The sequence below is a fragment of the Agromyces ramosus genome, from assembly GCF_004216665.1.
GTDB classification, from domain to species: Bacteria; Actinomycetota; Actinomycetes; order Actinomycetales; family Microbacteriaceae; genus Agromyces; species Agromyces ramosus.
Window position 1 is genome coordinate 451,455 of record NZ_SGWY01000003.1, and the last position, 114,997, is coordinate 566,451.

Here is a 114,997-nt window from a genome sequence, read left to right on the forward strand (position 1 = left end):
GGGAGCCCGCGGCGCGTCCGGGGAGGGCATGACGATCCTCGGCGACTGGCTCGCGGAGCTGATGCGCCGGAATCCCGACGTGCGGGTCTTCGGACCCGACGAGGTGCTGTCGAACCGCCTCGGGGCGGTGTTCGACGTCACCGATCGCGCATGGGCCGAGGCGCTGCATCCGCTCGACGAGCACCTCGCCCGGTCGGGCCGCGTGATCGAGGCGCTCAGCGAGCACCTCATGCAGGGCATGCTCGAGGGGTACCTGCTCACCGGGCGGCACGGCCTCATCACGAGCTACGAGGCGTTCATCCACATCGTCGACTCGATGTTCAACCAGCACGCGAAGTGGCTCGAGGCGGCGATCCGGGTGCCGTGGCGCGGCGATCTCGCGTCGCTGAACTACCTGCTCTCGTCGCACGTGTGGCGGCAGGACCACAACGGCTTCTCGCATCAGGACCCCGGATTCCTCAACGTCGTGGTCAACAAGCAGGCCGACGTCGTGCGCGTCTACCTGCCGCCCGACGCGAACACGCTGCTCGAGGTCATGCGGCACGTCTTCGACACGCAGAACCGCGTCAACGTGATCGTCGCCGGCAAGCAGCCGCAGCCGCAGTGGCTCACGCCGATGGAGGCCGCGGCCCACGTCGACGCGGGCATCGGCGTCTGGGCGGCCGCGGGCAACGAGCCCGGGTACGACGCGGCCGACCCCGCGGCATCCGTGCCCGACGTGGTCATGGCGTGCGCCGGCGACGTGCCGACGATGGAGACCGTGGCGGCCGCGCAGCTGCTGCGCGAGCGCCTGCCCGACCTTCGCGTGCGTGTCGTGAACGTGGTCGACCTCATGCGCCTGCAGGACCCGTCGCACCACCCCCACGGGCTCAACGACCTGGCCTTCGACGCGATCTTCACGACCGAGGCGCCCGTGATCTTCGCCTTCCACGGGTACCCGTCGCTCATCCACCAGCTGGCCTACCGACGCAGCAGCCACGCGAACCTGCACGTGCGCGGCTTCATCGAGCAGGGCACCACGACTACGCCGTTCGACATGCTGCACCTCAACGACCTCGACCGCTATCGGCTGGCGCTCGACGTGATCCGCCGCGTGCCAGGGCTCGCCGGCCGGACCGGCGTCGCCGAGATCGCCGACGAGTGGCACGCGGCGCGGGCATCGGCCCGGGCGTACGCGTACGAGCACGGGGCAGACCCCGACTGGATCACCGGCTGGGAGTACGAGCCGGGCTGAGGCCCGCTACCAGCGCTCGTGCACCTGCGCGCGGATCTCGCGGTCGTAGAGCTCGCGCACGGCGTCGTCGAATCCGGCGGGCAGCTCGAGCGAGCCCGCACCCGCGTTCGCCCGCGCCTGCTCGGGATTGCGCGCGCCCGGGATGACCGAGCTCACGCCGTCCTGCGCCGCGATCCACGCGAGCGCGACCTGGGCCGGCGTCGCCTGGGGAGCGGCCGCCCGGGCGAGCTCGGTGAACTCCCCCGCTGCCCGCACCCCGGTGGCGTAGTCGACGCCCGAGAAGGTCTCGCCGACGTCGAACGACTCGCCGTGCCGGTTGAAGCTGCGGTGGTCGTTCGCGGCGAACCGCGTGTCGAGCGTGTAGCGCCCCGACAGGAGGCCGCTGGCGAGCGGCACCCGCGCGATGATCCCGACGCCCGCCTCCCGCGCGGCGGGCAGCACCTCGTCGAGCGGCTTCAGCCGGAACGCGTTGAGGATGATCTGCACGGATGCCACGTGCGGGCGTGCGATCGCGGCGAGCGCCTCCTCGACCTTCTCCACGCTCACGCCGTAGCTCGCGATCGCACCCTCAGCCACGAGGGTGTCGAGCGCATCGAACACCCGGTCGTCGGAGTAGACCGACGTGGGCGGGCAGTGCAGCTGCACGAGGTCGAGGGTGTCCACGCCGAGGTTCGCGCGCGAGCGGTCGGTCCAGGCCCGGAAGTGCTCGAGGGAGTAGTTCTCGTGCTCCTGCGGCATCCGCCGGCCCATCTTCGTGGCCACCGTGACGTTCGCCTCGGGGTGGTCCACGAGCCAGCGGCCGATGAACGCCTCGCTGCGGCCGTCGCCGTAGACGTCGGCCGTGTCGAAGAACGTGACCCCCGACGCGAACGCGGCGTCGAGCACGGCGAGCGCGTCGTCCTCGTCGACCTCGCCCCAGTCGGCGCCGAGCTGCCAGGTGCCGAGGCCGATCACCGAGACGGTGCGGCCGGTGCGTCCGAGCGTGCGGGTCTGCATGGGTGTCCTCCGGGGTTCGCGTCGTCGGCGCCGACGGCGACGAGCGGATGTCGCGAGCGCCGCGTTCGAGCCTAGCCGCGCCCTGGGGGGATCGGCACCGCGCGGCCGCTCACGACGATGCCGCCGCGCTCGGGGATGTCGACGGTGAGCTCGCTCGGCCTGCCGACGTGCCGGCCCTGCTCGATGAGCACCCGGGCGGGCGGATGCACCGCGCCGAGCCCGCGGAGGTAGCCGCCGACCGCCGCGGCCCCCGATCCCGTCGCGGGGTCCTCGGTGATGCGTCCCACGGGGAACAGGTTGCGGGCCTCGAACCGCAGGCCGCCGTCGGCGGCGTCCGCGGTGCGGTGCAGCACGGTGATCGTCGTGGGCCAGCCCTGCGCGTCGATGAACGCGCGCACGGCGCCCGGATCGAAGGCGAACCCGTCGAAGACGGCGGCATCCGTGATCACGATCACCGGATGCCAGTTGCCCGCGAACGCGAGCCGCGGCGGGTAGCGCTCGTCGAGCTGCGTGCGGTCGAGGTCGAGCAGCTCGAGCAGCGCGTCGAGCACGAACTCGGGGAAGTGCGCGAGGTCGGTGTCGACGCTCGTGAAGGCGCCGTGGAGGCCGTCGCCGTCGTCGGTCGTCTCGATGACGATCTCGCCGACGGGCGTGGCGAACCGCACCGTTCCGGGCCCCTCGCGCTCGGCGATGGCGATCGCCGCGGCCACCGTCGCGTGGCCGCAGAACGGCACCTCGGCGATCGGCGAGAAGTAGCGCACGGCGCGCACCCCGTCGGCCTCCCCGGTGACGAACGCGGTCTCGGCGTAGTCGACCTCTGCGGCGATGCGCTGCATCTCGGCGTCGTCGAGGGATGCGGCGTCGAGCACCACGCCCGCCGGGTTGCCGCCGTCGGGATCGTCCGTGAACGCCGTGTAGCGCAGGATCTCGGGTCGACCGCTCATGGCGCCTTCGCCGGCGTGTACCGCGTCGCCGACCACGCGTCGCCCACCGCACTCACCTTCGTGTCGCACCAACCGGCCGACCGCATGACCGTGCGCACCGCGTTGTCGCCGGGCGCGGTGCTCTCACGGCCCTTGCCGTGCACGACCCAGACGTGCGAGCCGATGCCGCACTCGCGGAACCACACCGGCAGCGACTCGAGCTCGCCGTCGCTGCGCACCACGACGACGACCACCTCCGCCTCCCACGGCGGCACGCGCGCGGCATCCGACAGCGCCTCGTGCAGCTCGGGCAGCGGCAGGTCGCCGCGCACCGCCACGGTCGACCCGTGCGAGACCCCGAGCTTCTCGGCGAGCGAGGGCGGCTGGGTCGTCAGCGCGGTCGCCCACGCCGGCGCCGCCGCGCCGAGCTCGAACCGGTACGTGCGCCCGTCGGCCTCGAACGACACCACGCCGTCGGCGGCCTCGACGTGCGTCCACGCCGACCTCGGCACCCGTGCCCGCCGCTCGCCGGAGATCTGCAACCCCGCCGCCTCCAGGTGGAGCGTGACCGCCGCGGCACCCCCGTGCTCGCCGATCCAGGTCGCCTTCGACTGCCTCCCCATGCCATGAACCCCCCGGATCATGATCCACGCCCATCGGGTTCGATGCAATGCCCCCCGCACTGATGTCGCGCGACGTCGTCACGCTCGCCACCGATCACGGCGAGCCGAGACGCCGACGAGCGGATGCCGCGTGCCGCACCCCGTGGCGGGGAGGGCTCGCGGCATCCGCTCGGTGCCGTCGTCGTGGCGTCGCCGGCTCAGGACTCCTGCTCGGCGCCGAACCGCTGACGCGCCTCGACGGGGATGAGCGGGTGCACCGCGCGGGCCTTGATCTGCTGCACGGCCCACGTGTTGCCGTCGGGGTCGGCGAACCCGAAGAAGGTGCCGCCGTCGCGTTCGTCGAACACGGTGATCTCGCCGCACTCGACGCCGCGCGAGACGAGCTCCTCGCGGGCGGCCGCCGCGTCGGCGACGACGAGCTGGAGCCCGCGCATCGACCCCGGCGCCATCTCGGTCTGCGCCGGCAGGTCGCCGATGACGATCGAGCAGCCCGAGCCGGCGGGCGTGAGCTGCACCACGTGCATGTGCTCGTTGCGGGTGTCGTGGTCGAGCGCGAAGCCGACCTGGTCGCGGTAGAACGCGACGGCGCGGTCGATGTCGCTGACGGGCAGGAGGACGACCTCGAGCGTCCAGTCCATGATGTGCTCCGTTCGGTGTGTCGGTGGTTCGATGTTCGGGGAGCCGGGCGCGGGCGGGTCACCGCACGCGGGGATGCCGCGGCATCCGTCGGTCAGGCGGAGAGGATGGCGTCGAGGCGCTCGTAGCCCTCACGGAGCCCGCCCTCCATGCCGGAGGCGACCATGCCGTCGCGGGCCTCGACGCTCGGGTAGGTCGACCAGCCGCGGAGCCGGGTGCGGCCGTCGCCGAGGTCCTCGAACGTGATGGTCTCGATCGCCACCACGTCGGGGACGCCCTCGAACTCGAAGGTCTGCACGGCGAACTCGTTGTCGCGCACGGTGTGGAAGGTGCCGTTGAACGCGTACTCCTCGCCCTCGGGGTTGCGGTGCACGTAGCGGTACCCGCCCTGGGTGGTGAAGTCCCAGCGCTCAATGTCCATCTCGTACCCGCGCGGACCGAGCCACTGCGTGACGAGCTCGGGATCGCGGTGGGCGCGGAAGACGGCCTCGACGGGCGCGTCGAACTCGCGGATGATCTCGATGAAGGGGAGCCCCTCGGGGGCGTTGACGGTGACGGGGTTGGTGGTGGTGGTCATGATTCCGTTGCTTCCTGTGCGGTGCCGGCCTCGGGGTCGGCGTCGGAGGTCGCGGCTTCGGCGCCGCGGGTGGTGGCGAGCAGCGCGTCCAGGTTGCGGAACTGCTGCTCGTGGATCAGTCGGTAGCGATCGATCCATGCGGTGAGGGCTTCGAGTTGGGCGGCATCCAGGTGCACGGGGCGGCGTTGCGCATCGCGCGAGCGCGTGACGAGCCCGGCCTGCTCGAGCACCTGGATGTGCTTGGAGACCGCCTGCAGGGTGATCTGGAACGGCTCGGCCAGTTCGTTGACCGTGGCCGGGCCGCGGCTGAGGCGGGCGATGATGCGCCGCCGCACCGGGTCGGCCAGCGCCATGAAGGCACGGTCGAGGCGGTCGTCTGCGCTCGGATCCACGATCATCATCCACCTCCTTATTCAACTCAATGCTTGATCAACCGTTTGATTGATTAAACGATACGACGAGCGCATGCCCCTGTCAACACCCAGAATCGAGGCATGGCTGCTCACGATCGACCCGACCGACCCGACGCGCTGAGGTTCCGCCCCGCTGGCGAGCACGACCATGCCGGCGTCGTCGCCGTGATCCCCGACTGGTGGGGCCTGCCGGGCACCGAGTCGCTGTGGCGGCTGCTCCCCCGGCTCTTCCTCCAGCACTTCGCCGACACGTCGACGATCGTCGAGGACGACGACGGCGCCCTCGCGGGCTTCCTCATCGGCTTCCACTCGCAATCGGCGCCCGAGGTCGCGTACATCCACTTCGTGGGCGTGCGCCCCGACCTGCGTCGCTCGGGCCTCGCCCGCACGCTGTACGAGCGCTTCTTCGAGCAGGCGCGGGCGAACGGATGCCGCCGCGTCGACGCGATCACCGGCCCCGGCAACCGGCGATCGCAGGCGTTCCACACTGCGATGGGGTTCGCGGCATCCGGCGACACCGAGATCGACGGCGTGCGCGCCTGGCGCGACTACGACGGGCCCGGCGAGCATCGAGTCGTGTTCTCCCGCCCGCTCTGATCCGTTCACCGGCAACCTCTCGCATCGACCCGCGGAACGGTGCAGAATCGGGCGGAGGAACGACGACGATCTGGAGGCCACGATGCCCGTCACGCTCAACCCCTACCTCAACTTCAAGGACAGCGCGCGCGAGGCGCTGGAGTTCTACCACTCGGTCTTCGGCGGCGAGCTCACCGTGAGCACGTTCGCCGACTTCCAGTCGGCGCAGGACCCGTCGGAGAACGACCTCGTCATGCACGGGCAGCTCGACGGCGCCGCCGGACTGACCATCATGGCCGCCGACACGCCGAAGCACATGGAGTACCGCGAGCCCGCCGGGTTCTCGGTCTCGCTCTCGGGCGACGACGACGCGACGTTGCGCGGCTACTGGGACAAGCTCGCCGACGGCGGCACGATCGTGCAGCCGCTCGAGGTCGCACCCTGGGGCGATGCATTCGGCATGCTCACCGACCGGTACGGCATCACCTGGCTGGTGAACATCTCGGGCGCCGCCGCCTAGGCCGGCGCCGCGGGGCATCCGGTCGGCGGATGCCCCGACCCGCCGCCGCTCAGCCCGCCGCGACCGGCAGGGCGACGCCGTGCAGCGCCTCGACGACGGGCGCGAGCTCGGGCTGCTGCTCCGCTTCGGCGAGCACGCGCTCGAGCGTCTCGTCGTGGATCGGGCGGGCGCGCTCGTAGAGGGCGCGCCCGGCAGTCGTGAGCTCGGTGTAGATGCCCCGACGGTCGTCGGCGCAGAGGATGCGGGTGAGCAGCGCCCGATCCTCGAGGCGGTTGACGAGCCGCGTCGTCGCGCTCGGACTCAGGGCAGCGGCGCGCGCGAGCTGCTGCATGCGCATGTGCCAGCCGTCCTGGCGGCTGAGCGCGTCGAGCACCGTGTACTCGACGACCGAGAGGTCGGCGGATGCCGCGAGCGCGCGCTCGAGCTCGGCCTCGATCATTCCGTGCAGTGCCGCGAGCGTGCGCCAGCCCTGCGCGCGCACCTCGACCGCGTCGTCGGCGATGCCCATGTCGACCCTCCTCGTGCGTCGTGCGGATCCCGGCGGGACGATGCCGCCTGCGCCGGCCCGCACTCCTCCGCCGTTTAGTTGCTTGCGCTTTGTATTTGCGTGTGCAAGCATTATGCCTGCGTTCGCAATAGAGCGCGTCTGCAACTACTTCCCCAGTGTACAGGAGTTCCGGCATGCCACTCGGCCTTCTCGCGCTCGCCATCGCAGGGTTCGGCATCGGCCTCACGGAGTTCGTCATCATGGGGCTCCTGCCCGAGGTGGCCGCCGACTTCGGCGTCACCGAGGCGACGGCGGGCTGGCTCATCTCGGGCTACGCCCTCGCCGTCGTCGTCGGCGCAGTCGGTCTCACGGCCGCCGCCACGCGACTCCCACGCAAACCCGTGCTGATGAGCCTGCTCGTGCTGTTCATCGCGGGCAACGCCATCTCGGCCATCGCCCCGACCTACGAGCTCTTGATGGCCGGCCGGGTCGTCGCCGCGCTCTGCCACGGCGCGTTCTTCGGGATCGGCTCGGTCGTCGCGGCGGCGCTCGTCGCACCCGACAGGGCCGCCGGCGCGATCGCGATCATGTTCACCGGCCTCACCGCGGCGAACGTGCTCGGCGTGCCGTTCGGCACGTTCCTCGGCCAGGAGTTCGGCTGGCGCGCCACGTTCTGGGTCATCTCCGCGATCGGCGTCGTCGCACTCGTCGGCATCGCGACGCTCGTGCCGAGCCTTCGCAGCGACGACCCGGCACCGAGCGTGCGTCGTGAGCTCGCGGCCTTCCGCTCGGGCCAGGTGTGGCTCTCGCTCCTGGTCACCGTGCTGGGCTTCGGCGGCATGTTCGGCGCGTTCACGTACATCGCCTACACGCTCACCGAAGTGAGCGGCTTCGAGCCGGGCGCCGTACCGTGGCTCCTCGTGCTCTTCGGAGCCGGCCTCGTGCTCGGCAACTGGATCGGGGGACGGCTCGCCGACCGCTCGATCGACGGCACGCTTCTCGGCTTCATCGCGGCGCTCGCCGTGGTGCTCTCACTGTTCGCCTGGCTCGCCGGGAGCCCGGTCGCCACCGTCGTGCTGCTCGTCGCGATGGGCGGCTTCGGATTCGGCACCGTGCCGGGCCTGCAGAGCCGCGTGATGCGCTACGCCGCGCAGGCGCCGACGCTCGCCTCGGGCGCCAACATCGCCGCGTTCAACCTCGGCAACGCGCTCGGCGCATTCGCCGGCGGCCTCGCCATCACGGCTGGCCTCGGATACGCCTCGCCCATCGGGGTGGGCGCCCTCATCACGCTCGCGGCGCTCGTCGTCATGGTCGTCGCGGCCGCGACCGCGCGGTCCGCACGCGGACGGCGACCGGGCGAGACCTCGGATGCCGCGGGCCGAGCGTCGACCGAGAAGCGCCCGGTCGCGGCATCCGTCGCCTGAACACCACGACCCGACCCACCCGAACACCACCGAAAGGCAGCACCACGATGAGCGACATCCTGATGATCGTCACGGGAGCCGACTCCCTCACCATGAAGGACGGCTCGAAGCATCCGACCGGCTTCTGGGCCGAGGAGCTCGTGACCGCGCACCGCGACCTCGTCGCCGCCGGGCACGCGATCACCATCGCCACGCCCGGCGGAGTGATCCCCACCGTCGACCGGGGCAGCCTCGATCCAGCGGTCGTCGGCAGCAGGGAGACCGTCGACGAACTCCACGCCTACCTGGCGTCGATCGCCGAAGAGCTCGCCTCGACCGTGCCGATCGCCGACGTCGACCCGTCCGAGTACGCCGCCATCGTGCTGCCCGGCGGTCACGGGCCGATGGCCGACCTCGCCTCCGACACCGCGACCGGTCGCGTGCTCGTGGCGGCGAACGACGCCGGCACGATCATCGCCCCGTTCTGCCACGGACCGGCCGCGCTGCTGGCCGCGTCACTCGACGACGGCTCCTTCGCCTTCGCCGGCCGCCGCCTCACGGTCTTCACCGACGAGGAGGAACGCACCGGCGGCACGGGCGAGAACACGCCCTGGTGGGTGGAGTCGACCCTCCGCGAGCGCGGTGCAGTCATCGACTCGGCCGGCCCGTGGAGCGACCACGTCGTCGTCGACGGCAACCTCATCACCGGCCAGAATCCGCAGTCGAGCGCGTCGGTCGCGCGTCGGGTGATCGAGGCCCTCGCGGCCTGAACGACCGCCACGCTCGACGGATGCCGGCGCGAGGCGGCCGGCGGGCCCCCAGGATCGCGGACGGGATCGTGTCAATCCCCTCGCACCACGAGGCGGGCGTACCTACCGTGGACAGAGTCGGGCCTGACTCCCTGAGCGTCAGGGAGGCGCGTGCGCCCGACGCGGAGGTCTACGGCCAATGCCCGGATGGAACACGGACACGCTCGCGAACACCGCAGGAGCCGGGGCGATCACGATCGTCGAGGGCTCGTCGTTCTGCGTCTCGGGTGCGAACGGCGACATCGCGCCGGAGCTGCCGCACGGGGTGTTCTTCCACGACACGCGCCTCGTCTCGCGGTGGATGCTGCTGGTCGACGGGAACCCCGTCGAACCCCTCTCGTCATCGACGCCGCGACCCTATCGCTCCGTCACGGTGGGACGAGCCGGCCACATCCCCGGCCGCGCCGACACGCCCCTCATCGTGGAGCGCGATCGCAAGGTCAACGGCGGCCTCCGCGAGGAGATCACGCTGCGCAGCTACTCGCGAGAGCCGATGGCGCTGCGGGTGGAGCTCGTCCTGGAGTCCGACTTCGCGGACATCTTCGAGGTGAAGGAGGGGCGCGCCGCCGGGCACCCGCAGCGCGCCCGGCAGGAATCCCGCGGGATGATCCGAGTCGATTCGCCGCGTGACGAGCACCTCGGACTCGTGGTCACGGCGCCCGGCGCCGCCTTCGGGGGCGACCGCCTGGAGTTCGACGTGATCCTCGAGCCGCGCGGCTCGTGGTCGCGCACCATCCGACTGGCGCCGACCACGCACCAGGACGAGTTCTCGATCGGAGGCGACTCCGACGCCTCGGCGCCCTCGGCCCCCGCACGCCGCTTCCTCGCCTGGCAGTCCCGCATCCCCGTGCCCTCGCTCGAGGACGATGCGATCGAACGCGTCATCCTGCAGAGCCAGCTCGACCTCGGCTCCCTGCGCATCTTCGACCCATCGCACCCCGACCGCGCCGTCGTCGCGGCGGGCGTGCCGTGGTTCATGGCCCTGTTCGGCCGCGACTCGCTGCTCACCGCGTTGATGTCGCTGCCGGTCGACCCCACGCTCGCCCTCGGCACGCTGCAGACGCTGGCCGACCTTCAGGGAACCCGGGTGGATGCGGCATCCGAGGAGCAGCCCGGCCGCATCCTCCACGAGGTGCGGCTCGGCGCCACCACCAACCTCGCGCTCGGCGGCGGCTCGGTCTACTACGGCACGGCGGATGCCACGCCGCTCTTCGTCGTCGTCCTCGGCGAGCTCGCGCGCTGGGGCGGCCTCCCGGACGATGCCGACGACCTCATCGCGGCGGCCGATCGCGCGCTCGAGTGGATCCTCCGCTACGGCGACCGCGACGGCGACGGATTCGTGGAGTACGAGCGACTCAACGAGCACGGGCTGGTCAACCAGGGCTGGAAGGACTCGTGGGACGGCATCACGTTCGCCGACGGGTCCCTCGCTCGCGCTCCGATCGCGCTCTGCGAGGTGCAGGGCTACGTCTACGCCGCCTTCCTCGCGCGCGCGGCGATCGCGTCCTTCCGCGGCGACGAGGAACTGGCAGCCGAGTGGGACGAGCGGGCGGTGAACCTGAAGCGCGAGTTCAACGAGCGGTTCTGGCTCCCCGACCGCGGCTACTTCGCGCTCGCCCTCGACGCCGACAAGCGACCCGTCGACTCGTGCGCCTCCAACATGGGCCACTGCCTGTGGACGGGGATCGTCGACGACGACAAGGCGGGGCCGGTCGCCGAGCGCCTGCTCTCCGACGAGCTCTTCACCGGCTGGGGCGTGCGCACGCTCGCCTCCGACATGGGCGCCTACAACCCCGCCAGCTACCACAACGGATCGGTGTGGCCCCACGACAACGCGATCGTGGCCGCCGGCCTGATGCGGTACGGATTCGTCGAGGAGGCGAACCGGATCGTCTTCGGAATGTTCGAGGCGGCGACCCGGTTCGACGGCCGGCTCCCCGAGCTGTTCTGCGGGTTCGCGCGCGACCGGTATCCCGAGCCGGTCTCGTATCCGGCGTCGTGCTCGCCGCAGGCCTGGGCCGCCGCGACCCCGTTCTCCCTGCTCCGCACCACCCTCCGGTTCGAGCCGTCGGTCCCGACCGGCGACGTGTGGCTCGCGCCCACGTCGTCGGAGAACTTCGGTGACATCCACCTGCGCAACGTGCCGTTCGCCGGCACTCGGATCTCCGTGGACGCCGCACGCCAGGGCGCCTCGGTCGCCGGCCTCCCGGCCGGCCTCATCCTGCACCCGACGCCACGCCCTGTCCCGGCTGAGGTGCCCGTTCGAAGGGACCCGACATGAGAATCGGCATCATCGCCCCGCCATGGATCCCCATCCCGCCGACGGCGTACGGCGGCATCGAGTCGTTCATCGACACGCTGGCCTGCGCGCTCGACGCGGCGGGCCACGACGTGCTGCTCGCGGCATCCGGGGACAGCACCTGCCCGGTGCCCCGGCTGCCCGGCTTCGAGCCGTCCGACCCGGGGATGATGGGCGTCACGGCCCACGAGCTGCGGCACCTGCTGCGGGCCTTCGACGGGCTCCGCGACGTCGACGTCATCGTGGACAACACCCTCGCGGGCCCGGTGCTCGCTCCAGCCGCCACCGACGTGCCGGTCGTGACGGTCGCGCACGGCCCGCTCATCCCGCTCGAACAGGAGCTCTACCTCGCCGGGCTGCCGGACGTGGCATTCGTGGCGATCTCGCGCAACCAGGCCTCGCACGCCGATCCGGTGCCGATCACCCGGGTCATCCACCACGGCATCCGGGTCGAGGACGTGCCGGTCGGCCCCGGCGGCGAGGCCGCCTGCTTCCTCGGCCGGATGCATCCGTCGAAGGGCGTGCCCGAGGCGATCGAGGCGGCGGCCATCGCGGGGGTCCCGCTCCGCATCGCCGCGAAGATGCAGGAGCCGGCTGAGGAGGAGTACTTCGACGAGGTCGTGCGCCCGCTGCTCGGCACGAACGCCGAGTACATCGGCGAGCTCGACACCGACGAGAAGTACGAGCTGATGGGGAACTCGCGCGTGCTGCTCAACCCGATCCAGTGGGACGAGCCGTTCGGCCTCGTGATGATCGAGGCGATGGCCACCGGCACACCGGTCGTGGCGACGCCGCGTGGCTCGGTCGGCGAGATCGTCGAGGAAGGCCGCACCGGGTTCATCCGGTCGTCGGCGGAGGACCTCGCCGAGGCCGTCCTGCGCTCCTCGGAGCTCGACCGTGCCGTGTGCCGCGAGGCGGCGGAGACGCGCTTCAGCTCGCGGAGGATGGCGGACGACTACGTCGCGCTGTTCGAGGACCTGCTGCGTGCGGGCGTGAGGCCGAGGCCCGCTCGGGCCGGCGCAGCCAGGTCGGCGGCGATCAGCGACTGACCGGGCCCGCCGTGAGCGCCGCGCGAACGGCGGATGCCGCGGCGCGACGCCCCTGAGGGCCCGCGCCGCGGCATCCGTCGCAGCGAGGGTGCGGCTCAGTCGAAGAGCTCGGAGAGCCAGCTCTCCTTCTTCTTCTTGCGGTACTGGCCCTGGTCGCCGTACCCGCGGTCGTAGCGGTTGTCGGAATACTGCTGGCCGTAGCCGGGCTGCTGGCCGTAGGCGGCCGGGGCCTGCGGGGGCGCCGGTGCGGCTGGGGCCGCATTCGCGGTCGGCGCGGCCTGCTGGGCACCGCCGAACTCGCGCGCTCCGCGCTCGATGATCTTGTCGAGCTCACCCCGGTCCAGCCACACCCCGCGACACGTGGGGCAGTAGTCGATCTCGATGCCGCTGCGCTCGCTCATCACGAGCAAGGTTCCGTCACTGGGGCACTGCATGGGGCTCCTCCTTCGGGGCGCCGACAGGGTCGATCGGCGGTGTGCGTCGAGCCTATGGAGCGAAGCTCGGAAGATGCTCCGTGCGGCGACGCCGCCACGCCGGAGATGCGACGAGCGGATGCCGCGCTGCGCACTCCCGAAGGAGGCGCCGCGTGCGGCATCCGCTCGTCGACCGGCGGCAGGGCCGCCGATCAGTGTTGCGAGAACTTAGGAGATGACCGTGATGTTCTCGGCCTGCAGGCCCTTGGGGCCGCGGGCGGTCTCGAATTCGACCTTCTGGTTCTCCTCGAGCGAGCGGTATCCGCCCGACGCGATCGCGCTGAAGTGCGCGAAGACGTCGGCCGAGCCGTCATCCGGGGCGATGAAGCCGAAGCCCTTGTCGGCGTTGAACCACTTGACGGTTCCGGTAGCCATAATCTTTTCCTTCTGTAAAGCCGAGCCGCACCGCGGCTGCGACGTGCACGACCTCAGGTCGTGCGGGGTTCCGCCGGCGACGTCCGCCGACGGAAGCATGTGGGGCGCGTGATGCGCAGGGTGGTGTTCGACATCGTGATCAGACCCGGCGGAACTGGTTCACCATCGGGCAGTCGAACGGGTCGCGGGCCGAGAGGCCGACGCGATTGAGGTACTGGATGACGATGCCGTACGACTGCATGAGCGTCGTCTCGGTGTAGGGGACGTCGACGGTGCGCGCGTGCTCGCGCACGATCTCGCGCGCCTTCGCGAGGTGCGGGCGGGGCATGTTCGGGAAGAGGTGGTGCTCGACCTGGTAGTTGAGGCCACCGAGGAGGGCGCTGGCCCACATGCCGCCCGAGACGTTGCGCGAGGTGAGCACCTGCTTCGAGAAGAAGTCGAGCTTCACGTCGGCGGGGATGATCGGCATGCCCTTGTGGTTCGGAGCGAACGAGGCGCCCATGTACACGCCGAACACGGCCAGCTGCACGCCAATGAAGGCGAACGCCATGCCGAGCGGGAGCATCCAGAAGATCGCGCCGAAGTAGACCGCGAATCGCACGGCGATGAGGCTGAGCTCGAGCGCACGACCCTTCACGGGGCCGCGGTCGAAGAGCGTGCGGATCGACGTGAAGTGCAGGTTCACGCCCTCGAGCGTGAGCAGCGGGAAGAACAGGTAGCCCTGCTTGCGCGTGATGAGCGCCATCAGGCCGCGCTGCTTCGCGGCATCCGCCTCGACGAACGAGATCGTGTCGAAGTCGATGTCGGGATCCTTGCCCACCTTGTTCGGGTTGGCGTGATGGCGCGTGTGCTTCGTCATCCACCACGCGTAGCTGATGCCGACGACGCCGGCGGCGATGGCCCGGCCGACCCGGTCGTTGGCGGGTCCGGACTCCAGCACCTGGCGGTGGGACGCCTCGTGTGCGAGGAACGCGAACTGCGTGAAGATGAGGCCGAGCGCGCCCGCGATGAGGAGCTGGAACCAGGAGTCGCCGAGCAGGACGAAGCCGGCGATGGCTCCACCGAGTGCGACGAGCAGGATGCCCATGACCATGAGGTAGAACCAGCGCGTGCGGTTCAGGAGGCCCGATTCGCGCACCACTCGTGAGAGGGCGGTGTAACTCCGCGTGACGTCAGCGGAACCAGTGCGGGGCTTCGTAGCCCGAATCGCACCGAGGGATTCGGTGTGAGAGATGTGTGTTCGTCCCAGCTGGTCGTCGACTTCCCAGCCGGGGATCGCGGGTAGAACACCCGCTGTAGATGCTCCGACTCTACCCGCTTCGCATGGGAATGGTCTGTGAGGCTCGAGGAATCCGTTCGCGTGGCGCTCGAGATCGGCGTACCTCACCCGGCGGCGTCCGCCGCCGTGCGCAGGTCGTCCACGAGCGCCTCGAACGCCGCGGCTCGCTCGGCCGCGTCCTCGATGCGCAGCAGCGCCGACGGATGCGTCGTCACCACCACGGGCGCCGGCAGCGTGGAAGGCCGGTCTGCGGTATCCGGCGGCAGCACCCTGCCGCGCACCTCGCCGATGCGCACGGTGCGCCCGAGCACCGATCGTGCGGCCGTGGCGCCGAGCGCGACGATCACCGCCGGCCCCACCGCGTCGAACTCGGCCTCGAGCCACGGCCGGCACGCGACGATGTGCGCGACGGCCGGCTTCTCGTGGATCCGCCGCTTGCCGCGCATCCGGAATCGGAAGTGCTTCACCGCGTTCGTGAGGTAGACGCGGTCGCGGCCGATGCCGGCCGCATCGACGGCACCGGCGAGGAGCCGCCCGGCGGGACCCACGAAGGGCTCGCCCGCCAGGTCCTCCCGGTCGCCGGGCTGCTCGCCGACGAGCATGAGCGGGGCTCCCTGCCGGCCCGTGGAGAACACCTCCTGCGTCGCGTCACGCCAGAGCTCGCAGCCTCGGCAGTCGTGCGCGGCCACGCGGAGCTCATCCACGGGCGCACCCTCGGGCACCCACTCCGCTGCTCCCGGACGCTCCACCTCATCGCCCATGCGCTGAGCGTAGGCCCGCGATCGAGGCCGCGTCAGGGGCTTGCCTGCGGTGCCACACTTGACCCATGCGCATCATCGTGACCGGATCATCGGGCAAGCTCGGGCGCACCGTCGTCCGCGAACTGCGTGCGAACGGGCATGAGGTCGTCGCCGTCGATCGGTTCGGCGAACGCCGCCCCGACTTCGTCCACGTCGACCTCACCGACTACGGCGACGTCATCGACGCCTTCGACGGCGTCGGTGACGGGGGCGCCGTCGACGGCCTCGTGCACCTCGGCGCCATCCCGGCACCCGGTCTCGCGAGCGAGGTGGCCACGTTCCACAACAACATGCTCGCGACGTTCAACGTGTTCCAGGCGGCGCGTCGCCTGGGCATCATGAACATCGTGTACGCGTCGAGCGAGACCGTGCTCGGGCTGCCGTTCGACGTGCCGCCGCCGTACATCCCGGTCGACGAGGAGTCGGACGCCCGACCCGAGAGCATGTACTCCCTCGTGAAGCACCTCGAGGAGCAGATGGCCATCGAGCTCGTCCGGTGGCACCCGGGCATGTCGATCACCGCCCTGCGCTTCTCGAACGTCATGGATCCCGTCGACTACGAGGCGTTCCCCTCGTTCGACGCCGATGCCACGCTGCGCAAGTGGAACCTGTGGGCCTACATCGACGGTCGCGACGGCGCCCAGGCGGTGGAGCTCGCCCTCACGCACCCGCCCTCGGGATTCGAGCGCTTCATCATCGCGGCGGCCGACACCGTGATGTCGCGCCCGAACGCGGAACTCGTCGCCGAGGTCTTCCCCGGAGTCGAGGTGCGCGGCGACCTGGGCGAGCACGACACGATGCTCTCGATCGACAAGGCCCGCCGCCTGCTCGGCTACGAGCCGCGCCACTCATGGCGCGACGAGGTCACGGATGCCGCGGCATCCGTTCGCCCGAGCTGACGCACGGACGGCAGGCGCCCCCGGCAGCCGAAGCCGACGGGGGCGCCTGGAGAGCCGTGACCTAGAGGCCGCGGATGTTCTCAGCCTGCAGGCCCTTCGGGCCCTGCGCGACCTCGAACTCGACCTTCTGGCCCTCTTCGAGCGAACGGTAGCCGTTGCCCGAGATGGCGCTGAAGTGTGCGAAGACGTCGGCGCTGCCGTCGTCGGGAGCGATGAAGCCGAAGCCCTTTTCGGCGTTGAACCACTTGACGGTTCCGGTTGCCATACTGCTGTCCTTCTGTCCTATGGGCCGCTGAGTGCGAGCCCGATGCGATCGGCGGTCGATCGCGACCCCGACGACACGGTGTCGTCGAAGCGGGGGGCGAGTGGCGGGTGTGCGCTCAGGCATCCGCCATCTCGTATCGGGTCATGCCACGCGGATCGGTCCGCCTCCGGGCAATCAGGTGGAGGCGCGGGCGTCTGCCCGCTTGATGGAGGAATCGTTGATGTTACCCTAGCCGGTCGCGGGCGGCAGCACACCAGTCGCGATCGGATCGTGACATGGGATGTCACGGATCCGGGCGGCATCCGGCGCCCTGATCCGCTCGCGGAGTCCGACGCACGGTCGGTTCCGCCATCGGCGCGATCGGCGGACATGCGGCGAGATGCCAGCGTGCTCATAGGGAGACGGTGGAGAATCGGGGGGTGAACCGCCGCCCCCTGCGATTCGTCGCCCTCGCCTACGCAGCCTTCGTGCTGTGGCTCACCGTGGGCCCCGCGCCGTGGCGCACGAGCGGGAACCAGGTCGAGGGCGGCATCCTGAACCCCGATGCGTGGACGGCTCCGGTCACCTGGACGACCGGGTACCTCTCCGAGATGGCGTTCAACGTCGCGCTGTTCATCCCCGTGGGCGTGCTCGCCGCGCTGCTCATCCCGCGCCGCAAGTGGCCGCTGGCGCTCGCCGCCGGTCTCGCGTTCACCGCCCTCATCGAGCTCGTGCAGGTTCCCGAGCCCGACCGCATCTCCGACCCGCGCGACCTCGTGATGAACACGGGCGGTGCCGTGCTCGGCGTCGTGCTCGTGCTCGCCGCCCGGATGGTGCGGCGTGCGGCGGCGGTCGCCTCCGTGATGCGGGTCGGCGCCCTCGAGGCTGCCGTGACGGATGCCGCGGCCGTGCATCGCGAGCCGCCGCTCGACGAGCTCGACGCACTGGTCGGCGTCGCCCCGTCGGGCTCGGCGTCACCCGCGGACCGCGCCGCCTGACCCGCAGCGCGGCTCGAGCCGCCGGTACAGTGGGCGGGTGACCTCGCCCGCCGTGCCCGACGCTCCGGCGCGCGTGCCGTGGGTCCGGCTGGCGCTCGTCGGCGCCGCCGGCGGCCTGCTGTCGGGCGCGTTCGGGGTCGGCGGCGGCATCCTCATGGTGCCGCTCCTCATCACCTTCGCGGGCATGGACCAGCGCCGCGCGTCGGCGACCTCGCTCGCCGCCATCGTGCCCGCCGCGATCGCGGGGTCGTTGACCTACTTCGCGAACGGCGAGATCGACCTCCTCGCGGCGCTTTTCGTGGCGATCGGCGGCATCGTCGGCTCGTGGATCGGGTCGTGGCTCCTGCGCCGCCTCTCGCTCGGGTGGCTGCGCTGGATGTTCATCGCGCTGCTCATCGCCGTCGCCGTGCGCATGGTGCTCGTCGTACCGGTGCGCGGCGATCGCCTGCTCGAGCTCGACGTGCTGCCGATCCTCGGCATGGTCGCGCTCGGCGTCGTGATCGGCATCGCCTCGGGCCTGTTCGGCATCGGCGGCGGCGTCATCATGGTGCCCGCGTTCATCGCGCTCTTCGGCATGAGCGACCTCGTGGCCAAGGGCACCTCCCTCGCCGTCATGATCCCGACGGCGGTGAGCGGCACCGTGGCGAACACCCGCGCGGGCATCGTCGACCTCACGGTCGCGCTGATCGTGGGGCTCGCCGCCACGCTCGCCTCGTTCGGCGGCGTGGCCATCGCGTTCCTGCTCTCGCCGGAGTGGTCGGCGTGGCTGTTCGCGATCCTGCTGGTCGTCGCAGCGGTGCAGCTCACCGTGCGCGCCATCCGACTCGGGAAGAAGGGAGCGTCGGCGTGACGCGAGGGCGGGCTCGGGTCGCGGGCTGGTACGACCACGAGACGGATGCCGCGCTGCTGCGGTACTGGGACGGCAGGAAGTGGAGCCCCCACACCGCGCCGCGTCCGACCCGTGCGACGGACGTGGCGATCTCTGCGGATTCCTGGGACCTCGCCGCGCGCTTCGCACGGATCGAAGCCACGACCCTGCGGCTTCCCACGCGTTCGGCCGACGAGCACACCACGGTGCCGCTGCCGCCCGAGTCCTGACGCGTGTCGGCGGCGGCCGGTAGCCTCGGGGAATGCGATTCCGCTTCCGCGCGCCGCTCTGGGAATGGAGTGCGCAGGGCGGCTGGTTCTTCGTGACGCTGCCCGACGCGGCATCCGACGACATCCGCGAGGTGCCGCGCATGCCGCGGGGATTCGGCGCGGTGCGCGTGTGGGTCACGGTGGGCGGGTCGACCTGGTCGACGTCGGTGTTCCCCGACTCCAAGCAGGGCAGCTACGTGCTCCCGGTCAAGAAGGCCGTCCGCACGGCCGAGGGCATCGCGGAGGGCGACGACGTCGACGTCGTGCTCGAGGTGCTCGACCTCTGAGGTCCACCCCGTCCGATCAGCCCGCCGAACTCCGCAGGGCCTCCGCCTTCGACGCGAGGTAGCGCTGCTCGGGGCCGTTCAGGGTGCGGCGGGCCGCCTCGGCGAAGGCGAGCGACGCGGCATCCGTCGACCCCGACCGCTCGAGGAGGTGCGCGCGCACCGCCCACGTACGGTGGTGCTCGGCGAGCGTGGGCCCGGCGCCGGAGGCGGCGTCCTCCGCCCGGTCGAGTGCGCCGAGGCCGGCGTCGGGTCCCTCGACCATCGCGAGGGCGACGATGCGCCCGAGGGTCACCATCGGGCCGGGCGCGAGTCGGGCGAGCAGGTCGTAGAGCCCGAGGATCTCGATCCAGTCGGTGGTCTCGGTCGACGCGGCCTCGTCGTGCACGGCGGCGATCGCGGCCTGCAGCTGGTAGGGCCCGATCGGCGCGCGATCGAGCACCTCGGTGACCAGGGCGACGCCCTCGTCGATCATCGCGCGGTCCCAGCGGTCGCGGTCCTGCTCCTCGAGCGGCACGAGGGCGCCCGTTGCATCGGCTCGTGCGGACCGCCGCGCCTCGGTGAGGAGCATGAGCGCGAGCAGCCCGGTCGTCTCGCCCGAGGCATCCGGTGCCGCGTCGTGCAGCTGCCGGGTGAGGCGGATCGCCTCGGCCGAGAGGTCGACGCGGGCGAGCGCCTCCCCCGAGCTGGCCGTGTGACCCTCGGTGAAGATCAGGTAGAGCACGTTGCGGAGTGCGGCGAGGCGGGCGTCGAGCTCGTCGGCCCGCGGCATCCGGAAGCCCTCGCCGCTCGCGCGGATGCGTGCCTTCGCCCGCGAGATGCGCTGCGCGACGGTCGCCTCGGGAACCAGCAGCGCGCGGGCGATCTCGGCGGTCGTGAGTCCGCCGACCGCCCGGAGCGTGAGTGCGACCTGCGCCGGCCGCCCGAGTGCCGGGTGGCAGCAGAGGAGGAACAGCGTGAGGGTGTCGTCGACCGCGGGGATCGGCGTCGGCGTCGGTTCGAGGTCGGCGGCGAGCGCCTCACGACGGCGGCGCGCGACATCCGACCGCACCTGGTCGATGTAGCGTCGCCCGGCGACCTGGACGAGCCACGCCCGCGGGCTGTCGGGCACGCCGTCGCGGGGCCACTGGGCGGATGCCGCGATCAGCGCCTCCTGCATGGCGTCCTCGCACGCCTCGAAGTCGCCGTAGCGCCGCACGAGCACCGCGAGCGCCGACGGTGCGGCGTCTCGCAGTGCCCGGACGGCGTCGCTCATGTCCGGCGGCGGCTCAGACGTCGCCCCGCGCGGCCATGTCGAGCACCGGGCGCACCTCGATGAGGCCGAACTCGGCCTCGGGGAACCGGGCCGCGATCTCGACCGCCCGCGCCTCGTCCTCGACGTCGACGAGGTAGAAGCCGGCCAGCAGTTCCTTCGTCTCGGCGAACGGGCCGTCGCTGGCGACCGTGCCGCCGTCGGTGTGGGTGACGCGCTTGGCCATGGAGATGTCGGCGAGGGCCTCGCTGGCGACGAACTCACCGCTCGAGGCGAGCTCGTCGTTGATGCCCTGGTAGTAGGCGTACCCCTCGGCCTGCTGCTCGGGGCTGAAGCTCTCCCACATCGCCCGCGACTCGGGGTTGCTGTAGATCTGGATGAGGTACTTCATCGGAATCGCTCCTTCGATCGTTCGCTGTCGTCGTTCGTTCGGGAGGCTGGACCGCGCTCCCATCAGTATGTCGAGGCCGCGACGCGATTCTCGACAGTGCTGGGGGAGAGGGTCCCGGCATCGGCCCGCGTAACGCACGGACGTCCACTGCACACGGGCTTGACATGCCGCCGCCGCGTGGCGAGAGTTCGATTGGAGCAAGCGCCTGGGGCGAAGGGGTCGCGCATGAGGACGTTCGGCATCGAAGAGGAGTTCCAGTTCCTGGAGCCCGCCACGATGCACCCCGCAGGGGTGGGCGCCGTCGTCTTCCGGCGGTTGTCGGACGATCCGGCCTGGCACGACGTCACCCATAAGGAGTTCCTCGCATCGCAGGTGGAGCACGCCTCGACGGTGTTCACGAGCTTCGACGAGGCCCGGGTTGCGCTGCTCGAGTTCCGCCGCATGATCGCCGACCTCGCCGACGAGCTGGGCGTGGTGGTCGCGAGCGTCGGCACTCCGCCCGACACGACGCCGTTCCCCACCATCACCGACGTCGCCCGCTACCACCGGGTGGTGCGCGACATGGACGGCCTCATCGCGGACCACCAGCTCAGCGGCCTCCACGTGCACATCGGCGTGCCCGACCGCGAGGGCGGCGTGATCGCCCTCAACGCGGCTCGGCCGTGGATGCCCCTGCTCACGGCGATCTCGGGCAACTCACCGCTGTGGCGCGGGTACGACACCGGGTATGACAGCTGGCGCACCGTGCTGCTGCGACGCTGGACGACCTCGGGCTGCCCGCCGTCGTTCGTGGACGCCGCCGATTACGACCACCGGATCACGCGGCTGCTCGGCATCGGCGGCACCGCCGACCTCGCCCTGATCGCCTGGGACGTGCGGCTCTCGGAGCACCTGCCGACCATCGAGTTCCGCATGGGCGACGCGCAGCTCGACGCCGAGACCACGCTGCTCATCGCGGCCCTGTCGCGGGCACTGGTGACCCACTCGCTCGACGCGCCCAAGGCGACGGATGCCGCCGCCAACGCATCGGCCGACGTTCCGCCCGAACTCCTCTCGGCCGCCCTGCTCCACTCGGCGCACTTCGGCATGCGGGCCAGCGTCTTCGACCCGATCTCGGGAGGGCTGGCTCCCGCGGCCGACGCCCTGAACGGGTTCATCCGACGGCTCGAACGGGAGCTGACGGAGTCGGGGGACCTCGATGCCGTGCAGGAGGCGGCGGCGCGGCTCCTGCGCGACGGCACCGGCGCGGAGCGGCAGCGCGCGGCGTTCGAGCGCGAGGGGATGGCGGGCGTGCGCCGGCTCTTCGATGCGACGATCGTCGCCGATCACGGCCGCAACGGCGAACCCATCACCTCGACCGGGTAGGCGCCGGTCCGGGCACACTCCTCGCGGCCTCGGTCACCGGTGGTGGTCAGCGGAGCTGGTCAGCAGTCGTGGTCAGCGGTGGTGGTCAGCAGCCGGGGCCGGACGGGTTCGCGAGGCAATCGCCCTGCGTGAGCACCGTGTCGAACTCGCCGACGAGCACCCGCTGCGGCGCTCCCGCGAGGCTGAGCGTGCCGGCGATCGATCGCCACGGCGACCCGGCGAATCGGTACTCGGCGCGCACGACCACGGACAGGTCGACCGTGTACTCACCGGCGGATGCGTACACGTGGCTCGTCGCCGTCGGGCTGAACTCGCGCTGTCCGAGCGTCGCCCACGTCGCCCCCGGGCCGACGCTCTCGACGACCCCGCCGTCGCTGTGGGTCCAGCGGAAGCCGACGGGTGTGAATCGCACGTCGGCCGACTGCCCGAGCAGCGTGCCCGACATGACCTGCACGGATGCCCCGGCCACGAAGTTCGCGGGCAATCCCTCGATCGCCCAGCCTCCGGGCTCCATGCCGTTCTCGGGCGCCGACGGACGGAACGACGCGATGTCCCGGAGCGTGACCACGACCGGCGCCACCGGCTCGTCGGCAGGGGCGGTCGGATCGCCGGCGCAGGTGAGAGGGTCCTCCGGGCGGCAGTCGTCCGGCTGCATGCCCAGAACGAGGTCTATGACGCTTACCGGTTCGCCTTCGCCAGGAAAGTCTCCAATCGCTGACGGCGTACGCGCCTGGTTCCCATCACCCCATGCGGATGAGCCCTCAGCAATAAGGTGAGTACCGGACTCACTGTTCTGCCCACTTATCCAGTCGATCTCATTCGCATTCGCCGGAGCAGCAAGAACGATCGAACTCATCGCGATGCCAGCAACGGCGACGCTCAGCAGAAGTCGTCGCCCGGCCATGACTCAGATCCCGATGGCAGTAGTTCCGAAGGATCGTTCGGCGATGACACGAATTGGGCCTGAATGGGCGTCCGCGATCGCCGACCAGGCGGGGTGACATCGACTCCACTCGAGTCCACAACCCTGACGTCACCAACGTCGAGGCACACGTAGGTCGTTACAGCCGCGGATCCACCCGCCTCGCTGCGTTCCCCCAGCACCATGCTGTCGTACGTTGTGTAACCGACCGTGTGATTCCCACTGCTCTTGAACACCGCGAGGGATTCCATCAGCTCCGATGCATAAGCCTCAGAAACTACGCTTTTGACACGCGTCGGATCCTCGCCGCCGTCTTGCGTGAGTTCGTCGACAGCATCCAGATACCGGCTGTACGCCGCCTCCGCCGCCGCCAGCGCCTCCTCGTCCGACGCGAAGATCGGGGCGGCAGACGCCGATGCGGGCGGGCTCGGGGTCGGCGCCGGGGCGCCCGAGCATCCGCTCAGCACCACCGCCAGCACACCGGCCGACCCGAGCAGCGCCGCGACGCGGGGCGTGAGCCGGCGGGGGCGAGCATCGGGCATGGCGACGAGCCTAGGACAGCGGTTCCGGTGCTCGACCCGTTTTCCACAGGCGAGATCCACAGGCGAGATCCACAGTCGAGCCGGAGGCGCGCCCCGGCGCCCGCGCCCGAGTCAGCGCATGAGGTCGCGCACGAGCTCGCCCCACTCGAAACCGCACTCGCGGCAGTCGAAGAGGGGCTCGTCGACGGCAACCGCGCCAGCGGCGGCATCCGCTGTCATGGCATCGTGGTCGAGCTCGACCCAGGCGGTGTAGGTGAGGACGCGAACGGACATCGACTCGCAGCGCGGGCACGGCTCGGAGAGCACGTCGTGCTCGGTCGTGATCTGCACCTGGTTCATCATGGCGCCCACGGTACGCTCGGCAGCCGACATCGCTCGGCGCACACGCGCAGAGACCGCAACCGGAGGACACACGGTACCCCTATGCATCCCCGAACCGCGCGAGTAGCGTCGAGAGTGGAGGCGATGACGTGATGACCAGTGCGTTCGGGGCCGCGTTGGAGGCGCTCGACCGATCGGCGAACTCTCCCAAGGAGTTCTGCCGGCCCTTCGTCGACCTCTTCCCCGTCACCGGCGCGTCGGTGTCCACGATCGGGAGCCTGCTGGGCAGTGAGACCCTCTCGGCCAGCGACGGGGTGGCTGCGCGACTCGACGAGCTGCAGTTCGACCTCGGCGAGGGCCCGTGCTGGGATGCCGTGCGATCCGGCCGCCCGGTGCTCGAGCCCGACTTCACGGCGAGGTCGTCCGCGCGATGGCCGGCATTGTCCGCCGCGATGCGGGACGCGCAACTGCGCTCGATCTTCGCCTTCCCCCTCGCCGTGGGACCCCTGCGCATCGGGGCGGTGGACCTCTACTCGGTCGAGCGGGTCGCCCTCGACCAGGCCCAGGCGAAGCAGGCCGACACCATGGCCGACGTCGTCGGGCGGCACGTGCTCCGCCAGGCGTTGAACGCGGTCGGGCGCGACTACGACTACCGTGGCAACGCGTACTCCCGACGCATCGTGCACCAGGCCACCGGGATGGTGCTGGCGCAACTGGACCTCTCGCCCGACGACGCCCGGCTCGTCATCCAGGGCCACGCGTTCGCCACGTCGCGTTCGATGATGGAGGTCGCGCAGGACATCATCGAGGGCCGACTGAGCTTCTCGAGCGAGGACGACGGAATCGAGGCGTCGGGATGAGCGAGATCATCACGAAAGAGGCTCGACTCCTCCAGACGTTCGCCAGCCTGGCCGACACCCTCGTCGACGGCTACGACGTCGTCGACCTGCTGCAGCTGCTCGTCGACACCTGTCAGGAACTCCTCGACACGACTGCGGCGGCCATCCTGCTCTCCGACGGGAACGGGGAGCTCGACGTCGTGGCCTCGACGAGCGAGGCGAGCCGGCTCGTCGAGCTGATCCAGCTCAGCGCCGAGGCTGGTCCGTGCGTGCAGAGCTACCGGACGGGCGAGGTGGTCTCGGTGCCCGATATCGCGCAGACTCCCGAGGAATGGTCCCGGTTCCGCGAGAGCGCGCTCGAGCTCGGGTTCGCGTCGGTGCACGCCGTTCCGATGCGGCTGCGCGACAACACGATCGGCACGCTCAACCTCCTGCGTGAGCAGCTCGGGGATCTCGACGAGCAGGACCGGATCGCCGCACGCGCCTTCGCGGACGTCGCGACCATCGGCATCCTGCATGAGCGCTCGCTCCGCGAGACCGCGCTGCTCGCCGAGCAACTGCAGGGAGCGCTGACCAGTCGCATCGTCATCGAGCAGGCGAAGGGCGTGGTGGCGTACACGAACGGGGTGACGATCGAGGAGGCCTTCGACCTGATCCGGGGGTACGCCCGGTCGCATCAGCTCGGGATCAGCCAGGTCGCCGCGCGGCTCGTCGACCGGACGCTGCGCTTCGACGGCTGAGCGGCGGCACTGGCGGCGACGGGCGGCTGCACGTCGCTGCACGGAGCTAGCGAACCCGCTCGGCGGCCGGTTCCGGCACCAGGGTCAGGATGCCGGTGGCACCGGCCTCGCCGGCGAGATCCTCGAGCCAGGCGTGGTTGAGCGACGGCCGGCGGTTGCCGCGATAGATGAACTCGATCGCCGAGCGCGGGCTGACCCACGACGTGAGCACATGGTGACCGTCCGGGAGGGTCAGCGCGAAGTGCTCTCCGCGTCGGAGCTTGTCGATGATGACGACCTGGAGATGGGCGAGCGCACGATCGTCGATCTCGATGGGGTCGCCACGGTTGTAGATCAGGACGCCCATGGTCTTCCTCGATGCCCGCGTGGCACTGCGTCGCCGATTTTCGGTGCGTCAAGTCTGCTCCCTCCGGGCGCCTGCGGCGGCGGAGTGGTCCATTCGTCCCGGCGCATGTTCCTCGCCCCCGGTTCCTCCTTATCGGGCCGCCCCCTAGGCTGGCGCCATGGCCGACGACCAACCGTACGAGCCCACCATCCCCGACCTGCGCGATCCGGTGCGCCAGGCGCTTCGCTCCGTGCTCGAGGTCGCACGACCCCACGCCGATGGGGAGCTCGCGTCGTACATCCCCGAGCTCACGCACGCCGACCCCGAGGCGCTCGGCGCCGCGCTCGTCAGCATCCGCGGAACCGTGCACGAGGTGGGCGACAGCGAGTCGACGTTCACGATCCAGTCGGTGTCGAAGCCGTTCGTGTTCGCCCTCGCGCTCGAGCAGTCGGGCCTTACGGAGGTCATCAGGCATGTCGGCGTCGAGCCGAGCGGGGAGCCCTTCAACGCGATCAGCCTCGAAGCGGCATCCGGACGCCCCTTGAACCCGATGATCAACGCGGGCGCGATCGTCATGAGCTCGCTCATCGCCGGCGACACCGCGGAGGAGAAGTTCGCCGAGATCCATGCCGGCCTGAATGCCTTCGCCGCTCGCGAGCTCGACCTCGACGAGTCGGTGTTCGAGTCGGAGCACGCGACCGGCGACCGCAATCGGGCGCTGGCCTATCTCACCCAGGCGGCCGGCACCCTCGGGTCGACCGCCGAGGTCGCGACCGGCGCGTACTTCCGCCAGTGCTCGGTCGCGGTCAACGCCCGCGACCTCGCCATCATGGCGGCGACGCTGGCGAACGGCGGCACCAATCCGGTCAGCGGCGAGCGCGTCATCCGCGAGGACGTCGCTCGATGGACCACCGCGGTCATGACGAGCTGCGGCATGTACGACGCGTCCGGGGACTGGCTCGTGCACGTGGGCCTGCCGGCGAAGAGCGGCGTCGGCGGCGGCATCGTGGCGATCCAGCCCGAGCAGTTCGGCATCGGCACCTTCAGCCCACGCCTCGACGAGCGCGGCAACAGCGTGCGCGGCATCGTCGTGCTGCGCACCCTCTCGGAGCGCTACGGCCTGCACATGCTGCAGCACCGCGGTGCACCGCACTCGCCCATCGCGCAGCTCACCCGAGACGACCGGGTCGACGGCGGCGGCGACACGATCGCGCTGCTCCGCGGTGAGATCTTCTTCGCCGGCGCGGAGGAGGTGCTCACTCGGCTCGCGCCGTTGGTCGGCGACGACGGATGCCTCGTGCTCGACTTCTCCAACGTGACGCGCGTCGGCCCAGCCGCCCGCACGCTGTTCCAGGGGCTGGCGGATGTCGCGGGCCTCGGCCGGGACGGCCGGCCGCGCGTCGCGGTGCGCGACCCCGAGGGCGTGCTCCTCGACGAGGGCTGACGGCGCCCGGAGGTAGCGTTTCCCCATGGCGGAGACCAGCGCGGGCATCCTGCTCTACCGGCGGCGGCCGACGCTCGAGGTGTTCATCGGGCACATGGGCGGACCGTTCTGGCGCGGCAAGGACGCCGCCGCGTGGTCGATCCCGAAGGGGAACTTCACCGACGAGGACCCACTCGCGGCCGCCCTGCGCGAGTTCGCCGAGGAGATCGGCCGCCCCGCGCCCGACGTCGAGTACGTGGAGCTCGGTGCGTTCCGCTACTCGTCGGGCAAGATCGTGACGGTGTTCGCGGGCGAGTCGGACTTCGACCCCGACGAGGTGGCGAGCAATCTCTTCGAGATCGAGTGGCCGCCGAGGTCGGGGCGGCTCCAGTCGTTCCCCGAGCTCGACGCCGCCGGCTGGTTCGCGCCCGACGAGGCCCGCGACCGGCTCGTGAAGGGGCAGCGTCCGGCACTCGACGCGCTGGTGCGGCTGGTCGGCTGAGCGCCTGCTCGGGGGCGGCGCGTCGCCGCCCCCGCCGGCACGCTGGCGACACCGCACCACCGCACCACCGCACCACCGCACCGTACGACCGCGCATCCGCACCCACCGCACAACCGCACCACCGCACAACCGCCAACCGCACAACCGGCACCACCGCACAACCGCACCACCGCACCACCGCACCACCGGCACCACCGCACCACCGCGCATCCGCACGACCGCACAACCGCACAACCGCACAACCGGCACAACCGGCACAACCGCACAACCGCACAACCGCACAACCGCACAACCGGCAGCACCGCACAACCGGCAGCACCGCACAACCGCACAACCGGCAGCACCGCACAACCGGGCATCCGCACAACCGCACAACCGCACAACCGCACAACCGGCAGCACCGCACATCCGGCAGCACCGCACAACCGCACCACCGCACCACCGCACCGAGACCGTCGCACGCACACCTCGCGGATCGCGGCGTATCGGCGGAGGATGGGCGCATGCGCTCCATCACCGTGAACAACAACGTCTCCCTCGACGGCGTCATGCAGGCGCCGATGTCGCCCGACGAGGACACGCGCGGCGGCTTCCCGTACGGCGGGTGGGCGCTCGCCGGCAACGACGAGGCCCTCGCCGCCGAGATGGGCGTCGGCATGGGGTCCGACGGCGCGCTGCTGTTCGGTCACCGCACGTACGACCACATGGCGGCGTACTGGCCGCACCAGACCGACGGCAACCCGTTCACCGCGTACATGAACCGCGTCGAGAAGTTCGTGGCGTCGCGGCATCCGGGCCTCGAGTTCGACTGGCAGGGCACCACGCTGCTCGCGGGCGAGGCCGCCGACACCGTCGCCGCCCTCAAGGAGACCGACGGGCCCGACCTCACCATCCTCGGCAGCGGCGAGCTCGTACGATCGCTCGCAGCGGCGGGTCTCATCGACGAGTACGTGCTCATCGTGCACCCCGTCGTGCTCGGCACCGGCACGCGGATGTTCGGCGACACCCACCAGGAACTCGAGCTCACCCGCAGCATCACCACGCCGAGGGGCGTCACGGTCGCGCACTACCGCCCGGTCTGAGCGGATGCCGCGGCGCGCGATCGCCGTCGGAAGCGATGCGACCGCCGTCGAAAGCGAGCGGATGCCGCGCTACGCCCGGGCGAGGATCGCCGACGTGTCCACGCCCGGCGGCAGCGCACCGTAGAGCAGCCCGCCGTCGCCCTCGATGCGCGTGCGCACGAACGCGTCCGCCACGGACGAGGGCGCGTACTGCACGAGGAGCGACGCCTGCAGCACGAGGGCGAGGCGCTCGGTGAGCTCGCGCGCCCTCGCGGCGGAGCCCGCTGGATCCGCCGACACCTCGAGCACCACGGCCTGTGCCTCCGCGATCTCGAGGTCGAGCGCCGCGTGCTCGCCGCCCGCGTCGGCGACGACGCCGAAGAACGCCTCGAACGCCTCGGGTTCGCGGTGCAGCACGCGGAGCACGTCGAGCGCGATGACGTTGCCCGATCCCTCCCAGATGGCGAGCAGCGGCTGCTCGCGATACCGCCGGGCGAGGGGGAACGCCTCCGTGTACCCGTTGCCGCCCAGGCACTCCAGCGCCTCGTACGCGTGCCCCGGACCCCGCTTGCAGACCCAGTACTTCGACACGGCGGTGGCCAGGCGGCGGAACGCCTGCTCCGAGGCATCCGCATCGTCGTCGTAGGCGCGGGCCAGCCGCATCGCCGTGACCGTCGCGGCCTCGGACTCGACCGCGAGGTCGGCGACGACCGCGGCCATCGCGGGCAGGTCGACCAGCAGCGACCCGAAGGCGCTGCGGTGGCGCACGTGCCACGCGGCCTCGGCGACCGACTGCCGCATGCCCGCGGCCGTACCGATCACGCAGTCGAGCCGGGTGCGCGTGACCATCTGCACGATCGTGGCGACGCCGCGGCCCTCCTCGCCGACGAGCCACGCGTGCGTGCCGGCGAACTCGACCTCGCTCGACGCGTTCGAGCGGTTGCCGAGCTTGTCCTTGAGCCGCTGGATGCGGAAGACGTTGCGCGTGCCGTCGGGCAGCACGCGCGGCACGAGGAAGCAGCTGGGCCCGCCCGGCGCCTGCGCGAGCACGAGGAAGGCGTCGCTCATGGGCGCGCTGCAGAACCACTTGTGCCCGGTGAGGCGGAACTCGCGACCCCAGGCGTCGTCGACGCCCGTGGGCTCGGCGCGTGTCGTGTTCGCCCGCACGTCGGACCCGCCTTGCTTCTCGGTCATCGCCATGCCGACGAGGGCCGAGCGCTTCGGGTCGGTCGCGTGTGAACGACCCGCCGCCGGCCGGCCCACGCGAGCACCGCCGAGGTCGGGGTCGTACTCGCGCGAGAGCAGTCGCGGCATCCATCGGTCTCGAAGGCCGGATGCCGCGAGCTCGAGCGCCGGCACGGCCGCATGCGTCATCGACACCGGGCAGGCGTGGCCCGGCTCGACCTGGGCGAAGAGGAAGAACGCCGCGGCACGATCGACGTTCGCGCCGCCGCCCGGTCGCGCCCACGCCGACGTGTGCGCGCCCGCGCCGATCGCCGCCGCCATGATGCGGTGGTAGGCGTCGTCGTACTCGACCTCGTCGACGCGGTTGCCCCAGTGGTCGTGCACGTGCAGCACCGGTGGGCGGGTGTTCGCCCGCTCGGCGTCGCGCTGGAATGCCGCCGAGCCGACGAGGGCACCGACGTCGTGCAGGCCCGAGGCCGCCGCACCGCCCTCGCTCCCCCATCGCGCGACCGCGTCGACGAGTGGCGCGTTCGCCGCGTACTCGTCGACGCCCGCTCGCGCGGGCACCTGGTTCACGACCTCGTGCGTCTCGATCATCGTCGACCTCCGCGTGCCATTCTCCGCCGTGACGAGCCCCGGCGCGACGGGTCGGAGGGCTCGAGCGAGCGCGCGACCGCGTCGCGCCGCGCCAGGTCAGGGCGCGCATGCGTCCGCCTCGGCGACCGAGCGAGGGTCGTGATTGCGCTCTCAGCGATATCCGCCCAGCGGAGGATGTCGGAGGGTTGGGGTTCGATGCAGACTAGCGGGTGCGACTTCGAGCGGGGGTTCGGAGTCGCGCCCGGCGGGTCCCTCCTCGTCTCCCGCCTTCACCTCGTTCCTCTCGGAGAACCATGCTCGGAAAACTCCTGTTCCGCTATCTGAAGCCCTACCGGTGGCTGTTGCTCGGGGTGCTGGTGTTCCAGTTCGTCTCCGCGCTCGCGAGCCTCTACCTGCCCAGCCTCAACGCCGACATCATCGACGACGGCGTGGCCAAGGGCGACACCGACTACATCTGGTCGACCGGCATGTTCATGCTGGCCATCTCGCTCGGGCAGATCGCTGCGGCCATCGTCGCCACCTACTTCGCGGCGAAGGCCGCCATGAAGCTCGGTCGCGACATCCGCAACGACGTCTTCGACAAGGTGAGCGCGTTCTCCGAGCGCGAGGTCTCGCAGTTCGGCCCCGGGTCGCTGATCACCCGCAACACCAACGACGTGCAGCAGGTGCAGATGCTCGCGATGACGGGCGCCACCATGCTGGTCAGCGCCCCGCTGCTCGCGATCGGCGGCATCGTCATGGCGCTGCGGCAGGACCTGGGCCTGAGCTGGCTCATCTGGGCGTCGGTGCTCGTGATCCTCGTGGTCGCCGGCATCGTGATCGTGCGCATGGTGCCGCTCTTCCGGTCGTACCAGAAGCGCCTCGACGCCGTGAACCGCATCATGCGAGAGCAGCTCACCGGCATCCGCGTGGTGCGTGCGTTCGTGCGCGAGCGCATCGAGGAGCAGCGGTTCCGCGGAGCCAACACCGACATCATGGACGTCGGCCGCCGGGTCGGCACCCTCTTCATCACCCTCTTCCCGCTGTTCATGCTCGTGCTGAACGTCACCGTGATCGGCGTGATCTGGTTCGGCGCGATCGAGGTGAACGAGGGCAACGTCGAGATCGGCACGCTGTTCGCGTTCATGCAGTACGTCGGCATCATCCTCGGCGGCGTGCTCATGGCCGCGTTCACGACCATCATGATCCCGCGCGCCGCCGTCTCGGCCGAGCGCATCAGCGAGGTGCTCGCGAGCGAGTCCACCCTCGCCCGGCCCGAGCGGCCCGTCTCGGAGTTCCCCCAGCTGGGCACCGTCGAGTTCGAGGGCGTCGAGTTCGCCTACCCCGGCGCCGAGCACCCCGTGCTCCACGACATCTCCTTCCGCGCCGAGCGCGGTGAGACCGTCGCCATCGTCGGCTCCACCGGCGCCGGCAAGACGACGCTCGTCTCGCTCATCCCGCGGCTCTTCGACGCCACCGGCGGATCGGTGCGGGTGAACGGCGTCGACGTGCGCGACGCCGACCTCGACCGGCTCTGGACGACGATCGGCCTCGTGCCGCAACGTCCGTTCCTGTTCGCCGGCACCGTGGCCTCCAACCTGCGGTTCGGCCGCGAGGAGGCCACCGACGCCGAGCTCTGGCACGCACTCGAGATCGCCCAGGGCCGCGACTTCGTCGCGGACATGGAGGGCGGCCTCGATGGGCGCATCGCCCAGGGCGGCACGAACGTGTCGGGCGGCCAGCGCCAGCGGCTCGCGATCGCGCGGGCGATCGTGCACCAGCCCGACATCCTCATCTTCGACGACTCGTTCTCGGCGCTCGACCTCACGACCGACGCGAGGCTCAGGCAGGCGTTGTGGCGGGAGTTGCCCGACGTGACGAAGGTCGTCGTCGCCCAGCGCGTGTCGACCATCACCGACGCCGATCGCATCATCGTGCTCGACGACGGCGGCATGGTCGGAATCGGCACGCACGAGGAGCTCCTCGAGACGAGCGAGACCTACCGCCAGATCGTCGAATCGCAGCTCGGAGTGGGGGCCCAGGCATGAGCACCGACACCGGCAAGCGCGGCAACGGCCGCAACCGCACCGCCGAGCCCCAGCAGCTCAGCGACGAGGAACTCCGCGAGCAGGAGCTCGCCGAGCAGGCGCGACTGAACTCGGGCGACTGGGACAGCGTCAAGCCCGGCAAGGCGCAGGACTTCAAGGCCAGCTTCCGGCGCATGCTGGGCCTGCTCGCCCCGTGGAAGTGGACCTTCGCCTTCGTCTCGCTGCTCGGCGCCATCGGCGTCGTGCTCACGGTCATCGCACCGAAGGTGCTCGCCGAGGCCACGAACATCATCTTCGAGGGCTACATCTCGCTGCAGCTGCCCGCGGGCGTGACGCAGGCGCAGGTGGTCGAGGGGCTCCGGGCCTCCGGCCAGCAGGACCTCGCGAACATCGTCGAGGCGGCGACGCTCACGCCGGGCGAGGGCATCGACTTCGTGCGCCTCAGCCAGGTCGTGATCATCGTGCTGATGCTCTACGTCGTGGCATCCGTGCTCTCGTGGATCCAGGGCTACGTGATCAACGTGATCATGGTGCGGGCGATGTGGCGCCTGCGCGAGGACGTCGAGGCGAAGGTGCACCGCCTGCCGCTCAGCTACTTCGACAAGACGCAGCGGGGCGAGCTCATCTCGCGCGTCACGAACGACATCGACAACATCACCCAGACCATGCAGCAGTCGCTGTCGAGCGCCCTCACGAGCGTGCTGACCGTGATCGGCGTGCTCGTCATGATGTTCTCGATCTCATGGCAGCTCTCGCTGGTGGCGCTCGTGGCGCTGCCGCTGATGGGCGTGATCTTCGGCGTCATCGGTCCGAAGTCGCAGGCCGCGTTCGGCATCCAGTGGCGCAAGGTCGGCCGGCTCAACGCGCGCGTCGAGGAGTCCTTCTCCGGCCACGCGCTCGTGAAGGTGTTCGGTCGCGAGCAGGACGCCAGCGAGAAGTTCCGGGCCGAGAACGAGGAGCTGTACGAGGCCTCGTTCAAGGCGCAGTTCCTCTCGGGCATCATCATGCCCGGCATGATGTTCATCGGGAACCTGTCGTACGTGGGCATCGCGGTGCTCGGTGGACTCATGGTCGCGAGCGGCCAGCTGCGACTCGGCGACGTGCAGGCGTTCATCCAGTACTCGCAGCAGTTCACCCAGCCCCTCGCGCAGCTCGGCGGCATGGCCGCGGTCGTGCAGTCGGGCACCGCCTCGGCGGAGCGCGTCTTCGAGCTCCTCGACGCCGACGAGCAGGAGGAGGACGCGACCGACGCGCCCGCCCCGGCCGACGGCGACGGCACGATCGAGTTCCAGAACGTGTCCTTCGCCTACCTCCCCGAGCGGCCGCTCATCCGCGACCTGTCGTTCCGGGTGGAGCCGGGCCAGACCGTCGCGATCGTCGGGCCGACCGGCGCCGGCAAGACCACGCTGGTGAACCTCATCATGCGGTTCTACGAGCTCGACGGCGGCCGCATCCTGCTGAACGGCCAGGACATCGCGGACCTCACGCGCCACGACGTGCGGGCACGCACCGGCATGGTGCTGCAGGACCCGTGGCTGTTCGCGGGCACGATCCGCGAGAACATCCGCTACGGACGGGAGTCGGCAACCGACGAGGAGATCCTCGAGGCCGCGCGGGCGACCTACGTCGACCGCTTCGTGCACTCGCTGCCCGACGGCTACGACACCGTGCTCGACGAGGAGGCGTCCAACGTCTCCGCCGGCGAGAAGCAGCTCATCACGATCGCCCGCGCCTTCGTGGCGCAGCCGTCGGTGCTGATCCTCGACGAGGCGACGTCCTCGGTCGACACCCGCACCGAGCTGCTGCTGCAGCACGCGATGGCGGCGCTCCGCGAGGGCCGCACGTCGTTCGTGATCGCGCACCGCCTCTCGACCATCCGCGACGCCGACCTTATCCTCGTGATGGAGCACGGCGACATCGTCGAGCAGGGCACGCACGAGGAGCTCATCAAGCGGGAGGGCGCGTACTGGCGCCTGTACAACTCCCAGTTCGAGCAGGCGGCGACCGACCTCGACGCGGAGCTCGCGGCCACGCAGGGCGACGTGATCGTCACTCCGAGCGGCGCGGGCCTCGAGGCCGCCCTCGAGGCGAAGGTCGACGCGGAGGCGCGCGCCGCAGAGCTGTAGGCCGGTCGACCGGCACACGACGAGTGAGCGGATGTCCCATGCGGGGCATCCGCTCATTCGCGTCGGAGCGGCGCGTGCGCGGTTAGGCTGGAACGGCGGTGGCGCCCGGATGCCGCCGTCCACCGCTCTCCCGTGAAGGTCCCGTGACGACTGCCCTGCCGCCCGCGCGCCCCTGGCGCATGTGGCTGGTGTGGACCGTCGGCGTCGCCGCCTACGTGCTGTCGGTCACGAACCGCACGTCGCTCTCGTCGGTCGGGGTCGATGCCGCGGTGCGGTTCGACGCGGATGCCTCGGCGCTGTCGATGTTCGCGGTCATCCAGCTGGCCGTGTACGGCGCGATGCAGATCCCGGTGGGCCTGCTGCTCGACCGCTTCGGCGCACGCCCGATCGTGACCGCCGGCATGGTGCTCATGGCGTCGGGCCAGCTCGTCATGGCGTTCGCCTCCGACGTGGGCATCGGCATCCTCGCCCGCGTGCTCATCGGCGCCGGCGACGCCGCCGTGTTCCCGAGCGTGCTGCGCCTCATCGCCGTCTGGTTCCCCGACCGGCAGGCGCCCGTGCTCGTGCAGTTCACGGGCCTCATCGGCCAGCTCGGGCAGATCATCTCGATCCTCCCGCTCGCGGCCCTCCTGCATGCGACGTCGTGGAGCGTGGCGTTCGGCAGCCTCGCCGGGCTCGGGGTGCTCTTCGCGATCCTCACGTTCGCCGTCATCCGGAACCGCCCACCCGATCGCGTCGCCGACGTCTCGGTCGACGACCAGACGGGCGCGATCCGGGTGGTGACGAGCGCCGCCGACCTGCGCGAGGGCTTCCGCGAGTCGTGGGCGCACCCGGCGACCCGACTCGCCTTCTGGTCGCACTTCGCCACGCCGTTCGCCGGCACGGCGTTCGTGATGCTCTGGGGCTTCCCGTTCCTCACCGCCGGCGAGGGACTCTCGCCGGCGACGGCCTCGCTCGTCGTGACGTCGTTCGTGATCTTCGGCATCGTCGTCGGTCCGGTCATCGGCGCCCTCTCGAGCCGGCACCCGATGCGCCGGTCGCGCATGCTCGTACTGCCGACGATCGCAATCCAGGCGGTCACGTGGCTCGTCGTCATCGCGTGGCCGGGCCCCGCACCGCTGTGGCTCCTGTTCGCGCTCGCGTTCGCCCTCGGCACGGGCGGACCCGCGTCGATGATCGCGTTCGACCACGCGCGCACGTTCAATCCGAGCCACCGGCTGAGCACCGCCACCGGGATCGTCAACGGCGGCGGCTTTCTGGCGGGCCTGCTCGCCATCCTCTTCATCGGCATCGCCATGGACGCGCAGGGCGCCGGCACGCCCGACACCTACTCGCTCGAGGCGTTCCGCCTGGCCTTCCTCACCCAGGTGCCGCTCTGGACGCTCGGTGCGGGCATGGTCATCTTGGAGCGCAAGCGCACCCGCGTGCACCTCGGCCTCGACGAGCCGCGGTCCCGTCGACGCGACCGCTGGGCGCGCTAGCGGGGTCTCCCTTTCCAGGCATCCACCGCATTAGTGTGTCCAGTGTCGGCACGACATTGGGGGTTCCGTGACCATCGAAGCTCAGCACACCACGTCGGAGGAACACGGCGTCGAATGGTGGGCCCTCGCCCCCGACGACGTGATCGCCCAGGCGAAGACCGAGGGCTCGCGCGGGCTCGCCCCCGCCGAGGCGGAGAAGCGCCTGGCCGAGGTCGGGCCGAATGCCCTGCAGAGCGCGCCACCACCGAGCGTCTGGCGCATCGCGCTCAGCCAGGTGCTCGAGCTCATGACGCTCATGCTCATCGCGGTCACGATCGTCTCGCTCCTCATCGGACAGGTCACCACGGCGATCATCGTGGCGATCCTGGTGCTGTTCAACGTCATCACGGGCACCCAGCAGGAGGTGAAGGCCCGTCGCAGCGTCGACGCGCTCGCGAAGCTGCAGACGCCGAAGGCACGAGTCGTCCGCGACGGCACGCTGCTCCAGATCGATGCGACGGGGCTCGTGCCCGGGGACATCGTCGAGCTGGAGTCCGGCGACCTCGTTCCCGCCGACGGCCGGATCCTGCGCTCGTCGAACCTCGAGACCCAGGAGTCCTCGCTCACGGGCGAGTCGCTGCCCATCCCGAAGGGCCCGGCCGAGAACACCGCCGACACGGCCCTCGCCGACCGCACGTCGATGGTCTTCCAGAACACGTCGGTCACCCGCGGCACGGCGCGCATCGCCGTGGTCGAGACCGGCATGCGCACGCAGATGGGTCGCATCGCGTCGCTGCTCACGCAGGTCGGCGACAAGAAGTCCCCGCTGCAGCTCGAGCTCGACGGGCTCACGAAGGTGCTCGGCATCATCGCCTGGAGCGCGGTGCTCGTCATCGTCCTCATCGGCTTCGCGCGCGGGCAGAGCCTCGACGAGCTGCTGTTCCTCGCCACCGCCGTCGCGATCTCGGCGATCCCGACCGGCCTGCCGGTGTTCGTGCAGAGCCTCCTCGCGTGGGGCGCGTCGAGGCTCGCGAAGGAGCGCGCGATCGTGACGTCGCTGAACGACGTCGAGACGCTCGGGGCGACGAGCGCGATCTGCTCCGACAAGACGGGCACGCTCACGCTCAACAAGATGACCGTGCGAACGGCCTGGTTCGGCGGCAACACCTATCGGGTCACCGGCGAGGGGTACTCGTTCGAAGGCCAGGTGCTGGGCACGACCGACGAGCCGCTCGACGCACCGACCCTGGGACTCGCGATCAGCCTGCCGAACGACGCCACGGTGTCGGCCGACGGCGAGGTGGTGGGCGACCCGACCGAGGCCGCGCTCGTGGTGCTCGCCGCGAGGCTCGGCATCGACGCCGACGAGGCGCGGAAGGATTACCCGCGCCTCGCCGAGGTGCCCTTCGACTCGGACTACAAGTTCATGGCCACGCTGCAGCGGATCCCGGTGCGCGGCGAGCAGCGGCTCGTGCTCATCGTGAAGGGCGCGCCCGACGTGGTGCTCGGACGCTGCACCACGATGCTCAGCGAGACGCGGGAGATCGTGCCCGTGGCATCCGACTCGGCGACGGCCGAGCTCGAGCGCATGTCCGCCACGGGCCTGCGCACGCTCGCGTTCGCGGCGCGGTTCCTCGACGACGCCGACGAGGGCCGGGTCGCCGCCGACCCGATGTCGTGGGTCGCCGACCTCGTGCTCATCGGCATCGTCGGCATCGTCGACCCACTGCGGCCCGAGGCGAAGGCCGCGGTCGAGGTGGCCCATCGCGCTGGCATCGACGTGCGCATGATCACGGGCGACCACGCCGTGACCGCCGGGGCCATCGGCGCCGAGCTCGGACTCGGCACGGGAGCCGTGAGCGGCGCCGACCTCAAGGAGATGAGCGACGAGGAGCTCTCGCGTCGCCTGCCCGACCTGCACGTGTTCGGACGCGTCACGCCCGACGACAAGCTTCGGCTGGTCGGCCTGCTGCAGGCGAAGGGCGCCATCGTCGCGATGACGGGCGACGCCGTGAACGACGCGGCCGCGATCAAGCAGGCGAACATCGGCGTCGCGATGGGCTCGGGGTCCGAGGTGACGAAGCAGGCCGCGAAGCTGGTGCTCACCGACGACAACTTCGCGACCCTCGTGCACGCGGTCGAGCTCGGCCGCATCGTCTACTCGAAGATCACCGCGTACCTGCGCTTCCAGATGACGCAGCTGCTCAGCCTGATCATGCTGTTCCTCGCCGCGAGCGCGTTCTCGATCGCCGAGGGCGTCGCGCTGTTCCCGGCGCAGGTGCTGTTCATCAACTTCTTCGTCGCCCTGTTCGCGGTGATCGCGATCGCCGCCGACGCGAACCCGCCCGGCATCATGAACCACCCCCCGCGCGACCCGAAGATCGGCGTGGTGAATCCGGTCTCGCTCGTGGAATGGCTCGTCTACGGCGCGGTGATCTTCCTGATCGCGCTCGTCCCCCTGCTGTGGGGACCCGACGAGCCAAGCCCGTCGGAGCCGACGGCGTCGATGACGATGGCCTACGTCGTGCTCGGCCTCGCCACGGTGCTCAGCGCACTGCTCATGCGCCGCACGCCCGAGTCCGGCCTGCTGCCGCCGATCGCGGCGGTCGCGAAGATCCTGGTCTGGCCGGTGGCGCTCATCGTCGCCTCGACCGAGGTGGGCATCCTCCAGCGGATGCTCGGCACCGTCTCGCTCACGGGCTGGCAGTGGCTGGCGTGCATCGGGCTGACGCTGGTCCTGCTGGTGGTCGTCGAGGGCGACAAGTGGTTCCGGCGGCGCCGCGTGGCGAATCGCACGCGCGGTCGGCGGGTCGCCACGGCGCCCGTCACGCGGTGAGCGGGCCGGCCCGGCGAGGCGACCCGGCGCCGGGTACGACCGGCGGCGTCGCGCGCGCGGTCAGTCCTCGAGCAGCGCCCGCAGGTCGTCGGCCGTGAGCGCCTCCGGGGCGCGCGGGCCCGCGGCATCCGCGTCGTCGTCCGCGTCGAGCCCGGCGTCGAGGATCGACGCGACGAGCTCGCCCTTGCGCGCCTTGAGCGCCATGACCTTCTCCTCGATGGTGTCCTGCGCGACGAGCCGGTAGACCATCACCTGCTTCCCCTGGCCGATGCGGTGCGCCCGGTCGACCGCCTGCGCCTCGCTCGCGGGGTTCCACCACGGGTCGAGCAGGAAGACGTAGTCGGCCTCGGTGAGGTTGAGCCCGAAGCCGCCGGCCTTGAGGCTGATCAGGAACACGGATGCCTCGCCCGCACGGAATCGCGCGATCTCCGTGTCACGGCGGCGGGCCGGTGTCGACCCGTCGAGGTAGGCGTAGGACACGCCCGCGGCATCCAGTCGCGCCCTCGCTCGCCCGAGGAACGAGGTGAACTGGCTGAAGACGAGCGCGCGATGACCCTCGGCAAGCACGTCGTCGAGCTGTTCGAACAGCGCGTCGAGCTTGGCCGAGGGGTAGCCGGCGTAGCGTTCGTCGTCGATGAGCGAGGCGTCGAGGGCGAGCATGCGCAGCAGCGTGAGCGACCGGTAGACGATGAACCGCTGCCGGTCGAGGTCGTCGATGAGGCCGAGGAGCTTCTGTCGTTCGCGCTGCAGCACGGTGTCGTAGAGGCGGCGATGCCGCGGCGCCAGCTCGACCGCGAGCACCTGCTCCTGCTTCGGGGGCAGCTCGGGCGTGACGAGCTCCTTCGTGCGACGCAGGATGAGCGGGCGGATGCGCCGCCGCAGGCGCTCGCGCCGCTCGCCGTTGCCGTCCTGCTCGATGGGCCGCCGGTACCGCTCGTCGAACGCGCGCCGCGACGGGAAGAGACCGGGTGCCACGAGCCGCAGGATCGCCCACAGCTCGCCGAGGTCGTTCTCGATGGGCGTGCCGGTGACCGCGAGGCGGAACGGTGCACGGATGCCCCGTGCCGCCTCGTGCACCTTCGTCGCCGCGTTCTTCACGAACTGGGCCTCGTCGAGCACGAGCCCGCCCCACTCGACCGCGGCGAACGCGACGGCCTCGAGGCGGAGCACGGCGTACGTGGTGACGACGACGTCGGCGGACGCCGCGGCATCCGCGATGCGCCCGCGGCGCTTCGCCTCGGTAGCGGTCACGGTGGCGACCACGAGGCCCGGCGTGAACCGGGCGGCCTCGCTCACCCAGTTCGAGGCCACGGAGGTGGGCGCGACCACGAGGAATGGCCGGCGAGCGCCCTCGGTCGACTCCCGCTCGACGGTGTGCGCGATGAGCGCGAGCGTCTGCGCGGTCTTGCCGAGGCCCATGTCGTCGGCGAGCACGCCGCCGAGCCGGTTGGCCCACAGGAACGCCAGCCACCGGAAGCCCGCGAGCTGGTAGGGCCGCAACGGCAGCGCGAGCCCGGCGGGCGGCGGCAGCTCCTCGACGCGCCCGTCCTCGAGGCCGGCCACGATGCGGCGCCACTCCACCGCCGGCTCGGCGACGTCGGCGAGATCCTCGAAGTCGGCCCAGAGGCTCGTCTGCGAGCGGTGGATGCGCAGGCCGGTCTCCCACTCGGCGAGCGTGCCGGCCTCCTCGATGAGCTCGCGCAGCGGCGCGAACACCGGCTGGTCGAGCTTGAGGTACGTCTTGTCGACGAGCAGCAGCCGCTTCTGCCCTTTCGCGAGTGCGCGGAACAGGGGCATGAACGGCACCAGCCTGCCGTCGACCGTGAGCACGACGCCGAGGTCGAACCAGTCGCGTTTGAGGGTCTCCACGGTGGTCACGGTCACCTGCGGCACCGTGGTGGCCTCGCGGTAGTCGGGGCGCTCCCCGGTGACGTCGATGCGCAGGGCGCTGCGCTCGGCGAGGTGCTCGAGCCGCGGCATCCGCTCGACCGTGAACTCGGCGGCATCGGCACCGCGCAGCACGACGGCGTCGAGCGGCACCCAGCCGAGCTCGTCGTCGACGCGCGCGAGCAGGTCGTCGTCGAGCTCGGGGTCGGCGGCGGCAACGGCGACGGATGCCTCGACGGGGGTCGTGCGGCCGTCGGCGTGCTCCCAGCGCCACGCCAGGCGCAGCACGTCGCCCGGCTCGAAGGCCGCGTCGAGCACGAGGACGGCCGGGGGCGCGGGCGGCGGCGTGAAGCTGCCGTCGCGGCTCGTGATCGCGATGGATCGCGCGAGGGCGTGGAAGTGGCCGCGGAGGAACTCGGGCACGTCGGCGGCGGGCACCTGCACGGTTCGCGGCTGCTCGAGCGCGCGCCGCTCGGACGGCGTCAGCGCGGCCGCGAGAGGCACGAGCTCGATCGCGCCCGCGTCGAGGTCGAAGCGATAGAGGCCGTGATCGGCGATGGCTCGCACGTGCTCGACGGGGCGATCGGCGGGATCGCCTCCATGGTCGCGGTCGTCGCCGTCGTGATGGTCGTCGGCGTCGTCGGCGGCGTCCTCGTGGTCGGCGGCGTCGTCGGCGGCGTCGCCGCCGCCGTGCGCGAGCGCCGCGCCGGGCGGAGCGCCGGGGAACACGAGCCGCGGTGCCAGCACGAGGTCGCCGCTCTCGTCGAGCCTCGCGTCGAGCACGACCGAAGCCGGCCCGCGCACGACCACGTCGGGAGTGACGTCCGACCCGGCGAGCGCGATGCCGAGGCGGCCGCCCTCGGCGAGCAGCGCCCACAGCAGCGGGCTCTCGAACTCGTCGAGCGTGATCCACTCCGAACCGTAGGCCTGGTAGACCCCGGGTGAGCTGCCCTTCAGCAGGGCGAACTGCGCGAACCAGCGCGACTGCACCGGGTCGAATCCGCCCGCGCTCGCCTGGTAGGCGATGTTCTGCCAGGTGAGCCCCGCCTTGATCCAGCCGCCACGAGCGCCCGCGGTGACGGGGCGCACCGCGAGGCGGTCGACGGAGTTCGCTCGCCGGGCCGGCTCGTCGCGTGGCCCCTGCCACTCGCCCCTCCGCCGCGGAACGCGCCTTCGCAGCTCGAACTGCAGGGCGAGCGGACGCCGCGCCGCAGCATCCGCCGGCTGCGCCTCGGAAGCGCCCGGCGCGCCGGACGCGTGAACGGGTGCGAACGATGCGAGCTCGCCGCGCCAGTCGCCGGCTCGGCCCGGCGCGCCCGCATGGGAGGACGGGGCGTCGGGCATGCACCCATGCTCGCACGGGCGTGCGACACGCGCGGCAGGTGAACCGCACCCGCCACCGTGGCGCCGCACAACCGCACCAGCGCACCCGCCACCGTGGCGCCGCACAACCGCACGACCGCACAACCGCACCACCGCACCGCGCTGCGCCGCCGCGCCACCGCACGCGCCGCCGCACAACCGCACCACCGCACCACCGCACCCGCCACCGTGCCGCCGCACAACCGCACAACCGCACAACCGCACCGCGCTGCGCTGCCGCACAACCGCATCGTGCCGCACAACCTCGGCAGCGTGCAGCCCCGCGGCGCCGACCGATCCGAGGACCGGGCCGACACCGCGGGGCAGTGGCGTCCAGGACGCGTCGGCTGTGGTGTTCAGGACGCGTCAGGGACCGCCCGTCAGGGGCGACCGCCGTGCACGCCGTGCGGCGCACCCTGCTTCGACGGAGCCGCCTCGAATGCGCGCTCGATCTCCTGGGAGAACGTGTTGCCCGCGGCATCCGTCGCCGTCACCCGCAGGTCGATCCACGCGCCCGCGTCGGGCACCGCGAGCTTCGCCGTGTAGGTCTCGAGGAACGGGCGGCCGACGGGGTAGTTGATCATCGGGCTCGTCGCCTCATCGTCGGCGGCGACACCCGACTCGAGGTCCACGGCCCTCCAGTCGCCGCCGGCGACCCGCATCTCGAGCGCGGCGCCCGTGAGCTCGGCCATGCCGTCGGCGCCCTCGATGTGGCTCAGCTCGAGGCCCAGCTCGACCGGCGCGCCGGCCTTGCGTCCCGAGCCGACCGCGCCCGCGGCATCCGCCTCGACGTCGTAGTACGCCTGCATCATCGGGAGGGTCTGCTCCGTGTCGTCGTCGGCGAAGCCGGTCGACTCGAAGGTCCATTCCGTGACGGTCTTCGTCGAGCTCGGCAGGTACGTCCCGTCGTGCACCGCGGTGTTCAGCACGCGCCACTCGGCGGTGCCGTCGGGAATGTCGAAGACCGACGCCGACTGCCACGGCGAGGACGACATCAGCTCACCGCCGACCCAGACCTCGGTCAGCTGCGACCGGTCGTCCACCGGCTGGAAGACGTCGAACGCGCCCGTGTGATGCGGGCTGCCGCCATCGGCCCACGACGGGACGTTGACCTGCGCGAACGCCCCAGTGCGCTCGGGGGCCCAGTAGCCGGGACCCACGAACGGACGCACGATCGGTCCGTAGAAGGTCGCCTCCGAGACCGAGCCGGGCTCGTAGGCGCGTCGCATGTCGCGCACCTCCCACGTTCCGGCGATGAGCATGGCGCCCTGGTTCCACTCCACCTGGTCGGTGTTGACCCAGTCGGTGCGGGTGATGCCGCGCTCGGTGCGGAGCATCATGCCCAGGGAGTACTGGGTCGCCGGGTCGAAATCCCAGCGGAACTCGCCGACGAGCTCGCCGGTCCGGCCGTGGAACGTCGTGTCGACGCGCGCGAGGTCACGCGGGCGGTAGTCGAGGTCCTCGGGCACCGAGCCGTCGCTGTAGCGGAGGATGTCGTACGCCTCCTCGGGTGCCGGCTCGCTCTCGCCGGAGATCGTGACCTTCTTCGAGGCGATCGACTCGAGGAGGCGGCGGCCCTGGACCCCGCTGACCGACGCGACCGGGAGGTCGACCTCGGAGAAGTAGTCCTCACTGCCGACCCACTCGTTGAACTCGCCGTCGGCGTCGTTCACGACGAGCAGGGCCACCGCGCCCGCGGCGAGCGCGTTCGCCGCCCGAGCCGACGGAGAGACCTCGTTCGAACGTGTGACGACCGCGACCTCGCCGGTCGCCTTCACCGCCGCGAACTCCGCCGCGCTGCCGGTGCCGACGTCCACCGCGCCCGCCTTGAACGTGGCGTCGCGGATCGTGGAGCCCGCCTGCGTGATGAGGTCGAGCTGCTCCTTGTCGGCCGTCAGGCTCAGCATGGGCTGCTGGAGGCGCCACCGGCTGGTGAACGAGAACTCGTCGGCGTTCGGCGCCGTCATCGGCTGGGCATAGAACCCGTCGCTCGTCGCCCGGTCGAGGTAGCTCGAGCTGAAGGCGTCCGCGCGCAGGTCGAGCCGGCTGAACCACGGCTCGACGCCGTCGTCGCCCACGTCGACCGTGACGGGCTTCGCGGCCCGTGCGTCGAACGCGACCTCGGCATCGCCGTCCAGCACGAGGTCGGGGTCGCCGACGAGCACGGTGACCGACTCGTCGGCCGCGTGGTCGACGCTCATGTAGGCGATCACCGCGTACTCGCCGCCGGGCAGTCGCATCGTGGTCTCGCCGCTCACGAGGAACGGCACGTAGAAGTCGGCCGCCACGTCGTAGAGCAGGGCGTAGGTCTCGATGGGCTCGCCGTCGAATCCGGTCGCCGTGACGGTGAGGTCGTAGCGCTCCTGCTCCGCGATGGTGCCGAGCGCGGTGCGCGCGACGGCCGCGCCGTCGACGCTCGCGACGAGCGTGCCCGACAGCTGCGTGCCGGCCTCCACCTTGGCGGGGTCGACGGTCAGCTCGACCGACCGCGACTCCCCGGCCGGGATCGTGAGCTCGTCGACGTCCATGGCGAGCACGCCCTCGGCGGCGCCGTCGAGCGAGGCGGCCAGATCGAGCACGACCTCCGCGGCACCGCGGTTCGCGTACTCGATCGTCCTCACGACCGGCTCGGCCTCCTCGCCCCACGCGAGCATGCCGAAGTCGCCGGAGCCCGACGCGATGAGGCCGGCGTCGACGGCGGAGTCGACGTCGACGACGCCCGACCCGCCCTGGTACGAGGTCAGCCCGACATCCGTCGCCGTGCTGATGAGGGCGGCGCGCAGCTGGTCGGCCGTGTACTCGGGGTGCTGCGACTTCAGGATCGCGGCGGCGCCGGCGACGTGCGGCGTGGCCATCGAGGTTCCGCTCATCCCCACGTAGGCACCCTCGCCGGGGCTGTCGGAGGAGCGGGCGGCAGTGACGTCGCTGCCCGGAGCGACGAGCTCGGGCTTGAGCGCGCCCGAGAAGGCGAGCGGACCCTGGTTGGAGAAGTACGAGAGCGCACCCGTCGGGTCCTCCACGGAGCCGACGGTGAGCGCCTGCGCTGCCGCGCCCGGTGCGCCGATCGCCTCGGGTGCGCCGTTGTTGCCCGCGGCCACCACGAAGAGCGCGCCGGTCTCCTCGGAGATCGCATCGAGCGCCTCCGACATGACGTCGGTGCCGTCCGACGGCTGCGACGAGCCGAGGCTCATCGACACGATGTCGGCCCGTTCGCCGGCCCACTGCATGGCCTCGATGATCCAGGAGTCCTGCCCGGAGCCGTCGGCGCCGAGCACCTTGCCGACGAGCAGGTCGGCGCCGTCGGCGACGCCACGGTGCGTGCCTCCGCTCGCCGCGCCGGAGCCCGCGATCGTCGAGGCGACGTGCGTGCCGTGCCCGTGCAGGTCGGACGCGGGGTCGCTTTCGCTTGGCACGAAGCTCGCCGATTCGGCGGCGAGCACGCGGCCCGCGAGATCGGGGTGGGTGTCGTCGTAGCCGGTGTCGAGCACGGCGACCGTGACACCCGCGCCGGTGTACCCGTCGGCCCACGCCTCGGGCGCGCCGATCCACGGCACGCTCGAGTCGAGCGTGGCCTGCACCTTGCCGTCGAGGTGGATCGCCTCGATGCCGCCGGCGAGCGAGACCTCCGAGCTGAAGGTGCCGACGCCGGATGCCGCGGTGAGCGCACTCCACGTCGATGCGGCGGTGGCGTGGTCGGCGGTCGCGGCGGCGCCGCCGATGCTCTCGAGGGCGGCGCCGATCTCGACGCCGGGCAGCGGCGCGCTGAACGCGGCGGGGCCGTCGGCGAACTCGACGATCACGGGCGTCGCGCTCACGGATGCGTCGTCGTAGCCGTACTCGATGAGCTGCGAGACGTTGAAGAGGTCGCGATCGACGACGCCTGCGGCGAGGTAGGGCATGGCCGCCTGCGGCAGCACGTGCAGGTCGCCGGCGACCTCCACGGTCTGCACGGCGGCGCCGGGCACCGCGGACTCCACGTCGACGGTGTGGGTGCCGTCGGGCAGGTCGGTCACGCGAACCCGGTCGCCGGTGATCAGGGTGACGGTGCGCGTTCCGCCCGCGACGGCGGCCGGGGAGGGGCCTGCGGTCGCGGGCGGGGCACCTCCCCCGTCGGTCGGGTCGGCGACCGCGGGAAGCGCGGCGATGCCGACGCCCGCGACGCCGATCGCGAGGCCGCTGATGGCGGCGGCGATCGAGCGGCGACGGCGTCGTGCGGGTGTTCTGCTGCTTCGTGGCATGGGGGAACCTCTCGCATGGTTGTGCTGGCTTGCTCAGCAACCTGTCATACGGCCGTGGCTATCGTGGTGGCGGAGAGATGCCATGGCTGCCATCCGCCACGGCCCCGTCGATGGAGAGGTGCCCGTGCTCGAGGCGATCGGACTGGACGACGAGCACACGTCGGTCTACCGGCTGCTGCTGACGACGCCGTCGGCGGATGTCGGCGAGATCGCCCGCGCCGCCTCGATGCCGGTGCCGCGCGTGCAGGCGGTCGTCGACGAGCTCGAGCGGCTCGGACTGCTGGCCCGTCAGGCCTCCGCGCAGGATCGCGTGGTCGCCTCCCCACCGTCGCTGGCGCTGCGGCCGATGCTCCTCGAGCGGGAGCGTCGACTCACCGAGGCGCACGAGGCGCTCGTGCAGCTCAGCGAGCTCTACCGCCGGGGTGCCGTGCAGCGCGACGTGCCCGACGTGGTCGACGTGGTGCTCGGCCCCGATGCGGTGCGTCAGCGGCTGGGCCAGCTGCAGGCCGCGGCGGCGAGCCGCGTCGACGCGTTCGTGCTCCGGGACATCGCCCTGTTCGACGGCAGCGAGAACACCGAGGAGGATCGCGCCCTCGCGCGCGGGGTCCGCTACCGGGTGGTCGTGGAGGCTCCCGTGCTCGAGCGTCCGGGGTTCCTCGACCAGGCACGTTCGGTGATGCCGCTCGGCGAGGAGATCCGCGTGCGGCCGGGCCTGCCGACCCGGCTGTTCGTGGCCGACGGCGACCTCGCCCTCCTGCCGATGCACTCGCACGGCGAGCAGAAGGTCTCGGGTGCGCTGCTGGTGCATCCGAGCGGCCTCCTCGACCTGGTGAACGCGATGTTCGAGGAGACCTGGCGCACGTCGATCCGGGTGGTGGAGGGCGACACCGGGCTCGCGCCCGACGAGGACGCCGTCGACCGCGACCTGCTGAACCTGCTGATGATCGGCATGACGGATGCCGCGGCCGGCGCGCAGCTGGGCATCTCGGTGCGCACGGTGCAGCGACGGGTCGCCGAGCTCATGGAGAAGGCCGGCGTGACGACCCGAATCCAGCTCGGCGCGGAGGCAGTCCGACGCGCCTGGATCTGATCGAGCGCTCGGCGGCGGCGGGGGCAGCTCCAGAGGAACCCTCAGCATTCCCTTGACACGCGCGGCCGGTCGCAGGAGGCTATGCCCTAGGGTCCGCAGTGAGCTCCAGAGACGTGGCGAGCATCGGGCATTCACGACGACAAGTCACGACGATTCTGGCCGGGGACGGACCGGAGGAGTCGTCATGACTGGAACGCGTTCCCTCTCCCATCGCCTGGTCTTCGGTGTCGCCGCGCTGGCGGTGGTGTTCTCGATGCTGGGACCCGTCGGCGCGAATGCTGCGCAGGATGACGCCGGCGCCCTGGACATGTACACCGCGGACGTCACTGCGGCCCAGGCGGCGGAGTTGTCCGCGGCAGGCTTCGACGTCGCCGCGAGCCGGGCGACCGAGGACGGTCTCAGCATCGACGTCGTGCTCACCGAGCAGGAGGCGAAGGGCCTTCAGCAGCGCGGTGTGAACGTCCACGTCAAGAAGAACAAGGACGGCAAGTCCGCGAAGCAGCTGGCGGCGGAGCAGGCCGCGTCGGGCTTCGACGTGTGGCGGTCGTGGGACGAGCCCGGCGGCATCCGCGACGAGCTGTACCAGGTCGCGAAGGACAACCCGCAGCTCGTGAAGCTCGTGGTGCTCGGGCACACCTACCAGGGGCGCGAGATCATCGCGATGAAGCTCACGCAGGGCGCCAGGGGCATCGCCGACGGAAGCCGGCCGGCCGTGCTGCACAGCTCGACGCAGCACGCCCGGGAGTGGATCTCCACCGAGGTGAACCGGCGGCTGATGCACTGGTACATCGACGAGTGGCGGGCCAACGACAAGGAGACCAGGAACCTCCTCAGGAACAACGAGCTCTGGTTCGTGCTCGTGGCCAACCCCGACGGATACCAGTACACGTTCGACCACGAGCGACTGTGGCGCAAGAACCTGCGCGACAACGATGGCGACAACCAGATCACGCGGGCCGACGGCGTCGACCCGAACCGCAACTTCCCCGAGCACTTCGGGTACGACGAGGAGGGCTCGTCGTCGCAGACCTCGAGCGACACCTACCGCGGTCCGTCCGCGGCATCCGAGCCCGAGACACAGGCGATGATCTCGCTGCTCGACCGCGGCGACTTCGAGTTCCAGATCAACTGGCACTCCTTCGGGCAGTGGCTGCTGTATGCGGAGGGCTGGCAGACGGGCACGCCCACCGCGGACGACCCGATCTACTACGCGCTGTCGGGCAACCGCGACAACCCGGCGATCCCCGACTTCGAGCCGGGCCTGTCGTCGGACGTGCTGTACGTGACGAACGGCGAGACGACCGACTTCGCACACGTGCAGCGCGGGACGCTCGCCTGGACGCCCGAGCTCGGCGAGGGCGACGACGAGGGCGGGTTCGTATTCCCCGACGACGAGGCGCAGGTGCAGGCGGAGTTCGAGCGCGTGCTGCCCTACTCGCTCGACGTGGCGAAGTCGGCGGCCGACCCCGACGACCCGGTGTCGCACCTCGGCCTCGAGACGAAGCCGTTCTACCTGAAGAGCGACGACACCTACAAGTACGGGCTGCCGCTCTCGAACTTCACGTTCGACTACTCGTACGGCGACCCGCAGGAGGTGCGCGTGCTCGCCAAGCGCAGCCTCGGCGACGTCACGCTGAAGTACTCCATCAACGGCGGCGACCCCGTCAGCGCGACGACCGGAGAATGGAACGGCGGCGACCGCTACGGCGGCAGGACCGACGTCTACTATCGCGTCGTGAGCGGCCTCGTCACCGGGACCCAACCCGGCGACAGCGTCGAGGTCTGGTTCGAGGGCGGCGGAGAGACGAGCGACTCGTTCACCTACCAGGCGGTCGAGGAATCGGCCGACGACGTGCTGATCGTGGCGAACGAGGATTACACCGGCGCCTCGCCGGTGCAGGGCGTCGCGGCCCCGAATTACCTCTCGTACTACGAGGATGCACTCGCGGCCAACGGCGTCGGATACGACGTCTACGACGTCGACGCCCGCGGGCGGATCGCGTCGGACAACCTGGGCGTCCTCTCGCATTACGACGCCGTGATCTGGTACACCGGCGACGACATCATCACGCGCACGGCCGGGTGGGCCGGCGGCAACGCCTCACGGCGGGCGATGGACCAGATCCTCGAGGTGCGCGACTTCCTGAACGAGGGCGGCACGGTGCTCTACACGGGCAAGTACGCGGGATTCCAGTTCTCCGCGAACACCGAGCAGCTCTACGACCCGACCGCGGCGGATGAGCAATGCTCGGCGAGCCCGGACGTTGCGGCCCGCTGTCGCCTGCTCGGGGGTTCGCCGTCGAGCGATCTCACGAACGACACTCTGCAGTACTGGCTCGGGGCGTACCTCCTCGTCGACGACGCGGGCACGACGGACGAGGGCCTGCTCGACGTCCTCGGCGTGGACACGCCGTTCACCGGTCTCGACTGGGGCTTCAACGGCGCGGACAGCGCGGGGAACCAGGACCACAGCGACTCGTTCATCACGACCAGCGGCATCCTGCCAGTGGCGCAGTACCCGCAGTTCGAGAGCTGGGTCGCGGGACGATGGGACCGCGAGGGCGGACCGTTCGAGCCTCACACCGGCGACGCGTACGCCTACTCGCAGATCGGTGACGTGTCGTACAAGCGGCTGACGCGCACGATCGACGTCCCGGCCGGCGGCGCCACGCTGTCGTTCTGGACGTCGTACGACACCGAGGCCGACTGGGACCACCTGATCGTCGAGGCCCGCACCGCAGGCGGCGACGACTGGACGACGCTGCCCGATGCGAACGCGAACACGACGCAGAGCACCGGCGACAGCTGCCCGGAGGGGTGGCGCGAACTGCACCCGCAACTCGATCACTACCAGACGGTCGTCGACGCGACGACGTGCGACCCGACCGGCACGACCGGCGAGTGGAACGCGGCATCCGGCAACTCGAGCGGCTGGCAGCAGTGGTCGGTCGACCTGTCGGCGTACGCCGGCGGCCAGGCGGAGGTCTCGATCGGGTACGTCAGCGACTGGGCCTTCCAGGGGCTCGGCGTCTTCGTCGACGACATCGAGGTGTCGACCGGCCAGGGCACGACCTCGTTCGAGAACGGCGACACCGGCGGCTGGGAGATCACCGGGCCGCCGCCGGGCAGCGCGCCGAACCCGAACAACTTCATCATCACGACGGCTGCGGGATTCCCCGAGGCCGCAGTGGTGGCCACGCCGCACTCGCTGACGAGCGGCTTCGGGTTCGAGGGCATCACCGATGCGGCCACCCGTGCCGCATGGATGGACCGCGCACTGGATCACCTGCTCGACTGAGCGATGATCGGATGTCGCGTGGCGGGTCGCCCGCCGCGCGGCATCCGCATGCACCGGGTACCGTACTCGCATGCAGGTGACCCGCCTCCGCGTGTATCCCGTCAAGTCGTTCGCCGGCGCCGACGTCGGTTCGGCGACCGTGCTGCCGTGGGGGCTCGAGGCCGATCGGCGGTGGGCCGTCGTCGACCCCGAGGGGGAGCTGGTCACCGCTCGCGAGGCCAACGGCCTGCTCGCGCTCACGGCGGAGGTGCTCGCCGACGGCGGGCTCCTGCTCGCCGATCGCGACGCCGGGGGCGAGCCGCTGCGGGTCGACGTCCCGACGGATGCCGCGCCCGTCGCCGTGGGGCAGTCGCGCCAGGGCACGGCATTGCCCGCGGGTTCGGAGGCCGATGACTGGCTCGGCATCCGCCTGGGCCGGCGGGTGCGGCTGATCTGGCAGCCGGATCCCCGAGCGCGTCCGGTGGACCCGGCCAGAGGCGGCCTGCCGGGCGATCGGATGACGCTCGCCGACGCCGCGCCGCTGCTGCTCGCGAGCGAGTCCTCCCTCGCCCAGCTCGACCGCTGGACCGACGAGTCGACGCCCCCGATCGACATGCTGCGCTTCCGGCCGAACGTGATCATCGACGGCGACCCCGACGCGCCGTTCGCCGAGGACGGCTGGCCGTTCGTGCAGCTCGGCGACGTGCGGTTCCGCGTGAGCGGCACGTGCGACCGCTGCGTGATGACGACGATCGACCCGATCACGCTGGCGCGTGGCAAGGAACCGATCCGCACGCTCGCGAAGCACCGCAAGTGGGACGGCAAGACCTGGTTCGGCGTCTGGCTCGTGCCCGACCTCGCGGGTTCACCGGCCGACGTGATCGCCGTCGGCGACGAGGTGCGCCCGGGCTGACGTTCTCACGCCAGCGAGAGCACGAACGACAGCACGAACCCCGCCGCCGTGCTCAGCGCCACCGCCGGCCCGCCGTGCTCATAGGCCTCGGGCATGATCGTGTCGGCGAGGGCCGCGATGACGGCGCCGGCCGCGAAGGCCAGCGGCAGCGAGACGAGCTCGGGGTCGCTGCCCGAGAGCGGACCGGCGCCGACGACCACGGCGAAGACGAGCAGCACTCCGCAGGCGGTCCACAGGCCCATGATCTGCAGGATGGAACGGCCCTGTTCGCGCATCGATGCCGATCCCACCAGCGCCTCCGGCAGGTTGGAGACGAAGATGGCGGCGAGCAGGGCGATGCCGCCGGTCCCCTCGGTCAACGAGATGCCGAGGGCGAGGTTCTCGGGGGCGCCGTCGAGGGTGGCGGCCGCGAGCAGCGCCAGGCCCGCCGAGCCGCGCACCGACACCGCCGTCGCCGGGCGGTCGGCGGCAGCGGCATCCGTGTCGAGCTTCGCGCTGCCGCGATACTCGTCGGCCGGTTTCGGGCTCGACGTCGGCTGCGCCCATCGGTCGAGCAGGGCGCTGAGTCCCGTGAACACGGCCGCGCCCGCGAACAGGCCGATGCCCGCCCGCCAGATCCCGCCGCGCTCGTAGGCGTCCTCGAAGAGCTCGAAGGCCAGCGCCGTGATCAGGGCGCCCGCCGCGAACGACAGCATCACCGCGAGGAACCGCTTCGGCAGCTTGAAGCGCGCTCCGATGAACGCCCCGATGACCAGGGCGCTCGAGGCCACCACGCCGTAGAGGAGCGCCGTCCACATGCGCCCAGTATCGCCACGCTCGGCTGCGGCGGCACCGGCTTGCGCCCGACCGCCGCGCTGTGCTGCGCGCGGCACGGCGCCGCCGCGCGGCGTCGCTCCTCGACATCCGCTCGGCGCCGTCGTACGGTTCAGGAATGGACAGCGCCGTCGCCGCGATCGCCGAGTGGATGCCGCGGCAGCGGTGGTTCGGAGGCAAGGGCCATGCGCCCGCACTCCGCCTCATCGGCGCGTTCGACCTGCCCACGGCCGAGGAGGACGCGCGCGTCCGCACGCTGCTCGTGATGGACGATGCCGCGGAACCGCCGATCCTTTACCAGGTGCCGGTCGTCGAGCGCGCGGTGCGGCAGCATTCGCCCGCGGCATCCGACCACCTCATCGGACGGCTGTCCGAGGGCGGCTTCCTCTACGACGGACCGCACGACCGGGCCTACACCGACGCGCTGCTCGACCTCATCGTGGGCGAGGGACGCGCCGCCTCGGCAGGCGCGGTTGCCTCGGGCCGGTACTCGGGCGGCGAGGAGGATCGCGGCGGCGGCGCCGCGGCATCCGCTCGACCGCCGCTGAGCGCCCCGGCGACGGTACTCGGCGGCGAGCAGTCGAACACGTCGATCATCTACCGCCCTGCGGAGTCGGCGCCGGTGATCTGCAAGGTGTTCCGGCAGCTGCACCACGGCGACAACCCGGATGTCACGCTGCAGACCGCGCTCGCGGCGTCCGGCTCCCCGCACGTACCGGCGAGCGTGGGCGACGTGCACGGCGAGTGGGACGACGTCGGGCAGCCCACCGGGCGAGCCCGGGGACACCTCGCGTTCGCGCAGGAGTTCCTGCCGGGCGTCGAGGACGCGTGGCGCGTGGCGCTCACTGCGGCCGCCACCGACTCCGCGTTCACCGACGAGGCCCGAGCGCTCGGCGCCGCGGTCGCCGAGGTGCACCTCTCACTGCGCGAGCTGTTCCCTCGCGAGCAGCCGTCGGAGGAGCTCGTCGACCGCATCACCGCCGCGTGGAGCCGGCGCCTCGGCATCGCCGTGGCGGAGGTGCCCGAGCTCGGCGCGCAGCGCGCCGCGATCGAGGCGGTCTACGCCCGAGCGCAGGCCGGCGCGTGGCCCGAGCTGCAGCGGATCCACGGCGACCTGCACCTCGGACAGGTGCTGCTCGTGCCCGGCCGCGGCTGGGTGCTGCTCGACTTCGAGGGCGAACCGCTGCGCCCCATGCACGAGCGCTGCCGTCCCGACCTGCCCGCGCGCGACGTCGCCGGCATGCTCCGGTCGTTCGACTACGTGGCCGGCTCGACCGCGATCGCCCTGCCGGAGCGCGCCGAGGCGGCGGTGGCCTGGGCGGATGCCGCCCGGCACGCGTTCATCGACGGCTACGTCGCGGCATCCGGTCTCGACCTGTCGGCCTACCGCGACTTGCTCGCCGCGTTCGAGCTCGACAAGGCCGTGTACGAGGCGATCTACGAGGCCCGCAACCGCCCGACATGGGCGGCGATCCCGCTGCACGCGATCATGAGCCTGCTCGAGTCGGGCCCGCTGCGGGCGTCACCGGATGCCTCGGCGCCCGACAGACCCGAGCCGTCCACGCCCTCGATGGCATAGCGATCGTCGGCCGATGGCGCGGCGGATGGGCCCGATCAAGCGGGCGTGGCTGTGGACGATGAAGCACACCCTCAACCCCCTCACGCTGCAGATGGCCCGGCAGGGGTTCGGGCCGTTTTCGCTGGTGCGGCACACCGGGCGGAAGTCGGGCGCCGTGTTCGAGACGCCGCTCATCCTCGCCCGGGTGCCCGACGGCTTCGTCGCCGAGCTGACCTACGGCACCGCCGTGAACTGGTACCGCAACGTCGAGGCGGCCCACGGCCACTGCACGGTCACCTGGCACGGACGCGAGCACGCGATCGACGGCGTCGCCCCGTGCACGACGGAGGCGGGACTCGCGGCGTTCGGGCCGCCGGCCAGCGTGGTGCTGCGGCTGCTTCGACGGCACGAGTTCCGGTTGCTGCACGAGGCGGCGGAGGAGACGCCCGGCCGGAGCGCGTGACCGCGCAACCGCACAACCGCACCACCGCACCACCGCACCACCGCACCACCGCACCACCGCACAACCGCACCACCGCACCACCGCACCACCGCACCACCGCACCACCGCACAACCGCACCACCGCACCACCGCACACCCGCACTACCGCACAATCGCACGGCCGGCGTCCCAGCGGAGGTCTCAGCGGATCCCTCGGCGGAACAGCAGCAGCGGGGTCTGCGCCGCGTACTCGCGGTACTCGTCCCCGAACGCGTCGACGAGCCGGTGCTGCTCGACGCGGGCCTTGACGACGAGCACGGTCACGAGCAGCAGCCACACCACGATGAGCTCGAACCGCCCGCGCCAGAGCACCCACCCGGCCGTGCCGACGATGAGGCCGAGGTAGATCGGGTTGCGGGTCAGCCGGTACACGCCGGTCGTGCGCAGCGTGGCGCCCTCCTTCGGCGCGACCCACACGACGAGGTCGCGCCCGAGTGCCGCGAATCCGGCGACGGCGAGCACGATGCCGTCGATCACGAGCAGCGCGGCCAGCACGGTGATCCACGGCGCGCTCCACATGGGGTCGCCGGGCAGGAGCAGCAGGGCGAGCAGCAGGAACTGCGCCAACACCAGCCAGTTCGCACGGTCCCTCATCGGCGCTCGCCTCCTGGGACCATCCTCCTCCCCGAGAGGTGGCGGCATCCGTAGTGCCTGACCGACGGTGCGCCGACCCGCCGCGGTCGATCCCGAGTCAGCTCCTTGGGCGCTGTTCGCGGCGACCGACCAGCCCCGCCTACGAGCGCCGGTCGCCCACGAGCTCCGCGCGGTTGGCCTCGTACTTCGGCTTGCCGACCCACCGCCAGAGGAGCCGCACCGGCGGAGGCAGGTGCTCGCGCTGCCATTCGGCGCCGCCGTCGGGCTGTGCGGCGAGGATGGCGCCGAGCTGGAGGAACATCCTGCCCTTGGGCGTCGCCTTGCGTCCGTGCTCGGAGAGTGCGTCGACCTCCTTCTGGGTGATCACGGTCTCCATGACCGGCACGATGTTGGCCTCCTCGTCGGGCAGGTGCGCGGCGAGCGCGGCGTTGATCCCGTCGAGCGCGGACACGACGCCCGCGGCATCCGTCGCCGTGGCGCTCGCGCGCCAGGCGGGCAGTGCGGCGTCGAGCTCCTCGAGGTGCACGAGCATCCGGGCGTGCTGCGCCTTCATGCGCTCGACGTGCACCGCGCACGAGGGGGCGCGCTGCTCGAGGGGGTCCCACAGCATGGTGTCCTCGCCCTCGTGATGGGCATGGAGCCCGGTCGAGAGCATCGCGAGGTGGTCGGCGACGACCTCGGCGTGCACCGTGTCGCCCTCGGCGACCCCTTCGATCAGCGTGCGGCCCTCACCGAACCCCGCCTTGAACATGCGGTGGATCTCGGCCATTCCGCGTGCGTCGCAGGTCTTGGCTGCGCCCGGCATGCCCGGTGAGCCGGCGCCCGCCGAACCCCCTGGCGCCCGCTCGGGCTGGTCGCCACTCGAGGGAAGCGCGGTCGCGGGCATGTCGGCTCCGATCGTCGGTGAGGGAACACGTCGCTCGCGACCCTACGACCAGGCGGGCGGCACGACAAGACCCCGGTCGGGCGTCACGGCAACGGACGCAGAGGACGGGCCGGGAGCGCACGCTCCCGGCCCGTCGGGTGAGACGACCGGTGCTCACGGCCCCCTGAGGGGCGAGAGGTCGTCGTTCACGGTGTCCGAGCTCGAGGAGCCCTGGTCGGTGGAGTCGCAGAAGCCTTCCGGCGCCCGTTCGCGGATGTAGGCGGGCGCACTGCAGACCCATGTCGACGGCGCCTTCAGGTGCGCCGAGCCGGAGCCGGAACCGGAACCGGAGTCGCCCCCGGTCTGGCCACACCCCGCCAGTATGCCCACGGCCAGTACGGCCGGGACGACGAGGAACACGCGTACGTTCATGATCCAGTCCTTTCGATGATGGAGCCACGGGGGAACTTCGTGGTCCTCACGCTAGAAAGGCGGGTGCTTCGCCACATGACGCGGGTCGCCCATCTTCGGTGGGCGTGGGAGTAGTCAATTCGGACCATCGCCCCCGCTGATCCGGGCGATCGCGGACACGGCTGAGCGGCCGGCGCCCGGAGTCCGGGTCGTCGGTCGGCGTGTCAGGCGTCGCGCGCGGTCAGGCGACCGGCGTGAGGATGCCGCTCGGCATCACGCGTCCGGTCACCTCGGTGACGACGTCGGCCGGCAGCCCGGCGCGCACCGCGGCCGCGCGGATCGCCTCGATCGACGGCGCTTCGTAGAGGCAGTAGCTCTTGCGGCGATCGATCGAGAGGAACGAGTACAGCCACCGAACCTCTTCCTCGTCGTTGATGAGGTTGATGTCGGCCGCGGCCTCGACCGGCGTCACGACCTCTTCGGCGTAGTTGCGCTCGATGATGTAGTACGGCATCGGCGGATTCCCCCCTCGCCCCCGTGTCTGCCAGACCAGAGTACTCCTCATGTTCCGTCTCGGCAGGTGCGCTCGGCGGCGGAGCGGATGCGACGGGGGCTGCCGTCGCGTCGGAAGCCGGGTTAGGGTTCGGGAATGACTGATGTGAACTCGGCTCCTGCTCCGCTGCCGGAGGACATCCGCGCGCAGATCCTCAACGCCGAGGTGGCGAAGTACGCGAAGAACGGATGGACCGTTGAGACGGCCTCGGGCGGCCAGGCGGTGCTGTCGAAGAACAAGCGGATCGGATGGTTCTGGAACCTCATCCTCGTCATCCTCACGGGCGGCCTGTGGCTGATCTACGTGATCTACCGGGCGCTGAACCGCAAGAAGCTCACGGCGATCATCACCGTCGACCCGTACGGGAAGGTCCGCACGGCGGGCTGATTCGGGCGCTCACGCGCGCCGGCGGTCGGCGACGACCGCCCAGGTGACGCCCGACACGACGAGGTCGGCCCGCTCGCGCGACGGCGCGATTCTCCGCGCGTTCGCGCCGTCGACCTCGCTCGCCCATGCCCGTGCCGCCGCCGGCGAGCGACCGGACTCGGTGTGCCGGTGCACCAGCCGCGACATCCGCTCGTCGTCGTCGGCATCGCAGAACCACGACTCGTCGAGCAGGTCGCGCACGCGCCGCCACGGCTCGGCCTCGCTGAGCAGGTAATTGCCCTCGACCACCACGACGCGGGCGGATGCCTCGATTGCGATCTCCCCCGCGACCGGCTCGTCGACCGCCCGCTCGAACGCGGGGGCGTACACCGTGTGGTCGACCTCGCGGCGGACCCGCTCGAGCAGCGCGACGAAGCCCCATCCGTCGAAGGTCTCGATCGCGCCCTTGCGCTGCCGCAGCCCGAGCTCGTCGAGGGTCGCGTTCGCCAGGTGGAAGCCGTCCATCGGCAGGTGCACCGCGACGGGGCCGACGCCGGGGTCGGCGGTTCCGCCGGCGCCCTCGTTCAGCGCCTCGACGAGCGACCGGGCGAGCGTCGTCTTTCCCGCACCGGGGCTGCCCGTGATCCCGAGCACGATGCGTCCGGCGGATGTCGCGAGCCGGTCGAGCACCCGATCGGCGAGCACGCCGACCGCGGCGAGCGCCTCGGGTGACGGGGACGGCTCGGTCGCGGACATGCCTCCAGCATGTCGCACCCGCGGCATCCGCTCGCGACGCGCCCCGCGGCATCCGCTCGCCGACCCGCCCGCCTCTGGCCGATCCACCCCGCAACGGTGCACCATAGGGGAACGTGACGCGAACGCCGCGTCGCGGGGCGCGGGGCGCGGGACTCGACGGGGGAGGCGCGCATGACGGAGGTCACGACCGGGATCGTCGCGGTGGCCACGCGACGCACCGGACGCATCGTGAACCTCGTGACGCTCACCGTGGTGCTCGTGGTCGGCGTGGTGTTCGTCTTCGCCGACGAGGGCACCGACGTCCAGATGATCTCGCTCATCAGCTGGTGCCTGCTGTCGACCTTCTACATGATCGGCTGGATGGTCGTGCTCGGCCGCCTCTCGCGCAGCGCTTGGCGCGGGTCGGCCACCCTGATCTCGACGCGCCCGCCCGGCCGCTTCGCCTCGCTCATCGTCACGATCCTCTCGAGCATCATCGGCGTCGCGGCCGCGAGCGAGCTGCTCGTGCTGCGCTCCGACGCCGCCTACGCGAGCGCCATCGACTTCTTCGGCGTGTGGGCGATGCTCCTCGCGTGGGGCTTCCTGCACTGGGGCTACGCGCAGATCTACTACCGGCTCTACCACCACGGGCCGGGTCGCGTCCGTCGCCAGGCGGAGAACACGGCGGCGGCGGATGCCCAGGCCGAAGCAGCGGCGGATGCCGCGGTCGACGCCGCGGCGGAAGCCACGGTCGACGCCGATGGTCGGGCCGCCGGAACCGGGGCCGACGCCACCGCCGTCCCCCCGCTGGTCTTCCCGTACACGAAGGATCCGGGCCTGCTCGACTTCGTCTACGTCTCGTTCATGGTCGGCACGAGCTTCACGCCGAACGACGTCGAGACCGCCCCGCCCATCCGCTGGACGGTCGTGTGGCACTCGGTGCTCAGCTTCTTCTTCAACGGCTTCATCATCGTGCTCGCGCTGAACACCATCATGGGCGGCAGCTTCACCAACTGAGCGGATGCCCCGTGGCGGCCGTCACCCGGCGGCCCCGCGCCCGGGCGGCCCCGCGCCCCGCCGTCCTTCTCCTGCCCGTGCCCCCGCTCCCCTGGCCTGCTCCGCGAGCGCTCAGAACAACCGCGCCTGCGCGACGACCGGTGCACCCTCGAGCTCGAGCAGGAATCGCTTGCGCTCGAGCCCGCCCGCGTAGCCGGTGAGCGAGCCGTGGGCGCCGACGACGCGGTGGCACGGCACGAGGATGCTCAGCGGGTTGCGCCCGACCGCGTTGCCGACGCGGCGCGCCAGGTTGCGGTCGCCGAGGCGCAGGGCCAGCTCGCCGTACGACGTCGTCTCGCCGTACGGGATCTCGCGCAGCATCGCCCACACCGCGTGCTGGAACTCGTCGCCCGCCGGCGACATCGGGAGGTCGAACCCGGTGCGGCGCCCCTCGAGGTACTCGCCGAGCTGCGCGCCCAGCGCCGCGAAGAGCCTGTCGTCGTGCGCCTCCACCTCGACGCCGATCGACCCGGCGGCCGGCGGGTGCCAGTGCCCCGGGAAGTAGATCCCGGTCAGGCCGTCGTCATCGGCGACGACCAGCAGCTCGCCGAGCGCGGTCGGCAGTGCGGCGTGACGGCTGGGCATGCCTCCATCCTCACCCCGCGGCGGGTTCGCGCGCGCGTGCCAGATGGCGGATTCCGGACCTCGACGCCGCCGGGATCCACCGTCCTGACCGTGCGGCCGCAGCTGGGCGCCCGCGTGGGCACCGGTCGCACTCGCGCTGCGCCGACCTCTGCCACACTCTGCAGGATGAGCGGCCCCTCACCTCCATATTTGAGCCTCAGCCGCCTCTCATCATGCGTTCGGTCAGCCGGGCGGATGCCCCGTCCGCGCGTGGGCGCGCAGACGCCGCCAAGGGGCGAGGCGAAGGGGCGGCGTGAAGCGGTGGCGCGAAGGGGCGGCGTCTGGGTGCAGCAGGCTCGCGGCCGACATCGGGCGGCGGGATCCGCCCACAACGCAGGAGATTCGCCGCCTCGACCTGGAATTCGGGGCTGAGCCGCCCATTCTCCTGAGTTGCGTCAGCCCGAGCCGCGGAGATGCCGCCGCGCGGGCGCCGGGCCGAACGGATGCCGCCGCGCGGGCGCGGGGCCGAACGGATGCCGCCGCGCGGGTGCGGGCCGAACGGATGCCGCCGCGCGGGTGCGGGCCGAACGGACGCCGCCGCGCGGGCGCGGGCCGAACGGATGCCGCCGGCGTACGTGCGGCCCTCAGAACCCGCCGCCGTCGCCCCCGCCACCGCCGTCGAATCCCCCGATGCCCCCGCCGTCGAACCCGCCACCGCCACCGCCGCCGTCGCCGCCGCCGCCAGAGCCCGGGCCCCCGCCGTCGCCGGCGAAGTACGCGCCACCCCACACCTTGGTGTCGCCGATCATCGGCACGCCGAACCGGGAGTCCTCGCTCCGTCGCAGCAGCCCGCCGCCGACGCGAACCGGCTGCGACAGCTCGGTCGCGACGAGGGTGATGCACGACGCGAGGCGAGCCGCGGAGAACGGGACCAGCGAGCGGTACCAGGCGGGCGCGGCTCCCGACTCCTCCGCCAGCTCCGCGAACCGCCGGATCACGGATGCCTCGTCGAACAGCACCGCCCAGGGCAGGAGCCGCTCGCCCGCGGCCACGTTGGCGACATCCGTGCCCGCGACGACCTCGCGCCACTCGTTGGCCCGCTCGCGGAGCTGCAGGCCGTCCGCGTTCAGCGGGATCCATCGGGGCAGGATCACGCGCAGCCCGAGCGACAGCGCCCCGATGCCGATCGCGCTCCACGCGATCGAGGTCGCCGCGTCATCGAGCAAGGCGAGGGTGAGGAAGCCCAGCACGACCCCGAGCACGCCGGCGATGGTGGCGGCGCGGAACCGCCGTTCGGGCCGCGGTTCGCGATACCACGCGGCCGCGTCGCGGAACCCGCGCTGCGTGAGCGCGCGGAGGCGCTCGTTGTCTCTGACAACGCGATCCGCGTCGACACTCGCGCCTCGACCGACCGTGAGTGCACCACCGGCGATTTCCGGCGACAGCATCGCGAGCACCGTGTCGTCGGCGGAGTCGCGCGACTCCTCGTCCCACCCCACGGACAGCAGGTGGTCCCCGTCGAAGACGAGGTGCACGTCCTGGGGGCGCTCCGCCTCGCTGTCGCCGACGGCGCGCCGATCCTGGATCGCGATGACGCCGCCGGCCGCGAGCAGCATGACCGTCGCGGGCAGCCAGCGCGCCGACGCGCTGCCCGACACGAAGCCGACCGAGAGCAGCCCCGCGGACTCGGGGTCGGTGACCGCGAGGGGGGTGCCGACCTCGGGCTTCCGCAGCCACTCGACGAGGAGCGACCCGACGCAGACCGCGGCCGTCAGGGCGGCGGCGATTGCGAACACGGGCAGCACGATGGTGCCGAGGCCGCCCGTTGCGGATGACCCGAACGCCTCGCTGCCCGCGGCAGCGCCGGTGCCGGCGTCCGCCCGGTCGACGATGACCTGCCGCAGCGCCGCGACGATGGGTCGTTCCATGAGCGGAGGCTACTCCGCTGACAGCGCGGGGGGCAGGTCAGCGGCACCCCCTGTTCGGGCCACGCCGTCGCTCGCGTTCGGGAAGGGGCGAGCGGATGCCCCGACCTGAGCCGTGCCGGCACCCGCGTCGCAGTCGAGCGGATGCCGCGACGGGAGCCGTGCCGGCACCCGCGTCGCAGTCGAGCGGATGCTGCGACGCGATCAGTGCGCGACCGGCAGGCCGTGGATGCGACGGGTCGCACGCGCGTGCCGCCACTCGCTGAACCGGTGGCCGAGGCCCGGGCGGCGGCCGGCGTCGGCGCGCTCTCCCTTGTCGGCGCGGCGCTCGGCGGCGATACGGCGCTGCTCATTGATGCGGACCGCGAGCTGCTCGTCGTGGGTCTGGAGCGTCTGGCTGACGTAGCCGTGTGCGAGGTTCATGAGTCCGATCCCTTCGGGGCGGTGCAGGGCCGGCGTTCCGGCCGTTGAGATCAGATTCCTCGCTGAGGCGGGGGTGCCGTATCGGGTGGGTGCCCTATCTTCCGGGCTCCTGGGCACCTCAGATGGCTCCGGCTACCTCGGGCCGCGCCTAGGTACCTCAGACGGCAGGCGGCACCGCAGGCAGGCGGCACCCCAGACCTCGACGCCACGTGCGCGAAGCACGGTGACGAGCGCCCGAGGCAGGGTGACGAGCGTCCGGCGGCGGGTGGGACCAGCCGTGGTCTGCTTGGCGCTACCTCCGTGGGGAGGGCGAAGGAGGCCGCCTGAAACCCAGTGCTCCCGCTCTTATCTCACGACTCGACCGGACCTGTCCTCAGCTCTGATAAAGATGCGTACGGTGTTGTGACGGCGTCGGATGCCGGGCGCCAGACTCGTTGCGCGCGTCGAACGGCATGCCGACATCCCGCACCGACATCCGCTCAGTCGCGCGGAGTGCGGTGCCCGCCGCCGGTGTCGAGGTCGTCGCCGGCCTCGAGGTCGGGACCGTCGCTCTCGGTGATGTTCGCGCCCTCGAAGAACGGATCGACGCCGAGCTCGCGGTCGTGCTCCTCGCGCAGCCGCGCCTGCTCGTTCGCGCTGTCGGCGAACCTCCGATCGTCCCGAAGCGGTGCGCCGTCGCGTCCAGTGGTGTCGCTCATGGTCGTTCCCCTCCACTCGATGCGTTCAGGGTAGTTCGCCGGATGCCGCGCCGCATCCGGGTTGCGAAAGCTCGGCGCGCTCGGTACCGCCACAGCGGGTTACGGCTCGATCGGATGCCGCTACGGGGAGCGCCGGATCGGCAGGAGCGTCTGCGGCGGCTCCGGCCCCTGGAGGAAGTCGGTGATGATCGCGGCCACGAGCCGTGGCTGCTCGAGCACGACCGCGTGCGAGGCGCCGGGGACGACGCAGAGCCGCCCGGCCGGAAGCGCCTCGTAGAGGGCGACCGTGTGGTCGAGGCGCACGAGGTCGTCGTCGCCGACGAGCACCAGCGTCGGGTGCTCGAGGCGAGCGAGGTCGCCGGGGGTGAGCGTCGGCTCGCTGGTGGCCATCGCCATGAACTTCTCGGCCACGACCGGATAGTGGTCGGCACCGTCGGGTGAGCGCTTCGCGTAGGCCTCGAGCATGAGCGCGGGCGGTGCACCGTCGCCCGGATCGAGTTCGTGGATGCCCTCGAAGTGGAAGTTGGTGCCGATGAGCACGAGGCGATCGACGAGATCGGGCCGGCGCAGCGCGACGAGCATCGCCACGATGCCACCGTCGCTCCATCCGACGAGGTGGGGCTTCGGTGCGGCGTCGAGGTGCTCGAGCACCCCGATCGCATGCGTGGCCATGTCGTCGTAGTGGAACGGCTCGTCGGTGTCGGCGGTGTAGCCGTGGCCGCGACGGTCGAAGGCGACGACCCGGAAGCTCGCGACGAGGTCTGCTGCGCCGAGCGAGTCGAGGAGGTCGTCGCTGTTGCCGAGACCGCCGTGAAGGAGCACGAGGGTGTGTTCGCCGCTTCCGCGCGTCTCGGTCCAGGTGTCCACCCCGTCGATGTCGATGCGTTCCGCCATTGCTGCCTCCGTTCCAGTCCCACGTCCACCGGAGCCGACCTGAGAACCAGTACCCAACGGATCCCGCCGACGAGTCAACCCCCGCGCGGCACGCGGTGATCGTGCGTAGCCTGCCGACATCGAACCGAGCAGGACCCGACTCGAACGAGAGGACGCGCCATGACCGTCGCACGCGAGCTCATGACACCCGACCCCACCTGCGTGAAGGAGGACCAGACGCTCGTCGAGGCGGCGCGGATGATGCGCGACCTCGACGTGGGCGCCCTGCCGATCTGCGGCAATGACGATCGGCTCAAGGGCATGCTCACCGACCGCGACATCGTGGTGAAGTGCATCGCCGACGGCGGCGACCCGACCACCGCGACCGCCGGCAGCCTCGCCGAGGGCAAGCCGCTCACGATCGGCGCCGACGTCGACATCCGCGAGGCCCTCGAGGTCATGCAGGACCAGCAGGTGCGCCGCCTGCCCGTGATCGACGACCACCGCCTCGTCGGCATCATCAGCCAGGCCGACATCGCCCGCGAGCTCTCCGCCGTGCAGACCGGCGAGACCGTCGCCGAGATCTCCGAGGACTGACCCCTCACCGCAGCACCGTCCCAGTAATCCGCGAAGGAGCACATCATGACCGATTCGACATTCTCCGACGACAGGTCCCCCGTTCCCGAGGACGACGAGCGGCGGGATGCCGCGGGGCGGGCCGACGACCGATCCGACTCGAGCGCCCAGCCCGCCGGCGACAAGCCCGGCGCGCCCGGCAACGACGAGCCGATGACCGACTCGACCGACGGCGGCCTCGAGGGCGGCGACCCCGGCGTCGAGGAGTAGGCGCGCGCCCGCCCGAACTCGCCCGAGCTCGCCCCGCGACACTCGCACCCCGCCCGCGGGTGTCGATCCGGCGTCGTGCCCGTTCGACGTCCTCAGTGAGGGCGACACCGACGCCGCCCACGACGAGAGGATCGACCCGATGACGCAGTACTTCCTGACCCTGCCCCACGACTCCGCGACCGAGCCGACGATGGCGTCGATGCAGGAGCTCGACCCCGCCGAGCTCGCCGCCGTCATCGCCGCGGTCGACGAGTTCAATGCCGCCCTGCAGGACTCGGGCGCATGGGTGTTCGCCGGCGGCCTCAACCCGCCCTCGACGGCGAAGACCGTCGACGTCACGTCGGGCGAGACGCGCGTGCTCGACGAGCCGTTCGTAGAGGCGCCGGCGTACGTCGGCGGCTTCTGGGTGATCGAGGCGGCCGACGAGGCCGCGGCAATCTACTGGGCGACGAAGGCGTCCGCCGCCCTGCAGTCCCGCGTCGAGGTGCGTGCGCTGCAGGAGCGTCCCGCCGAATAGGACCGTGAACCCGAGCCCGCCCGCGGACCGGCCATCGTGCCGTCCGAACTGAGCTCCGAGGCGATCCCCGTGGGTGAGCGGATGCCGCCGCGGGTCAGCTCTCAGGGACCCCGATGCGGCGATCGGCGGCAGCAGGATGCGACTCGGGAATCGGCCCTTGGAACGTGGCGCGCTCGATTTTCGCGGGGTTCCACGTCGGTGCGACGAGTCGGGTGGCGACCGCATCGAAGAAGTTGTCGAGTCCCCAGTACGCCCTTGCGCGCGACTCCTTGTACTTCTTCCTGAGCCGATCGCCCGACGAACGCCGCCATTCGTCGACCTCCGAATCCGCCTGAGCGGCGAACTCGGCGTAGAAGGTCTCAGCGGTCTCGAGGGCCGCACGCAGGTACGCCAGCGTGCACCTGGACCACTCGGCAGGCCACGACTTGGGGTGGAAGTCCAGGCGGATACTCGCTCGTTCCACCCGCACCTCGTCGATCGCTCGACGGCAGGTCTTGAGCGCGCGCTCGCGAGCGGCGACATCCTCGAGCAATCGCTCGTTCCGGTGGACTGCCGTGCCCGGCCCACTCCGCTTCGGCGGCGTGACGCTCCGTAACGCGGCGAGCGCGGTGATGGCGGCTCGTGCGAAACGCTCCGACGACTGCAGGAGGAACGTTCGCGCCTGCTGCTGACGGTCGTGGCGCCGCGCGAGCGCCGCACCAGCCAAGGCGATCGCCGCCCCGACGAGCGCCACGAGCAACGGAACCGACGCGATCAGGTCCACCATGGCCCACCCTCCATCACGAGGCCGACAGTACTGGATTCGCGATCACGCGCCCGCTCTTCGCCCGGTTTGTCGGGCGCACCGGGCGCACTCGCGGAGCGACAAGGGGCCGGAGGCATCCGCCCCCGACCCCTCGCGCAGCGGTGAATCCGCTACTTCACGGTCACCTTCACCGGCTTCGACGCCGTCTCGCCGTTCGCGTTCGCGAACACCGCCACGAGCGTGTGCTCTCCGGATGCCACGCCGGTGAGCTTCACCGAAGCGGCCTGCGCCGACGGCGTGGCCGCCGCCAGTTCACCCGATCCGACGACCACGCCGTCGAGCTCGAACCGGTAGGACGTTGCGTTCGTGCCCCACCACAGGTTCGCGGTGGCGGTGAACGACGAGGCGCCCTTCTTCTGGTCGGTGCTGACCACGGGCACGCCCGGCGCGGCATCCGTCACCTTCACCGTGGTCGACGTGGTCGCCGTCGTGCCTCGGGCGTTGATGAGCTCACCCGTGTAGACGTAGGTGCCGTTCGGCTTGCCCTCGAACGTCACGCCGGTCGTCTGCGACAGCTCAGCGGTGTCGCCCAGCACGCGAGTCGACACGAGGGCGCCATTCTCGTACAGGCGGAAGATGCTGCCCGGCGTGCCGTGCCAGAGGTTCATCACCACGTCGTAATTGCCGTCGTGCAGCCCGTACTCCCAGCCGCTCGTGTTCGAGAGCGTGCCGCGACCCGGTGCGGTCGTCGCCGACGTCGCCGGCACCACGAGCAGCGTCGACGACGCCGTCGACGTGAGTCCGGCGTGGTTCGTCGCGGTCACGGTCACCACGACGTCGCCGGCGAGCCCGAGCGCGGCGAGGTCCACCGCGGCATCCGGTGCCACGACCTCGTCGCCGATCGTGACCGACACCGAACGGATGCCGCTCTCGGCATCGTCGGCCGTCACGCCCAGCTGCAGCGGGGCATCCGCCACCACCGTGCCCGACGGCAGGCCGCCGATGGCCGGCGCGGTCTCGTCGAGCGCCGGAGCACCGAGGTACGCGATCGACGGCACCGGCGGTTCCGCCATGCCCGCGCCGATGAAGTACGACGGGTGCGGCGGCTGGTTGTACGCCGAGTTCTGCCCGGCCACGCCGACGCGGTACTGCGAGTCGTGCATCAGGGTCGGGATGCGCGCAGCCGTGACCTCCGTCGTCGTGTACACCCGGATGCCGCTGCCGTCGGCCAACCGCACCGCGAGCTCCTCGCGCCAGTCGCCGAACAGGTCGGCCTGCAGCACGGGGTTGCCCTTGGTGGTGTTGTTCGTGAGCGTGCCGTCGAGGCGCAGCAGCTCGACCTCTGCCTTGGCGGCCGGGTCCCACTTCGAGATCGTGGGCACGCCCGAGGCGTTCGCCTCGGAGTAGTCGTGGTCGGTGATCTCGCGGGTCAGGTCGCCGTCCCACCAGGTGACGAAGTTCGCCGCCGGGATGTCGGTCGAGAGCACCTCGCCGGATGCCGCGTTCAGCGTGCCGACCGGCGAGTTCCACGCGAAGTCGCCGCCGATGTTCCACGCCTCGGCACCGGGGTGCGCCGGGTCGATGTCCGCGGCGGCGCCGCGTCCGGTGTCCTTGTTGCCGGGGTTCGACCAGATCACTGCGCCGGTCTCGGCGTCGCGCATCGACGCGATGATGCCGCCGTTGCCGGTGGGGCTCTCGTGCACCGCGTACACCTCGAGGCCCTGGCGGTCGGTGACGAAGTCGCTCACGTGCAGCGCGTCGCCGTGGTGGAGCCGGGTGTTGTAGAGCGGCGTGCCGTCGTCGTCGATGGTCATCGAGCCGAACACGATCTCGTCGAGGCCGTCGCGGTCGACGTCGGCGGGCACGAACTGGTGGTTGCCCTGGCCCTCGTAGGTCGAGCCGGCCACGTTCGAGTCGAACGTCCAGCGCTCCACGAGCTCGCCGTCGACGAGGTCCCACGCCACGATCACCGTGCGCGTGTAGTACCCACGGCTCGTGACGAGCGACGGGTGCTCGCCGTCGAGGTACGCGACGCCGGCGAGGAACCGGTCGACCCGGTTGCCGTACGTGTCTCCCCAGGCGCCGACGTTGCCGCGGCCCGGCTTGTAGTCGACGGTGTCGATCGCGGCACCGGTCAGCCCGTCGAAGACGGTCAGGTACTCGGGCCCGCTGAGGATGTAGCCGCTGGAGTTGCGGTGGTCGGCGCTCGGGTTGCCGATGACCGTGCCGACGCCGTCGACGGTGCCATCCGCCGTCTTGAACGCCACTTCCGCACGGCCGTCGCCGTCGAAGTCGAACACCTCGAGCTGCGTGTAGTGGGCGCCGGCGCGGATGTTCACGCCCAGGTCGATGCGCCACAGGCTCGTGCCGTCGAACTTCACCGCCTCGGCGTAGACCTTGCCGGTGTAGCCCGACTGCGAGTTGTCCTTCGAGATCGACGGGTTCCAGAGGAACACGAGCTCGTACTCGCCGTCGCCGTCGAGGTCGCCGACGGTGCCGTCGCCCGGCCAGTAGGTGACCGTCTTGCCCTCGGGCAGCACGGCGTCGGCCGGCTTGTCGAGCGGGATGTCGAGGAACTGGTCGCTCCACACGCCGAAGCCCTCGGCGACGGTGATCTCGCGGTCGCCCTGGATGGCCGTGACGAGGTAGGTCGACTCGGTCGTGCCGTCGGCGTCGACGAGGTTCGTCGCGCCGGTGATCGGCTCGTCGTTGACCCGCTCGCCGTCGCGGTACACGTTGAAGCCGAGGTCGCGCGCGTCGAGGCCGAGCAGGCGCCAGCCGACGTACACGCCGCCGTCGGCGTTCGCGACGGCCACCGGTGCGCGGTCGAGGTACTCGGCCTGGCGCACGAGCGTGGTCGCGACCGCGGTCGCGTAGGTGGCGGATGCCTCGGACACACCGCCCGCGTTCAGCGCCACGAGCCGGTACAGGTACGGCCGCGTGGTGAGCACGTCGGAGTCGGTGAACGTCGGCTCGGTGGTGGTGCCGACCTCCTCGAAGGGGAGGTCCTCGCGCGTGGTGCGGAACACCTTCCACAGCACGGCGTCGCCCGGGTCGGCCCAGCTCAGCGTCACGCTGTCGCGGTCGATCGCGTCGGTCCCGATGCCGGTGGGCGCCGCGGGCTTCGCGACGTCGGGGTCGACGACTGATGCCGCGACGCGGTCGCTCGGCTTCGACACGCGCGTGCCCTTCACGGTCGCGACCGCGTAGTCGTAGGACTCGCCGAGGTCCACGTCGGCGTCGGTGAACGTCGTCGTCGCGGCATCCGTCACCCGGCCGATCTCGGCGAGCTCGCCGCCGGGTGCCGAGCGGTAGACGACGTAGCCCGTGGCATCCGTCACCGGCTGCCAGCCGAGCGTGATGGTCTCGTTCACGGCGTCGATGTCGGATGCCGCGAGGCCGGCCGGTGCGGCCAGCGGGGTCTGCACGCGGATGCCGTTGACGCGCCCGTCGCCGCCCGTGACGCGCACGTTGAGCTGCCCGTCGCTGACGGTGATGGCGGGGAAGTACTGCTCGTGCACGACACCCGTGCTCGTGCGCGGACCCGCGAACGCGGTGCCCTCGATGTCGAAGTTGGTGCCGTTGCCGGCGATGAGGTCGCCCGCCCAGGTGGTGACCTCGTAGGTGCCGTTCGGCACGTCGACGGCGAACGCCTGGTTGTTGGCGATGGTGAAGTCGCGCTTGAGGAGGTCGTCGCCGCCGCGGTCGCGGAACCCGTTGCTGGCCGGCGCGGTGGTGAACCCGTAGCCCTGGGTCGCGTTGTAGGTGGTACCGGGGTGCACGCCGATGAAGCCGGCGGCGACCGGGGTCGCCGGCCCGCCGAAGTCGAACGAGAAGTCGACGTTCGTGGCGTCGGCGGCGGCTGCGGGTGAGGCGGTGAGGACGGCGCCGGCGACGAGCGCCGCCCCGGTGAGGGCGGCGACGAGTGTTCGCGCGCGGCCATGTCGGACGTCTGGACCCACGTGGATCTCCTTCGATCGTGTGCTGATGCCGGGTCGCAGCGTCCGTGCTCGCCGCGGGTGATTCGAGTCGAGATCGTGCGGGAAAGCGCTTTCTTGATGAATCGTCTCAATCCTGACTCACGGGATGGAGGTGCGTCAAGGGGTGTGAGGAGTGTGACGCCTCGGCGTCGTTCGCGTCAGGTGGTTACACCGCAGCGCCGGGCGCGCTCGAGGCGCTCGAGCCTCAGCACTGCCCCGGCTGAAACGCAGTCACGCCTCGACGCCGTCCGCGGGCGACCGGCGAGCCGAACGCGGCGGCCGCGATCGCATGTGCCGGAGGACGCGGCGGAGCAGGCGCGTGAGCTCCTCGCGGTCGCCGGTGTCGAGGGCATCGACGAGCACGTCGCGCACCTCCTCGGCATGGCCGGGAAGCACCCGCTCGAGCACGGCGGCGCCCTTGGGAGAGAGCGTCACGTTCACGCCGCGTTCGTCCGCTTCCGACGGCGCACGCACCACCAGCCCGGCCCGCTCGAGCCGGTCGACCTGGTAGGTCAGGCCGCTCCTGCTGTGCACCAGCCGGTCGGCGAGATCGGTCATGCTGCGCGGCGACGATGGATCCTCACCGAGGATCGCGAGGATCTGGAACTGCACGAAGCTGAGGCCGCCATCGCGACGCAGCTGGCCCTCCACGCCGTGCTGCACGAGGGCGCTCACCTCGAGCAGCGCGAAGTACACGCCGAACTCCCGGGGCAGGCTCGGCGGAACGGTGGGGTCCGTCATGCCCGAATCCTATGGCACCAATTTGGTTCGAATTGGAAATAGATGGGGCGTGGCGCACGTTGCCCGATCGTGACAGGTAGTTCGAATTCGAAGGAGTTATTCCACATGTCCGTCTCAGACACCACCACTTCCGGCTCCGCAATCCGAGGACTCACCCCGACGCCCACCACGAACGGACCCACCACCATGCGTGCCATCCAGTTCACCCGGTACGGTCAGCCCACCGTGCTCGAGACCGTCGAGCTCCCCCGACCCGAGGCCGGCCCCGGCGAGGCGCTCGTCCGGGTCGCCGGCACGACCTTCAACCCGGTCGACGCCACGTTGCGCGCTGGCTTCCTGGCGGAGGTGTTCCCCGTCGACCTGCCGCACGTGCCAGGCATCGACGTGAGCGGCACCGTCATCGCCGTCGGTGAGGGGGTCTCGCTCGACCTGGTCGGCCGAGACGTCGTCGCGTTCCTGCCGATGACCCGGCCCGGCGCCTCCGCCGAGTACGCCATCGTGCCCGCCGAGCTGATCGCCGCTGCGCCGCAGTCCATTCCGTTGGCGGATGCCGCGGCGCTGGCCTCGAGCGGGCTCACCGCCTGGCAGGCCGTCGTCGAGCACGCCGATGTTCGTGCTGGGCAGCGTGTGCTCGTGAACGGCGCGGGCGGCGGTGTCGGCGGCATCGCCGTGCAGCTCGCCGCCGCGGCCGGCGCGACGGTGATCGCCACCGCCAGCGCCCGAAGCCGTGACGCGGTCGCGGCTCGGGGCGCCGCGCAGGTGATCGACTACACGGCCACGCCCGTGGTCGACGCCGTGAGCGAGCCGGTCGACGTCGTCGTGAACCTCGTGCGCACGTCGCCCGAGGAGACCGCGACGCTCGTCTCGCTCGTGAAGCCCGGCGGCGTCTTCGTCTCCACGACGACGCCCGGCGTGGCGCCCGCGGGCACCGACGTCCGCGCGGTGAGCCTGTTCGTGCGCAGCGATGCCGCGCAGCTGGCGCGCCTGGTGCAGCTCGTCGACTCCGGCGACCTGCGGGTCGACGTGAGTGCGCGCTACCCGCTCGAGGAACTCGCCTCGGTGCACCGCCTCGGCGAGGCCGGCGAGCTCCGCGGCAAGGTGGTGCTCACGCCGTCGCGTGACAGCGACGGCGACCGCGAGCGCAACGGCGACGGCGGCGACCCGCGGTAGGGCGACGCTGACCGGGCCCGGTGCAGCGTGGAGGCTGCCGCGCCGGGCCCGAACAACGTCGCCTGAATGCACGCACGCGTTCAGGCAGCCGGCTGGCTGCGCTCGCGTCGTCGTCGCAGTTGATCGGCGATGCGTGTCGGTGACTTCGTCGCAATGCGCCAGGTGCCGCCGGGGTCGAGCCACGCCGGGGGCCGGATGTGCGGTACGCCCCGCAGCATCCGGATCTGCCACCCCGACGTGTCGATCGTTCGGTGGTGGAACCAGCAGAGCATCACCCCGTTGTCGGGGTGGGTCGGCCCGCCCGATTCGTCGGGGATGACGTGGTGGATCTCACACCACGCCGCCGGAACGGTGCACCCGGGGATGATGCATCCGCCGTCGCGGAGCGTGATCGCGCGACGTTGATGCGGCGTGAAGCACCGCTCGGGAGAACCGAGCTGCAGGATGGCTCCTGCGTCGTCGACGACGACCGTCTGGATGCCGCCCGTGCACATCAGGTGCCGCGCGGCGCGCAGGGAGACGGGAATCTCCACGCCGTCGGCGTGGGCGACGCCATGGCCCGATTCCAGGTCGGCGGCCCTGACACTCACGAGCACGGTGGGCGGCGCGCCCCCGATCTTGGGATGCTCCCCAGAGCGCGCCGCGGACGCCACGATCACGGCGATCACGTCATGTCGTTGCTGGTCGGGCGTTCGCGTCTCGGCCTGGGTGGCCGGATCGGCACGCTCCTCATCGGTGAGGAACCCGCCACCCGCGCGGGGCGCGAGGTGTGCATCGAAGAGGCGGGTGAGCCCGGCAGCGACCTCGGGCATGAGCTCGCCGCTCACGGCGATGAGCCCATCGCGTGCACGCCCGACGCGGAAGCCGCGGCGGCGCATCGCCCGTTCGTCGTCGGGCTCGGGTCCGTCTGCGTCGAGGTATGCCGCCCACGCCCGCGCCTGGATGCGAAGCTCGTCGGCCGTGCAGCGCACCGGCCCGCCTTCGCCTGCGCCGATCGCCTCGGCGACGAGCGACCGCTCGGCGGCCTCGCGCGCCGTGGGGTCGGCCACGGTGCCCGCGCGACCCAGCTCGCGAACGATGACGGATGCCGCGTCCGCCCCGAGCTCGCCCGCCATCAGCCACGTGGAGACGATGGGGAACTGCGCCTCGACCGGCTCGCCCGAGAACCCGACCCGGGCCCGCGTGGCTGCGCCGACCGCAACGCGTCGCCGCGCCTCGGCGCCGGACACCTGCGTGACCCGCTCGACGAGCTCGGACGCGGACCGGCAGCCCATGCGAGCCGACAGTCGCTCGCCGCCGAGCTCGCGCCGCGACCGCTCGGCGACCTCGCCCGCGAACTCGAGGCGTCGTGCATCGACCAGGCGGCCGAGCGACTCGAGTTCTCGCATCGCGCCCAGCAGCTCGGTGTCGGAGTACAACCCGGGAGGGGCCGCCTCCGATGCGGCGAGCAGCACCGAGCGGACCTGCTCGAGTGCGTCGCGGAAGCCTTCCATACCGCCATCGTGCCAGCACCCACCGACATTGAACGAGCGAGAACTGCCTGATCAGGCTGTGAATAACTGCAGTCCATGCGAGCCTGTTGAGGACAAGTGACGGGCCCGGGCATGATGAGGCCATGAGCGATGGCGGAGCCCTCAGCGTGCCCGCTCCGAGTCATGGGCGAGGCGCTCTGAGAGGGTCCGCCCCGCCGATCGATCACGGCGTCTGCCGGCCATCGGCTGCCGAGGAGGAGCATCTCGTCAGCGACATCCGCCGCCCGCTTTACCGGCCAGCCCGCATGATCCTGAACCCTCGCCGCGGGCGCGGGAGGTCGGTACGCTGAACGTGGAACCAGACCGGGGAGGGTGGTGAGTTCCATGTCTGCGACGAAGCAGTGGAGCATCACCGTCGACATCGACGAGCTCGAAGACACCACGTTGGCGCACGTCAGCCTGACGACACCCGGCGGTCAGGATGTGACCGGCGTCGGCCAGGCGCAGCGCAACCCGCTCGATCCGAGCGTGCCCGAGATCGGCGACGAGCTCGCCGTCGCGCGCGCGCTGCGCAACCTCGCCGAGCGACTGCTGCACACGACGGAGAAGGACATCGAGGGCGCCACGGGCGAGTCGGCGCACCTGCACCGGTAGCGCGTGCGGCCCGGGCGAAGCGAGCGGATGCCGCGCCCGATTGCGCGAGCGCCGCGTTGTTGCGATTCCGCGTGTGCCGAGCGAAGCGCGCGGATGCCCCGTCCGATTGCGATGCCGTGCGGGCCAAAGCGAAGCGAGCGGATGCTCCGCCCGATTTGCAGCGCCGCGCAGCCCGAGCGGCAGCCGCGCGGATGCCGAGCAGCTTCGAGCAGCTACGAGCAGTTAGGAGCAGCACCCCACCACCCGGCGACCCGCCGGTTGACGCACCCACGCCGCCGCGACGAGGCTGGCGGCATGGCTGACTCCACCCCTGAGAACTGGCGTCGGGTCGACGACTACCTCGCCGCGACCCTGCTCGACGACGACCAGGCCCTGACCGAGGCGCAAACCGATTCCCTCGCTGCGGGCCTCCCCGCGATCGAGGTCACGCCGCTCGCCGGCAAGCTCCTGCACCTGCTCGCGCGCATGACGGGGGCGCGCCGCGTGCTCGAGGTGGGCACGCTCGGCGGCTACTCGACGATCTGGCTCGCCCGAGGCATCCGCGGCGATGGTCGCGTGGTGACGCTGGAGCTCGAGCAGCGCCACGCCGACGTGGCCCGCGCCAACCTCGAACGGGCCGGCGTGTCAGACCGGGTCGAGATCATCGTGGGCCGTGCCGCCGACACGCTGCCGCGCATCGCGGAGCGTGGCGGCGAGCCCTTCGACCTGGTGTTCATCGACGCCGACAAGGAGTCGAACACGATCTACCTCGACTGGGCGATCCGCCTGGGGCATCCGGGCACCGTCATCGTCGTCGACAACGTCGGCCGCTCGGGCGACGTCGCCGACCCGGGTGCCGACGACCCGATGGTCGTCGGCACCCAGCGGGCGCTCGAGCTCCTGGGCAGCGACCCGCGGGTGGATGCCACCGCCCTGCAGACCGTCGGCGCGAAGGGGTGGGACGGGGTCGCGATCGCGATCGTCGTGTGAAGGAGCCGCTAGATGGCGGGCGTGCGGCGGTAGCCGTCACGTGAGAACTGCACCAGCGCCGACGTGATCGCCGTCGCTGCAAGCAGTCCGAGCATGAGCATGGTTGCGAACATCGCGCACCTCCTTTCGGTCAGAGTCGTCATCGAGTCGTGCGTGGGCGTCTGCCGTCACGGCTGACTTGGGAGCGCGGCGTCGTGCCCGTGCGAGTGGCTCGGGGTGAGCGCCCGCAGCGCCCGAGACCAGGTGGAGTGCCCGGTCTGGGCCGACGTACGGTCGGGCGACGTGTTCGCGCTCGACGCGGCGTCGAGCGCCCGGCGCTCCGCCACCCGGCGGCGATACGCGTTGATGCGGTCCGCCGCTGCGACGTTGCGCTCATGCGTGGTGAGGGCCAGGTAGTCGTAGGCGAGGTCCATGATTCCGATCCCTTCGGATACGAGTGGTGGCCGTGTTTCCGGCCTGAGACCACACTCCTCTCGCAGGGGCTCGCGGGAATCCGCAACGACTACCGAGATCTCGGCGGCACGGTACCGAGGTCACGGATGCCGCGGCTGATCACCTACCGAGACGGCATGCTGCCGGGGATGAGTACTCCGGATGCCGCGGGCGGCGTCGCCGGACGCTCGATCCTCACTGCTGGAACACCAACGAGTCGATGACCGGCTGCAGCTGGGATCGGAACTCCTCGGGGCTGTGCTGCGCCACGGCGTTGGTGATCTCGAGCGTCACGTTGCCGTCGCCCCATTCGAGGAGGACGAGCCGAACGTCGAGGTCGTGGAGGATCACGTGATGAAGATCCGAGACGCCGTCCCCGATGATGAGCGGGATCCCCACGTTGCCATCGAAGCTGCAGGTCGCCACGCCCGGCTCGAGCGAGAGGTCGACCTGGAGCCCTTCGAGCCCCCCGACGGTGACCGGCAGCGGCTCGGACACGATGAGACCTGGGACCGACTGGTACCAGTCCACCAGCTCCGTCGGCGTGATCCCGACGCCGTCCTGCCACGCCTCCCTGCAGTCGATCGCAGCCGCGTGGATGTTGCTGTAGATGCCGAGGTAGCTGCCACCACGTGCGCTCTCCTGGCTGTCCTGCTGCTGGAAGAGCCAGAAGTTGCCCGGCAGGTCCTCGAAGTTCGTCCACCCGTCGGGAACGGTGTAGTCGATCTGCGGTTCGAACGTGGTCGTGCGGTATTCGCCGGCGGTGAGCGGGCCGAGGCAACTGCCGCCGTGGGGGTTCGGGCAGAACGACGCGCCCGACGAGTTCGATCCGGAGCCGTCGACGGCTGGTCCTGAACTCGGGGCGGCGGCGTCGGAGCTCGGCGACGAGCACCCGCTGAGCAGTGCGATGAAGGCCGCGGCGACGAGGGCGCCGGATGCGGCGGTGCGCGTGTACATGAGGTTGTCCTTCCCGGGTGAATCGGCTGTGGTATCCCACTCTCTGCGGCACGGTTTCCCCGCGGCTTCCGCCGGTATCCATCCGGTTTCCGCCGCATTGACGCGAGCACACCGCAGGCGGATGATCGTCGCGTGAGCATCCGCGTGCTCGGTCCGGTCGAGGTCGACGGCGGTCAGGCACTCCGGCCACGCGACCGGAACGTGCTGGCCGCACTGGTCGTGCGAGGCGGCCGGACGGTGTACCCCGCTGACCTCGCGGAGGCGGCATGGGGCGAGAACCCGCCGACGACGTGGAGCAAGCAGGTGCAGATCTGCATCGTCCGCCTGCGAAAGGCCCTCTCTCACGATGCGATCCAGACTTCGCGCGACGGCGGCTATCTCCTGGCCATGGACCGGGTGACGGTCGATGCCGATCGACTCGAGGAGCTCATCGCACGCGGACGTGAGTTCCTCGCGACCGGCGAAGCGGACCGCGCCGCGACCGCACTGGCACGGGCGCTCGCCCTGGTGCGCGGCGAGCCGTATCGTGCGATCGAGCACTGGCCACCGGCCGCGACCGAAGCCGAACGGCTCATCGAAGTCATCCGCTCCGCCGAGGACGACCTGCTCGATGCGCACCTCGCGCTCGGCCAGCACCGGGAAGCCGTCGGCGAGGCCGGCGCCTTGGTCGCGCAGGATCCGCTGCGGGAACGCCGATGGGCAGGGCTCGCGCTCGCGCAGTATCGGTGCGGCCGCCAGGCCGACGCGCTCGAGTCCATCCATCGGGCCCGGATGCTGCTTCGCGAGCAGCTCGGCATCGATCCGGGTCCCGATCTGCTGGGCCTCGAGCAGCGGATCCTCCATCAGGACGCCTCGCTCGACGACATCGCGGAGCCACGCCCGGTCTCGACGTCCTGCCCGTACAAGGGGCTCGCGCCGTTGGGCGTCGGGGACCAGCTCTTCGGCCGCGACGCCGACGTCGCCGAGTTGCTCGAGCGAAGCGGGGCGACGGGACTCCTGGTCATCGCCGGGCCCTCTGGATCCGGGAAGTCGTCGCTCGTCCGGGCTGGGCTCGTGCCCGCGCTCGAGCGCCGGGGCCGCCGGTGCCGCGTGACCGTCCCGGGCCCCACCGGCGCGATCGAGGTGCCGGACGGATCGGATGCGTCGACCGTGCTCATCATCGATCAGTTCGAGCACGCCCTTCTGGGGGATCGACCGCCCGACACGGTGCGGTCGGATCTCTCCGCGCTCGCTCAGCATGCGGCATCCCGAGCGCTCATGATCATCGTCGTGCGCGCGGACCAGCTCGCGGCCCTCGGCATCGAACCGGCGATCGGCCGGCTCGCCGAGGAGAACCTCCACTTCGTCACGGCGCCGATCGGACCGGCGTTGCGCGAGGCGATCGAACGCCCCGCGATCGAGGCCGGCCTACGCGTGGAGCCGGGTCTGGTCGACCTCGTGATGCGCGACACCGAGGACGAGCCCGGGGCACTGCCCATGATGTCGCACGCCCTCGCCGAGACGTGGCAACGCCGCGACGGGAACGTGCTCACCGTGGAGGCGTACCGTGCGTCGGGCGGCATCCGGGGGGCCGTGGCTCGCACGGCCGACCGGGTGTACGAGAGCCTGGCGGAACCGCAGCGTCGCGCCGTCCGTTCGGTGCTGTTGCGTCTCGTCGTCCCCTCGGTCGACGGGCTGCCGATGCGGTCCCGGGTGGCGAGCGGCGCGCTGCAGAAGAACCCGGAATGGGACGAGGTCGTCTCTCGACTCATCGCCGCCCGACTCGTCACGGCCGAGGACGGCGCATTGGAGATCTCCCACGAGGCCCTCGCGCGGGCGTGGCCAAGACTCCGGTCGTGGCTGGACGAGGATGCTGCCGGCCTCCGCCTCCTCCGCCATCTCTCGGCGGCCGCGGAGGGATGGGAGAGCCTCGGGCGGCCCGACAGCGAGCTCTATCGCGGCGCTCGCCTGCAGGCGGCTGAGGAGTATCGGGAGGCCGGTTCGCCCGATCTCACCGCGGCGGAGCGCGACTTCCTCGATGCATCGATGGCTCGTTCGGCATCCGAGCAGGACGCGATGCGCGAGCAGGCCAGGCGCGAAGCGCGGCAGAACCGTCGCCTGCGCATCCTCCTCGCTGCGTCCGCCGCCCTGCTCCTCGTGACGGTGGGTGCGGTCGTCGTCGCCCAGCGACAGGGAGCCGACGCGCGCGACCAGGCGGAGCAGGCCACGATCGAGGCGATCGTGAACCGCTCACTGGCACTCCGCAGCACCGACCGCGACATCGCGGCGCTCCTCGCAGTGGAAGCGCACCGTCGCTGGCCGGATGACCCGCGAGTGACCGGCGCACTCCTGGGCACGTTCACGACGGATGTGGGGATCGTCGGGAACGACTACCTCGACGATGCCAGGTCGCTTCGCGGCGCGATGCTCCCCGGAGGAAGCCTGGCGCTCGTGGCGCGAGACGGGACGCGTCCGGCGATCGTGGACGTCGCAACGGGACGGGTGGTCGCGGCCATCGAGATGCCGGAAGGCCACGGGCCCGTGCACGGCAGCGGGGTGTCGGTCAGCGCGGACGGGAGCCGGGCGGCGGTGCTCGTCGCCGTTCCGCAGGCCGAGTGCGGCGACGACGGCGGGATCACCGAAGGCGGGACCTGCGGCGCGTTCGTGGTGTACGACCTGGAATCCGGCGAGGCGCTGGTCGGGCCGATCGTGACGCCCGACGGTCCCGGAGGTGTTGCGATCTCGCCGGATGGCACGTCGGTCGGCGTCGTAGGAGGCGGGAGTGGCGTCGTCATGCTCTACGACGTCGAGGAGCAACGCCTCGTCGGAGTAGTTCCGGGACTCCCGGTTCCCTCCGCTGGTCCCGGCTGGGCGGCGACCAGTGCGGTGACCTTCGGGCAGGACGGACGCCTGTACGCCGGATCGGCAGCCGGACCCATCCGTGCCTTCCGCGCCGACACGGGGGAGCTGGACGCGACACTGGACGTCCCGACCGGGCACTCGAACCGGCACCTCGCGATCGGGTCCGACGGCGTGCTCGTCGCCGCCGGGACTGCGGGGCTCGTCGCCCTCGACTCCACGTCTGGAACGCCGCGCTGGACGGTCGGCCTCGGGGGCGTCAACCCGGATCCGTGCCCGTGGTTCGCCGCGTCCGTCGCGACCGAGCGCCTCTACTGCGGCAGCCACTACGGAGAGATCGAGGAACGCGACCGTCTCACCGGTCAGCGCACCGGCCGAATCCTCGACACGCAACTCGGCGATGTGGGCGACCTCGCCGTCACGCCTGACGGATCGGAGCTGGTCGTCTTCGGCGCGGAGACCCCGGCCATCACCAGGTGGCGACTCGACGGCAGCGGGCCGGTGACCACCCGCATCGCGGACGGCTACGCGGCGATGGACCGCTTCGGGTACGAAGATGACACGCTGCTGGTGGCCCGACGGCCGGCGGAGGCCACGATCGACGACGACTTCACCGATTACGCGCTGTGGGATGTCGATGAGGATCGGATGCTCGACGACATCCCGCAGGATCTGCAGAACCAACTCCAGGGCATCGGCTGGGTCGGACGCGGCCTGCTCAGCGGGATGGACACGTCGGCTGGTCTCCTCCGCTGGTACGACACCGACGGCCGATCGCTCGTCGACGGCCCTCGCATCGGGGGCGAGTGCGATCACATCTGGCCCTCCGCTGACGGGAGCCGCGCGTACTGCGGCGGCGCCAACGGGCAGGTTCAGGCGATCGATGCCGTCAGCCGGACCCTCGTCGGTCCGACGATGCAGGTGGATGGTCACGTCTGGTCGGTCTCGGCGACCCGCGGAGGCGAGCGGGTGGTGGTGAGCTCGGCGACGGAGAGTGGATCCCGAACGGTCGTCTTCGATGCGGCGGGGCGCGTGCTCGCGGGCCCCGCCCCAGGGGCATTCCTCACCAGCGTCAGCCTGGACGGCACGCTGATGGGCACGTCGGGCGGTGCGATCACGCGCTACGACCTCGACACCCTCGAGCCGCTGGGCGAACTCGCCGGGGCGAGCGGCGAGGTCAACACCCTGCAGTTCAGCGACGACGGCGCACTCCTGCTCGCGACGTCCAACGATCAGACCGCCTCGCTCTACGACGTCGCGACCGGCACGCGCCTGGGCGATCCGATCTCGACGAGCGCGCCCTTCATCTACCCGGCCTTCATGCAACCGGATGGCACGGCACTGGTCGTCACCGATGCGAACGGCATCGTCCGCTGGGACCTCGAGCCCGACCACCTCGCGACCGCCGCCTGCCACGTCGCAGGCCGCGATCTCTCGCCCACGGAATGGTCGACCTACCTCGCCGATCTCGGCGAGTACCGCGAGACATGCGGAGACGCGGTGCACGCCAGGTAGCGCGTGCCGTTGCGGTGGCGCTGGTCACGGAACCCGGCTTTCTTCCACGATCCGGCCGGCGCTCACGCCCCGGTGGTGACCGACCCGTCGTCGTCGAGCGCACCCGGGTAGAGGTCGTCGAGCAGGCCGAGCGCGATATCGCCGAGCACCTCCTCGAGCTCCCGTTGCAGCGCTTCCGACCCCTCGCCGCGTCGCGACCAGAGCACCGCCAGCCGATCCTGGTCGGCCACCACCGCCTCGACGACCATCGGCCTCCAGTGCGGCGGATACTCGCCCTCGTGCCAAGCGCCCCGGCCGCGGCCGTAGTGCGCGACCGCCAGGTAGCGCAGCAGGGCTGAGGTCACCAGCCCGTCGAGGAACGCCGCCTCCCACCGCAGGCTCGACTCGTCGCGGCCGCGCACGACGTTGACACCTTCCGCGACGCCCGCGCCCCCGAGCGCACCGAGGATCGCGCCGACGATCATGCCGGCACCGAACGTGAGCCCGCCGGCGATGAGGTCGGCGCCGAGGCCCGTGAGCGCGCCCGAGATGATGCCACCGACGGCGGCCGTGCGCGTCGTGTCGAGCGGCGCATCGACGTGCATGTCGCCCGCCACCCGCTCGAGCACCTCGTCGGCGGCCCGCCCCTCGAGTCGGTGGATCGCGATGAGCCGCTCCATGCCCTGCCGCAGGTCGGCCTGCAGGCGAGCGGCCATCTGCTCCGCGGCATCCGCTCGCGACTGCGTTCGCGCCGGGCTCGGCAGGCCGAGCGAGCCGCCCACCCGCTTCGCGAGCGGCTCCGTCGGCAGCGTCACCCGATCGGCGGCCGCCCGCGCGATCGGCCCGGCGAGCGCGGCGATGGCGGCGTCGAACTCGTCCATGCGGAGGTCGCGCCAGGCGGCCGACAATCGGGTGAAGGCCGGCCGCGAGGCATCCGGCACCAGCGGTTCGATCGCCGCGAAGAGCGTGAACTCCTGCACCCAGCAGCGGGCGAACGCGTCGAAGGCGAGCACCTCGCGCACGTGGCCGGATGCGGCGAGCGCGGCACGCCAGCGCGCGGCATCCGCTTCTTCAGCGGTCCGCTCGCGCGGCGGACCGGTCTGGTTCAGCAGCACGAGCACGGGCTTGCCGATCCAGTCGAGCACCTCGAGCTCGGGGGCGAGGTAGCCGGCGTCGGCGGGCGCCTCGGCCGCGTTCACGAGGTAGAGCACCACGTCGGCCTGCTCGGCGACGTTGCGCACGGCGAGCTGGCTGAGCCACAGCACGCGGTCCTGGTAGCGGTCCCACACCTGCGACAGGAACCACCCGATGGGGTTCCCGTCCTGCCGCAGCCGGCGCGCGAGCCGCACGCTGTCACCGAAGCCCGGGGTGTCCCACAGCGTGAGCAGGTCGCCGTCGGTCGTCTGCACGAGCGGGAACGGCGTCGCCTCGGCGGTGACGTGCGGGGCGTCGCGCACCTCGCCGACGTCGCGTCCGAGCAGCGTGCGCGCGAGCGTCGTCTTGCCCGCGTTGGTGTGCGAGATGAGCGAGAGCGACACGGCGCCGGCGTCGAGGCCGGGTATCTCGCGCCCGCTCGCCTGCTGATTCAGCCCAGCGGATGCCGCGTGCTCGCTCATGCCCGTCGCCTCGGGTCTTGCGTCGTCGCTTCGCCGTCGTGCGCGGATGCCGCGTCGGCGAGCTGCGCCTCGGCCGCCGCCAGGTCGGGGTCGGCGAGGTCGACGAACACCGGCACGCCGCCGTGTGCCTTGACCAGCTCGCGCCACACGGCGCGACGCTCCTCGCGGCGGGCGTCACCGCCACCCCAGCGAGCCACGAACGCGGACTCATCGACGAGCACGACGGTGGGTCCAGATGCCGCACCGCCGCCGCCGGTCGCGGCGCCGAGCTGCCTGAGGAACGCGCCGTGCGCATCGGCTTCGGGCGTGGCCGTGAGGCTGAACAGCGGCAGGCGGATCTCGGGCCCGCCCGCGAACCCCGTGCCCGCGGCAGCCGTCACCGGACCCACCCATTCGTCGTCGCCCCACCCGACGGGTTCGTCGACGGCCGGGGCGGCGTTGCCGTAGGCCCGCGCGAGGATCGCCTCGAGCCCCGCCCGCGCCTCGGACGTGAGGGTGTAGCTGTACGGGATGACGCGCACTCGCGCGGGCTCGCCCACCCACGCGGCGACGAGCCGGCGGTAGTACGGCTCATCGAGCGGCAGCGCGACGTTCTTGGCGCGACGCCGCTCGACCAGCCCCGCGACGATGGCGAGCACCAGCCGCGGGATGATGACGACGACCGCGACCGTGCCGGCCATGAGGTGCATCCACATCGCGGCGTTCTCGCTCGCGGGCGCGCGGATCGCCTCGATCGCGGCGACGTCGGGCACCGGGATGCCGGTGAGCCAGGAGCCCGGCGCGAGTGTCACGGAGAGGAGCGCGTGCACCTGCTCGGCGCCGAGGAACGTGCTCTCCCACGACGCGCGGTACTCGAACGCAAGCCCGCGCGTGTACAGGCCGGCGAGCACGCCGAGCGCGGTCGCGGCCGCCGCGAGGTGCAGCGCCCGCGCGGCGCGCGCGCCGTACAGCGGTGCGGCGACGCGCGCCCACTCGCGGGGCAGCGCGGCGAGCACGGTGCGGCGGGCGGCGGTCCCGGCATCCGCTCGGCTGCTGTCGCCGAGGCCGCCGCGCACCGACGCGATGCGGATCACGAGCGCTCGCAGCGGGCCGACCGCCCCGCCGCGGAGCACCAGCGGACGCACGAGCAGCCAGACGTACACGACCAGGTTCCACGCGACGAGCGCGAACACGGGCGGGGCGAGCAGGTTGATGCTCGACCCGCCACCGACCCGGTCGATGAGCACGCCGAACGCGAACGCGGCGACCACCGTCACGACGCCCACCCACGGCCGCCACCGGATGCCGCGCACCGTGCGCGTCACGGCGGGCTGGCGCGTGCCGATGCGCTCGAGCACGAGCTGCGCGCGCCGCCCGAGGAACACCTCGGCGCTCGCCCGCTCCCCCACGATGGCCGCCGCCGCCCGACTCGCCCACTCGCGGTCGGCATCCGTCCACAGCACGCGATCGCGGTCGGCCGTCTCGACGGCGCGCGCCGCGGTCGTGTCGAGGGCGGCGGACTCGTCCATATCGCGGAGTCTATTCCGGGGTAGCCACATTGCGGTGTGATGGCTGCCCGCGATCAGCCATGTACAGACTGCCGAGTTGATGCGCAGCTGAAGTTGAGGATCCGAGTTAACGCAACGAGCTACTGGCGGCTAAGCGCAGCGAGACTCACGGAATGCGACGCGCCTATGCTGAGCGGCGTGACAGACGATCGGCACAACGAGCAACGGTTTGAGTTCGGGTTGGTTCCCGACTCGCCCGAGACGCGTCTCTTCGTCGAGCTGAGCCACTTCGCAGGGGGAGATCTCTCACCCGCGGCGACCGCTCTAGGGCTCGCGACCGAGTTCTATGAACGCGAGGAGGCAGACACCGCTGGATTCCTTGTCGACTCGGCTGTTGTCGCCTACTGCCGGGCATTCGTCACCTCATCGGTGCGCGGAACTCGATCGCTGGAGAGCCACATCGCCACCCCTGCAGAGTTCACCGCACTCCACCAGACCATTCGTACGTACCGCAACACCACAGTCGCTCACTCGCAAAGTGAGCTCTCCATGACGTGGCCCCTCGTCGTCATCGACCGGAGTCAGGGCGGAAAGCCAACCGTGTGGGGGCCGACATTGGGCCAGCCGCTTCCGTGGACCATCGTCGAGGACTTCCGGCGCCTCGTCGATAGACTGCTCGATCTGCTCCACGAGATGATCGAGGATCTTCGGGTGCGGCTGGAGGCTGACATCCGATTGATGAGTGGCCGCACTCAGATTCCTGCCGAAGCACCATTCGTGGCGGCGTTGGATCGCGACTTCACCGCCCGAACGCAGCGGCAGCCCTACCCACTCCGGCAGACTCTCTACTGGTCGCGTACGGAGGCTCGGGTCGAGCCTGACAAGGGCGCATAGAGCGCCATTGGACCGCGTCCACCCTCGTTACCCGGCGAAATGCATCACGGCTCCACCACATCCGACCGACACAGCCACTTCCAGCCCAGAGGCGAGCGCGGCGTCGCGCTTTGTCCGTCGTGCTCAGCCCTAACTGGAGATTGGGAGAAGGGAACCGCCACTCAGCAGCGGGTCGGTACGCCGCTCGCTTTCGGGGAGGTCCATTGCTGCGGCAAGAAGGTTGCCGAGCCGGGAAGCGTCCTCCAACCCTTGGCCGTTTCCCGCCCAGTCGTCGAAGGTGAGCCTGATGTTCTCCTCCATGGTGATGATGTCCAAGACGGGCCCTCGCTTGTCTCGCTCGCGGAACCGCACGTAGCGTACGTCCGAGAGCGGGAACTCGCGCTCGATAGCGCCCTGTTTGCGCACTGCGTTCTGTGCCGAGATGAAGAAGCGTTCCGGCGTCACTCCGAGGTAGGCGTTCTCGCCGACGAGGCGGTCGATATTGACGTCGGCGATGGCCAGTAGCGGTTCCTCGTCGCGCATGGCCCAGCGAAGGATCCGCAGGACCTCCTCGGGCACAGCCTCGCTGAACACCGCGAGAGGCGGGTCAAGGGGAACAGGTCTCGTGTACGCGACATTGCGAAGCTCTGCAACCCGTTCGGCCAACGCCGCAGCCATGGCAACGGCGTCCCGGATGCTCCGACGTTTGGTGGTGAACGGCAGACTGCGCTCGCCCGGCAACTCAGCGATCAGACGACACTGACGTTCAAGACCAGCGAGAAGGTCGGCCACGTCCGTCATGGCTCGTGTGTGCTCTCGCTCAGTCTCGGCAACCACTTCAGCCAGAAGTCGTTCATTCTCGACGGCACTCGCCTCATCGCGGCTGATGTGTCCGGCACGCAAGACCTGCGCTCGGTACCAGGACCACTCCGCCATGAGCATGCCGTGCGAGTCGGCGAGGATCTGTTCGATGTTCTTCTGTATGTGGGCTCGTCGTGTCGCGCTGTCAGTATCGAGCGCCTTGATGTGGCCGCGCACCAACGACATGAAGAGATGCCGCTGCTTGCGAAGGTCTGCGTCCTTGGTCGCGATTGAGGCGAAGACGTGGTCGTTCACGGCGCCCGCCGCTTCGGCTTCACGCACAGCGCGCATCGTCGTCTCGTGAAGGCCGAGCAGCGTCGCCCACTGGTCCTCGTGCAGAGCACGGAGTACATCGCGAGTGAGTTCGATGTTCTCGTCCAGACGACGTGAGATCGATGCCAACTGCACCTGAATCGCGAGGAGGGCGGCGGCCGGTCCGATTGCAGCGAGGATTCCTACGCTCTGCGCGCCTGTCGCCGGTGCCCAGCGCACCGAGTGGGCGATCTTCCCGTCGCTCGTGACGAGCGAACCGAGGTTCCAGCCACCCGAGGTCATCGGTTGCGCCGTATTGAGCGCCTCCAAGGTCTCGGGCGCCAAACGCACCAGCCCTTGCACGTCCATCGCATTCTGTATGCCTTGCGCCGCCAAATTGCCGAGGCCCGACGCCATTGCCAGCTTGTCGGCTAAGCGCTGGGTGGTCTGAGCGCTCAGCATCTCGAAGGGGATCAATTTGAGGTCGTCGGGTGCGTGGTCTGCGAAGAGCACGGCCACCCCCAGCTCGATCTCAACCAAGCTGACCATCGGCTCATCGATCGGTGCGACTGCTGCTTCGCTGGGTCCTGATTCTGACAATGACACGAATACTCTTCCTCGCTCGGCTCGAGCAATCTACGGGAAGGAGACTCATGCGGTTTGCGATGGTCTCGCGTGCGAACTGACCGTCGCCTAGTCAGTCTTCTCATACCTGATTGACGACGAGATCCTGCGCGCCTATCGCAACCCGCGCGGGCATCGGCATTCTGCGACGGCTTCACGATGATCATAGGAGCAGACCGACCCGCCCTTGGCGAGCGGGACCATCCCGGCGCCGCGCCCGCCGATCGCGGTGCCGGGCATGCCGCTCATCCAGCTGCACGATCCGCCGTCGCAGCACGGTGAGCAACGCCACCACGTGCCGGCGTCGGTGCGGCTCCAGCGCGCCACCCGCATCGAGCGCGCCGGCCCGGTCGGCGATGGAGCGCAAGCGGATCACGGTGTCGCGCCGCCACGCCTGGTAGGCGTCGTCGGGGCGGGCTGCGAGCCGATCGAACCGGTCGTCGATGATCGCGAGGCGCAGCTCGAGTGCCTGTACGTCGGCGAAGAACTGCAGGCGGTCGATGTGATCGACCGGTATGCCGTCGGCGCGAAGCTGCGCGTCCAGGCGTGCGGTGAGGGGTGAGTCCGAGCCCATGTCGGTGCTCCTTGCTGACTCCAGCCGTAGCCGAAGATTCCGACGCTAGTGCGCGCCACCGACATCCACTCGCTACGGCAGCAGAGGTGCCTTACACCCGCTAGCGCGGATGCTGCAAAATCCGCCGCAAGAGAATGCACCACCATCAGCATCTTCCGCGAACCAGGCGCAATTGCGCTCCCATGCAAATAGCGCCAGAGACCACCCGAGGCACCGTCAAGTGGGACGCTGCGGCAAGGTCGCGCTCAACTGCCGACCCAAAGGGGCCGCGCTCGATTGGCCCCACCCACCCACGGGAACGAGGCGCAATAGGCGATTCCAAGCATGCATCGCAGCAGGCGTGGAATCGCCCGCACCGCTCTCAAGCCGGTAGGAGGCCGCGGGTGCGGGGCCTGAGAAGGGGTCAGACACACAGCACTACTGGGACACAATGAGGGGTGCACATCTCTCACGAAAACCGGCAGATGCAGCATGCCCCGCATGCGGGATTCGTCGGGTCGCGAGGTGGGGTCAACCGCGTCGATCGCCCGGGAGCCGCTCGCAAGCTCGTCTATCTTTGGTGACATGCGGAACGATGCCGACCTGGTTAGCCTGCTCACCCCGTCCACGGAGACGAGTCCGGAGGACCGGCTCTACGAACTTGCCAACACAATCTCGAACATCGTCAGTAGCTATGACGATCCTTACGACGCGTTCGCGGAATTGCTGCAGAACGCACTCGACGCAGTTGCCGAACGCTCGACCCGCGGAGAGAAGGACTATGTCCCAAGGGTTCAGGTGAGTGTCGACAGGAGTAACCGAACCCTCTCGGTCGAGGACAATGGCACTGGGATCGCGTGGCAGGATCACCAAGCGGCAGTGCGTCCCAATTACTCGCTCAAGAGGCGCCTCGGCCAGAGCACCTCGCGCGGCGAGAAGGGAGCCGCGCTGACGTTCTTGCAATTCGGCGGTGCTGAGTTCAGCCTTTCGAGTCGTTCCGGAGGAGAACAAGGCTGGTCCTACACGCTCAGCGACGGGCGCGACTGGTTCGAAGAGACGGTCAAACTCCTCGAGGACGGGCGCGTGTTCGACGATAAATTGGGAGAGTTCCCCGTTTCAAGCTTTTCTCTTGGGCCTCTGGATGAGAAGGACACTCTCACTCAAGGCACCAGAGCCTCGGTTAAGTTCATCGACGACCGGCTTACGGACCTGTTGGGGGAAGACTACAAAGTGGCCTTCTCGCGCCTCGAGTACTTACTCCGCACTCGTACCGGGCTGGGGTTCATGGTCCCCGATGACGACCGCGACCGTCTCGAAGAATGGCAGAAGAGTCTCGTCGTCTCGATCACGCTCGACGCCGACGACGATGCGCTCACCCCTGGGTTCCTATATCCACACGAGCTCGCCAAGCGCAGCGGATCGCGAAAGGCCTCGATGCTGACCTCTCCGACCGCGAATAGCGAATTGATGTACGACCACTTCGATAAGGCATGGCTCAAGCGCTACGTGCCCAAGGTAGTTGGGAACCCGAAGCACGCAGAGGTCATCGATCGCTTCGATGTGACCGGCTACGTCGCGTACGCCTTCAAGAATGACTGGTACGAAGAAGTCACTCAACAGCATCTTTCGCTTCCCGAGGATGCCGGCGACAGTTCGCTCTCAGAGACACTCATCCAAGTCAATGGCGGGTTCCTCGTTGCGGTCAAAGATTTCCCCACCGGTCGCCGCAAGGCGTTTCTCCACCGTTCTGGTGCAGAGCACAAGAGCCGCACGTTTGTCTGCGTGAACCTCGCTGGCGACTATAAGCCAGACTACGGCCGGAAGAATCTGGCGTCTGACGCACATGCCTTCGTCCTAGATCTCTGTAAGGAGTTAATCGCCTTCGCTTCCGGAAAGAAGTCCAACCTCTACCGCGGAACAGCGCAGTCCACCCATTCGGCGAAGAACGCCGCCGACGCACTTGAATCTCTCAAGGAAGACGCGGTGCGCTTAACCAAGAGAGGAGTGCTGCTCGTGTCCGGCGAGCCAGACCTCCGGCGCGCGCCCGCGACCGAAACGGAGGTCGTGGCGGAGTTCCTGCGACTGGTCGCGATTGACTCTTTGCCAGGATTCCATGTCTACGGACTCCTCGCCCGTGGAATGTTGGACGGCTACTTTGACTACACGTTGATCGACAAGGCCCATGCCTTCGATGAGTTGGACCGGCCACTCGGCGTCGCCTTCGCGGACGGCCAACCCATGAAGTACCGGGGCCAATGGATGGAGTTCAAGATCACATCGGACGGGCTGACGGACGATTTTGATCGGGACCCGGGCCAACCTGGCAAGAAGTACTTCGGTCAAGTGGACCTGCTGGTCTGCGAGTCGGTCGACAGCGCGACCGACAACTACGACATCCTCGAGGTCACTTCAGATAACTACGAGGAGCGAAAGTACTACGGGGTCACACACATTCTCCGCAGCGCAACCAACAACGACCATGCAGTGCAGGTCATCTGCCTTCGGTCACTCCGTGCCACAATCGCCGCCCAAGTTGGTGGGTCACCACTGACGCCCGTCGAGCCGGTCGAAGGCGAGTAGCGAGGGACGCTTTGGCAGGGGCATTCGTTTCGGGCTGGAGGCGAAGTGAAGTGAACCCTTACTCGATCAAGCCGCCAGTCGGAGTCGGCTCTCGATTCGCCATACGCTCGTTTCGTGCTCTACGCAGGGCCCGAACGCCAACATAGATTGCGAGCGGCACGATCGTCGCCCATAGGATCTTGCCGACCATCTGGCCCACGATGCTCTCGAACGTCAGCGGGAATCCCGCGATCCAAAGGAAGAGCACCGTGTCTACCGGCGCGGAGACGCAGTTCGAGATGAGCGCAGCCCGAACGAAACCGCGCGGGCGAGCCCAAAGGAACACGAGCATGTCTGCGACTTCAGCGACGAGGAAGGCAACCGCAGAGGCCAACGCGAGCGCGGGCGTCGCGAGGAACCACGAAAGCGCCAAACCGACTGCCATTCCGAGGAGCACACCGCGGACGCCGAGGTAGGTGTGGACGAAGTCGCGCGATAGGAGCGCGAATCCGGCCGCATACGTTCCCGCCGAGACTACAAGCCCGAACCCCACCGGAACCAGACCAAAGTTCGCGGAGAGGATATTCGCGGCAACGATGGCTCCAATGTAGACGGCGAGCGCGATCGCTCCACGGAACACATTGCGACGGTCATAGACCTTGGCGTTCAAAACTGCTCCTGCTAGTTGGTCCTGGCGACCATGACAGTGATGCGACTGCATCATGGCTGTGAATGCTCTCGAAGTTGCGAACGTGGATCGAGTGCCGAAGACCGCGGGCGCGGCATGTTGAGGAGAGATCTCGAACCATATCCTCAACGAAGGCGGGGCGGTCGTACGCCTCCATCGTGATCCAACGCTCGTCCGGGCGTTTGATCACGGGGTAAATGGGGCACGAGCCAACTTGACGCGCGAGCGAGAACATCTCGCTCAGAGTGAGCGGATACAGGTCATCGGCGTCGCCCGTTACCGACAGCGTCACGGCACTTCGCTGATTGTGTGCGCCGTACTCACTAATCGCTTTGCTGCAAGGGCAAAGACTCGTGACGTGCGTTGTCAAGGTCGTCGTCATCGTCGCTGACTCTGCCGAGCCTTCAATGGAGAATCGGACATCGGCGGCCTGCCAGGCCGCCACATCCGAGACAGGCGCTCGAACCTCGAACGAAACTGCAAGATCGAACGAGATACGAGCTTCCGTTGCGTCGAGGCGATCGGCTGCGGTCGCGATCAACGCGTGGGCGCGCCGAGGATCGAACTCACGCAGCTGGACGGCGAGCGTCTCGACCATGCGACTCATGTGTGTACCGCGCCGGTCTGGCGCTAAGGGGACGACGAAGTCCGCAGAGCCCACGCCGGCGGCATCCACTTCGCCATCAATGATGCGGATGGGAGTGCGTACACCCGCGACTCCTACCGCATCCAGTTCAATCCCGCGTCGGTCAACTTCGTCCTGGATGTCGGGCAGCGCATGGGCCAACTCGGGGAGCATCATTGGCCTCCGTTCGATTCACCGCGATACGTACACCGTGAACGCGGGGTTTCGCTCACAACGATCGCGTGGAGGAGTGGGAGTGCGACGCTGAGCCTGTCCCACATCCAACGCGCGAGGTGCTCGCTGGTCGGATTCTCGAGGCCTTCGATGTCGTTCAAGAGGCGATGATCGAGCTGTGCAGAGATCGGTGCAAACGCAGTTGAGAGGTCACCGAAGTCCTGGACGAAGCCGCTCTCGTCATCAACGGCGCCGCGCACATGGACCTCGACCGTGTAGGAGTGCCCGTGCATGCGACCGCACTTGTGCCCGGCGGGGACATTCGGGAGAAAGTGGGCGGACTCGAACGAGAACTCGCGGGAAAGTTCGGCGTAGAAGGTCATGCGATTCCCAAGTATTTGTGTGTCTGGAGGCTGAGCTGCCACGTCGGGTGGTTCAGGCAGTATTCGACTGCGAGCGCGGTGTTTACGCTGATGTCGGGGCCGTCCATGGGCTGAACTCGATAAGTTCCGAAGTCGAGATGCTCGAAGCTCGACGGATCCACGCCCTTTTGTGGATAGACGAACTTGAGTTCGTCCCCACGCGTAACCACGAGATCGGCCCCGATTTTCGGACTAACGCAAAGCCAGTCGACACCCGCCGGAGGGATCCGCGTGCCGTTCGTCTCAACGGCTACGTAGAAACCCCGTCGGTGGAGCGCCTCGATGGCTGGCTCGTCAAGTTGAAGCAGCGGCTCGCCGCCTGTGCAGACGACCATCCGATTGGATGCCCAACCGACCGGCCACGCGGCTTCAACCGCGTCAGCAAGCTCATCGGCCGTGGCGAACTTGCCTCCACCCGGACCATCCGTTCCGACAAAGTCCGTGTCGCAGAACTGGCAGATAGCGCGAGGGCGGTCGCGCTCACGCCCGGTCCAGAGGTTGCAGAGGCTGAACCGGCAGAAGACTGCTGGACGACCGGCGTGCGTTCCCTCCCCCTGGAGGGTGTAGAAGATCTCCTTGACCTTGTACGACATCAGGCAGCTTGATAGGAAACGGGGTCGGCGAACCCAGCCTCCTGAAATCCACGGATCCGCAGCAGACACGAGTCGCAGTGTCCGCACGAACGGCCCTCGTCATCGGGGTCATAGCATGACAGCGTCAGCGAGTAGTCGACTCCGAGCTCTGTGCCGGTCTGGACGATGTCGGCCTTCGTCATTGAGATCAGCGGAGTGTGGATCTTCAGTCGTGCACCCTCGACGCCGGCGCGCGTGGCAAGGTTCGCCATCGTCTCGTACGCTTCGATGTACTCGGGCCGGCAGTCGGGGTAGCCCGAGTAGTCGAGCGCGTTGACACCGATGAACACATCAGTTGCTCCGACCACTTCGGCGAACGCAAGAGCGAAAGAGAGGAAGATGGTGTTCCGAGCGGGGACGTAGGTGACTGGAATTTCCTCCGCGGAGAGGTCTCCAGCATTTTCGTGCTTGGGAACCTCTGTCTCCGACGTGAGTGCCGAACCACCAAAAGTCCTCAGGTCGATGTCACAGACGACGTGCTGTGCAACACCCTGAGCCTTCGCCACACGCTTCGCTGCTTCAAGTTCCACGACGTGACGCTGGCCGTAACGGAAGCTCAGCGCATACGGCTCGTAACCCTGGTTCTTAGCCAGTGCGAGAACGGTGGTTGAATCGAGGCCTCCACTGAGGAGAACAATTGCCTTGCGCTTGGACACGTGAGCCTCCGCTCTTTCTGACGTTTGCACGCACCGCAATGATAGATCGAAACTGTCGCGTACAGTAGCATCGAATCACGCGCAGTTAGGTGGTGTTACTGTTGGAGAAACTCACGATCGTCGTGACCTGCACCGACCGTAAGTCACTTGTAGTTCCCGAGCAGCGGATGCTCCGCTCGCTGCCTAACTCAGTTTCCAAAGCGCCCGTGTGGACCCAGCGGATCGAGTCCGCTGATACGGTCACCCTCCTGAGGAACCTCTACCAAGGCGACGCCTGGGCTCAACTTCCGCGCCTCGAGGACGCCTCACGCGCCATCGGATTCGAGCCAACGACATACGTTGCGTCGGCTGGACTGGGGTTGCGCCCGGTTTCAACCCCAGGACCAGCCTACGGCGCAACATTCACTCCGAATTCGCCGGACTCCGTGCCAGGTTCCGCAATACAGCAACGAGCGTGGTGGGACCACTTGAATAGATGGAACGGATCCGGGGGGCATCTTCCCGACGGCATTCCAACGCTCTTCGTCTTGTCTCGTCGCTATGCCGACGTGTTGGCGCCGCTCGTCGCGAAGACCGCCGTCGCCAGCCCGGTACTCGTCATCGGGGGGTCGGAGGCAATCGCACCCTCGCTGCGATTGCCAGCCGACGCCAAACTCCGTTCCGCACTAGGGGGCACACTCGGTGCGCTCAACATGCGTACGGCTGTCGCGTGGATGGAGAGACTAACCTCTACCGTCATCGATTCCACTCGCCATCGAGAGTTATGGCACAACTGGGCGACGCGAGCCAGCCGACATGAGCGCCACGAGAGAATTCCGCTTGCGGACCACGAGGTCCTTAAAGCGGTCCGTCGGATCCGCACTCAGGAACCGACCATCAGCAAGACTCGCGCGCTCCGGTCACTACGCGAGAACGGCTATGCGTGCGAGCAGAAGCGTTTCGGGCAACTGTTTGAAGCGTTCGAGGAGGAGCATCGTGGCACAAGAGTGGATTGAACGGCGGGCTCTTCGTGTGCTCCAGGGCGAGATCCCGCTTTACCTCTTCACGCTTGCGGCGGAAGAAGTGGATCAAGTCGCCGACGTGGCCAGGATCTCACGTGATCAGGCCGGCAAGCTCATTGGCTACCAACGGCCGGAGAAGCGCAAACATGTGAAACAGATCCAGGACTACCTGGATAGTGAAGACGTGCTCTTCCCCAACGGGCTCATTCTTGCCCTGCCTAGGGAAGTCCGGTTCAAGTCCAGCCGAGGTCCCGGTGTAAGCGATGGCCTCGCGACGGCGGGCACATTGGAGATTCCTGTCGTCAATGGTGAGGGAGGGCCGCGGCCCGCTTGGATCGTGGACGGCCAGCAGCGCAGTCTCGCTCTCGCCCGGACCCGGAACCGGCGTCTCCCCGTTCCTGTCGCGGGCTTCGTTTCGGATGACCTGGAAGTGCAACGCGAGCAGTTCCTCAGGGTGAACACCGTGCAACCGCTGCCCGTTGGGCTGGTCACTGAATTGCTGCCCGAGATTGCGCGCGTGCCGTCAACGCGAATGTCGACGCGACAACTGCCTTCCGCCCTCGTTGACATGCTCAACTCCGACCCGGACTCCCCCTTCTTTGGGCTAATCCGACGTGCGTCGACGGCAACCGAAGCCCGCCCGAGTGCGATCGTGACTGACACCGGACTGGTCGAGGCGTTGCGCGAGTCTGTTGAGTCTCCATCAGGGGTGTTGTTCCCCTATCGGAACATCGCGGCCGGCACCACAGATACCGAAGGAATCCGACGAACTCTGCTGGTCTATTGGAACGCTGTTCGCGAGACGTTCCCGTCCGCGTGGGGCAAGAACCCGACGGAGTCACGTCTCATGGGTGGCGTCGGCATTCGTGCGATGGGACGCCTGATGGAACGCGTCATGGCGCACGTGGATGTCGACTCTGCGGATGCCGCCGCGCAAGCGCGCCTCGAAGTCGGCCGCATTGCCTCTCAATGCCACTGGACAAGCGGCACCTGGACCGATCTGGGGCTTCCGTGGAATGAGCTGCAGAACACTCCTCGGCACATCAGTGCGCTCTCCAACTTCCTCGCTCGCGCCTATCTTGCAGAGAGAGCGGCCGCGCGTTGAAGTTCTACTTCCCTGACAGCCAGGACCTCGTGAGTCCGACGTATGACTTCGAGCATGATGAATACCTGCCGACGCGCGTTCGGCAGCGTGACGATCGCTACGCTCATGAAGTTCTGGACTCGTCTCCGTACCACGGCTTCCTCGTCAGCAAGGCGATCGTCGATGGCAGCGTGTCAGGCTCTGGGAAGTACACCTCGTCGCAGAGAGCCCGTCTCTACCGCATGGGTGCCAGACGCTTCTTCCGCCTCCCGGATGAGATCGCGACTCTCGGCGACAACGGCGCGTTCAATTACGTGGCCGAGGAGGTGCCGCCGGTTACTGTCGACGACACTCTCGATTTCTACGAAGAGTGCGGGTTCGACGCGGGAGTCAGTGTCGACCACATCATCTTCGGGTACGACGGCACGGCCGGACTGGACAACGCGGACCCCGCGTGGATCCGACGCCGAGAACTAACGCTGGAACTCGCCGCTGACTTCCGTCGACGAGTCGAGGAACGAGGCTCGCGGATCGAACCTGTCGGCGCCGCGCAGGGCTGGAGTCCCGCGAGCTACGCCGACAGCGTCGCGCGACTCCAGGAGTTTGGTTACACCCGCGTTGCGCTCGGAGGCATGGTTCCGCTGAGGACGAAAGACGTGCTCTCATGCCTTCATGAGATCGACAAGGTGCGGCACCCGTCGACCGAGCTGCATTTGCTCGGCCTGACCCGTGTAGATGCGATGGACGAGTTCTCCCAACTCGGCGTGACGAGCTTCGACAGCACCTCGCCCTTTCGGCAAGCGTTCATGGACGACCGGAACAACTTCCACACACCGAATGGTGCTCACGTTGCGTTACGCGTGCCGCAGGTCGATGGCAACCCGACTCTTCGCCGAGCGATCCTCGCAGGCACAGTCTCCCAGCAGGATGCCATCGCAGCGGAACGCCGAGCGCTGCGAGCGCTGCGGGCGCTCGACGGCTCCCGTTTCGGAATCGACGACGCGCTTGATGCACTCGGGCACTACGAAACGGTCATGGGCGCAAAGAAGAGTTACCTCCCGGCGTACGAGCAAACTCTCGTCGCCGCACCGTGGGCCGCCTGCCGGTGCAGCCTGTGCCGTGAGCACGGTATCGAGATCGCAATCTTCCGAGGCACCGAGCGGAACAAGCGCCGCGGCTTCCACAACTTGACAGTTCTCGCCAGCAAGGTATCTGCCCTCACCGACCGGAGTTCTTCGCCCACTTATGTCTAAGCTGCCAATCGTTCTCCCTGCGATCCGGATTCGTCAGGGCAATCAGTTCATCTTCGCGTTCGGCATCGACGGAAAGCGCGTACACGAGTTTGCCGCGGTAAGCCGCGTGCACCGCACCGATCAGACGCTGGCGGGGTATCAGCGACCCGAAGTGCTGTCGCACATTCGCGCGATTCGTCGCTACCTTGAGTCGGATGCGGCGCTGCTCCCCAACGCGATCGTCCTCGCATTCGACGACCGGGTCGAATTCAAGGCGTTAGATGCCGGGGCATCCGCGGCCGCGTACTCAACCGTTGGTCACTTGGTCATTCCGGTCGATCCCGAGTTGGCCGACGATGAAAAGCCCGCATGGCTGGTAGACGGCCAGCAGCGTAGCGCGGCAATTCGCGACGCTGACGTTGATGAGTTTCCCGTGGCAGCTGTCGGTTTCATCGCACGGGATGAAGCCGAACAACGATCGCAGTTCATCCTCGTGAATAACACGAAGCCACTTCCGAAGGGTTTGATTCACGAACTCCTTCCGACGACCTCTGCGGAACTACCCGCCGCGTACGCACGTCGCCGACTCCCTGCAACCGTCTTGAACTTCCTGAACTTCGGAGCCGGTGGAGGCGAAGGCCCATTCACGGGACGGATCAGCACTCCCACAATGGCGAACGGGTTTATCCGCGACAACAGCGTCCTCAAGATGATCGAAAACAGCCTGTACGAGGGAGCGCTCTATCAGTACCGCGATCCCGAGGATGGCACCGGCGATATCCCATCCATCCTCATGCATTTGAACTACTTCTGGGGTGCGGTCGAGCGTGTCTTCCCGAGCGCCTGGCGTCTTCCCCCGACCAAATCGCGCCTCACACACGGCGCAGGAATTCAGTCCCTGGGATACGTTATGGACTCGCTCACCGAAGGAGTGCCCGCCGCGGAACTGCCGGGGCTCGGCATCGAAGAGATCCTCGTTGATCTGCGGGAACACTGCGCCTGGACTGAGGGCACGTGGGACTTCGGGCTAGACCAGACACGCCGCTGGAACGGCATCCAGAACACGCCGAACGACGTGCGCCTGCTGACGAGCCACCTACTGCGCGCGGTGCGCGGCCATGAGGCGTCAGTAGCTACTCGTCGGTGAATCGCAACCCCTTTTCTATTGCACGCATCATCGATCCCGACCCACATCCATCGGCATACGCAATGCGCGCCTCGCGGGCGTGGGCCTGGATGAACCCCGTCGCGGCGTGGGTTGCTCGGCGCGTAGCGAGCACGATCAGTCGAGCTCGCCGCGTTTGGTCCCGTAGGGTGTCATTCCCTACTTTTGCCGACGAAACGGACACGTGCACACCGGGGTATAGGCGTTCGACAGCCGCCTTCGCACGGGCGAGCACCGCCGTCTCCAAGCTGTAGAGGAGTATCGACTCGGGGAACCCGTTCGCCTCCGACTCAGCTTCATTCTCGGTGTCGGTGTCGGTGTCGATGCTCCAGTCCCATTGGAGATCGACATCGCTCGTTGCGAGTTCGCCAAGGACGCGGTCCGCTTCGGTGAGGCGATGTCGCTGAGCGTGCAGCGAATCCAACGCTGTAGAAACAAACGATTGCTGAACGGTTCGGTCCGCGGAAGGAGACGTGACGACCAAGTCAGCGATGTCGATCGCCGCCGGAGCGGTCGCCACTGAGGCCCAGCGACCTCGGAAGTCCTTGTCTGTGAGGTAATCGAGAACGTCGCGATATGCATCGACGTTGGGACCTCCGCGAAGGAAGATTGCCATCAGGGCAGAAATCGCGCCGAGATCGCTGGGGGTCAGGCTGTCGCCGACCAAATGCCGGCGTATCAGCGCCTCGGAGGTACGCCAAGCAGGCTTCGCGTACTCATCGCAGTCGATGATTGCACCAAGCCCCGCGAAGAGACGAGTGGCTGCTGAGTCGGGGAGTTCATCGATGGCAGTGGCGAGTTCCGCATCGACCTCACCTGGCGCAGGCCAAGTGGCCGCGAGATCCACCTCCGGGCTATCTGCGTGATCGCTGTGCAGCGATGCGAGCCAACTGAGCCAAGAATTCACGGCTGGCTTGGTGTCGGTGGCCTCCATCTCAGCCACCGGTTCCGACTCCGGCGATTCCGCCTCAGTGGCCCGGGAGCGCTCCTCGGCCGGTGCGGCGTATGGCGACGGATGGCGGCTCTTTCTCGCGACCTCATCGAGCAGTCCGCGGAGCGCTTTTGGCGCTTCAACTTCATTACCTAGGAGGCCGTCCGCGAGCGAAGCGTCGCCCCGGGCGAGAGCAACTATCGCTGCAGCAGCCCACGCGTCTGCACTGTCTGTCATGACGAGGCTGCCATCGACAAGGAGTGCGATGTCTGCCGGGTACGCGCGCATCCGATCGACCAACTCGGCTGAGTCAGGGCGGTCGCGAGTGCTGGCTCGGTACCAGGCGGCCAGAATTGCCTCACGGACCATTCGTGGAGGTTCGGTAAGAACGACGGTCGGCAGCGCTGCGTCCTGCAGGATCTCGTCGTCCTCGCCCAACTGACCGAGCCGACGGATTCGAAGGAAAGCGATGTTCTCGTGTGAGATCCCGCCTGTTCGCTCGATGTCTTCTAGCAATTCCAAGGATGTCGCGGCCTGGCCCGCCGCCAACGATGTCTCGAAGTCCCGGAGCAACCGTCCGACAGGGCGGACAATCCGAGAGATTCGCGGCGGGCGATGCTCAAGGGTTGAAACGAGCCGGTTGAGGGCGGTGAACATGCCTTGTTGCGCCGACGGGGTCGGCGGACGCAGGACGTAGGTGGTGCTTGCTCCGAAGGCCGCAAGCACCGCAGCATCGATCGGATCGTCCGCCCTGAGCCGCGCGAGGCGCCCATCGAATTCAGCCCAGTTCTGAGCTACCGCTGCGTAAATGAGGGTTCGCATTCGCGCGGCGTGGCTCGGCGTCCAGCAGACGATGTACGCACAGGCCGTCGGCCATCCTGAGTCCTTCCGGGGAAGGACCAGCGGCGCTTCGCCCCGTTCGTCAAGTGCGCCTAGAAATCGCTCGAGGTACGTGGCCGATGGGTGACTACCTTCCCGATTGGGCCATGTGGTGTTCGGAACCGAGAAAAAGGCATCGAGGAAATGGTCGTTCGAAGGCATCGTGCTCATGCAGTCCTCCACCTGACACCGAACTCAAGTCGACTCTTGGCGGCTTCCGTTCGGTCGACTACCAGTTCGATGCTCTCCTCGTGCAGGTTCAGCCCATTCCACGTGAAGTTCATCGATCCCTTCAACAGCCAGTCGTCTCCGCACAGCACTTTCTCGTGAAGATCGGGACTACTGAACACGGACAACCACTGCTTGTCGCAGCGACGCCGAATAGTCTCCAGGAACACATCGTTGTGACGGTCCTCCCGAACGGCGACGTTGACGAGAGTTCCTTGCATGGTGAGGTGGGCGAGCACGTCGCTCAATATAAGGGCGTTGGCGTCGAGGTCCTCGGCGATGGCGGAGAATTCTCCAGTCCGGTTCTCGATCACGGGGATGTCACTCACCCAGCCGGTCACGAGCCACAGTTCCTGACTCGGCGCAACGAGTTCCGACACGAGAACCGCACTGAGGACGTCAGAGATCGCGACGCCGTTCCTGGGTCGGGTTCGGATCGTTCGGTTCAACGTCACTGATGTCCCTCCGCGAGCACGATCGTGGCGACAAAGTGACGTCCTTGCCGGTCCACCCGTCGGACGACCCCGTAGACCCTGAGCGGGCCGGTATCGACCGGGAGTGCCGTCAAAGTCCTCAGAGCCTTCGCAAGTTCCGCACGGTGCTCCACGAGGGATCGAAGACGCACGACTCGGTCGCGCGAAATCACCCGAAGGTAGTCCGAGGTCCACCCATCGGGCATGAGATCGATGAATTCGGATCTGTCCGCCACGACTGCCTCGAGTACACCCCGCTCGCGTAGACGGTTCGGAACGTAGGGTTGCCAATCATTGAGCGCACTGTTCCGCGCGACCGTTCCACGGAGCCAGAGAGTCGCGTACGCTGAATCGGCGTTCATCGGCGCGATCGCTCGGCCGAGTGCGCCACTTGCTGCGTGGTACGCGATCACGCGAGCGTCAATCTCGACCCCAAGATGGGCTTCGGCGCCCACCCATTTCTCGACGAGGAAGGCGGTGATCTGGTCCGTCACCGAGGTCGCCCCGGGTCGGAGCGCACGTGATCCGAGTGTAGACATCAGCAGGTGCGACGGCACACCGTCGTGCTCACGGAGTACACCCCGAATGCCCTCAACGGCAATGTCCAAGTCCGACGACGAGGTCCCTGCTCGATACCGATTGATCGCCGCCGTCAGTGACGAACTCGAGTCCACCAGTTGTCCAACTGCCCAGCGCATCGACGAATCGAGATCGTCGTACTCGCTCCTTTCGCAAATCGCCGACACCAGATCCCAGAACCGTCGCGGATCTGCGGCGTAGTCGCGCTGGAACTCCTCGAGGAGGCCGAGGCCACCGAGTTCAGTTTCGGAAACGATAATCCGATAGACCTCGGCATCGGTGTCGACGATCGTGTCGACGACCAGGTCTGAATCCTGCGCATCAGGTACCCGACGATGAATCGCGGCGAGCACCGCCGAACCGAGGGTGTCCAGCACGGAGCGGGTGAGGAGATCCTCGGTAGCGATGCGGATGTCCGGATCGATGAGCAGTTGAGCATGCTCATCGAGCACGTCGTTCACCAGTGGGATACGGGCGAAGGATTTGAGTTCATCGGCACGCTTCGTGCTGACGTGGGCATGGGGATCAGATGAACGGTAGATCGTCTGGAAATACTCGTCAATGTGCGCGCTCCACGCGCCGCGAAGCGTCGTTTGGAGCGCCATCGTCGGATCCTGATGCGTAAGACCGTTCCGCGCATACGCAACGAGGAAGAGATCCGCAAGCCATTGTCTTGCGAACGCGTTGGCCACATCGGCGAGTCGCTGATCCTCTGCAATGCGGGTCCGGAACGCAAGCGTGCGCCAAGCCGGTCCTCGCGCGAATTCTTGTAGAAGCAGACTGCGCACCGCACGCATACTTCCATTGATCTGGAAGGCGTCCACCTCGAGTTCAAAGCCAAGCGCGGCCGGCGCATCACCGTGGGCGTACCGCGTCATGTGCGACTCGCGAGCGCCGTTCTTCATAACGATCTCGCCATCGGACCCGATCGCCATACGCCGCACCGTTAACGGGTTGCCCGTGGTGTGAAGTGCAAACCCGCATGACTCGACAAACTCCCCCCAGTGTGTCTGATCGGGGAAGTCTGCATCGCTCAGCCCAGTTTCAGGTGCAATGACGGCGGTACGCCACACCGGCATCGCATTCGATGTGTCTTGGACATCGGGGGACGGCGCAGCGAGTCGCAAGCTGAGTGGCCGCACGACCAAGTAATGTTCACCTTCCTCCGTCGTCCACTCCCCCATGTTCTGCCCGGCCGCGACGAAGTCCGTCAGTTGGAGCTCACCGGATCTCCCCGGCGGGGCGATCCAGGTCCGGTGGGAGGCGTGCTGGAATCCGAACCGACGGCTCACGCGCCCCGGTGCTGCTTCGCGCAATCCCGGCAGAATCGGCATAGTGACTTCGTCACTCGTTGACATATTCGACGGAAGTTCGAACCGAATATCAGGACTGTTCAGCGCGTCGAAGAGCGCGCCCGTCATGAATTCAGGGAGCGGCGATCCACCGGGGGACATCGAGTCTCCGTTGGCCAGGCGCCATTCGGACCGAAGGCGCTTCAAGGCGGTGGGAACGACCGACAGAAGCAATGACCTGGGCTCGTCCCAGAGAAGTGCCCCTGCCTCTTCCTCAGTGATCCTGAGAGACCAGGCGAGGAAGGCCTGTAGATGCGACTGCGCCGCAGGGTCGCTCACGATCCGGTCGAGTTCATCTGCGAGCGCGAGGAAGGGCCTCCGTGCCTTGTCGGCACTGCGTGGAGGAGAGAGGAGTTCGCGAACATCACTTCGAAGCCGCCGGTGCAGCAAGTCGACAAGCGAGTGCGTGGCCTGAATCTTCTCGACGAAGCGATTGCGGATAGGCAACGACCGGATCTCGATCTCGGGATCAAGCAGACGCTCGTACGACTGATACATGACCCTGTCGCGCCCGAAGTCAGAGAGCACGACCACGGTGATCGGGCGCATCGTTAGCGAGCGGCCAGCGCGACCTCGCCGCTGGACGAACGATGCCATATCTCGCGGCGCCTTGTGCTGGACAACGAGACCGACCCTCGGGTCGTTGAAACCCACCTCAAGTGACGCCGTTGCGACGATGACATCCGCCGCAGAGTCGACGCCACGGTCCTGGGACGACGTACGAGCTACGGTCAGGCCACCAGGAAGTCGGCCGAGTTGCTCCGCCAGGTTCCACGCCTGCCCGTCACGGTACCGAGCCGCTCCCTGCGGCGCACCTTGAACCCGCAGTTCGGCCAATCGCTTCCTAGCGTTCGGTCGGCCGTTGAAGTAGCCCTCGGCGTCCCGCAGGTCATCAAACAGACGGTTCGTTACATCAAGATCGTCGGTGAAGACAAACGCCGAGGACCCGAACATCCCCGGTTGCCGATCGAGCATTCGTGCTGTCAGCATCACGGTCTGGATCGTTGTGGAGAGCAATGATCCGCCGGATGATGGGTCCCCCCGAAGCACAAGTCCGTACTCGCGCCCGATTGGAACGAGTTCTGTGACCGTGGGAGAAATGACCTGGACATGGGAGCGGTCGACGCCGATGAGCGACGCGAAGTAGTCACCGGCATCGCGAAGTGTGGCGGAGAGCCCCACGAAAACGGGGCTTGGTGAGCCGAACTGCCCGTTTGCGTGTCGCCACCGACGAAGCATGAGCGCGACCTGCGCTCCCTGGACACCGGAGTACGTGTGAGCCTCGTCAAGTAGGACCAGTCGTATGCTGCTCGCGCCGCGCCAACCGAGGAGTTCCCCAAGTTGTGTGGTCGAGTTACGGCTCAACATCTCGGTCGTACTGAACAGGATGTCCGGAGGGTCCCGTCGCATCGAGTCGCGGGTGAGCACGATCTCGCTGCTGTCGATGATTGTTGAGCATAAATTGCACCTTAGGCGCTCCACTGTGCGCTGGCGATCGGCGTCGGACCAAACGAGATCACCGCGGCACCCGTCGGTCGGGCAGGGGAAGTACGGCGCGATCCATCCGTCTCGGCGGGCAGTGTTCCTCCAGCCGTGCTTCGCGTTCGGGCTTGAGAGCGCGTGCGCGTTATAGGGAGTCGCGCCATAGAGCAGCCCGATCCGGATCGGGGGCGACCCTGACGGGAGCGCCGCGTTTGCTCTGCGGCACTGGATCAGGGCCTCTCGAGCCTGGTCGCGCAAGAGTTCGTTCCTTGGATACAGCGCAAGTGTGTGCGGCGTCTTTGCTTCGGGCTGACGGTTGGCCGCGATATCGAGAAGAGCCGGAAGGTAGAACGCGAGCGTCTTGCCGGAGCCCGTGCCAGCCGTGACGATGCGACCACTGGCGCGTTCGGTGCCGATCGCCGAGTAGATGCTCTCCGCAGCATCGACTTGGAACCGAGCGAGCGAGCGTTCCCCGATGATCGCACTGGCAACAGCCCCAAGCTCCGCCCGCCATCCCGGGAGCCGTTCGAGGCGCTCTAGGGTGGCGCTACCGGACTGATCGCGTCTCGGATATTTGCGGGGAATGACACGAAGTCGATAGTCCGCGACCAGCGTCGCTCCCGAACTCCACCACCCGGGGGAGTTCTCGTTCGACGGGGGCCAGAGTTGGCGAAGAGTGCGAAGCAGTCGGAGTTGTTCTGACAGGCGGGTGCGGAACTGCCGTCTGGGTGCGTCGGGCACCTCGAACAGCAACCCGTCCTGGATCAGTCGGTCGACGTACTCATCAACAGTTGGAACCTCCCCGCTCGTCGCGAAGTCGCCTGCGAGTTGTCCCTCGATCGCGTCCCGGACCTCATCCTCGCTGAGAAAACCGTCGACAATTCCCCAGGAGAGTCGGGGCAACTCGAGATCCTCCAGCGCCGACAGCACGTCAGGCGCGCGGGCCCAGCGGTCGCTACTCACACCTGCCGCCGTACGACGAACTGATCGGCAATAGACGGATTCGAGCGCAGGATGTCGAGCTCGTCATCGGTAATGTCGAGCAATGGAACGCCGCCTGTGGAGGTAAATCGCTCAAGCACTCTTAGCACTCTCTCTTCAACTTCGATCTGGCCGAGGTCCGTAAGAGCGCGCTGCAAATGGAGCCGGAAGATCTTGATCTGATCTACGGACGGAGCGGCACGCCCGGCCTTCCGAACGGCCTCGTCGAGTTCGCCAATCACGGCTCCCACGCGCGAGCGATCGTCGGGCGCCAGCGCTGAGACCTTGTGGCGTGGAACCGCATCTAGGGCGGTTCGGGACCAAGCTTCCCACCGTGACTTCGACTCCTCCCGGAGCCTCGCAGACTGTTCGTTTGTCCGTCGGCTGGCCGACTGAATGCGCTGGGTGGTCGGTCGACCGCGGGTAGCCACGAAGTCCCGTAGTTCGGAATGCGCCGTCTGAAGGTCGATCTGTATCAGGCGTGGCGCGTCAAGGCTGTCCAGGACTCTCCTCGTCTTCAACTCTTCTTCCAGGACTGTCAGCGCGGTGCTTAATCCATCAAGCGCCAGCTTCAGCTTCTCGATTTCAGCCTGATCGCCCTCTTTGTCGCGTGCAGCCTTTGCCAATCTTTCGAGACTGTTGGCGCGAGTGAGGAGATCACTCACGATGACCCTCCTCGTCACTCGTCAACAGGATTTCATCCCAGCGACTTATTGCAGCATCGATGTCAGCATCGATATCGAGACCTCCAACGAGGTCTCGCCCTTCTGCATCCCGAAGACCTGCAGCAAGCCATGAGTCTGTGTATCGGAGGTAGTTCGCGATCGCCACTACCTCACCGCCGTCCGCGCGTCCGACTGCGCTCCACAGGTCCATCCCCTGAGAATCGCGCGCACCATCGACCGTGCCTTGGAGTCGCCCGACCGACGCGAAGTCCCGCTCCCGAGCCTCCGCGTTCGTCGTTTCGACCTCCGCGAGATTTGCCTTCACAAAGCCCTGCGTGCTGCCCACCTCTATAGCCGCTTTGATGGCGTCCACCGTCCCGAGATAAGAGACCCCGGCAGGAATCTGCGTGCGAATCTCCTGCAATACGCGGGCCCACTCGGCGATTTGCGGGACGATCTTCTCTTCGAGTTCGCGACGTGACTTGTCTGACCGTTGCGCCCAAGGTGGTAGCAGTTCTGATCGGAGTGAATCGACTCCCGAGAGCGCCGATTTCACAACTTGTCGAACTCGAGGATCGTCGACGGCGTGGACAGCACCAATACCCTGGCTCGCTCCGAGTGCACTGCGGAAGGCGTCGACTGTCGGCTTCCGCTCCGCAAGGTACTTGATCTCGGCTTGAGTCCATTGGCCGATGCGCGAAGCGTCCGAGCGCGAGAGACCATCGCCACTCCAGAGCACGGCAGCGACGTAGTCGTTCAAACGCGGCTTCACGGGAAGTCGTCCTACTAGGGCGGCGCCCGCCAAGAGTGAGGCCGCCGCGGCAACCAGATTGGCTTGATCGAAACTCAGGGCCTCAATCACGCGCGTCGTAATCATTGCCCGATACCTGTCGGTGACAGTGCGGAGGTCGATCAGAGCGTCGGGCGCGATCGACGGGTTCGCCTGGAAATGGAGGAGATTCTTGAACAAGATTCCGTTGGCGGGCGTCTGTTCGAATCGCACGATCGGCGCAACACCCTGGGCCAGATTTTCGCTCGCGCCCTCGATCGAGACGGCTCGCGAAATCTGCGTCCCATCAGGGACTGCTCGCGAAAGATCTTGAGTTCCGGGCGCCTTCATAATCGGATCGATCCATGCAAGATCCGCTACAAGTGCCCTTCGCACAATGTTCCGCACATCCCGCGCGACCGCTTGCGGGAGACTGGCACCCCGAGCCCAACCGTCTACCTCGTCGAGTTGTCGTTGCAGTGCCGGGGCGATCACCTCAGCCTCCGAGGGCGCCGTCGATTCCTTGTCTGGGCTCTCAGGAGATGTTGGGCGCTTCGATTCGAAATTGAGATCAGATTGTGGAAGCGAAAACGCAGAGTAAACACCCGGATGGACCTCGAGCGATACGCCACCCCAGAACTGGAACGCGAGGAGATAGCGTGTGCGCTCAGGTTCGACATAACGCTCGTTGATTTCGCTCAGTTCAGAGAGAGAGAGATCGCTCTGCCTGCGTGACAGTGCCTGCTCGCTGTCGCGAACTCGCTCGGGACGCAGGAAATCTTCGGATGGGAAGAGACCGTCCTCAATAGAACGTGCTTGCTCGGTCAGAACGCCCCGAACCATTCGCGCGAGTACACGCCTGGGATTGAAGACCGACTTGCGGTCGGGATCAGCGGTAATCGCCACGGCGCGGCGAAGAGCTGATTCGTTGTAGGGGTAGAGTCCGAAGCCGTCGTCGGACCTGCCGAAGGTCGCGTGGCATTGCTCGATAAACTCACAACTTTCACACGCATTGGGAATGCTGGGAGCCGCGTCGTCAAGTTTCGCGTTGCCGAGACGCGCAGCGTTGAGATAGCGACCGACGAAATTGATCGCGGTCCTGTTCGTGCCGCTCGAGATATCAGCGAGATCGACATCCACCACGTAGATAGGTGAACTCGCCTCTGCACGGGTACGGAAGGTATCGGGTAGCGCACTGTAGTAGCCACTCGTAACTGCCATCATCGTTCGTACGGGTGCGTATTTTTCCGTGCCGCCAACCGTCCCGACTTCGACGATCGCGTCGAGCAGGTCGCGGCGAATTCCTTGAATCAGTGCGAAGTCCTCAATGAGGAGGACGATCTCCTGTCCTACGAGGTGCTCACGGAGTGCCATGAACGCGTTCTGGACGCTTCCCACCCCGAGGTTCGCCGCCCGCATGACAGCGACATCGAGGTGGTCGTTTAACAACTTGACGGCGGCGACCTGAAGTTGGGGATCAGAACTGATCCGCCGGAATGCCGCGCGTGCCAATTCACTCGCCTCGGCGATATTCTTCACGTTCGCAATTGCGAGGGGGAGATCGTCAACCGTGAACATGGGCGGAACATCCTCTTCATCCAGGCCCCGACCCCGGAGAGCGTGTTCGGCTCGCTTTGGAATGAAGGAATCCGGTTCAAGCAGGTACTGGCGGAAAAGCGGATCGTGCAAGAGAACGTAGAGTCCCCGATCTCCGACGAGCGCCTTTGCCAGAAAGTCTCGAGGCTCAACCTCAGCCTCGCGCACCGACTCCGCCAGTTCATCAAGGATCTTCCGCTCGAGGGTGGCCTTCGAAACGGCCTCGCTCAAGCCGTCTAGTTTTGACCGCACCTCTTCGAATTGCGGCCCCGGCAGGTCGCGGAGCAGTCGCTCGATGACGTCTCGCAGGCTTGTCTGCGCCTTCGGGAGATAAATGACATGCCTGCCGTGAGACTCCTTGAGTGCGGCATACACCCAGCGCACCAGATGGGATTTCCCAGATCCTGATTCCCCGATGACGGGTGCGACTCGCACGCCCTCTTTCACGGGCCCGTGCAGGAACTCGTCGATGAACACCTCTTCGGTGATCACCTGGCCTGTTTCACCATCACCGCGTCGCCGGACGCGCAGTGGGGTGTGTGTTGCGAGAAGGACGGCGTCCGACGGGCTCGCAGCCTCGGTGGCAATTGTGGCGGTCACCACTTCCGGCGACCAGCAGGTGAAGTTCGTCAGTGTTGTCACGACGCCGCCCCCAGGACAGTGACATGCGAGAAATAGTCCTCGCCCTTTGCACCAGCGCCGGCCGGGAATCGAATCACGGACTGTGCATCTGCTGTCCGCTCGAGTCGAATATGACCACGTGCGGCGAGAGACCGGAGGGCGAATGCGGTCGATGGAAGCACCGTCGCTACCCCGTCGTGTTCGGTGCTGTACAAGATTGGGAGTTCAGATCTGAGATGCTGTAGCAGGGAGCCGAGTTCCAGAACGCCACCAGGCAAGGGCCCTCCGAAAGGGTAGAAGATGGCGTCGTACACCGCCGCCGTTGGATCGACACTTCGCTCGCGGGCATCCAATGGCCAATCCCTTGCGAACCCGAGAAATGTCGCCCAGTAAGTGAATGAGTTCCAGCGCGTATCGTTCACAAACACACCGTTGCCCGTAGGAAATTCGAGCGTCTTGATGGGCGACTGTTCGACCAGCCATTGGAGAGCCCGGACTAAGTCATCGGGCGAATTGGACTCATTGCCGCTCACGAGCGTGCGACGGCGCAGTTCCCTCGTGAAGGTTCCGAGATCAAGGTTGCCAATTGATCGGTACGCATTGCCATCATCGGTCACCAGCATCTCAAACGTGACAAGCGCGTCAATCGCGCGCGAAACATGCGCTGGCTCCTTGAGTTTCTCCCCCAGCATCGAGGACGGGCAAACAGCGTCGATCAACTCGGCTCGGTTGAGATCGGGCGTGTCCGCAAGTGCACGAAACACTAGCCACATAGTGCTCGGCAAGTACGGTACCGGACTGATGTTCAGTAGTTCCACTACAACTCCCTCAACAATGCGGCTGCGCCGACGACCGCGTCATTCGTGTCGCGCAGCATCCATCCGGAACGGTTCGGATCTCGGAGGTCCTCGGGGCCAATTAGGTAAGTCGGGAGGCCGAGAGCGGCCCTGCCGAGCGCGGCCGCACAGTCACCGTCGTTCGCCATGAAGACGACGCTAGCGCGGTAATAATCTGCAAGCCCCGAAGGATCGGACGTATCGCCACGAATTATAGGCACGGTCGGTACCTGCTGCTGGAGCCGATTCCCGAGTATCTCGGAGATGCCAAAGAAGACGCTTACACCCATGCTGGCGACACGCCTCAGCAGGTTGAACCCGTCCTCCCCCTCCGCAAGTGTGATGAAGAGCAACGCCGAGTCGGGAGCGCGCCACGCGCTCAATGGATCCGTCTGCCGCTCAGGGTCCGGGAGTCGCGGCGCGGAAAAGTCGTCGTCATCCACACCTGTGGCGCGATCTGGGTTGGCGCGGCACCAGGGGCAGCCGCGACAGTTCGACCGCGTGAGATGACGTCCACCCTTTACCTGCACGCCATAGTGACGCGCGAGGAGGGTACCGACGCACTCGTGACCCTGGATGAGTGCGTTGACCGCACGAAGGGAACGTTCCGACTCACGATGCGCACGCGCCTTTTCGTCGCTCAGCGCCTCGACCCAGTTCTCCCGAGACATCAGTGCACCATCTATCAGCTCGAAATCAACGAGATCGGGCGCATCGTCGAAGAATTGTTCCTGGATTAGGGCCCTCTGCTCCGGCGTCCCGTCCTTAGGAGGGACCCAGGTCGGCGCGCGCAGCGAAATCACGCCGGCTTGCGCCATTAGGGTCAGCGTGCGGATGTTCCACGCTGCACTTTGTCCAAAGCCGCGATCCATATATGTCGGCAAGGAACTCTTCCGAACGCGATACCGCACGCCTGGTACTCCCTGCACACGCTCCGCGCTGCGCAGGAGCGCACGCCAGCGGTTCCACCCCTTCTCTTCGCCGATGAAGGTCGCGCCAGCCAGCCGACGCGCGACCTTCACATCACCGGGGCCGGCGTACAACACCGCGGTCGTCGCACGGCCATCGCGCCCCGCCCGCCCGACTTCCTGGTAATACCGGTCGACCGATTCCGGAATGCAGGCGTGGACGATACTTCGGACATCCGACACGTCGATGCCAAGACCGAACGCAGAGGTTCCGACCATGATGTCAAAGTCGGTTCTAGCGTCAGTCCCGTTCGTTGTGAGCCCGCGCCACCGCTCCACCGCAGTTTGTCGATCGTTGTCGCTGGACCTGCCCGTAACGATACCGACCCGCCGCAAGCCGTTATCTGCGAGACGCGACACCCATGCCTCCGCATCCGCCACAGTCGTCGTGTAGACAATTGTTGGACGCGGAAGCATCGATGCCGCATTCAGCACTGCGTTCACACGATCGTCCTCACTTCCGAATGCGTGGGCGAAGTACGCCGGCTCCGTGCGCAAGGTGGAACCCCAAACGAGGTCGACCAAGGTGTCGTCACGACCGAACAGCGTCGTCAACAGATCGAATTGGCGTTGCGCGATCGTGGCACTCATCAGTAAGACTGAGGGCTTTCGCTCAGCCGGTGCCCTGTCATATGCCTCGCGAACCAGCGCTGGAATCATTTGGAACTCAGGCCGGAAGTCGTTCCCCCATTGATCGACGAGATGCGCCTCGTCGACCACGACTTGCTGAAGGAGACCCGCCGTGGCCGCGTCGATGACGGACGAACTCAATCCGGAGACGAATGCTTCGGGGCTCGTATAAAGAATCCGCTGACTACCCGCCCTGACCGCCTCCCGGATGGTTCGCTTGATATCTGGGTCGAGACTACCGATGTATGCATAGCGATCGACCGGACTCAATGAGAGCCGACTCGCGCTCGCCCGCATCCTCGTCCTGCGCTCCATATCGAGAGCGAGCACAATCGTGGGGACGATGACCACCGTCACGCCAACGCTCGATAGGAGTGGCTTCGACCATGCGACGGCAGTCTTGCCCTGACCAGTCGCGAGCGAGACCAAGAGCGGCACGCCGTCGTTGGTAACGGCGGCTCGTGCCGCTTGCTGCTGCGCGGCCCCGCGGTACGTTGTATACCCATGCGCGGCTGCCCAGAAAGGGTCGGCGACTGACGTCGACTGCTTCTGCATCACCTGACCGCGGTAAACGCTAGCCAATTGACTCGCTGCACGGAGTTGAGCGTCGGGATCCTCCCCGATCGACGGGAGCCACGGTTCAGCGGTAACGCGGTACCGTCCGACCCCCACCATCACGGCCGTGCAATTCAAGGCAGCCCATTGATCCACGGTCGGCCAGGGGTGCTCGGTGGGCACGACCAACTGAGGCCTGCCACCGAACAGGAGGTGATCAGTGAGAAGGACCTGCCTAACGAGACCAGCCACGTCCCTCCAGCCAGTGGGATCGTGGACCGACTGGAAGTTTTCGAGCGCGTGGATCAAACGCCTGCAGGGGTCGCCCACGGACCCGCTGAACCCACTCTTGTCAGGCCAGTTTGCGATCGCCTCTTGAGCCTCAGCAACATCAGAGTTATGCAAACGACTGCCAATCTTCCGCTGAGCGCACGAGACACGTCACGGAAAGTTCGCGCACGCTTGGCGACTCCACACCCTGCTGAACCGCCCGTCCGAGTTCCACGTCAAATCCGAAGGCAGCAGCGTCCGCGACCATTCCTGTCGCTGCAGACCGAGCGCGACTTCGCGCCAGCAGGACGTCGGTCTCACTTGCAACCTTTGCGGCAGCCGCCGCAGTGACCTCGGCCAGCGAAGTCGCATTGAGCAGCGATTTCGTCGCCGCTGCCAGGGCATTAGGCGCGATGTGGGCGAGGTTGCCATGCCCCAGCACCCCATGCAACGCGGAGATCCGATCCGGATTAAGGTTCGAATCCCATTTCTGATCGAACGGCGCATTCAGCACCTTCAACGTGTGCTCGTCATCCACCGACCGCATGGTGTTGGTCGATACCCAGACCCGGCGCTCGAATGGCGCGAGTGCCCAGTCGCAGCGCCTGAGGGCTATCGGGAACTGATCGTGGGCTCCACCCAACAACTTCAAGATGGGCGCGGTGTCTGCCTCGACCAGAAAGTCGAAACCGAAGTAGACCAGCGCGTCCTCGTTCCACGATGGATCCACCCTCCATAACGCGCTTGCCTGACCACGGTCATCGAGTTGGAGAACTCGCTCGATGCCGTCCACGAATGGGTTGCCGCGCCGGAAGAGGCGGCGGCCGGGCTTGACATGCCAGCGATCGAAGTTCCCAATCCTGGAGTTCTGCTCGACCTTGAGAAGGCTCGCAAGTCGCGGACTGAGCAATGGGTCTACCCGCTCGTCGGGGGCGAACCTGATACTGCCATCCCACGGTCGCTCTTCGAAACGAAAACCTTCAGCGCCAGAAATCAGCGCACGGAATCGGCGATCGATTTCCGTGTGGCGGTCGTCGTATCTGGCGATCCGCTCAGCGAGCGCAGACTCCTGACTCACAAAATCCCAACTCGACTCGAGTGCGTCAAGTTCGTTGATCCGCGTTGTCTCGGCGGCGATTGCTTCACGCGTAGGGTCCGCGCGTGCCGCGAACGCCTCCACACCCTCCTCGACCAGCGTGGTCCACGCGGCGGTGGTCAATTGATCGATCGCATCGTGCTCCGCGGAAATCGATCGCTCGAATACGCCGAAACCACGACCAAGGAGTTGGGCCCAGGTCGCGAGCACCCCTTCCGGATTCGTGTCGCTGAAAACCACAGCCCGAGCAGTAAGCGCGCGGCCATATCGATCGACTCGACCAATCCTTTGCTCGAGTTGATTCGGATTCGACGGAAGCCTGGCATGGACCACAAGGTTCGCGTCCTGCAGGTTCCGCCCGACATCACCAGACTCATCGACCACAAGCACGCCGCCGCTGCCCCGCCATCTTGCAACGGCGTCTTCTCGCTCAGCGTCAGTCTGCGCGACGAGGTGCCCGAACGTGGATCGCCGCCCGCGGATGGATTCCTGAAGACTGGCGACGAGCGCATGGGCCAATGACCCGCGTCCGCAAAATACGACGACCTTCTCGGAAGGCGCGGCGACGGCGAGGATGCCGTCCGTGAGCTTCGCGAGAGCATCCCTGGGTCGGCGCTCAAGCTCGCCATTCAGCGCAGGCTCGAAGGGCAGCAATGGGGCAGAGTCGAGAAGCTCCAAGTCCTCGAATGCCAGCGTCGCCGGCGGTCGACCAGCCTTGATGCGGAATCGGAGAATGTCCGCGAGATCGTCACTCGTGCCACCTACACGTGAAACGAGGAGTCCCGCGATACGCGCGTAGGGTCCGGAATCGAGACCGCGATCCAGTATTTGAGCGCTGCAACCCGAGATCCACCGTTCCACCACATCCGCCGCGCCATCGAGTTCATGAGCGTCGATCTGCACCAGTTTCGGCATGCTTCGGCCGGTGAGCGCGAATGGGGCCATGATCCCCTCGTCGTCGAGCCGTTCATGCTGAATATTGTGCCGGCGATTGCGAATCACCCGCTGGTGGAGTCGGTAGGTCTCCGATACGTGCGCCCGAACAGTGGCCACGCTGCGGTTCAACGCTTCCTGCGATGCAGGCTCATCGGCAGCGAATGTTGCCATTACCGCCTCAGCCAGGTCGCGGAGGAGTTCGTCCGCTGGCAACTGTGCCATCAAGCGCCCCAGTTGATACTCCAACAGACCCGGATTCTCTGGGTCCGGTTCCTCGTCCAGGGCGTATATCGCCATGGCGATTTCACGCCGGCCCTCTAGGAGACGTTCAAAATCCTCACGCCGATCCCACGCGAACAGCTTGCCATCCAGAAGATGCAGGAGCGCAAGGTGAGTAGTGCTGGCATGAGTGAAGGGAGTGGCGGACAGCAGGAGCAGTCGACGCGCAGAGTGTGCGACAGTGGCGAGCTGTTTATATGTAGGCTCGTCCGGGCTCTCCACCTTCGCGAGGAGATGAGCTTCATCCACCACAAGAAGGTCGACGCTGCCGAAATCGCGCCACGAAAGTGAGTCACTGTGGCCGACGACCTTCACCTTGCGCCCGAAATCCCCGACGTAGAACTTGTCGCGCAGTTCAATTCGCCACTGCTCGACCAGTGCGTCCGGGCAGACGATACCAACTTTGCGCCGCGGATCATCGATCAGTGTCTGTCGGATAACAAACCCCGCCTCGATGGTCTTGCCCATGCCGACTTCGTCTGCGAGCAGGTATCTCTGCACAGGATCGCGGAGGACGCGGAACGCGGCCGAAACCTGGTGGGAGTGCATCTGAACCCCTGCGGACGCGATGCCGGTTGCTGACGCACTTGAAGCTCGATCCTCGAGTAGCAGCGCACGCACTGGAAGCCGGGCATCCCGGAATCGAGGGGATTCGTTCCCGCCCGCTACCAGGATCGCATGCGGATCGCGAGGGGGTTTATCCCATCGCACCCGAATCCGCTGTCCCGAAATACATACGTCCCGGCTCGTGTTGGGGAATCTCACCCAGTACAGTGCCCGCCCGTCCCCTTGAATACCACCCTCCGAGATGCGCCCTGCATGCCAAACTCCGTCGTCGTCGATGGCGAACACTCGGGTTTCACACTCGAGAACCACGAGCGACAACTGCGACGTTGCCACATCCACCGCACCGACCGCCGGCTCAGCGACTGACTCGAAGAATTCGACGGATGCGAAGCCGCCGTCCAGGCGCGCAACTCTGCCTATCCCGGGCGCCGCATCGAACAGCACATGGTCACCGACCGAAAGCGACTCGTCTTTCAAGACCACCCTTTCGGCTCATTCCAACGCTGGCCCAGAACGTACGTTACAGAAGGGAGAGCGTTTGGCGTCGCGACAGTGCCCCCCACGCCCCCGTAATGGGGGGTCACCAACACGATTGACAGATCGGGCCGCCAAGTACTGCAGGCGGAACTCGGTGAGATCTTCAAGCGGGAAATGCAAACGGCCCACTTGTAACTCAGCCTCTTGGCGTCTTTCCGACTGCCCGAACCTTCTGCCCCGCTGTGCGACGATCCGAGCGCGCCAGGTGCAGGGCTTCACCCGCGAGCGACGCGACACGCTGGCCATCCAACCAACTGCTTTCCTTGATCCTGGTCCGTCACGGAGCTGATCGCCGCGGAACTGCCGAGCGAGTGGCCGAGATCGCTCCTCAAGCGCTCGGACTCGGCCAGCCGCGTCAGGGCCGCGACGCCGATGTAGCCCGGGTGGCCGGCGATGGCATCACGGGCGACATCGAGCTGCCGGTCTGCGTCCCTGATCGCGTGATGCACGTGGTCTACGAGCGGAATCAGGTCCGTCGCGCGCTCGCGGGCAGTGGCGATCGCGGCATCCAACGCCGCGCGCGCCTCGCGCAGTCGGCTCAGGTGGGCGAACGGGTCGGTGTTGACGCCGGCCGACGGGAGGGCGGCGAGGGCGGCCTGCAGCTCGCCGATCGTATCTGCGACGCGGCGAGAGCGGGGCTCTTCGAGCGCGGCGGCGAAGTCACGACGGGACTGCTTGACCAGCGCGGCCAGCGTGGACTCCGCTAGCAACGCATCGACCTCGATGGTCTACACCGTATCGAGGAGGCCGATGCTCGGCGCACCGATTCGACGGATGCCTCGAGCGCGACACTCGCT

The 114,997-nt window shown here is 68.8% G+C and carries 98 protein-coding genes (2 of these 98 only partly in view); 43 read left to right on the plus strand and 55 right to left on the minus strand.

Annotated elements, in window-relative coordinates; all coding sequences use genetic code 11:
* Window positions 1–1,234 carry the 3' portion of a phosphoketolase family protein gene (locus tag EV187_RS14080; protein WP_130353680.1) on the plus strand. The gene continues 1,169 nt to the left of window position 1, outside the view, so only the last 1,234 of its 2,403 coding nucleotides appear in the window; its start codon lies beyond the left edge, outside the window; its stop codon occupies window positions 1,232–1,234.
* Between the two features lie 6 nt (window positions 1,235–1,240).
* On the opposite strand, the gene EV187_RS14085 is transcribed toward EV187_RS14080, so the two are convergent.
* The 6 genes from EV187_RS14085 to EV187_RS14110 form a co-directional block, all read right to left on the minus strand.
* Window positions 1,241–2,230 carry an aldo/keto reductase gene (locus EV187_RS14085; RefSeq protein ID WP_130353681.1) on the minus strand — a complete coding sequence of 330 codons (990 nt, stop codon included), beginning with the start codon at window positions 2,228–2,230 and terminating at the stop codon, window positions 1,241–1,243.
* A 71-nt stretch (window positions 2,231–2,301) separates the two neighbouring features.
* Window positions 2,302–3,174: a PhzF family phenazine biosynthesis protein gene (locus EV187_RS14090; protein ID WP_130353682.1), complete on the minus strand. Its 873-nt coding sequence runs from the start codon at window positions 3,172–3,174 to the stop codon at window positions 2,302–2,304.
* Window positions 3,171–3,776: a hypothetical protein gene (locus EV187_RS14095; protein WP_130353683.1), complete on the minus strand. Its 606-nt coding sequence runs from the start codon at window positions 3,774–3,776 to the stop codon at window positions 3,171–3,173. The genes EV187_RS14090 and EV187_RS14095 overlap by 4 nt, the downstream gene beginning before the upstream one ends.
* A gap of 197 nt (window positions 3,777–3,973) precedes the next feature.
* On the minus strand, window positions 3,974–4,414 hold the full coding sequence (locus EV187_RS14100; RefSeq protein WP_130353684.1) for a VOC family protein: 441 nt from the start codon (window positions 4,412–4,414) through the stop codon (window positions 3,974–3,976).
* Window positions 4,415–4,506: 92 nt separating this feature from the next.
* Entirely contained in the window at window positions 4,507–4,989 is a 483-nt protein-coding gene (locus EV187_RS14105) for an SRPBCC family protein (protein WP_130353685.1), read from the minus strand.
* Window positions 4,986–5,387 (minus strand): ArsR/SmtB family transcription factor, encoded by a 402-nt coding sequence (locus EV187_RS14110; protein ID WP_130353686.1) that lies wholly within the window; start codon window positions 5,385–5,387, stop codon window positions 4,986–4,988. Before EV187_RS14110 ends, EV187_RS14105 begins: the two co-directional genes overlap by 4 nt.
* Before the next feature lie 96 nt (window positions 5,388–5,483).
* Between EV187_RS14110 and EV187_RS14115 the strand changes: the two genes are divergently transcribed.
* Window positions 5,484–5,999, plus strand: coding sequence for a GNAT family N-acetyltransferase (locus EV187_RS14115; RefSeq protein WP_130353687.1), 516 nt, complete (start codon window positions 5,484–5,486; stop codon window positions 5,997–5,999).
* An 82-nt stretch (window positions 6,000–6,081) separates the two neighbouring features.
* A complete protein-coding gene (locus tag EV187_RS14120; RefSeq protein ID WP_130353688.1) occupies window positions 6,082–6,498 on the plus strand; it encodes a VOC family protein in 417 nt (138 codons plus the stop codon).
* A 49-nt stretch (window positions 6,499–6,547) separates the two neighbouring features.
* Here EV187_RS14120 and EV187_RS14125 read toward each other — a convergent pair whose 3' ends face one another.
* On the minus strand, window positions 6,548–7,006 hold the full coding sequence (locus EV187_RS14125) for a MarR family winged helix-turn-helix transcriptional regulator (RefSeq protein WP_130353689.1): 459 nt from the start codon (window positions 7,004–7,006) through the stop codon (window positions 6,548–6,550).
* Window positions 7,007–7,179: 173 nt separating this feature from the next.
* On the opposite strand from EV187_RS14125, the gene EV187_RS14130 reads away from it, so the two are divergent.
* The 4 genes from EV187_RS14130 to EV187_RS14145 all read left to right on the plus strand — a co-directional run bounded on the left by EV187_RS14130 (window position 7,180) and on the right by EV187_RS14145 (window position 12,545).
* Complete coding sequence (locus EV187_RS14130; protein WP_130353690.1) at window positions 7,180–8,409, plus strand: MFS transporter; 1,230 nt, start codon at window positions 7,180–7,182, stop codon at window positions 8,407–8,409.
* A 47-nt stretch (window positions 8,410–8,456) separates the two neighbouring features.
* Entirely contained in the window at window positions 8,457–9,158 is a 702-nt protein-coding gene (locus EV187_RS14135; protein ID WP_130353691.1) for a type 1 glutamine amidotransferase domain-containing protein, read from the plus strand.
* A 178-nt stretch (window positions 9,159–9,336) separates the two neighbouring features.
* Window positions 9,337–11,478 carry an amylo-alpha-1,6-glucosidase gene (locus EV187_RS14140; RefSeq protein ID WP_130353692.1) on the plus strand — a complete coding sequence of 714 codons (2,142 nt, stop codon included), beginning with the start codon at window positions 9,337–9,339 and terminating at the stop codon, window positions 11,476–11,478.
* Window positions 11,475–12,545, plus strand: coding sequence for a glycosyltransferase family 4 protein (locus EV187_RS14145; protein ID WP_130353693.1), 1,071 nt, complete (start codon window positions 11,475–11,477; stop codon window positions 12,543–12,545). The genes EV187_RS14140 and EV187_RS14145 overlap by 4 nt, the downstream gene beginning before the upstream one ends.
* A 95-nt stretch (window positions 12,546–12,640) precedes the next feature.
* Here the strand turns inward: EV187_RS14145 and EV187_RS14150 are convergent, their stop codons facing one another.
* From EV187_RS14150 to EV187_RS14165, 4 genes are all read right to left on the minus strand, one after another.
* Window positions 12,641–12,979: a TFIIB-type zinc ribbon-containing protein gene (locus EV187_RS14150; RefSeq protein WP_130353694.1), complete on the minus strand. Its 339-nt coding sequence runs from the start codon at window positions 12,977–12,979 to the stop codon at window positions 12,641–12,643.
* A gap of 207 nt (window positions 12,980–13,186) precedes the next feature.
* Window positions 13,187–13,393 carry a cold-shock protein gene (locus EV187_RS14155; RefSeq protein ID WP_022893778.1) on the minus strand — a complete coding sequence of 69 codons (207 nt, stop codon included), beginning with the start codon at window positions 13,391–13,393 and terminating at the stop codon, window positions 13,187–13,189.
* A 139-nt stretch (window positions 13,394–13,532) separates the two neighbouring features.
* Window positions 13,533–14,627, minus strand: coding sequence for a fatty acid desaturase family protein (locus EV187_RS14160; protein ID WP_423190900.1), 1,095 nt, complete (start codon window positions 14,625–14,627; stop codon window positions 13,533–13,535).
* Window positions 14,628–14,776: 149 nt separating this feature from the next.
* Window positions 14,777–15,433, minus strand: a complete 657-nt coding sequence (locus tag EV187_RS14165; protein WP_130353695.1) for a UdgX family uracil-DNA binding protein — start codon at window positions 15,431–15,433, stop codon at window positions 14,777–14,779.
* 65 nt (window positions 15,434–15,498) lie between these two features.
* Here EV187_RS14165 and EV187_RS14170 point away from each other — a divergent pair, with 65 nt between their 5' ends.
* Entirely contained in the window at window positions 15,499–16,371 is an 873-nt protein-coding gene (locus EV187_RS14170) for an NAD-dependent epimerase/dehydratase family protein (protein ID WP_130353696.1), read from the plus strand.
* A gap of 61 nt (window positions 16,372–16,432) precedes the next feature.
* On the opposite strand, the gene EV187_RS14175 is transcribed toward EV187_RS14170, so the two are convergent.
* The gene (locus EV187_RS14175) at window positions 16,433–16,636 is read right to left on the minus strand and encodes a cold-shock protein (protein ID WP_022893782.1); all 204 of its coding nucleotides are present in this window, start codon (window positions 16,634–16,636) and stop codon (window positions 16,433–16,435) included.
* 419 nt (window positions 16,637–17,055) lie between these two features.
* On the opposite strand from EV187_RS14175, the gene EV187_RS14180 reads away from it, so the two are divergent.
* From EV187_RS14180 to EV187_RS14195, 4 genes are read left to right on the plus strand one after another with little or no spacing between them, the layout of a single operon-like run.
* On the plus strand, window positions 17,056–17,613 hold the full coding sequence (locus tag EV187_RS14180; RefSeq protein WP_165391205.1) for a VanZ family protein: 558 nt from the start codon (window positions 17,056–17,058) through the stop codon (window positions 17,611–17,613).
* A gap of 37 nt (window positions 17,614–17,650) precedes the next feature.
* Window positions 17,651–18,463 carry a sulfite exporter TauE/SafE family protein gene (locus EV187_RS14185; RefSeq protein ID WP_242609612.1) on the plus strand — a complete coding sequence of 271 codons (813 nt, stop codon included), beginning with the start codon at window positions 17,651–17,653 and terminating at the stop codon, window positions 18,461–18,463.
* Window positions 18,460–18,711, plus strand: coding sequence for a DUF2510 domain-containing protein (locus tag EV187_RS14190; RefSeq protein ID WP_165391206.1), 252 nt, complete (start codon window positions 18,460–18,462; stop codon window positions 18,709–18,711). Before EV187_RS14185 ends, EV187_RS14190 begins: the two co-directional genes overlap by 4 nt.
* 32 nt (window positions 18,712–18,743) lie before the next feature.
* Window positions 18,744–19,037: a DUF1905 domain-containing protein gene (locus EV187_RS14195; RefSeq protein WP_130353700.1), complete on the plus strand. Its 294-nt coding sequence runs from the start codon at window positions 18,744–18,746 to the stop codon at window positions 19,035–19,037.
* Between the two features lie 16 nt (window positions 19,038–19,053).
* On the opposite strand, the gene EV187_RS14200 is transcribed toward EV187_RS14195, so the two are convergent.
* Window positions 19,054–20,289 (minus strand): RNA polymerase sigma factor, encoded by a 1,236-nt coding sequence (locus EV187_RS14200; RefSeq protein WP_130353701.1) that lies wholly within the window; start codon window positions 20,287–20,289, stop codon window positions 19,054–19,056.
* Between the two features lie 13 nt (window positions 20,290–20,302).
* Window positions 20,303–20,677, minus strand: a complete 375-nt coding sequence (locus EV187_RS14205; protein WP_130353702.1) for a YciI family protein — start codon at window positions 20,675–20,677, stop codon at window positions 20,303–20,305.
* Between the two features lie 225 nt (window positions 20,678–20,902).
* On the opposite strand from EV187_RS14205, the gene EV187_RS14210 reads away from it, so the two are divergent.
* Window positions 20,903–22,042 (plus strand): carboxylate-amine ligase, encoded by a 1,140-nt coding sequence (locus EV187_RS14210; protein ID WP_130353703.1) that lies wholly within the window; start codon window positions 20,903–20,905, stop codon window positions 22,040–22,042.
* Window positions 22,043–22,127: 85 nt separating this feature from the next.
* Here the strand turns inward: EV187_RS14210 and EV187_RS14215 are convergent, their stop codons facing one another.
* The 3 genes from EV187_RS14215 to EV187_RS14225 all read right to left on the minus strand — a co-directional run bounded on the left by EV187_RS14215 (window position 22,128) and on the right by EV187_RS14225 (window position 23,848).
* Entirely contained in the window at window positions 22,128–22,610 is a 483-nt protein-coding gene (locus tag EV187_RS14215; RefSeq protein ID WP_130353704.1) for a hypothetical protein, read from the minus strand.
* Window positions 22,611–22,921: 311 nt separating this feature from the next.
* Window positions 22,922–23,506, minus strand: coding sequence for a hypothetical protein (locus tag EV187_RS14220; protein ID WP_130353705.1), 585 nt, complete (start codon window positions 23,504–23,506; stop codon window positions 22,922–22,924).
* 111 nt (window positions 23,507–23,617) lie between these two features.
* Window positions 23,618–23,848 carry a hypothetical protein gene (locus tag EV187_RS14225; RefSeq protein ID WP_130353706.1) on the minus strand — a complete coding sequence of 77 codons (231 nt, stop codon included), beginning with the start codon at window positions 23,846–23,848 and terminating at the stop codon, window positions 23,618–23,620.
* A gap of 131 nt (window positions 23,849–23,979) precedes the next feature.
* On the opposite strand from EV187_RS14225, the gene EV187_RS14230 reads away from it, so the two are divergent.
* Window positions 23,980–24,687 carry a GAF and ANTAR domain-containing protein gene (locus EV187_RS14230; protein WP_130353707.1) on the plus strand — a complete coding sequence of 236 codons (708 nt, stop codon included), beginning with the start codon at window positions 23,980–23,982 and terminating at the stop codon, window positions 24,685–24,687.
* Window positions 24,684–25,406: a GAF and ANTAR domain-containing protein gene (locus EV187_RS14235; RefSeq protein ID WP_130353708.1), complete on the plus strand. Its 723-nt coding sequence runs from the start codon at window positions 24,684–24,686 to the stop codon at window positions 25,404–25,406. Before EV187_RS14230 ends, EV187_RS14235 begins: the two co-directional genes overlap by 4 nt.
* 46 nt (window positions 25,407–25,452) lie before the next feature.
* Here EV187_RS14235 and EV187_RS14240 read toward each other — a convergent pair whose 3' ends face one another.
* Window positions 25,453–25,752 (minus strand): DUF7882 family protein, encoded by a 300-nt coding sequence (locus EV187_RS14240; RefSeq protein WP_130353709.1) that lies wholly within the window; start codon window positions 25,750–25,752, stop codon window positions 25,453–25,455.
* A gap of 157 nt (window positions 25,753–25,909) precedes the next feature.
* Between EV187_RS14240 and glsA the strand changes: the two genes are divergently transcribed.
* From glsA to EV187_RS14255, 3 genes are all read left to right on the plus strand, one after another.
* Window positions 25,910–27,175 carry a glutaminase A gene (gene glsA / locus EV187_RS14245; RefSeq protein WP_130353710.1) on the plus strand — a complete coding sequence of 422 codons (1,266 nt, stop codon included), beginning with the start codon at window positions 25,910–25,912 and terminating at the stop codon, window positions 27,173–27,175.
* 25 nt (window positions 27,176–27,200) lie between these two features.
* On the plus strand, window positions 27,201–27,656 hold the full coding sequence (locus EV187_RS14250) for an NUDIX hydrolase (RefSeq protein ID WP_130353711.1): 456 nt from the start codon (window positions 27,201–27,203) through the stop codon (window positions 27,654–27,656).
* 503 nt (window positions 27,657–28,159) lie between these two features.
* The gene (locus EV187_RS14255) at window positions 28,160–28,738 is read left to right on the plus strand and encodes a dihydrofolate reductase family protein (RefSeq protein ID WP_130353712.1); all 579 of its coding nucleotides are present in this window, start codon (window positions 28,160–28,162) and stop codon (window positions 28,736–28,738) included.
* Window positions 28,739–28,807: 69 nt separating this feature from the next.
* Here EV187_RS14255 and EV187_RS14260 read toward each other — a convergent pair whose 3' ends face one another.
* Window positions 28,808–30,499, minus strand: a complete 1,692-nt coding sequence (locus tag EV187_RS14260) for an acyl-CoA dehydrogenase family protein (protein ID WP_130353713.1) — start codon at window positions 30,497–30,499, stop codon at window positions 28,808–28,810.
* Window positions 30,500–30,792: 293 nt separating this feature from the next.
* Between EV187_RS14260 and EV187_RS14265 the strand changes: the two genes are divergently transcribed.
* The 4 genes from EV187_RS14265 (at window position 30,793) to EV187_RS14280 (ending at window position 38,948) form a co-directional block, all read left to right on the plus strand.
* Window positions 30,793–32,526, plus strand: a complete 1,734-nt coding sequence (locus tag EV187_RS14265; RefSeq protein WP_130353714.1) for an ABC transporter ATP-binding protein — start codon at window positions 30,793–30,795, stop codon at window positions 32,524–32,526.
* The gene (locus tag EV187_RS14270) at window positions 32,523–34,652 is read left to right on the plus strand and encodes an ABC transporter ATP-binding protein (RefSeq protein ID WP_130353715.1); all 2,130 of its coding nucleotides are present in this window, start codon (window positions 32,523–32,525) and stop codon (window positions 34,650–34,652) included. The genes EV187_RS14265 and EV187_RS14270 overlap by 4 nt, the downstream gene beginning before the upstream one ends.
* Before the next feature lie 179 nt (window positions 34,653–34,831).
* Window positions 34,832–36,133, plus strand: coding sequence for an MFS transporter (locus EV187_RS14275; RefSeq protein WP_130354087.1), 1,302 nt, complete (start codon window positions 34,832–34,834; stop codon window positions 36,131–36,133).
* A gap of 67 nt (window positions 36,134–36,200) precedes the next feature.
* Window positions 36,201–38,948 (plus strand): cation-translocating P-type ATPase, encoded by a 2,748-nt coding sequence (locus tag EV187_RS14280; RefSeq protein ID WP_130353716.1) that lies wholly within the window; start codon window positions 36,201–36,203, stop codon window positions 38,946–38,948.
* 60 nt (window positions 38,949–39,008) lie between these two features.
* On the opposite strand, the gene EV187_RS14285 is transcribed toward EV187_RS14280, so the two are convergent.
* Together EV187_RS14285 and EV187_RS14295 are read right to left on the minus strand one after the other, a co-directional pair.
* Window positions 39,009–42,179 carry a DEAD/DEAH box helicase gene (locus EV187_RS14285; RefSeq protein WP_207221848.1) on the minus strand — a complete coding sequence of 1,057 codons (3,171 nt, stop codon included), beginning with the start codon at window positions 42,177–42,179 and terminating at the stop codon, window positions 39,009–39,011.
* Between the two features lie 398 nt (window positions 42,180–42,577).
* On the minus strand, window positions 42,578–46,435 hold the full coding sequence (locus tag EV187_RS14295) for a S8 family serine peptidase (RefSeq protein WP_130353717.1): 3,858 nt from the start codon (window positions 46,433–46,435) through the stop codon (window positions 42,578–42,580).
* An 82-nt stretch (window positions 46,436–46,517) separates the two neighbouring features.
* Between EV187_RS14295 and EV187_RS14300 the strand changes: the two genes are divergently transcribed.
* From EV187_RS14300 to EV187_RS14310, 3 genes are all read left to right on the plus strand, one after another.
* The gene (locus EV187_RS14300) at window positions 46,518–47,525 is read left to right on the plus strand and encodes a helix-turn-helix transcriptional regulator (RefSeq protein WP_242609613.1); all 1,008 of its coding nucleotides are present in this window, start codon (window positions 46,518–46,520) and stop codon (window positions 47,523–47,525) included.
* A 184-nt stretch (window positions 47,526–47,709) separates the two neighbouring features.
* Complete coding sequence (locus EV187_RS14305; protein WP_130353718.1) at window positions 47,710–50,823, plus strand: M14 family metallopeptidase; 3,114 nt, start codon at window positions 47,710–47,712, stop codon at window positions 50,821–50,823.
* Between the two features lie 70 nt (window positions 50,824–50,893).
* Window positions 50,894–51,715 carry an MOSC domain-containing protein gene (locus tag EV187_RS14310; protein ID WP_130353719.1) on the plus strand — a complete coding sequence of 274 codons (822 nt, stop codon included), beginning with the start codon at window positions 50,894–50,896 and terminating at the stop codon, window positions 51,713–51,715.
* A gap of 5 nt (window positions 51,716–51,720) precedes the next feature.
* On the opposite strand, the gene EV187_RS14315 is transcribed toward EV187_RS14310, so the two are convergent.
* Window positions 51,721–52,512 carry a ZIP family metal transporter gene (locus tag EV187_RS14315; protein ID WP_130353720.1) on the minus strand — a complete coding sequence of 264 codons (792 nt, stop codon included), beginning with the start codon at window positions 52,510–52,512 and terminating at the stop codon, window positions 51,721–51,723.
* Between the two features lie 134 nt (window positions 52,513–52,646).
* Between EV187_RS14315 and EV187_RS14320 the strand changes: the two genes are divergently transcribed.
* Both EV187_RS14320 and EV187_RS14325 read left to right on the plus strand, forming a co-directional pair.
* Complete coding sequence (locus EV187_RS14320; protein WP_165391207.1) at window positions 52,647–54,107, plus strand: maltokinase N-terminal cap-like domain-containing protein; 1,461 nt, start codon at window positions 52,647–52,649, stop codon at window positions 54,105–54,107.
* A gap of 25 nt (window positions 54,108–54,132) precedes the next feature.
* A complete protein-coding gene (locus EV187_RS14325; protein ID WP_242609614.1) occupies window positions 54,133–54,549 on the plus strand; it encodes a PNPOx family protein in 417 nt (138 codons plus the stop codon).
* Between the two features lie 180 nt (window positions 54,550–54,729).
* Here EV187_RS14325 and EV187_RS14330 read toward each other — a convergent pair whose 3' ends face one another.
* From EV187_RS14330 to EV187_RS14345, 4 genes are all read right to left on the minus strand, one after another.
* Window positions 54,730–55,182 carry a methyltransferase family protein gene (locus EV187_RS14330; protein ID WP_165391208.1) on the minus strand — a complete coding sequence of 151 codons (453 nt, stop codon included), beginning with the start codon at window positions 55,180–55,182 and terminating at the stop codon, window positions 54,730–54,732.
* 139 nt (window positions 55,183–55,321) lie between these two features.
* Window positions 55,322–55,951 (minus strand): hemerythrin domain-containing protein, encoded by a 630-nt coding sequence (locus EV187_RS14335; RefSeq protein WP_242609615.1) that lies wholly within the window; start codon window positions 55,949–55,951, stop codon window positions 55,322–55,324.
* A gap of 270 nt (window positions 55,952–56,221) precedes the next feature.
* On the minus strand, window positions 56,222–56,479 hold the full coding sequence (locus EV187_RS14340) for a hypothetical protein (RefSeq protein ID WP_130353724.1): 258 nt from the start codon (window positions 56,477–56,479) through the stop codon (window positions 56,222–56,224).
* A 220-nt stretch (window positions 56,480–56,699) separates the two neighbouring features.
* Window positions 56,700–56,972 (minus strand): DUF4242 domain-containing protein, encoded by a 273-nt coding sequence (locus EV187_RS14345; RefSeq protein ID WP_130353725.1) that lies wholly within the window; start codon window positions 56,970–56,972, stop codon window positions 56,700–56,702.
* A 135-nt stretch (window positions 56,973–57,107) separates the two neighbouring features.
* Between EV187_RS14345 and EV187_RS14350 the strand changes: the two genes are divergently transcribed.
* Entirely contained in the window at window positions 57,108–57,398 is a 291-nt protein-coding gene (locus EV187_RS14350; RefSeq protein WP_130353726.1) for a hypothetical protein, read from the plus strand.
* Between the two features lie 9 nt (window positions 57,399–57,407).
* On the opposite strand, the gene EV187_RS14355 is transcribed toward EV187_RS14350, so the two are convergent.
* On the minus strand, window positions 57,408–58,133 hold the full coding sequence (locus tag EV187_RS14355) for a nucleoside/nucleotide kinase family protein (RefSeq protein WP_130353727.1): 726 nt from the start codon (window positions 58,131–58,133) through the stop codon (window positions 57,408–57,410).
* 171 nt (window positions 58,134–58,304) lie between these two features.
* Here EV187_RS14355 and EV187_RS18800 point away from each other — a divergent pair, with 171 nt between their 5' ends.
* On the plus strand, window positions 58,305–59,129 hold the full coding sequence (locus tag EV187_RS18800) for a DUF1345 domain-containing protein (RefSeq protein ID WP_130353728.1): 825 nt from the start codon (window positions 58,305–58,307) through the stop codon (window positions 59,127–59,129).
* Between the two features lie 111 nt (window positions 59,130–59,240).
* On the opposite strand, the gene EV187_RS14365 is transcribed toward EV187_RS18800, so the two are convergent.
* The 5 genes from EV187_RS14365 to EV187_RS14380 all read right to left on the minus strand — a co-directional run bounded on the left by EV187_RS14365 (window position 59,241) and on the right by EV187_RS14380 (window position 63,672).
* Window positions 59,241–59,753, minus strand: coding sequence for a methylated-DNA--[protein]-cysteine S-methyltransferase (locus tag EV187_RS14365; RefSeq protein ID WP_130353729.1), 513 nt, complete (start codon window positions 59,751–59,753; stop codon window positions 59,241–59,243).
* 623 nt (window positions 59,754–60,376) lie between these two features.
* On the minus strand, window positions 60,377–61,660 hold the full coding sequence (locus EV187_RS14370; protein ID WP_130353730.1) for a hypothetical protein: 1,284 nt from the start codon (window positions 61,658–61,660) through the stop codon (window positions 60,377–60,379).
* A gap of 201 nt (window positions 61,661–61,861) precedes the next feature.
* A complete protein-coding gene (locus EV187_RS14375) occupies window positions 61,862–62,080 on the minus strand; it encodes a hypothetical protein (protein WP_130353731.1) in 219 nt (72 codons plus the stop codon).
* Window positions 62,081–62,559: 479 nt separating this feature from the next.
* Entirely contained in the window at window positions 62,560–62,778 is a 219-nt protein-coding gene (locus EV187_RS18410; protein ID WP_165391209.1) for a hypothetical protein, read from the minus strand.
* Window positions 62,779–62,898: 120 nt separating this feature from the next.
* Window positions 62,899–63,672, minus strand: coding sequence for an alpha/beta fold hydrolase (locus EV187_RS14380; protein WP_130353732.1), 774 nt, complete (start codon window positions 63,670–63,672; stop codon window positions 62,899–62,901).
* A 159-nt stretch (window positions 63,673–63,831) separates the two neighbouring features.
* Between EV187_RS14380 and EV187_RS14385 the strand changes: the two genes are divergently transcribed.
* The 3 genes from EV187_RS14385 to EV187_RS14395 all read left to right on the plus strand — a co-directional run bounded on the left by EV187_RS14385 (window position 63,832) and on the right by EV187_RS14395 (window position 65,014).
* Window positions 63,832–64,248, plus strand: a complete 417-nt coding sequence (locus EV187_RS14385; protein WP_130353733.1) for a CBS domain-containing protein — start codon at window positions 63,832–63,834, stop codon at window positions 64,246–64,248.
* A 45-nt stretch (window positions 64,249–64,293) separates the two neighbouring features.
* The gene (locus EV187_RS14390; RefSeq protein ID WP_130353734.1) at window positions 64,294–64,497 is read left to right on the plus strand and encodes a hypothetical protein; all 204 of its coding nucleotides are present in this window, start codon (window positions 64,294–64,296) and stop codon (window positions 64,495–64,497) included.
* 139 nt (window positions 64,498–64,636) lie between these two features.
* On the plus strand, window positions 64,637–65,014 hold the full coding sequence (locus EV187_RS14395; protein ID WP_130353735.1) for a YciI family protein: 378 nt from the start codon (window positions 64,637–64,639) through the stop codon (window positions 65,012–65,014).
* A 94-nt stretch (window positions 65,015–65,108) separates the two neighbouring features.
* Here EV187_RS14395 and EV187_RS14400 read toward each other — a convergent pair whose 3' ends face one another.
* The 3 genes from EV187_RS14400 to EV187_RS14410 all read right to left on the minus strand — a co-directional run bounded on the left by EV187_RS14400 (window position 65,109) and on the right by EV187_RS14410 (window position 70,480).
* Window positions 65,109–65,780 (minus strand): hypothetical protein, encoded by a 672-nt coding sequence (locus EV187_RS14400; RefSeq protein WP_130353736.1) that lies wholly within the window; start codon window positions 65,778–65,780, stop codon window positions 65,109–65,111.
* A gap of 149 nt (window positions 65,781–65,929) precedes the next feature.
* On the minus strand, window positions 65,930–69,721 hold the full coding sequence (locus EV187_RS14405; protein WP_130353737.1) for a rhamnogalacturonan lyase family protein: 3,792 nt from the start codon (window positions 69,719–69,721) through the stop codon (window positions 65,930–65,932).
* 249 nt (window positions 69,722–69,970) lie between these two features.
* Window positions 69,971–70,480: a MarR family winged helix-turn-helix transcriptional regulator gene (locus EV187_RS14410; protein ID WP_130353738.1), complete on the minus strand. Its 510-nt coding sequence runs from the start codon at window positions 70,478–70,480 to the stop codon at window positions 69,971–69,973.
* Window positions 70,481–70,585: 105 nt separating this feature from the next.
* On the opposite strand from EV187_RS14410, the gene EV187_RS14415 reads away from it, so the two are divergent.
* Window positions 70,586–71,650, plus strand: a complete 1,065-nt coding sequence (locus EV187_RS14415) for an NADP-dependent oxidoreductase (RefSeq protein ID WP_341272760.1) — start codon at window positions 70,586–70,588, stop codon at window positions 71,648–71,650.
* 80 nt (window positions 71,651–71,730) lie between these two features.
* Here EV187_RS14415 and EV187_RS14420 read toward each other — a convergent pair whose 3' ends face one another.
* Window positions 71,731–73,143 carry an HNH endonuclease signature motif containing protein gene (locus EV187_RS14420; protein WP_130353739.1) on the minus strand — a complete coding sequence of 471 codons (1,413 nt, stop codon included), beginning with the start codon at window positions 73,141–73,143 and terminating at the stop codon, window positions 71,731–71,733.
* Window positions 73,144–73,506: 363 nt separating this feature from the next.
* On the opposite strand from EV187_RS14420, the gene EV187_RS14425 reads away from it, so the two are divergent.
* Complete coding sequence (locus EV187_RS14425; protein WP_130353740.1) at window positions 73,507–73,776, plus strand: DUF1876 domain-containing protein; 270 nt, start codon at window positions 73,507–73,509, stop codon at window positions 73,774–73,776.
* 294 nt (window positions 73,777–74,070) lie between these two features.
* On the plus strand, window positions 74,071–74,745 hold the full coding sequence (locus EV187_RS14430; protein WP_130353741.1) for an O-methyltransferase: 675 nt from the start codon (window positions 74,071–74,073) through the stop codon (window positions 74,743–74,745).
* Window positions 74,746–74,912: 167 nt separating this feature from the next.
* On the opposite strand, the gene EV187_RS14435 is transcribed toward EV187_RS14430, so the two are convergent.
* Window positions 74,913–75,158, minus strand: coding sequence for a hypothetical protein (locus EV187_RS14435; protein WP_130353742.1), 246 nt, complete (start codon window positions 75,156–75,158; stop codon window positions 74,913–74,915).
* 214 nt (window positions 75,159–75,372) lie between these two features.
* Complete coding sequence (locus EV187_RS14440; protein ID WP_130353743.1) at window positions 75,373–76,134, minus strand: hypothetical protein; 762 nt, start codon at window positions 76,132–76,134, stop codon at window positions 75,373–75,375.
* A gap of 132 nt (window positions 76,135–76,266) precedes the next feature.
* On the opposite strand from EV187_RS14440, the gene EV187_RS14445 reads away from it, so the two are divergent.
* Window positions 76,267–80,487: an nSTAND1 domain-containing NTPase gene (locus tag EV187_RS14445; RefSeq protein ID WP_130353744.1), complete on the plus strand. Its 4,221-nt coding sequence runs from the start codon at window positions 76,267–76,269 to the stop codon at window positions 80,485–80,487.
* Window positions 80,488–80,549: 62 nt separating this feature from the next.
* On the opposite strand, the gene EV187_RS14450 is transcribed toward EV187_RS14445, so the two are convergent.
* Together EV187_RS14450 and EV187_RS14455 are read right to left on the minus strand one after the other, a co-directional pair.
* Entirely contained in the window at window positions 80,550–82,082 is a 1,533-nt protein-coding gene (locus EV187_RS14450) for a DUF3482 domain-containing protein (RefSeq protein WP_130353745.1), read from the minus strand.
* Complete coding sequence (locus EV187_RS14455; protein ID WP_130353746.1) at window positions 82,079–83,590, minus strand: DUF2868 domain-containing protein; 1,512 nt, start codon at window positions 83,588–83,590, stop codon at window positions 82,079–82,081. Before EV187_RS14455 ends, EV187_RS14450 begins: the two co-directional genes overlap by 4 nt.
* 177 nt (window positions 83,591–83,767) lie before the next feature.
* Between EV187_RS14455 and EV187_RS18415 the strand changes: the two genes are divergently transcribed.
* A complete protein-coding gene (locus EV187_RS18415) occupies window positions 83,768–84,463 on the plus strand; it encodes a hypothetical protein (RefSeq protein ID WP_165391210.1) in 696 nt (231 codons plus the stop codon).
* 129 nt (window positions 84,464–84,592) lie between these two features.
* Here EV187_RS18415 and EV187_RS14465 read toward each other — a convergent pair whose 3' ends face one another.
* Window positions 84,593–86,161 (minus strand): hypothetical protein, encoded by a 1,569-nt coding sequence (locus EV187_RS14465; RefSeq protein WP_130353747.1) that lies wholly within the window; start codon window positions 86,159–86,161, stop codon window positions 84,593–84,595.
* Between the two features lie 256 nt (window positions 86,162–86,417).
* On the opposite strand from EV187_RS14465, the gene EV187_RS14470 reads away from it, so the two are divergent.
* Together EV187_RS14470 and EV187_RS14475 are read left to right on the plus strand one after the other, a co-directional pair.
* Window positions 86,418–86,741 (plus strand): hypothetical protein, encoded by a 324-nt coding sequence (locus EV187_RS14470; RefSeq protein WP_130353748.1) that lies wholly within the window; start codon window positions 86,418–86,420, stop codon window positions 86,739–86,741.
* Window positions 86,742–87,233: 492 nt separating this feature from the next.
* Entirely contained in the window at window positions 87,234–89,312 is a 2,079-nt protein-coding gene (locus EV187_RS14475) for an ATP-binding protein (RefSeq protein ID WP_165391211.1), read from the plus strand.
* A 58-nt stretch (window positions 89,313–89,370) separates the two neighbouring features.
* Here the strand turns inward: EV187_RS14475 and EV187_RS14480 are convergent, their stop codons facing one another.
* The 5 genes from EV187_RS14480 to queC are packed head-to-tail and all read right to left on the minus strand — an operon-like array spanning window position 89,371 to window position 92,488.
* Complete coding sequence (locus EV187_RS14480; RefSeq protein ID WP_207221849.1) at window positions 89,371–89,961, minus strand: VUT family protein; 591 nt, start codon at window positions 89,959–89,961, stop codon at window positions 89,371–89,373.
* Window positions 89,942–90,781 (minus strand): GTP cyclohydrolase FolE2, encoded by an 840-nt coding sequence (folE2, locus tag EV187_RS14485; protein WP_207221850.1) that lies wholly within the window; start codon window positions 90,779–90,781, stop codon window positions 89,942–89,944. The genes EV187_RS14480 and folE2 overlap by 20 nt, the downstream gene beginning before the upstream one ends.
* Window positions 90,778–91,161 carry a 6-carboxytetrahydropterin synthase QueD gene (queD, locus tag EV187_RS14490; protein WP_130353750.1) on the minus strand — a complete coding sequence of 128 codons (384 nt, stop codon included), beginning with the start codon at window positions 91,159–91,161 and terminating at the stop codon, window positions 90,778–90,780. Before queD ends, folE2 begins: the two co-directional genes overlap by 4 nt.
* The gene (gene queE / locus EV187_RS14495; protein ID WP_130353751.1) at window positions 91,158–91,793 is read right to left on the minus strand and encodes a 7-carboxy-7-deazaguanine synthase; all 636 of its coding nucleotides are present in this window, start codon (window positions 91,791–91,793) and stop codon (window positions 91,158–91,160) included. Before queE ends, queD begins: the two co-directional genes overlap by 4 nt.
* Window positions 91,793–92,488 carry a 7-cyano-7-deazaguanine synthase QueC gene (gene queC, locus EV187_RS14500; RefSeq protein ID WP_130353752.1) on the minus strand — a complete coding sequence of 232 codons (696 nt, stop codon included), beginning with the start codon at window positions 92,486–92,488 and terminating at the stop codon, window positions 91,793–91,795. Before queC ends, queE begins: the two co-directional genes overlap by 1 nt.
* A gap of 975 nt (window positions 92,489–93,463) precedes the next feature.
* Between queC and dbpB (EV187_RS14505) the strand changes: the two genes are divergently transcribed.
* Genes dbpB (EV187_RS14505) through dbpB (EV187_RS14515) form a run of 3 tightly spaced genes read left to right on the plus strand, consistent with a single transcriptional unit; the run spans window position 93,464 to window position 96,952 of the window.
* Window positions 93,464–94,594, plus strand: coding sequence for a DGQHR domain-containing protein DpdB (gene dbpB / locus EV187_RS14505; RefSeq protein ID WP_203230632.1), 1,131 nt, complete (start codon window positions 93,464–93,466; stop codon window positions 94,592–94,594).
* On the plus strand, window positions 94,591–95,826 hold the full coding sequence (gene dpdA, locus EV187_RS14510) for a tRNA-guanine transglycosylase DpdA (RefSeq protein WP_130353754.1): 1,236 nt from the start codon (window positions 94,591–94,593) through the stop codon (window positions 95,824–95,826). The genes dbpB (EV187_RS14505) and dpdA overlap by 4 nt, the downstream gene beginning before the upstream one ends.
* Window positions 95,819–96,952, plus strand: coding sequence for a DGQHR domain-containing protein DpdB (gene dbpB / locus EV187_RS14515; RefSeq protein ID WP_130353755.1), 1,134 nt, complete (start codon window positions 95,819–95,821; stop codon window positions 96,950–96,952). Before dpdA ends, dbpB (EV187_RS14515) begins: the two co-directional genes overlap by 8 nt.
* Here dbpB (EV187_RS14515) and EV187_RS14520 read toward each other — a convergent pair.
* From EV187_RS14520 to EV187_RS14560, 9 genes are all read right to left on the minus strand, one after another.
* Entirely contained in the window at window positions 96,939–98,951 is a 2,013-nt protein-coding gene (locus tag EV187_RS14520; protein WP_130353756.1) for a hypothetical protein, read from the minus strand. The two genes, dbpB (EV187_RS14515) and EV187_RS14520, sit on opposite strands and share 14 nt — an antisense overlap.
* Window positions 98,948–99,463: a phospholipase D-like domain-containing protein DpdK gene (gene dpdK / locus EV187_RS14525; RefSeq protein ID WP_130353757.1), complete on the minus strand. Its 516-nt coding sequence runs from the start codon at window positions 99,461–99,463 to the stop codon at window positions 98,948–98,950. Before dpdK ends, EV187_RS14520 begins: the two co-directional genes overlap by 4 nt.
* On the minus strand, window positions 99,460–103,857 hold the full coding sequence (dpdJ, locus tag EV187_RS14530) for a protein DpdJ (protein WP_130353758.1): 4,398 nt from the start codon (window positions 103,855–103,857) through the stop codon (window positions 99,460–99,462). Before dpdJ ends, dpdK begins: the two co-directional genes overlap by 4 nt.
* A complete protein-coding gene (locus EV187_RS14535) occupies window positions 103,854–104,540 on the minus strand; it encodes a hypothetical protein (RefSeq protein ID WP_130353759.1) in 687 nt (228 codons plus the stop codon). Before EV187_RS14535 ends, dpdJ begins: the two co-directional genes overlap by 4 nt.
* A complete protein-coding gene (gene dpdH, locus EV187_RS14540; protein WP_130353760.1) occupies window positions 104,533–107,547 on the minus strand; it encodes a protein DpdH in 3,015 nt (1,004 codons plus the stop codon). The genes EV187_RS14535 and dpdH overlap by 8 nt, the downstream gene beginning before the upstream one ends.
* Entirely contained in the window at window positions 107,544–108,344 is an 801-nt protein-coding gene (locus tag EV187_RS14545; protein WP_130353761.1) for a hypothetical protein, read from the minus strand. The genes dpdH and EV187_RS14545 overlap by 4 nt, the downstream gene beginning before the upstream one ends.
* A complete protein-coding gene (gene dpdF / locus EV187_RS14550) occupies window positions 108,344–110,920 on the minus strand; it encodes a protein DpdF (RefSeq protein WP_278039839.1) in 2,577 nt (858 codons plus the stop codon). Before dpdF ends, EV187_RS14545 begins: the two co-directional genes overlap by 1 nt.
* Window positions 110,913–114,146, minus strand: coding sequence for a protein DpdE (dpdE, locus tag EV187_RS14555; RefSeq protein ID WP_207221851.1), 3,234 nt, complete (start codon window positions 114,144–114,146; stop codon window positions 110,913–110,915). The genes dpdF and dpdE overlap by 8 nt, the downstream gene beginning before the upstream one ends.
* A 269-nt stretch (window positions 114,147–114,415) precedes the next feature.
* The gene (locus EV187_RS14560; RefSeq protein ID WP_130353763.1) at window positions 114,416–114,910 is read right to left on the minus strand and encodes a hypothetical protein; all 495 of its coding nucleotides are present in this window, start codon (window positions 114,908–114,910) and stop codon (window positions 114,416–114,418) included.
* Between the two features lie 86 nt (window positions 114,911–114,996).
* On the opposite strand from EV187_RS14560, the gene EV187_RS14565 reads away from it, so the two are divergent.
* A protein-coding gene (locus EV187_RS14565; protein WP_165391213.1) for a hypothetical protein crosses the window boundary here: on the plus strand, window position 114,997 shows a 1-nt sliver of it. Its footprint extends 419 nt past the window's final position; only 1 of the gene's 420 nt is visible here; its start codon straddles the right edge of the window (only 1 of its three bases is visible, at window position 114,997); its stop codon lies beyond the right edge, outside the window.

Excerpts from the sequence above, each read along its gene's own strand:
- EV187_RS14345 (WP_130353725.1), bottom strand. The coding sequence starts at position 56,972 with ATGCCGTACTACATCATCGAGCGCAACTACGCCGAAGAGGTCGTGACG.
- EV187_RS14410 (WP_130353738.1), bottom strand. The coding sequence starts at position 70,480 with ATGACGGACCCCACCGTTCCGCCGAGCCTGCCCCGGGAGTTCGGCGTG.
- EV187_RS14395 (WP_130353735.1), top strand. The coding sequence starts at position 64,637 with ATGACGCAGTACTTCCTGACCCTGCCCCACGACTCCGCGACCGAGCCG.
- EV187_RS14130 (WP_130353690.1), top strand. The coding sequence starts at position 7,180 with ATGCCACTCGGCCTTCTCGCGCTCGCCATCGCAGGGTTCGGCATCGGC.
- EV187_RS14455 (WP_130353746.1), bottom strand. The coding sequence starts at position 83,590 with ATGGACGAGTCCGCCGCCCTCGACACGACCGCGGCGCGCGCCGTCGAG.
- EV187_RS14440 (WP_130353743.1), bottom strand. The coding sequence starts at position 76,134 with ATGTACACGCGCACCGCCGCATCCGGCGCCCTCGTCGCCGCGGCCTTC.
- EV187_RS14295 (WP_130353717.1), bottom strand. The coding sequence starts at position 46,435 with ATGCCACGAAGCAGCAGAACACCCGCACGACGCCGTCGCCGCTCGATC.
- EV187_RS14120 (WP_130353688.1), top strand. The coding sequence starts at position 6,082 with ATGCCCGTCACGCTCAACCCCTACCTCAACTTCAAGGACAGCGCGCGC.
- EV187_RS14385 (WP_130353733.1), top strand. The coding sequence starts at position 63,832 with ATGACCGTCGCACGCGAGCTCATGACACCCGACCCCACCTGCGTGAAG.
- EV187_RS14470 (WP_130353748.1), top strand. The coding sequence starts at position 86,418 with ATGCCGCTCATCCAGCTGCACGATCCGCCGTCGCAGCACGGTGAGCAA.
- dbpB (WP_130353755.1), top strand. The coding sequence starts at position 95,819 with ATGTCTAAGCTGCCAATCGTTCTCCCTGCGATCCGGATTCGTCAGGGC.
- EV187_RS14085 (WP_130353681.1), bottom strand. The coding sequence starts at position 2,230 with ATGCAGACCCGCACGCTCGGACGCACCGGCCGCACCGTCTCGGTGATC.
- EV187_RS14205 (WP_130353702.1), bottom strand. The coding sequence starts at position 20,677 with ATGAAGTACCTCATCCAGATCTACAGCAACCCCGAGTCGCGGGCGATG.
- EV187_RS14200 (WP_130353701.1), bottom strand. The coding sequence starts at position 20,289 with ATGAGCGACGCCGTCCGGGCACTGCGAGACGCCGCACCGTCGGCGCTC.
- EV187_RS14435 (WP_130353742.1), bottom strand. The coding sequence starts at position 75,158 with ATGGACCTCGCCTACGACTACCTGGCCCTCACCACGCATGAGCGCAAC.
- EV187_RS14310 (WP_130353719.1), top strand. The coding sequence starts at position 50,894 with ATGCAGGTGACCCGCCTCCGCGTGTATCCCGTCAAGTCGTTCGCCGGC.
- EV187_RS14375 (WP_130353731.1), bottom strand. The coding sequence starts at position 62,080 with ATGAACCTCGCACACGGCTACGTCAGCCAGACGCTCCAGACCCACGAC.
- EV187_RS14170 (WP_130353696.1), top strand. The coding sequence starts at position 15,499 with ATGCGCATCATCGTGACCGGATCATCGGGCAAGCTCGGGCGCACCGTC.
- EV187_RS14100 (WP_130353684.1), bottom strand. The coding sequence starts at position 4,414 with ATGGACTGGACGCTCGAGGTCGTCCTCCTGCCCGTCAGCGACATCGAC.
- queE (WP_130353751.1), bottom strand. The coding sequence starts at position 91,793 with ATGTCGTACAAGGTCAAGGAGATCTTCTACACCCTCCAGGGGGAGGGA.
- EV187_RS14270 (WP_130353715.1), top strand. The coding sequence starts at position 32,523 with ATGAGCACCGACACCGGCAAGCGCGGCAACGGCCGCAACCGCACCGCC.
- EV187_RS14285 (WP_207221848.1), bottom strand. The coding sequence starts at position 42,179 with ATGCCCGACGCCCCGTCCTCCCATGCGGGCGCGCCGGGCCGAGCCGGC.
- glsA (WP_130353710.1), top strand. The coding sequence starts at position 25,910 with ATGGCCGACGACCAACCGTACGAGCCCACCATCCCCGACCTGCGCGAT.
- EV187_RS14350 (WP_130353726.1), top strand. The coding sequence starts at position 57,108 with ATGACTGATGTGAACTCGGCTCCTGCTCCGCTGCCGGAGGACATCCGC.
- EV187_RS14380 (WP_130353732.1), bottom strand. The coding sequence starts at position 63,672 with ATGGCGGAACGCATCGACATCGACGGGGTGGACACCTGGACCGAGACG.
- EV187_RS18800 (WP_130353728.1), top strand. The coding sequence starts at position 58,305 with ATGACGGAGGTCACGACCGGGATCGTCGCGGTGGCCACGCGACGCACC.
- EV187_RS14450 (WP_130353745.1), bottom strand. The coding sequence starts at position 82,082 with ATGAGCGAGCACGCGGCATCCGCTGGGCTGAATCAGCAGGCGAGCGGG.
- EV187_RS14090 (WP_130353682.1), bottom strand. The coding sequence starts at position 3,174 with ATGAGCGGTCGACCCGAGATCCTGCGCTACACGGCGTTCACGGACGAT.
- EV187_RS14195 (WP_130353700.1), top strand. The coding sequence starts at position 18,744 with ATGCGATTCCGCTTCCGCGCGCCGCTCTGGGAATGGAGTGCGCAGGGC.
- folE2 (WP_207221850.1), bottom strand. The coding sequence starts at position 90,781 with ATGATGCTCCCCGAGTTGGCCCATGCGCTGCCCGACATCCAGGACGAA.
- EV187_RS14265 (WP_130353714.1), top strand. The coding sequence starts at position 30,793 with ATGCTCGGAAAACTCCTGTTCCGCTATCTGAAGCCCTACCGGTGGCTG.
- EV187_RS14260 (WP_130353713.1), bottom strand. The coding sequence starts at position 30,499 with ATGATCGAGACGCACGAGGTCGTGAACCAGGTGCCCGCGCGAGCGGGC.
- EV187_RS14340 (WP_130353724.1), bottom strand. The coding sequence starts at position 56,479 with ATGAACGTACGCGTGTTCCTCGTCGTCCCGGCCGTACTGGCCGTGGGC.
- EV187_RS14320 (WP_165391207.1), top strand. The coding sequence starts at position 52,647 with ATGGACAGCGCCGTCGCCGCGATCGCCGAGTGGATGCCGCGGCAGCGG.
- EV187_RS14105 (WP_130353685.1), bottom strand. The coding sequence starts at position 4,989 with ATGACCACCACCACCAACCCCGTCACCGTCAACGCCCCCGAGGGGCTC.
- EV187_RS14275 (WP_130354087.1), top strand. The coding sequence starts at position 34,832 with ATGTGGCTGGTGTGGACCGTCGGCGTCGCCGCCTACGTGCTGTCGGTC.
- EV187_RS14220 (WP_130353705.1), bottom strand. The coding sequence starts at position 23,506 with ATGCCCGATGCTCGCCCCCGCCGGCTCACGCCCCGCGTCGCGGCGCTG.
- EV187_RS14425 (WP_130353740.1), top strand. The coding sequence starts at position 73,507 with ATGTCTGCGACGAAGCAGTGGAGCATCACCGTCGACATCGACGAGCTC.
- EV187_RS14155 (WP_022893778.1), bottom strand. The coding sequence starts at position 13,393 with ATGGCTACCGGAACCGTCAAGTGGTTCAACGCCGACAAGGGCTTCGGC.
- EV187_RS14150 (WP_130353694.1), bottom strand. The coding sequence starts at position 12,979 with ATGCAGTGCCCCAGTGACGGAACCTTGCTCGTGATGAGCGAGCGCAGC.
- EV187_RS14315 (WP_130353720.1), bottom strand. The coding sequence starts at position 52,512 with ATGTGGACGGCGCTCCTCTACGGCGTGGTGGCCTCGAGCGCCCTGGTC.
- EV187_RS14475 (WP_165391211.1), top strand. The coding sequence starts at position 87,234 with ATGCGGGATTCGTCGGGTCGCGAGGTGGGGTCAACCGCGTCGATCGCC.
- EV187_RS14115 (WP_130353687.1), top strand. The coding sequence starts at position 5,484 with ATGGCTGCTCACGATCGACCCGACCGACCCGACGCGCTGAGGTTCCGC.
- EV187_RS14135 (WP_130353691.1), top strand. The coding sequence starts at position 8,457 with ATGAGCGACATCCTGATGATCGTCACGGGAGCCGACTCCCTCACCATG.
- EV187_RS14305 (WP_130353718.1), top strand. The coding sequence starts at position 47,710 with ATGACTGGAACGCGTTCCCTCTCCCATCGCCTGGTCTTCGGTGTCGCC.
- EV187_RS14370 (WP_130353730.1), bottom strand. The coding sequence starts at position 61,660 with ATGGAACGACCCATCGTCGCGGCGCTGCGGCAGGTCATCGTCGACCGG.
- EV187_RS14250 (WP_130353711.1), top strand. The coding sequence starts at position 27,201 with ATGGCGGAGACCAGCGCGGGCATCCTGCTCTACCGGCGGCGGCCGACG.
- EV187_RS14520 (WP_130353756.1), bottom strand. The coding sequence starts at position 98,951 with ATGAGCACGATGCCTTCGAACGACCATTTCCTCGATGCCTTTTTCTCG.
- EV187_RS14415 (WP_341272760.1), top strand. The coding sequence starts at position 70,586 with ATGTCCGTCTCAGACACCACCACTTCCGGCTCCGCAATCCGAGGACTC.
- EV187_RS14400 (WP_130353736.1), bottom strand. The coding sequence starts at position 65,780 with ATGGTGGACCTGATCGCGTCGGTTCCGTTGCTCGTGGCGCTCGTCGGG.
- EV187_RS14110 (WP_130353686.1), bottom strand. The coding sequence starts at position 5,387 with ATGATCGTGGATCCGAGCGCAGACGACCGCCTCGACCGTGCCTTCATG.
- EV187_RS14300 (WP_242609613.1), top strand. The coding sequence starts at position 46,518 with ATGGCTGCCATCCGCCACGGCCCCGTCGATGGAGAGGTGCCCGTGCTC.
- EV187_RS14125 (WP_130353689.1), bottom strand. The coding sequence starts at position 7,006 with ATGGGCATCGCCGACGACGCGGTCGAGGTGCGCGCGCAGGGCTGGCGC.
- EV187_RS14235 (WP_130353708.1), top strand. The coding sequence starts at position 24,684 with ATGAGCGAGATCATCACGAAAGAGGCTCGACTCCTCCAGACGTTCGCC.
- EV187_RS14390 (WP_130353734.1), top strand. The coding sequence starts at position 64,294 with ATGACCGATTCGACATTCTCCGACGACAGGTCCCCCGTTCCCGAGGAC.
- EV187_RS14140 (WP_130353692.1), top strand. The coding sequence starts at position 9,337 with ATGCCCGGATGGAACACGGACACGCTCGCGAACACCGCAGGAGCCGGG.
- EV187_RS14365 (WP_130353729.1), bottom strand. The coding sequence starts at position 59,753 with ATGCCCAGCCGTCACGCCGCACTGCCGACCGCGCTCGGCGAGCTGCTG.
- EV187_RS14420 (WP_130353739.1), bottom strand. The coding sequence starts at position 73,143 with ATGGAAGGCTTCCGCGACGCACTCGAGCAGGTCCGCTCGGTGCTGCTC.
- EV187_RS18410 (WP_165391209.1), bottom strand. The coding sequence starts at position 62,778 with ATGAGCGACACCACTGGACGCGACGGCGCACCGCTTCGGGACGATCGG.
- EV187_RS14430 (WP_130353741.1), top strand. The coding sequence starts at position 74,071 with ATGGCTGACTCCACCCCTGAGAACTGGCGTCGGGTCGACGACTACCTC.
- EV187_RS14225 (WP_130353706.1), bottom strand. The coding sequence starts at position 23,848 with ATGATGAACCAGGTGCAGATCACGACCGAGCACGACGTGCTCTCCGAG.
- EV187_RS14175 (WP_022893782.1), bottom strand. The coding sequence starts at position 16,636 with ATGGCAACCGGAACCGTCAAGTGGTTCAACGCCGAAAAGGGCTTCGGC.
- EV187_RS14210 (WP_130353703.1), top strand. The coding sequence starts at position 20,903 with ATGAGGACGTTCGGCATCGAAGAGGAGTTCCAGTTCCTGGAGCCCGCC.
- EV187_RS14095 (WP_130353683.1), bottom strand. The coding sequence starts at position 3,776 with ATGGGGAGGCAGTCGAAGGCGACCTGGATCGGCGAGCACGGGGGTGCC.
- EV187_RS14330 (WP_165391208.1), bottom strand. The coding sequence starts at position 55,182 with ATGAGGGACCGTGCGAACTGGCTGGTGTTGGCGCAGTTCCTGCTGCTC.
- EV187_RS14165 (WP_130353695.1), bottom strand. The coding sequence starts at position 15,433 with ATGGGCGATGAGGTGGAGCGTCCGGGAGCAGCGGAGTGGGTGCCCGAG.
- EV187_RS14230 (WP_130353707.1), top strand. The coding sequence starts at position 23,980 with ATGACCAGTGCGTTCGGGGCCGCGTTGGAGGCGCTCGACCGATCGGCG.
- queD (WP_130353750.1), bottom strand. The coding sequence starts at position 91,161 with ATGACCTTCTACGCCGAACTTTCCCGCGAGTTCTCGTTCGAGTCCGCC.
- EV187_RS14325 (WP_242609614.1), top strand. The coding sequence starts at position 54,133 with ATGGGCCCGATCAAGCGGGCGTGGCTGTGGACGATGAAGCACACCCTC.
- EV187_RS14355 (WP_130353727.1), bottom strand. The coding sequence starts at position 58,133 with ATGTCCGCGACCGAGCCGTCCCCGTCACCCGAGGCGCTCGCCGCGGTC.
- EV187_RS14240 (WP_130353709.1), bottom strand. The coding sequence starts at position 25,752 with ATGGGCGTCCTGATCTACAACCGTGGCGACCCCATCGAGATCGACGAT.
- EV187_RS14335 (WP_242609615.1), bottom strand. The coding sequence starts at position 55,951 with ATGGCCGAGATCCACCGCATGTTCAAGGCGGGGTTCGGTGAGGGCCGC.
- EV187_RS14255 (WP_130353712.1), top strand. The coding sequence starts at position 28,160 with ATGCGCTCCATCACCGTGAACAACAACGTCTCCCTCGACGGCGTCATG.
- EV187_RS14145 (WP_130353693.1), top strand. The coding sequence starts at position 11,475 with ATGAGAATCGGCATCATCGCCCCGCCATGGATCCCCATCCCGCCGACG.